The sequence below is a fragment of the Pseudomonas sp. C321 genome, assembly GCF_055407105.1.
In genome coordinates, this window is the sequence record NZ_JBUZRB010000012.1 from 1 (window position 1) to 98,943 (window position 98,943).

The following is a 98,943-nucleotide window of genomic DNA, read 5'->3' on the forward strand; positions in this document are numbered from 1 at the left end:
GGCTTAGTTTTTGTTGGTGTGAGAGCTTACATTTTCTAAGATCCTCGACTCCTTTTCCAGCCGGTCAGATTTTTTCTACACCCTTAAATGCGAAGAGCCTGATAACCATGTCAGTAAATCCATTCCTTTTTAGAAGTGTGAATACTGACCAAATAAGTGGCTAAATGCCATCCTCGGCGTAGGATTTTTCTTTTAAAAGAGTTTTTACTGCGTGACAACTGTAAGTTTTTTCACCAACAAATCAGCCTCAAACGCATAACCTTTCATTGCTGCGGTATCGCTTGGGCTAGGCATTGGACCCGGCAAATGCGTATGTCCAGCCAACTGGGTGTTCATCTCCTGCACCAGGTCGAGCAAATCACACACCACCTGAAACAGGTTCACGCTATCCGACCCGATCCAGTTTTTAGGCGCGACCAATCGCTGGCCATCCCCGGCCACGCTTGTACGCAGGCCCTCGATCCTTTCCTGCATATCACCACCCACGGTGGCGTTGTACTTATCCCCTACCACCAGATTTAGGTCGCGGCCCGTGGCCTGGTGCAAGTCATCTACAGCCGCCACGCTCATTGATCCGCCTGACTGTAGTGGTCTAATGAAACCGGACACCCATTTAGGCGAGAATGCTCGCCAGATCGAGGTGTCAGATGACCAAACAACGCCGCTCCTTTACTCCTGAATTCAAGCACGAGACTGCCGACCTCGTGCTCAAACAAAATTACAGCTGCATCGAAGCCAGCCGTTCACTCGGCATTGGTGAATCGGCCCGAAGACGCCTCCAGGCTCGGTGGTCACCTTACGCATTCTAAGTTGGCGCCCTGCCATGCCCACGATCTCGGGGCCGAGGTCAATCGTTGCAAGTAACTTCACCACAACACCTTTCGTCTCAGGTGCCGCCTGTTCGTTGTTCATCATGCTCTCCTCTTTGCACAGGGCCTACTAGAAGTAGACACCCTAAAAGGTGCGATCGCATGCACTTATCACGGTAATAAAAACGCTAATCCAGGCCAAGGGCTTCGGCGGTTTGTGTCAGGTTGAATCCGGTGCGTCGCTGCACGTCTTCAAGCTTTTCGCCGAAAAACGCGGTGATCTCGGGCACGCGGATGGCACTTAGCCATATTTCTAATTGACACCCCTTCCTTGGTCCTTTAAAAACCCATGCATTCGCTGTGGCTGTTGTGGGGCGAGCTTGCTTGCGTGATGGGTTCGTGGGTGTCGTGTTTATCCCGTGAGCGCGCGTCATCGTTCGCGACCATCGCAGGCAAGCCAGCGCCTACAGAACAGCCAGAACAGCTGCATTACTCGCCTTTATCGAGACATGGATGTCGAAGAATCCCCCTCTTTTCAACTACCGCCGCTATTGGCTCGCTGCCCTTATTGTGTTGCTGGCTGTGCTCGATCCTTTTGGTCTGGCCAGCTCAAGCGACAAGGCCTCCGCGCAGTGGCTCAACCGTATGCTTGCCAGCAAATACCACAACGACGGTCAGCAGCGGATCGCGGTGGTGTTGATCGACGATGCCTATCTGATGCGCAACAACACCTCGTGGCCGATGCCGTATGGCGAGCAGAGCAAGCTGTTCAAGCGTTTGCTGGCGTACAAGCCCAAGGCGCTGTTTGTGGATTTGTTGTACAGCCACGATCACTCGTTCGGTGATCCGGCGCGGGGCAGTCAGTTGTTGGCGAATGTGTTTGAGCGTTATCAGCGTCAGGGCATTGCGTTGTGGCTGGCCAATACCGGGGTGGCGCGGGGTGAGGACGGGCAGGCCAATACGCTGGAGCATTTTGCCCAGGTGAGCCAGCCGGCGCTGGTGGTGTGGGATGGCGTCGACGACAAGTATCCGCTGGCAGTGCCGACGGCGTTGGGGGTGATGGAGACGCCGGCGTTGGCGATGTATCGGCAGTTTTGCAAAGGGCTGGCGTGCGATGAGTTGCCGGCGGATGCCGAGGCAGCGGCGCGGTTACCGCCGATTGCGGTGCAGTGGGGGTTGAAGCTGGCGCCGGAGCAGGTGCGGATTGCCGATATTCGTCATTGCACGCCGTCGCGCAATTTTGTGCTGGATGGCGTGGCGCAGTTTTTCCAGGCGGTGTTCTGGAAGCTCGATGACTCGGCCCAGGCGCGCTGCCCTTACAGTTTTACCTTGTCGGCCAGTGATCTGGAGGTCAGTTCCGAGGAGGATCAGGCCTTGCTCGCTGAGTTGCTGCGTGATCGGCTGGTGATGGTCGGGGCGAATATTACTTCCACGGGCGACTTGGTGCAGTCGCCGGTGCACGGGCAGGTTCCGGGGATTTATCTGCATGCCATGGCGCTGGATAACCTGATCACCGACGGCATGGATTACGACCGGGAGCCGGCGAGTCTGCCGTTCTTCAATATCAATTGGCTGGACGGGCTGGAGCTTGGGCTGTTGGCGTTGATTGCCGTGCTCAAGGCCCTGCACGCCCGGCGCTCGGCCGGCCTGCATACCTGGAGCCGTTGGCGGCGCCAGGAAATCTGGTTTTTCTCTTCGCCTTACCTGTCGTGGCTATTGGTGATGCTGGTGTTGTTGGCGGTGTGTGTGCTGCTGCACTTCAACCACATCACGCCGGTCAACGTGCTGGGGATTGTTTTGCTGTCACTGGTGCTGTTCAGCGAGCGGATCGAAGCCTTTTTCGACCGCGGTCGCTGACGGTGCCGTTTTCTCGTCTTACTCAAGGAACTCAAGGATGAACAGAACCTTCATCGTGTTACTCGTCGCACTATTCAGCCAAGCCGTGCTGGCCGAAACCCACGCCATCAAGGCGTTCCTCGCCGACCCGGTGGCGGTGCTGGATGAGCAGGGCAAGCAAGAGCGGGAAATCGCCCAGAAGGACGCGCCCAAACAGCCGGTGCCCGTGTTGCAGTACAACAAGGCGCTGGACCTGGTGCAGGTGGAACTGGCGGGCCAAAAGGTTTGGCTGGACACCATGGACCTGCGCATCGACCCGCCGCTGAATGTGGTGGACCTGCCCTGCCAGATGATGCCCAAGAGCCTGGCCAAGGACAGTCACAACAATTCCACCATCGGTTTTGGTGCCGGCTGTAATCAATAAGGGAGCATTGCGGTGAAGGGATATCTATTGCTGGCCAGTGCATTGCTCAGTGGTTGTGCCACCTTGAAGGGGGCCGACCAGGCGTTTCTGAACCTGGTGGGGCCGTCGACCCAGTCGCGGGTCCAGGGCCACTATGTCGACAACACCGACGTGCGCCAATACTACAAGCTCGACCCGCAACGCCAGGGCCAGCAGCGCTTGAGCTATGACGGCCACACGGTGCCGGCCGTCGAGGCGCGCCAGCAGAACCTGGTGGATATCCCGATGTTGCAGGTGTACTTGCAGGGCATCGTCACACGCCTGTCCAAGGGCTGGCCGGGGGAGTTGCCAGTGTTGCAGGTGAAGATCACCGACAGTTACGGCTTCGGGCCGTCGGCGGACCCGTACGGCAATATCTTCGTGCCGCTGGGCATGCTGGATAACGTGCGCAGCGAAGATGAAATCGCCGCGATGCTGGGCCATGAGATGAGCCATGTGTTGCTGCATCACCATGACCGCTCGGCGGCGTTCCAGCAGCAGAAGGAAATGTTCACCACCGTCGCGTCCACCGTAGCCCTGGCGACGATGGCGGCAGACACAGGTATCGATCGCAGTTCCGGGACCATGAAGCTGTTCAGCAAGGACCCGGTGGGCACGCAGAAAACCATCGGCAACACTGTGTTGTACACCGCGCTAGCCAATTCCTTTTCCGACAATATCTGGAGCACCGCCTGGGGTCGCAGCCAGGAAGACCAGGCAGATTTGCTGGGCACTGACTTGATGATTCGCGCCGGTTACGCACCCCGCGCGGCGACTCATAGCCTGGAGCGGCTGAATGATTTCCAGGGCAAGCAAAAACCATTGCTCACCGGTTTTCTCACTGCCCGCAAGAACGCCATGCAGGACTCGCTGCAGCAGTTCAACCTCAACCGCTTCACCCAAGAGTTGGACGTGCTGGTCAAGGACGGCCTGACCACCAGCATCGCCGCCACCAGCCAGTATTTCAACCGCTCCCATATGTCAGCCATGGACCGTGACAAGGAACTGCGCGAATACCTGCAACGCGAGTACCGCCAGGAGCGCCGCGCCAGGGTTAACACCCAGAGCTGGCCAAAAGTGCGTGACGCCGCGCCGGTGGCCAAGGCCATGCAGGGCTACAAGGACGCCTACGCCGCCACCGCCGCCCTGGAGAAGAACAAGGTGCCCGAGGCTGACGCCTTTATCCGTCGCGCCTTGAGTTCACCGGTCAAGGACCAGCCGAATATTCGCCGCACCGCCTACACCGTGCGCCTGGCCCAGGGCAAAAACGCCGAGGCGTTGAAGGAGTTGCAGGCAATCAAGGACTGGTCGCTGGCCGGACCTTCGACCTATGACTTGATGATCAGCTACCACCTCAAGCGCGGCGACGGGCAAGCGGCGCTGGCGATGATTGACAAGGCCGAGCGTCACTTGGGTTCGGAAGAGCTGTTTATCACCGAGAAACTGCTGGCCAACCAGCAGTTGCAGAACACTCAGCAGGTGCAGACGGTGCTGCGCAAATGTGAGCAATACCCGATGCGCAAGGCCGGCTGCAAGAAGCTGGCGCCCATGAAAGCCTGAGTACTCGCCGCCAACACGCGTTAATCACAGGCATAAAAAAACCCCGACACGTCGGGGTTTTTTATCGCCTGGTATCAGGCACTGCACTAGATCAATTAGAAAACGTTGATCGGGTAGTCAGCGTACAGACGGATTTCGTTACCGCCCTCGTTGTAGTTGCTCGCGTTGTTGGAGACGCGCAACCAGGATGCACGGGCACGCAGGCTCAGGTCTTTGGCTGGGCCGGCTTGTACCACGTATTTGAACTGGTTGAAGATCTCACGCTCGCTGCCATCGCCACGGCCGCTGCCGTCGTCGATGTTGGTGCCGCGCACGTAGGCAATGTTGTAGCTCAGGCCAGGAACACCGAAGGCGCTGAAGTCGAGGCCGTAGCCTGCCTGCCAGGAGCGCTCGTCTTTACCGTTGAAGTCGGACCAGTAGGAGTTGGCCAGCAGGATGGTGTTACCACCGTCACCAAAGCCGCTATCGTTGCGGTAGCCACCGTACAGGTAAGCGGTGTCACCGGTGCTGCGCTGGTGGGCCAGGGTCAGGCTGTGCGGACCAAAGGCCCATGTGGCGCCCAGGCTCCAGATCTTGTTGTCGCGGGCATCGGCATCACCTTGGTTGTCCAGGGCGAAGCTCTTGTCCAGCTTGGTTTTGTAGCCGTTGAAGTCAAAGGTCAACGATTGTTTTTCTGGCAGGGCCAGCACGTAGTTGACGTTGACGTATTGCTTCTTCAGCACGTTTTCCATGTCGGAAGCATAAAGAGCGGCCGACAGGCTTTCGGTGAATTTGTAGCTACCACCGATGTAGGTGATGTTTTTCAGGTCGCCGCTGTCGGTGCCTTCGGCACTCTTGCGTGCTTCCTTGGTGAAACGCCCGGCGTCCAGTTGCAGGCCTTCGATCTCTTGGGAAACGATGGAAGTACCGGTATAGACTTCCGACAACAGACGGGAATTGTCGTACTCAAGGACCGGCACGGCTGGCATCTGCTCACCGTACTTGATTACGGTGTTGGAGATGCGTGCCTTGACGGCTGCGCCGCCCTTGGCCAGGTCGCTTGCCGCTTCGCCGCTGTCACCTTGCTTGAAGAAGTCGATACCGCCATTGCCGCTTTTGCCTTTACCGCCATCCAGACGAACAGCGTATTGGCCCGTCACGTCGACACCAAAACCTACAGTGCCCTGGGTGAAGCCGGACTCGAACTTGCCGATGATGCTTTGACCCCATTCGGCGTTGTCTTGCCTGCCATTCTTGTAGTCGCGGCTGATGTAAGCATTACGCAGCGCGATGTTCAGGTGACTGTCTTCTACAAAACCCTTGGATTGCTCCTGGTCGTTAGCCATTGCCTGTGTTGCGCTCAAAATCCCCAGAGCAATCAGACCCATCCGTTTATTCAACATCTTTTTATATTCCTTATCACTGGTTGAGTACGCGCTGTGATACCAGGCTCCGTGTAGCTCTTTTGGTGTCGGCTTATCACGGATAAAAAAAGGCCCACGGACGACTGAACATGCCGCGGGCCTTTTATTATTGGGAAGTCATGGCGGTTAGCCACAGGCGTTGGGGCGAATCCTAGTCGCGCCTTTAACTGCATGTCAATTTCGTGAATCGTCTGTATTTAGGCAAAAAAATTCTAAGTAGTATTATTTGGCCATCTCTCGCATGAGGCCGGCGCATTTGCAGCTCATTGAGTGAACATCCATCTGTCTCTCAGGGAAGTTTCCCGGTGCGACAAAATATCCACGCAAAAACACATTCTGTAACATATTGCCGAGAGAAATCGCACAAGAATGAATAACGCAGGCAAATAGTAAGCATTATCATTCGCGCACTATTTCCTACCCTTCTTTTCGGATGCACTCCCAGATGCCTGCCCCTCGCCTGACGCCCATAACCATTGGGCTTTGCGTATTGCTGTCCGCCGGATTTGCATACGCCGCGACCACTCTGCCCGAAACCTCCATCAGCGCCGAAGCTGACGAAGACGATCCGCGCATCAAAGAAACCACCACCGCCACCCGCACCGCCACGCCCGTGCGCTACGTGCCCCAGGCCATTGATTCGGTAAAGACCGAAAATCTGCGCGCCTACGGCACCAATGATCTGGGCCAGGCGCTGAGCGGTATCCCCAACGTCAGCAGCGGCGCCGACACCCGTTTTGACAGCCTGCGTATCCGTGGCTTCGAGGCCAGCAGTGACTTCTACCTGGACGGTATCCGCGACGACAGCCAATACGTGCGCGACTTGCACAACATCGAGCGCATTGAAGTGCTCAAAGGCCCGGCAGCAGTGTTGTACGGGCGCGGCGGCCAGGGGGGCATCGTCAACCGGGTGAGCAAACTGCCCCAGGCCGGTCACGCCTCCAGCATTGAAGCCCAGGGCGGCAGCAATGACCTGCGCAGCCTGTACGCCGACCTCAGCACTGACCCCTCCGACGACATCAGCCTGCGTCTGAACATGGGCAACCAGGACAACAACAGTTTTCGCGATGGTGTCAGCGGTAATCGACAACTGTTTGCACCGTCCATGAGCTGGCAACTGACCCCGCAGCTGAATTGGCTGGTGCAATACGAATACAGCCGCTACAACCGCACGCCGGATCGCGGTATTCCCGGCGTCAATGGGCGCCCGGCGGATGTCGGCCGCGACACCACCTATGGCGACAATCGCGACTATATCGACGATACGTCCCAGTCCCTGCGCTCCAAACTTGCCTACGAACTCAACGACAGCTGGCAACTGCGCCACACCCTCGGCGTGTTCAAGCTCGACAGCGATTTCGACAACACCTACCTGACCGGTTACAACGCGTCGACCAACAAAGTTACGCGCCAGCGCTGGCAGCAGGACCTGACCACCCGCAACATCTTCAACAACGTCGAACTGGAAGGCGGCTTCAGCACCTTCGGCCTGGAGCACCGTCTGCTGACCGGCGTGGAGCTGGGCAGCCAGCGCCGTGACCCCAAGCTGTACAGCGGCGGCCAGGCGGTGCCCGGCCTTGATTTGAACCAGCCCAATCGCGACCTGAGCCACACCGGCCCCATGACGATTTCCAGCAACAACCACACCGAAGTCGAAAGCCAGGGCCTGTATGTGCAAGACCAACTGCGCCTGAACGATCAGTGGCAACTGCTGGCAGGTTTGCGTTACGACCGCTTTGAAGTGGATACCACCAATAAAGTGGCCAACACGCGGCAAAAGGTCGACAGCCACAACACCAGCCCGCGCGTGGGCCTGGTCTGGACGCCTCTGGAAAACCATTCGTTCTACGCCTCCTGGAGCAAGACCTTCTCGCCTACCGGTGGCGGCCTGATCGGCATTACCCCCAACGCCGCTGGCAACGCCAACGACCTGAGCCCGGAGCTGACCAAGCAGAAGGAAATTGGCGTCAAGAGCGACTGGTTCGACGATCGCCTGAGCACCACCCTGGCCGTGTACGAGCTGGAACTGTACAACCGCCGCACTCGCGACCCTCTGGACCCGACTACCACCCTGCTCAGCGGCCTGCAACGCTCTCGCGGTGTAGAGCTGACCGCGACCGGGAAGATCGTCGGTAATTGGTATGTGCGCGGTGGTGTCGGGCTGCAGGATGCCAAGGTCGAGAAGGACAACAACGGCTTTGAAGGCAAGCGCATCAGCGACGTGGCCAAGCGTAACGCCAGCCTGTTCGTCACCTGGAAGCCCGAGATGGGCTGGTACGCGGAAACCGGGTTGACGTTGGTCGGCGATCGTTATGCCGATAACGCCAACACAGTAGTGCTGCCGGGTTACGGGCGCTGGGACGCACTGGCCGGATTCCGGCAGAAGGAATGGGATGTAAGGGCGGCGCTGAACAACATCAGCGACAAGACGTACTACGCGTCAGCGACCAGTGCGTTCCAGATTCAGCCGGGCGATCCGCGTAGCTTGGTGGTGACAGGAACATACAGCTTTTAGGCACTACCGCACTTTTTGTGGCGAGGGGGCTTGCCCTCTCGCCACAAGGTCAGTGCAGATCTGGCTCTGTTATTCAGTCTTTCATCAACTCACACAACACCTGCAGTTCATCCTCGCTCAACAGCCCCACCGGATATCGCTCACTCATAACCCGTCGCGAATCAGGCGTCCTGATCTGTCGCGAGCCGTTTGCCCTCAACCAAAGTGCCAGCGCCTGAATCGCGTTGCCATCCACCATCAAGGGATGGGAGGTGCGCGTGTAGATCGTGTTGATTTCGGCGTTCATTCCAGCGTTCTCTCCTACTGCGTAAGCGGTCAACTTACTCAAGGTTTATGACAGAACCGTGCAGTCACACACCTTGATAACCGTCACAAAGCAGATACAAGGGCGATGCCAATGTCTGCAGTTTGTCGCCGCGCAGACACAAAAAAGCCCACGACCTTGACGGGCCATGGGCTTGCTGCAATCGCCAGAACAACATCCCGGCTGACAGTCACTTCCTGGGGAAATCGGCTGTTACAACTGCACTCAGATTTTGTGCGGTGCCGGCTGCTGTTGAGTCAGGCAATGGATATTGCCGCCCCCCAGTAACAGCTCGCGGCCCGGCACCATCACTACTTCATGCTGCGGGAAAAGGCCCTGAAGGATTTCCCGTGCGCGGCTGTCCAGCGGGTCGTCGAAACTCGGCGCGATGATGCCGCCATTGACGATCAGGAAGTTGACGTAGGAACCCGCCAACCGCACGGTCGGATTACGCTCCTGGGTGCCATCCACGGGATCAACACCGGCGCACTCTTCCTCGGTCGCATACAGCGGGCCAGGAATCGGCATTTTATGCACTGTGAACGAGCGGCCCTGGGCATCGGTGCTGCTTTGCAACACGTCCAGTGCGGCGTGGCAGCGCGCGTAGTTCGGGTCTTGCGGGTCGTCGGTCCAGGCCAGCAATACTTCACCTGGGCGCACGTAGCAGCAGAAGTTATCCACATGGCCGTCGGTTTCGTCGTTGAACAGGCCATCCGGCAGCCAGATGATCTTATCCACAGCCAGGTTGGCGCTGAGCACCGCTTCGATTTGCGCACGGTCGAGGTGCGGATTGCGGTTGTGGTTAAGCAGGCATTCTTCGGTGGTGATCAGGGTGCCTTCGCCGTCGACGTGAATCGAGCCGCCTTCCAGCACAAAGCCTTCGGTGCGGTAACGCGGGCTGCGCTCGATCTCCAGGATCTTGCCGCCGACCTGGGCATCACGGTTCCACGGTGAATACAGGCCACCATCAAAACCGCCCCAGGCGTTGAAGTCCCAGTTCACGCCACGGACTTCACCGCGGTTATTGATCACAAAGGTCGGCCCGGTATCACGTACCCAGGCGTCGTCGCTGGACATTTCCACCAGGCGAATATTCGGCACGTCCAAACGGGCACGGGCGTTCTCGTACTGGCCGGCCGAGACCGCCACGGTTACCGGCTCAAAGCGGGCGATGGCCTTGGCCACCGCTACGTGGGCAGCCTGCGCCGGCTTGCCGCCCAGACGCCAGTTGTCCGGGCGCTCGGGCCAGATCATCCACGCTTGGGTCTGGGTCGCCCACTCGGCCGGCATGTAGAAGCCGTCAGCGCGAGGTGTGCTGTGCAAAGTGGTCATGGCGGTCAGGACTCCAGGGAACCGTCGAGGGTTTTCAGAGCGCCGTACAGGTTCGGGCGGCGGTCACGGAACGAACCCCAGGCACTGCGGATGTGCTCCAGTTCGTCGAGGTCAAAGCTGTGCACCAGGATGCCTTCTTCGGTCTCGTTGAGTTCTTCAACCTTTTCGCCGAACTGGTTGGCGATAAACGACGAGCCGTAGAAGTCGATGTCGTAGCCGTCCTGCTCTTCGTTGCCAATGCGGTTGCTGGCGATCAGCGGCATCAGATTCGCGCCGGCATGGCCTTGTTGCACGCGTTGCCAGTGATCACGGGACGAGATGGTCTTGTCATGTGGCTCGCTGCCGATGGCAGTCGGGTAGAACAGGATTTCCGCGCCTTGCAACGCCATGCTGCGGGCGCATTCCGGGAACCACTGATCCCAGCAGATGCCCACGCCGATTTTCGCGTAACGGGTGTTCCACACTTTGAAACCAGTGTCGCCGGGGTTGAAGTAGTACTTTTCGTGGTAGCCAGGGCCATCCGGGATGTGGCTTTTACGATAAATACCGAGGTTGGAGCCATCAGCATCGATGATCGCGATGCTGTTGAAACGCGCACGGCCGGCCAGCTCGAAGAAGCTGATGGGTAGAACCACCTGCAACTCCTTGGCGATTTTCTGGAAGTGCTTGATGGCGACGTTGTCTTCAACAGTGGTCGCCAGTTGCAGGTAATCCGGGTTGGGCTTCTGGCAGAAGTACGGGCTCTCGAACAGTTCCTGGATCAGGATGATCTGCGCGCCTTTGGCTGCGGCCTCACGGACCAGCTTTTCAGCGGTCTCGATGTTGGCTTCAAGGTCCCAGGAACAGGCCATCTGGGTAGCGGCGACGGTAACGATACGGCTCATGAATCATCTCCTGGGCGGCGGTCAGTGATCAGGGTGGCAGTGATCGATGACAGAAAAGGGAACGCTAGACGCCAGTGTATAGCGTCGGGGGCATGGGCGACTTTATAGCGGATAAAAATCGGCTTTTGAAGTACCCATAGATCCACTCATCGAAAAAAATCCTAAAATTACCGATAACAATCGGGTTATCCGGGTGAATGATCGCCTTACAACTCCTCACCCAACACCTTCGACAGCATGTCGACAAAGAAATCCACACTGCGCCTGGAGGTGACCATCGGCGGCTTGATCTTGAGGATGTTCAGATAATCCCCGGTCGGCTGCATGAATATCCCCAGCTCCCGCAGCCGATCACACAGCAACGCGGTTTCTTCGGTGGCCGGCTCCAGGGTCTGCCGATCACGCACCAACTCCAGCCCCAAGTAGAACCCGGAACCATGCACCGCACCCACCAAGGGATGGTGCTCAGTCAACGCTTCCAACCGCGCCTTGAAATGCCCGCCCACCACCTGGGCGTTTTCCCACAGCTGTTCTTCTTCCATGACATCCAGCACCGCCATGCCAATCCGGCAACTGACCGGACTGCCGCCCGAGGAAGAAAAGAAGTACCCCTCGGCCTCCAGCGCCTCGGCGATTTCCCGTCGGGTGATCACCGCGCCCAAGGGTTGGCCGTTGCCCATGCCCTTGGCCATGGTGATGATGTCCGGGACCACACCCTGCTCTTCAAACCCCCAGAAGAAATGGCCCATACGCCCGTAGCCCACCTGCACTTCATCGGCGATACACACACCACCCTGGGCGCGGACCAGGGCATATACCTGTTGCAGATAGCCCGGCGGCAGCGATATCCCGCCAGCATTGCCGTACACCGGTTCGCAAATAAAGCCCGCCAGTTGGCGCTTGTGGGCGGCGATTTTCGCCAGATTGTGTTCGACGCTGCGCACGTAGTCTGGTGCGCTGTCCTGGCCGCGAAACTCGCCGCGATAAGTGTTCGGCGCGGTCACCGGGTGCACCCAGTCCGGGCGGCTGCTCAGGGCCAGGGGGTTGTCGGCAATCGAGGTGGACACCGCATCAGCGGCCACCGACCAGCCGTGATAAGCCTCCAGCACGCTGAGCATGTCGCGCCCGCCGCTGTAGGCCCAAGCCAGGCGGATCGCCAGGTCATTGGCCTCGGTGCCGCTGTTGACCAGAAATACCCGGTCCATGGAATCCGGCGCCAGCGCCAGCAAACGCTCGGAAAACTCGGCAATCGCTGCGTAGTGAAAGCGTGAATTGGTGTTGAGCAGCGACCATTGCCGCGCCGCCACTTGCGCCATGCGCGGATGACCATGGCCCAGCACTGCGACGTTATTGAGCATGTCCAGGTAGGAACGGCCCTGCATGTCGATCAGATGATTGCGCCAGCCGCGCTCGATACGCGGCGGGTCGACGTAATAATGCTTCTGCGAACGAGCGAAACTGGCGTCGCGCCGGGCCAGCAAGGCGTCGGAGTCCAGCTCCGGCTCGGCGTCACAGGCCAGCCCCAGCAGCGCCGCTGGCGAAGGGCACAACGCCTGCCACGCCTGCGCCCGTGACGGTGAGCAGAACAGCGGCGCCTCAAGATCGGCGCGGCACACTTGTACCGTCAACGGCCCACCGGCCTCGCCGAGCACCTGGCCCTTGAGCACCGCTGCGCCAGGCTGCAATAAGGCTTTCACGCCCCACAGCCAAACAGTCAATTGAGCGCTGTGCAGCGACAGCCTGCCATCGGCTGCATAGTGCAGGGTACCGGCGAACGGTGATTCCACGGTGGTGCCGTCGGGCACCCATAGCTCTACGTGGATCGCAAAGGTGTCTGGCTCAGCAGAACTGTCAGCACAGGTGCGGGACAGCCGATATTGACCATAACGACTGGCCGCCAGCCCATGAGCCGCCGCAGCCTCGTGCAAAAGTCGCCGATCAATACCGGGCAGCTCCCAGTTGCCCGCCTCGAAATGCGGGCTGAGTACGCCCAGGTCAATCAGCGCGAACTCGCGCCCCACCAGCCCCGGCAACAACGGCGCGAAACCCTCACTGGCAATGGGTGGCAAGGCGCCACCGACGCAGGTCAGGATCGCTGCATCCATCAGTTCAAAAGGCACGGACGTGGCAACGTGGAAAATCTCCCACTCATGCTCGGCATTCTTCAGCAGGTACTGGTTCTGCGGATCGAGGCGCTGCTGCTGTTCACTGCTGAGCACCAGCACCGCCGCACGGGCAACAATCAGCGGCCACAACACCTGCAACTCTTGCGGCTGCAAAGGCGTGATGGCATGACAGGCGTGAATCGCCGGCAGGATGGCAAACGGATCACCCTCGGCGTGATGCAGCAATGCGGCGCACGTCACCGACAGGTCGGCGATGCGCCAGGTGCGCACCAGGTCGCCGAAATCGATGACGCCCTGGATCTGCCAGTGGCGCTGCTCATCCCGATGCCAGACCACATTGTCATCGGTGATGTCCATGTGCACCGCTTGCTGGGGCAGGCCATCGGCCAAGGGTCGCACCCGCCGCTCAACCTGCTCTGCCACTTGCTCAAGGGCCGCACGCTGCGGCAGGTTTTCCAGGGTCGACAACAGATAGGTAATCAGTTCATGGGCATGGCGCGGGTCCCATTGCAGGGTGCGCGCAAGGCCCGGATGCTCGAAGCTGGCCAACGCCTGGCTCATACGCCCGCAAAGCTGGCCAAATCCGGCGATCACGTCACGGCCCAGATGGGGTAGATGGGTCAGCGGCTGGCCGTCGATATAGTCCAGCAGCCGCAGGCGCACGGTTTGCCCGTCGACCGTTTCCGTCAGCAACTCTTCGCCATTGAGGGCGGCAATCACCCTCGGCACCCGCACATCCGCGTGTTCCTGCAGGTGCTGGAGGGCAGCGTGCTGCGCCTGCAACTCAACGGCGGCATAGTCGCCCCGACAGATTTTCAGGACAAACCGGCCGCGATCACTGTCGACCCGGTAGTTGAGGTCTTGCTGGCTGCCCAGAGACTGCAACGTGCCGGTGAGGCCATAATGCTGCTCAAGCCATTGCAACGCCTGCTCAGGGCCGACCTGTGGACACGGCAAACTGGCGCGGTGAATCAACGTGGCGAGCAGCATGTGACGACCCCTTGGTGTTTTATCAGGCGCTTATATCGCCACTGTTGGAGGGTGTTAAGCAACCCCCGAAGCTGCATGAAATGTCTCATTCAATGCTGTTGTCTTCGATAACCAACCATTTTTGCGTAACCGTAACCCATGGTGAAGATTGATACAGGAGATCTCGGTCTTGCGAAAAATGAATCCCGACGCCCTCCAATCTGACCACCGCCCCTTGCACCGCTCCCCGCATGCCCGCAAGCTATGCACCATTCGCTCAATGTCCGTCTAAGGAAAAGGCCTCTCGACATGCGTATTCTTGTCACTGGTGGTGCAGGTTTTATTGGCTCCGCGCTAATCCGTCATTTGATTCAAAACACCGAACATGAAGTTCTTAACCTCGACAAGCTGACCTACGCCGGCAATCTTGAGTCGCTGACCAGCATCGCGACCAATACCCGCTATGAGTTCGTCCAGGCAGATATCATCGACCAGGCCGCCGTCAGCGCAGTCTTGGCGCGCTTCGAGCCCCAGGCGATCATGCACCTGGCGGCCGAATCCCATGTCGACCGCTCCATCGACGGCCCTTCGGATTTCATCCAGACCAATATCGTCGGCACCTACAGCCTGCTGGAGGCCACCCGCGCCTATTGGCAGACGCTGGCGGAGCCTGAAAAGAGCGCCTTGCGCTTCCACCACATTTCCACCGATGAGGTGTATGGCGACCTGCACGGCGTCGATGACCTGTTCACCGAGACCACGCCCTACGCGCCAAGCTCGCCGTATTCCGCCAGCAAGGCCGCGTCCGACCACCTGGTGCGCGCCTGGCAGCGCACCTATGGCCTGCCGGTGCTACTGACCAATTGTTCGAACAATTACGGGCCGTTCCACTTCCCCGAGAAGCTGATCCCGCTGGTGATCCTCAATGCCCTGGCCGGCAAGCCACTGCCGGTGTACGGCGATGGCCTGCAAGTGCGCGACTGGCTGTTTGTCGAAGATCACGCCCGCGCGCTGCTTAAAGTCGTCACCGAAGGCGTCGTAGGCGAGACCTACAACATCGGCGGCCACAACGAGCAGAAGAATATCGACGTGGTCCGCAGCATCTGCGCCCTGCTGGAAGAGCTCGCGCCACAGCGCCCAGCTGGTGTTGCGCAATTTACCGACCTGATCACCTTCGTCAAGGATCGCCCAGGTCACGACCAGCGCTACGCTATCGACGCCAGCAAGATCGAGCGAGAACTGGGCTGGGTGCCTGAAGAAACCTTTGAAACCGGCCTGCGCAAAACCGTACAGTGGTACCTCGATAACCTGGAATGGTGCCGCAGGGTCCAGGACGGCAGTTATCAAGGTCAACGACTTGGCTCCACCGACATGAAGGACCTGATTGCATGATGAAGGGAATTGTATTGGCCGGTGGCTCCGGTACCCGTTTGCACCCCATTACCCTGGGCGTTTCCAAGCAGCTGTTGCCGGTGTACGACAAGCCGATGATCTACTACCCAATCTCGGTGCTGATGCTGGCCGGGATCAAGGATATCCTGGTGATTTCCACTCCGGTGGATCTGCCGCAATACCGCAACCTGCTGGGAGATGGCAGCCAATTCGGCGTGCGCTTTACCTATGCCGAACAACCCTCCCCCGATGGCCTGGCCCAGGCATTCCTGATTGGTGAGGAGTTTATCGGCGAAGACCCGGTGTGCCTGATCCTGGGCGATAACGTCTTCCACGGCCAACATTTCGGCGACCAACTACGCACTGCTGCTGAACGCCCATCCGGCGCCACCGTGTTTGGCTACTGGGTCAAGGACCCGGAACGCTTCGGCGTGATCGACTTCGACAGTGAGGGCCGCGCCCTGTCCATCGAAGAAAAACCGGCCAAGCCCAAATCGAGCTATGCGGTAACCGGCCTGTATTTCTACGATAATGACGTGATCAAGATCGCCAAGGCAGTCAAGCCGTCGCCGCGCGGCGAGCTGGAAATCACCGACATCAACAATGCTTACCTCAAGCGCGGCGACCTGCATGTCGAGCGCTTTGGGCGTGGATTCGCCTGGCTCGATACCGGCACCCATGACAGCCTGTTGGAAGCCTCGACTTATGTGCAGACCATTGAGCACCGCCAAGGGCTGAAAGTGGCCTGCCTGGAAGAGATTGCTTACCAAAATGGTTGGATTGACCTCGAACATTTGCTGGAACGGGCCAAATATTTTGGCAAAACCGGCTATGGTCAATACTTGTTCACACTCGCCGGGGAAACTCAATGAATGTAACCGCGACCCAGTTGCCCGGTGTTTTGATCATCGAACCCAAGGTTTTTGGTGACGACCGCGGCTTTTTTTACGAGAGTTTCAACGCCCGGGATTTCGCGCAAGCGACCGGATTGGAACAACCGTTTGTGCAGGACAATCATTCGCGCTCACAAAAAAGCGTGCTGCGCGGCCTGCACTATCAACTGGAACATACCCAGGGAAAACTGGTGCGGGTCACCGCTGGAGAAGTACTGGATGTAGCGGTGGACATCCGCCGCAGCTCACCCAACTTCGGCCAGTGGGCAAGCGTGCGACTTTCCGCCGAAAACAATCGGCAACTTTGGATTCCACCAGGTTTCGCCCATGGTTTTTTGGTACTTAGCGACTACGCCGAGTTCCTCTACAAAACAACTGACTACTACGTCCCGACCGCCGAACGCTGTATTCGTTGGGACGATCCGGACCTGGCCATCGATTGGCAGCTCAGCGCTCCGCCCATCTTGTCCGCCAAGGACCAGAACGGCAAAAGCCTGCAAGAGGCTGATCTGTTCCCATGAGCACGCCCCTGAAAATCCTCATCAGCGGCCAACACGGCCAGGTTTCCCAAGAGCTGCAACAGCGGCTCAAGGGCCTGGGCGAATTGGTGATCCTGGGCCGCGACCAGCTCGACCTGACGTACCCCGAGCAAATTCGCCAACAGGTGCAAGCCCATCGCCCTGGGTTAATCATTAACGCCGCAGCCCATACCGCCGTCGACCAGGCCGAAAACGAGCCGGATGTCGCCTTCGCGATCAACGCCACGGCGCCAGGCATCTTCGCCGAAGAGGCCAAGGCCCTGGGCATCCCGCTGATCCACTACTCCACCGACTACGTATTCGACGGCAGCAAAACTGCGCCCTATACCGAAGACGACGTGCCAAACCCGCTCGGCGTCTACGGCAAGAGCAAGCTGGCCGGTGAGCAGGCCATCGCGGCCGTGGGCGGTGAGCACCTGATCCTGCGCACCAGTTGGGTCTACTCGACCCACGGCAAGAATTTCCTGTTGACCATGCAACGCCTGCTGCAGGAAAAACCGCATATGCGCATCGTCGCCGACCAGATCGGCGCGCCGACCTGGGCCGGGAGCATCGCCAACAGCACCCGCGCCTTGATCGAGCGCTGGCAGGCAGGCCAGGCAGGCAAATGGGGCACCTATCACCTGACCGCCCAGGGCGAGACCTCCTGGTTCGGTTTTGCCCAGGCCATTGGTGAGCAATTGCTGGCCGAAGGCAAGGCCTGCGCCGAGTTGGAAGCAATTCCCTCCAGCGCCTATCCAACGCCGGCAAAGCGCCCCTTGAACTCGCGCCTCGATTGCAGCCGTCTACAGCAACAATGGCAAGTCTCGCAACCACAATGGCACGACGCATTGCGCGAGTGTCTTGCCGGGCAGCACTAGGCATAATGCGCCTGTACCCCCAGGCGCCCGACTCCCATGACCCCACCCCTTGCGCGAAGACCCCGCTGGCGTAGCCTGGCCTTGCTGGCGCTATGCCTGGCGCCGCTACTGTGGCCGCTGGAGCACTTGGCCGAGCGCTACTATCGTAGCGAATTGGCCGGGCAGAACCGTCAGACCCTCGACCTGTACGTCGCCAACTTGCTGGGCACCTTGCACCGCTACGAAGTGTTACCGCAGATCCTTGGCGACTTGCCAGCCCTGCGTACTGCCCTCGACGCGCCCCACGTCAGCACCAACCTGGTCAGCGCCAACCTGCTGCTCAAGGACGTCGCCGCCCAGGCCGGGGTGGAAGTGATGTACCTGATGGACACCACCGGCAAGACCCTGGCCGCGTCGAACTGGGACATGCAAGACAGCTTCGTCGGTCGCAACTTCTCCTTTCGCCCCTACTTCAGCGAAGCCATGGCTGGGCGCATGGGCCGTTTCTTCGGCCTGGGCACCACCTCGGCCAAGCGCGGCTACTTCTTCGCCGCGGCTGTACGCGACGGTGAAACCATCATCGGCGTGCTGGTGGTCAAGGTCGACCTGGACCACACCGAAAGCCTCTGGGGCAAGACCCCGGAGCAATTGCTGGTGACCGACCACAACGGCGTGGTGATTCTCACCTCGCGCCCACAATGGCGCTTTCGTGCTACCCGGCCGCTGACCGATGCGGAGCGCCAAGCCATCATTGCCATCCAACCCTATCCGACCCGTGACCCGCAGCCACTGAACCTCAATCCCAATGCCTGGCTGCGGCAATCCACGGCAATCGCCGAAACCGGCTGGAACGTTGAAATCCTCGCCCCACGCACATTGATCGACCGCCCGGTGCGTACTGTCGTTGCGGTCGGGGGCGCGGCGTTGCTGGTGCTGATGCTCTTGCTCGGCCTGATGATGCAGCGCCGTCGCCACTACCTGGAACGCATTGCCTTCGAAGCCAAGGCCCGCCGCGAACTGGAAATGCGCGTGATCGAGCGCACCAGCGACCTGGAAGGCCTCAACCGACGGCTCAAACAGGAAGTGCTGGAGCGTGAGCACGCGCAGCAGGAACTGGTGCGCGCCCAGGATGACCTGGTGCAGGCCGGCAAACTGTCAGCGCTGGGCACCATGTCGGCGAGCATCAGCCATGAACTCAACCAACCGCTGGCGGCCATTCGCAGCTATGCGGAAAATGCCGAAATCCTCCTCGACCATCAACGCACCGACGATGCCCGAGACAACCTCAAGCTGATCAGCGAACTGACCGGGCGCATGGCCTCGATCATCGCCCATCTTCGTGCCTTTGCTCGACGTGACCGCCATGCACCGGAAAGCGTGGCCCTGCAACCGGCCCTGGATGACGCCCTGGCGCTGCTAGCCAAACGCAGGCGAACCATGGAAGTCGAGTTGATCCGCGACTTGCCGGAGGCGACCTTGTGGGTGGAGGCTGGGGAAACACGGCTGCGCCAGGTGCTGGGCAACCTACTGGCCAACGCCCTGGATGCGCTGACCGAAAAAGGTCCGCCGCGAAAATTGTGGTTGAGTGCCCAATCCACCGAACAGGGCGTCAACCTGTACATTCGCGACAACGGCCCGGGGTTCTGCATGGAAGCCCTGGGCCGCGCCAGCGAGCCCTTCTACACCACCAAGACCCGCACCCAGGGCCTGGGGTTGGGCCTGGCGATCTGTGACACGCTGATGCGCGCCTTTGGCGGTGAACTGCTGTTCGCCAACCACCGCGAAGGTGGCGCACTGTTAACCTTGAAACTGCGCGCCGGAGCACCTGGCGTCAGTTTGCAACCGTCTGAGGACCGCAGTGTATGAGTATCGATAACCAGATTCAGGTGGTGTTGATCGACGACGATCCGCATCTGCGTCAGGCCCTGTGCCAGACCCTGGACCTGGCCGGGCTGAAAGTCCTGCCCCTTGGCGAAGCCACGGGCCTGACCCCACGCTTGTCCCGAGATTGGCCGGGAGTGGTGGTCAGTGATATCCGCATGCCGGGCATGGACGGTCTTGAGCTGCTGGCCGAACTTCACGGCCAGGACCCTGAGTTGCCGGTGCTGCTGATCACCGGCCACGGCGACGTGCCGCTGGCGGTCCAGGCCATGCGTGCCGGCGCCTACGATTTCCTCGAAAAACCCTTCGCCAGCGACGCCCTGCTCGACAGCGTGCGCCGCGCCCTGGCCTTGCGCCGGCTGGTGCTGGACAACCGCAGCCTGCGCCTGGCCCTGAGCGATCGCCAGCAACTGAGCACGCGACTGGTCGGGCAATCGGCACCGATGCTGCGCCTGCGCGAACAGATCGGGGCGCTGGCGGCGACCAAGGCCGACGTGCTGATCCTTGGCGAAACCGGCGCCGGCAAGGAAGTGGTAGCCCGCGCCCTGCACGATCTGTCGAACCGCCGTGCTGGTCCGTTTGTAGCGATCAACGCCGGCGCCCTGGCCGAGTCGGTGGTGGAAAGTGAGTTGTTTGGTCATGAACCAGGCGCGTTCACTGGTGCGCAAAAACGACGAATCGGCAAGTTCGAATTTGCCAATGGTGGCACGCTATTTCTCGATGAAATCGAAAGCATGAGCCTGGACGTGCAGGTCAAACTGCTGCGGCTGTTGCAGGAACGGGTGGTGGAGCGCCTGGGGGGCAATCAACTGATCCCGCTGGATATCCGCATCATCGCCGCCACCAAGGAAGACCTGCGCCAGTCGGCCGATCAGGGGCGCTTTCGGGCCGACTTGTACTATCGCCTCAACGTCGCGTCGCTGCGCATTCCGCCCCTGCGCGAGCGCGGCGAAGATGCGTTGATGCTATTCCAGCACTTCGCCGACGAGGCCAGCACTCGCCATGGCCTGCCGCTGCATGAGTTGCAACCGGGCCAGCGCGCCTTGCTGCTACGCCACAGTTGGCCGGGCAATGTACGGGAGCTGCAAAATGCCGCCGAACGCTTCGCCCTGGGCCTGGAGCTGGCGCTGGACAATACGCCGGACGGTCCGGCGGCGGGCATTGCGATCACGACCGGTGGCCTGAGTGAGCAAGTCGAACACTTCGAGAAAAGCCTGATCTGCGCCGAACTGGCCCGTCCCCACAGTTCCATGCGTAGCCTCGCCGAGGCCCTTGGCGTGCCGCGCAAAACCCTGCACGACAAACTGCGCAAGCACGGGCTGAACTTCGCCGACAGCGGCAACAGCAGTGCGGACGACGAATGACCTTCACTTTGCCAAGAGGCACCCATGAGTCGCGATAGCCGTTACCTCGAATCGATCCTCCACCACGACATTCCCCTTACGCGGGAGATGGGCCTCAAGGTGCTCGGCTGGCAGGACCGGCAACTGCAACTGCACTTGCCGTTACAGGCCAATATCAACCACAAAAGCACCATGTTCGGCGGCAGTCTCTACTGCGGTGCCGTGCTGGCGGGCTGGGGTTGGCTGCACCTGCAATTGCGTGAGGAAGGGATCGAGGACGGGCACATCGTGATTCAGGAAGGGCAGATCAGTTATCCGTTGCCCGTCACTCGGGATGCGACGGTGATTTGCCAAGCGCCGGAGGAAAAGGTGTGGAAGCGTTTTGTGGCGACGTATCGGCGGTATGGGCGGGCGCGATTGGCGCTGGAGACGTGGATTGTGAATGACGGCAGTGAAGAACGTGCCGTCGCCTTCACTGGCCAATATGTCCTTCACCGCTAAACGCAGGCTTGCCACACAACGGCGCTTGCAGGAACAAGCTTGCTATAGGCTAGCCAGGGTCAACAGCCGCTCGCGCCACGCGGCCTTCGCCGGCAACGCCAAAAAAAACGGGTTCAGTAGCGATTCCCGCGCTGGATAACTGAACGGCTGGCCATTCAACTCCAGCACTTCACCACCCGCCCCCTCCAGCACGCCCTGGGCGGCAGCGGTGTCCCATTGCGAGGTCGGTGCCAGGCGCGGGTAGCAATCGGCGGAGCCCTCGGCCAACAGGCAAAACTTCAGCGAGCTGCCGATATTGGCCAGCTTCAACTCCCCCAGTCCTTCGCTCAATCCAGCCAGCAAGCGCTCTTGCTCGGGACTGGAGTGGCGGCGGCTGGCAACCACGGTAAACGCCTCACCCGCCGCAGGCATCTGGCGTACCTGAATCTGCTTGGGCGCTTCATTCACATCAGAGCGCCAGGCCCCAAGGCGGGCACCACCGAAATAACAACGGCCGCTGGTGGGAATCGACACCACGCCGAACACCACCCGGCCTTGTTCGATCAAGGCGATATTGACGGTAAATTCTTCACTGCCGCTGATGAACTCCTTGGTGCCATCCAACGGGTCCACCAGCCACCAGCGCTGCCAACCAGCACGCACGCTCTGGTCGATGTCAGCGTCTTCCTCCGAGAGCACAGGAATGCTCGGGTCCAGCGCGGTCAGCCCAGCGAGAATCAGATGGTGAGCGGCAAGATCAGCGGCGGTCACCGGTGAATCATCGGACTTGTTGGTCACGGCTACATCGGCACGCCAATACGGCAGGATCACTTCACCCGCCTGGCGGGCCAATTCAATCACAGGAGCAATAAGCGGGTGACCCAGGAACAGTTCGCTCATGGCTGGAACGCTCCTCGTTGGGTCAACAGGTCTCGCACCAGATAGAGCGCGGCCAGGGCACGGCCTTCGCTGAACTGCTCGTTTTGCGCCAACTGTGAGAGCTCGCGCAGGTTAACCCGCTCCACGCGCATCGGCTCGGGTTCGTCGCCTTCCAGGCGCTCTTCATACAGGTCAGTGGCCAGCACTACCTGGATTTTCTGGCTCATGTAGCCGGGGGACAGCGACAGTTCTGTCAGGTGTTCCAACTGACGGGCGCCGAAACCTGCTTCTTCCTTAAGCTCCCGGTCCGCCGCTGCCAATACGTCTTCACCCGGCTCGATCAGGCCCTTGGGCAAGGACAATTCGTACTCGTCGGTGCCACCGCAGTACTCTTCGATCAACAGCGCATGGTCAGAATCGATCATCGCCACGATCATCACCGCGCCATACCCTGCGCCTTTGCCCACCAGGCGCTCGTAGGTACGTTCCACGCCATTGGAAAAGCGCAATTGCACTTCCTCCACGCGGAACAAACGGCTGCTGGCGACGATTTCGCGGGCGAGGACGGTGGGTTTCTGGCGCATAAGCGGCTCCTTGGCGTGATCGGGTTACTATACCGTGGCTTTTCCGATTGTCTGTGTCGGATGTCTTTACTTACATGAGAGCTTTCCATGTCCCCATTGCCCTGGCGCGCCATCGACACCGTCCTGCTGGACATGGACGGCACCTTGCTGGACCTGCATTTTGACAACCATTTCTGGATGGAGCACCTGCCCCAGCGCTATGCCGACCTGCATGGCGTGAGCCGGGCCATGGCCGAGATGGAGCTGCAGCCGTTGTTCGAGCGTAACGCCGGTCAGTTGCAATGGTATTGCCTGGACTTCTGGAGCGCCGAGCTGAACATCCCGGTGCGCGAACTCAAACTGGAAACCGCCCATCTGATCGCGCTGCGCCCGGATGCCGACACCTTTCTGGCAGCGATCAAACAGGCCGGAAAGCGCGTGATCCTGATCACCAACGCCCACCGCGACTCACTGTCGCTGAAACTGGAACGCATTGAGCTGGCGCCGTATTTCGAACGGCTGATCAGTTCCCATGACTATGGTTTCGCCAAGGAAAACCCGCAGTTCTGGGACGCCCTGCAAGCAGACATCGCCTTCGACCCGGCCCGTAGCCTGTTTATCGACGACACCTTGCCGATCCTGCGCAGCGCTCGGGATTTTGGAGTGGGGTATTTGCTGGCGGTGAAAGAGCCGGACAGCCGGAAGGGGCCTAAAGACACGGCGGAGTTTGCGGCGGTGGGGGATTATCGGGAGTTGATTGTCGGACTGTAACTGTAGGAGCGAGCTTACTCGCGAAAAATCCGAGAACGAAGCGGGGCGTCAGGCTTCCCGCGTTATCGTTGACGACCTTCGCGAGCAAGCTCGCTCCTACAGGGGTACTGCTTACTCAGGAATACGCAGCGTCTGCCCAGGATAGATTTTGTCCGGATGGGACAGCAGCGGCTTGTTGGCCTCGAAGATTTTGTTGTACTGGTTGGCGTTGCCATACACCGCCAAGGAGATCGCGCTCAGCGTGTCGCCCTTTTTCACCACAACAAAGCGGGCCGCAGCAACTACCGGACCAGAAACAGTGATCTGGTCATCCACGCTGGCCACACCGGCAATATTGCCCAGCGCCAACAGGATCTTTTCTTTCTCTTCCTGACTGGCGACTTCACCCGTTACGGTCACCTTGTCGCCATCAACCGTGGTCTGCACATTCGGACTCCCCAGACCAACTTTGGCGACGTGGTCTTTCAACTGCTCACTCGCGTTCGCATTACCCGGCGTCAACAGATCAATCAACTTCTCGCCTGCTTCTTTAACAAAGCTAAAAATACTCATGGTGCGCTCTCCTTGGGTTTTGATTTCCAGATGCCCAAGACTAGACCAGTCTTACAGACCTTGGTTCCAGTCCGACCAATGACCCAAACGCGCTAGAATCCCCCAGCCATTGGAATAAGCACTGGAGCGAAGATGGACATCAAACAACTGAAATTCCTCATCGCCCTCGACGAAACCCGTCACTTCGGCCAGGCGGCCGCGCGCTGCCACATTACCCAGCCCACGTTGTCGATGCGCCTGCGCAGCCTGGAAGAAGAGTTACAGCTGCCACTGGTCAATCGCGGCCAGCGCTTCGAAGGCTTTACCGCCCCCGGTGAGCGCGTGCTGGCATGGGCGCGCACAGTGCTGGCGGCCTATGACGGCTTGCAGGCCGAAGCGGCTGCCTGCCGTGGCAACCTGGTAGGCACGCTACGCCTGGGCGTGGTGCCATTGTCGAGTTTCGATCCCTTGGCCCTGATGCAACAGCTGCACAAGCAACACCCCAGCCTGCGCTTTGAACTGTCGGCCTTGAGTTCGGAACAGATCCTCGAACACTTGGCGAGCAATCGCCTGGACCTCGGCGTGTCGTACCTGGATCGCCTGGACAGCGAACGCTTCGACTCCCTGGCCTTGGGCGAAACACGCATGGGCCTGCTTTACGACCAGCGTTTCTTCAGCTTCGGTGAAAAACCCCTGAGCTGGGAATCGCTGATCGAATTGCCCCTGGGCATGCTCACCAGCGGCATGCATTTTCGCCAATCCATAGACCACAACTTCCACAGCCGTGGCCTCACGCCACAACCGCTGCTGCAAACCGATGCTGTCCATCAGTTGCTGCAGGCGGTACACGGCGGCTTGTGTTGCGCGGTGATGCCACTGGACGGAGGCCTGGACGCCTTGACTGAGCATCTGCGCCTGCAACCCATTGAAAATGCCCACACCCTGGCGAACCTGGGCCTGATCATGCGCCGCAGCGCCCCACGCTCCGCCCTGGCGGAAGCCTGTTTCGCGCTTTACCAGAAATCGCTACTGGAACCCTGATCGACGTCATCTATCGGTAGATCAGTACTGACGATTAGACGCGACTCTTTGTCGCGCCTAGTCTTAGTACTGAACAGTCCGCAGGTATGACCCATGAACGCCAAGCGCCAAGCCTGCGCGGCGCCCGCTCTCAAAATGCCAGCGCCCGCCGCCAGCCAGAGCTATCAATACAGCAATCTCGAACACACCGAATCAGCCAGCACCGCCTTGGCCGAGGAAGTCGCGCTGGCGATTGCCTACAACGACATCAGCCAGGCGGTCATGCTGGTTACGCCCACCGACCTTGAAGACTTTATTGTTGGCTTCAGCCTGGGTAGCGGCATCATTGCCGACGTCAGCGATATTTATGACCTGAAACTCAGCGGCGCAGGCTCGGCCCAGTACGCCCAGGTACAGATTTCCAGCCGCGCCTTCTGGAACCTCAAGCAGCAACGCCGGCAACTGGCCGGTACCAGCGGCTGCGGCCTGTGTGGCGTGGAAGCGGTGGAGCAGGCGCTGCCAGACCTCAAGGTGCTTCCCGGCGCGCCCTTGCCGCCTGCCGCATGGCTCGACGGCCTGCGCCAGCGCATCAGCGCCTTCCAGCCCCTGGGCCAATACAGCGGCGCGGTGCATGCGGCGGTGTTCATGAACGGCCAGGGCGAATTGCTGCTGGGTCGTGAGGACATCGGCCGGCATAACGCGCTGGATAAACTGATCGGTGCGCTGATCCGTCAGAACATCTCGACCGACGGCGGCGTGGCGATTGTCACCAGCCGCTGCAGCCTCGAACTGATCCAGAAAGTCCTGCGCGCCGGCATCCAGACCCTGGTCAGCCTATCGTCGCCCACCGGCCTGGCCCTGCAATGGGCCCGCCGGCACAACCTCAATCTCATCCACCTGCCGCAGAAAAGTGCGCCGCGGGTCTACAGCCCTGCGATGGAGAATCAAGCGTGAGCACTCATCATCAAGCCGACAAGCCCCCAACCCCGCGCTACAAGCCTTACAAAGGCCCGGCCGGCGGCTGGGGCGCATTGATCAGCGTGGCACAGGCCTGGTTGACCAGTGACAACGCGCTGAAAAACCTGCGCATGATGCTCAAGACCAACCAGAACGGCGGCTTCGACTGCCCTGGCTGCGCATGGGGTGACTCGCCGGAAAGCGGCATGGTCAAATTCTGCGAAAACGGCGCCAAGGCGGTCAACTGGGAAGCCACCAAGCGCCGGGTCGACAGCGCGTTCTTCGCCAAGCACAGCGTCAGCTCGTTGCTGGAACAGAGTGACTACTGGCTGGAATATCAGGGCCGCCTGACCGAGCCGATGAGCTATGACGCCGAGACCGACCGTTACAAACCCATCAGTTGGGAGTCGGCCTTCGACCTGATCGGCAAGCACCTGCAGGCGCTGCCAAGCCCGGACATGGCCGAGTTCTACACCTCGGGCCGGGCCAGCAACGAGGCGGCTTATTTGTACCAGCTGTTCGTGCGCGCCTATGGCACCAACAATTTCCCGGATTGTTCGAACATGTGCCACGAGGCCAGCGGTGTGGCCCTGGCGCAAAGTGTGGGCGTCGGCAAAGGCACCGTGACCTTCGACGACTTCGAACATGCCGATGCAATTTTCGTCCTCGGCCAGAACCCTGGCACCAACCATCCGCGGATGCTGGAGCCACTGCGTGAAGCGGTGAAGCGCGGCGCCCAGGTGGTGTGCATCAACCCGCTCAAAGAGCGCGGCCTGGAACGCTTCCAAAACCCACAACACCCGCTGGAAATGCTCACCAACGGCGACAAGCCGACCAACACCGCGTATTTCCGTCCGGCGCTGGGCGGCGACATGGCAATCCTGCGAGGCATGGCCAAGTTCCTGCTGCTGTGGGAGCGCCAGGCCCAGGCCGAAGGCAAGGAAGCGGTGTTCGACCACAACTTTCTCAACGAACACACGGCCAACATCCTCGAATACCTGGGGCGCATCGACGATACCTCCTGGGAGGAAATCGTCGAGCAATCCGGCCTGACCCTGGTGGAGATCGAGCAAGCGGCGCGCATGTACGCCAAAGGCAAGAACGTAATCATGTGCTGGGCCATGGGCATCACCCAGCACCGCCACTCGGTGCCGACCATCCAGGAAATCGCCAACCTGATGATGCTGCGCGGCAACATTGGCCGCCCAGGCGCGGGCCTGTGCCCGGTGCGCGGCCACAGCAACGTGCAGGGCGACCGCACCATGGGCATCAACGAACGGCCACCGGTGGCGTTCCTCGATTCCCTGGAACGGCGCTTCCAGTTCAAGGTTCCCCGTGAAAACGGCCACAACGTGGTAGAAGCAATTCACGCCATGCTCGACGGTCGCTCCAAAGTATTTATCGGCCTGGGCGGCAACTTCGCTCAAGCAACGCCAGACAGCCCGCGCACCTTCCAGGCCCTGAGCAATTGCAACCTGACCGTGCAGATCAGTACCAAACTCAACCGCAGCCACTTGGCTCACGGTAAGGAAGCGCTGATCCTGCCGTGCTACGGCCGCACCGACATCGACATCCAGGCCGATGGCCCGCAGGCGGTGACGGTGGAAGACTCGTTCAGCATGGTCCACGCCTCCAATGGCCAGTTGCAGCCGCTGTCCAAACAGATGCGCTCGGAGCCGGCGATACTCGCCGGTATCGCCGCCGCTACCCTGGGCAGCAAACCGGTGGACTGGAACTGGCTGGTGGCCGATTACAGCCGCATCCGCGACCTGATTGCCGACACCATCCCTGGCTTCAAGGACTTCAACGAGCGAGTGAAAAACCCAGGCGGCTTCTACCTCGGCAACAGCGCCGGGGCCCGTCGCTGGAACACGCCATCAGGTCGCGCCAACTTTCGCGCGAACATCCTGCCCAAGGACCTGGTGCACGAACGCACCCGCGCCACCGGGCAGTTGCCGGACCTGATCATGCAGTCGATGCGCTCCCACGATCAGTACAACACCACTATCTATGGCCTTGATGACCGTTATCGTGGAGTGAAGGGCCAGCGTGACGTGCTGTTCGTCAACGAAGCCGACATCATCCGCCTGGGCTTCAAGCCAGGGCAGAAGGCCGATATCGTGTCGATCTGGGATGACGGTCGTGAACGTCGGGTCAAGGGTTTCACCCTGCTGGCATTTGATATTCCCGCTGGGCAGGCGGCGGCTTACTACCCGGAAGTAAACCCGCTGGTGCCGCTGGAAAGCACCGGGGATGGCAGCCATACGCCGACGTCGAAGTTTGTGGCGATTCGGCTGGAAGCGGCCAGTGCGACAGGGTTGATCATGGCCAAATCCGCGTAAGGCAATGTGGCAAGCGGCGGCAACTCCCCCGCAGTTGTCGAGCTTTAGCGAGGCTACGTGGGCAGCAGCGTCGCCCTCAAGCAACCCGAATTTTGGGCATAAAAAAGGCCGCTTTTACATAAAAGCGGCCGTTCCGAAGTAACTACAGACTCACAAAATAGACTTAAGTTCCCCATATAAAACAGTAAGTTAGATTATTGTATACAACTCGTGTCATTGGTCGGATACCCATTGTCACCAGCCCGATACGGCCTCAGGATCGCGCCGTCATCCTCTTGAGGTTCCCCTATGAAGTTCTCCTCGATTCTCTTGTTGTCCCTTGGCCTGGTCAGTGGCGCAGCCATGGCCGGTGGCACCACCGAAGCCGGTGTGGGCGGCGCATTGGGCGGGGTACTCGGTTCGGTCGTTGGCCAGCAGTTGGGTGGTAACACCGGTTCGACAATCGGTGCGGCCCTCGGCGGCGCAGGCGGCAGCGCGGTTGGCGCAGACAAACGCAGCCGTGGCGAAGCAGCCATTGGCGGCGCACTAGGCGCAGCCGGCGGCAACGTGGTCGGCCGCAGTGTCGGCGGCAGCACTGGCAGCCTGATCGGTGCGGCCGCAGGCGGTGGCGCCGGTGGCGCGCTGGGCAACTACATGGGTAACAAGAGCGATGACGACGACCGCGGTTACCGCGGTCGCGACAACCGTCGCTATGACCGCGATGATCATCGTGGCCGTGGTCATGCGTATGGGCATCGCAAGAACAAGCATCACTCCCGTCACCGCTAAGACCTTCCCCCAGTAGGAGCGAGCTTGCTCGCGATGATCGTCAACGATGACGATGGAAACCTGACACCCCACTGTGCTCTCAGGTTTTTCGCGAGCAAGCTAGCTCCTACAATACCAAGCGCTGTAACGCACCTCGCAGCGCTTGCGGGATCGTCACCGGCTGATTCGACGCCCGATCCACGAACACATGCACAAACCTCCCCGCCGCACAGGCCTCGTCCTCACCGGCCTTGAACACCGCCAACTCATACTGCACCGAGCTGTTGCCCAACTTGCCCACCCGCAACCCAATCTCTATCCGGTCGGGAAAGGCAATCGAGGCGAAGTAATCGCAGGCCGAGCTCACCACAAACCCCACCACTTCTCCGTCATGGATATCCAGCCCGCCCTGCTCAATCAGGTAGGTATTCACTGCCGTGTCGAAAAAGCTGTAGTAGGTGACATTATTCACATGGCCATACACATCGTTGTCGTGCCAACGGGTAATGATCAGCTGGAAGTGACGGTAATCGGCGCGCTGGGGCATTGAGTCGGACATGGGCAAGTCTCAGGAAAGTGGTTTTACACGCTATTCAAATGAGTCTCGGCCCATTCCCGTACAGCCGCATAAGGATATTCCTCCAGCGCAGCAAAACCTGGAATCCCTCTCGCCTTCAGCTTGGTAAATAGCGGTACGCTGATACCGCACAAAAACCGCGTCAACCGTTCGGCTCCGGGCAAGTGGCCGTTGTACTGATGATGCCTGTGGATAAAATCGCCGCACAGCCCCTGGAAGTTTTTATCCACAAGTGGCGGCAGGCTTGGCGGCTCCGGTAAATGCGCGACCTGACCGTGGCAGACCGAACAATGCCCGCACTGCTGGGGCGCTTTTTCGTCACCGAAGTACTGCGCAAGGCGATAGCCCAGGCAGCGATCGGTGGCGAACAGATCCAGCATCGCGTGGATCCGCGCAACCTCCGTGGCCTCGTGCTGTTTGAAGCTGGCGTGCAGTTGCGCACTCAGGGCCTGTGGATCAAAATCGGTATTGAGCAGGCTGTAGACCTCGGTCATCTGCTTGCTCTCCAGCTCGATCAGGCCCTGTTCCTGGAAGTAATCCAGGGCCGTCACCACCCGGTTTCGCTCGGCTTGATGCTGTTGATAGAGCGCGTCGAAATCCACCGTCGCCCAGGTTTTAGCCCTTTTGCAGACTTGGATAATCGCCGAGACAAACTGCTGCCGCTCGCCGGAAAAACGCGCAAGCAATGCCTCGGGCTCCACCAGATACTTGAAGCGGTACTCAGCGTAAAAGGCGTAGCGCGGGGCGATCAACCCCTTGAGCTCAAGCTGCACCAACAAGGTCTTGAGCGGCAGTTCGCGGATGTTGCTGTGGTCCGAAAGTGACCTGAGCAAAAACTCCCACTGCCCATCACCACGGGCTGCCAGCAGCTCCTCCAGTACACAGCGAATGCCTTCCTGCTCCGGCGTGTCGCCGTACACGAAGTTTTCCAAAATATTGAGGCTGTCACGGTTGGCCAAAACCAGACAGTCAGACGGCTGCCCATCACGCCCGGCACGACCGATTTCCTGGCTGTAGTTCTCGATGGATTTGGGCAGGTCGAAGTGCACGACGTTGCGGATGTCGCTCTTGTCGATACCCATGCCGAAGGCGATGGTAGCGACGATGCAATTGGACTGGCCGCCCATGAACCGTCGTTGGATACCCTCGCGCTTATCGTGGGGCAAACCCGCGTGATAAGCCTCGGCCTGGATGCCGTTGCGGTTCAAATGCTCGGCAATCTGCTCGGCGGTTTTTTGCAAGGTGACATAGACGATGCTCGGCTGATTGGCCCGCTCCTTCATCCACGTCACCAAACGCCGACGCTTGTCTTGACCGGTGACGGGCTCCACCAGCAGATTGAGGTTGGGTCGGTAGAAGCCCGTGGTGATCACATCCTCCGGCGCAATGGCGAACTTGGCCTGCATGTCGGCGATCACCTTGGGCGTCGCCGTGGCGGTCAACAGCAACGCCTGGGGGATGCGGAACTGGCGCTGGTAGTCCGGCAGCTTCAAGTAGTCCGGGCGAAAGTTATGGCCCCATTCGGAAATACAGTGAGCCTCGTCCACCACCAACAGCGAGATCGGCACGGTTTGCAGGAAATTGCGGAAGCGCTCGTTTTTCAAGCGTTCCACGGAAACCATCAGGATCTTCAGCTCGCCCGAACGCGCCCGGGCCATTACGTCATTGGCGTCATCGCGGCTCTGGGCCGAGTCAATACTGCCGGCCGAGATACCGTGGCGCTGCAAAAAACCCAGTTGGTCTTGCATCAGCGCCAGCAGCGGCGACACCACCAACGTCAGGTGTGGCAACAACACGGCAGACAGCTGATAACAAAGAGACTTGCCGGAGCCGGTGGGAAAAATCGCCGCCGCCGAACGGCCAGCCAGCACGGCACTGACGGCTGCCTCCTGGCCCAAACGAAACTGTGGATAACCAAAGACCTGTTGGAGGGTGTTGTACATACGCTGTCACTCCATTGACCGCTGAACGAGGCAAAAACATAGTTCGAAAACACAGCTCGAAAAAATAGCCCAGCACGTTCGGCGAATCGAGAAAGGCCGCAGAAAAAAAGAGACAAGATAATACACAGGGTACGGGGTGGCCTTGGGCCGAATCGGGATGATTGGACAAGTGTTGCAGGAATAAGCAATTTGCCGCGTAAGAAATGAACAACGCGCCAAAGGGCGCGTTGTGGATATCGCTGCGTTACAGCTCGATCAGCGGTTCTGCACCCGCTCGATCGCCTTGTCATACACCGGATTGGCCTTCTGCTCCTTGGCCAACTGGTAGTGACGCAGCGCATCGGCGAACTGCCCGGCCGCTTCATAAATCCGCGCAATGTTGTAGTAGGAGCCCGCACGTACCGTAGCCGCTGTAGGACCGCTGGCCAGGGCAATCGCCTTGCGGTTGGCCCAGATCGATTCGGCAGTGTTGCCGGCTTTCTGATAGGCCAGGCCGAGGTTACCGTAGGCTTGACCGTAAGAGTTGTTCAGCTCAATGGCCTGACGGAAGTAGTCAATCGCCTGGTCCAGGTTACCGGCCTGGTAGGCTGCTTCACCTTTAGTGTTCAGCTTCTTCGCATCGCCCTGGGCCGAGGAACTCACCACCACCGCATCGACCGCCACACTGTCATCCAGCAGCGGCTTGACTTCGTTGAGTACGTTCTCAGCGTCGACATTTACGCCGCTGAAGGAGTTGATGTCCTGGAAATCGCCACTGCCGGTCATGCGGAACACGGTCCACAGGTTGCCACTGCGGCTTTGCGGCACGTAGTAGGTGCGCACCAGCGACTGGCCCATGTACACAAATACCTTGGCTTCACTGTCGGACAATTCGCGCGAGCCTGGGTTGCCGCGGTTGGTGAAGTCATGCACGGCGTAGACATAGCTTTCACCGTAATGCTTCTTCTGCAGCGTGATGGTTTCCGGCCCGTAGCTGTCAGTGTCGTCCACATCCAGTTCGGCGTCGGTACCGGTCTTGCTTTGGAAGTAGATGTTGTTGCCAGGGAAGATCATGTGGGAATCGAGGTCGGATGGCGTCCGTCCCCAGGTCAACACCACGCGCAGGCCGTCGAGGTTTTCCATCACTGGGCTTACGGCATAGGTCATGCCCTTGCACGGGCACTTGACCACCAGGTTGGAGTAGCCAGGCTTCTTGATGATCAGCAGGTTGCTGGCGTCATCAGCGGCTTCGCTGGTCAGGGTGACTTGGCCCTGAGCGTTGGTGCGGCCCACTACGTTCTGCGCGCCGTTGCGTTGCAGCAGCACTTCGGCGTCGTCAATTTTCTGGTCCTTGACCACCGCACTGAGCACTTCAATTGGCAATTGCTCAGCCTGAACCGACAACGCGGCCACGCACAATGACATCGCCGAAGCGACACGAAGCAAACCCATGCTTAACTCCCTTTAAGATGCGGACGGAAACGTCCTGTAAGATTTCGCGGTGGAACATACGCTGAATTCAGGGGTTTTGCCGGAAATTTATGCAAAATGTGACATGGTTTTTATCCCGCCTACGCCCGGACGCATTGCGCTACACTCTAGCCTTGCCACCCTGGAGAACGCTGTGATGAGCGAACTGACGTTTGAGCAAAAGCAGGATCACTACCACAAGATCCGCCGTTCCAACTACCTGGCTAGCCTGCGCCTGGAAGGGTTCGACACCCAACCCGCCGATGTCGACAAACCCCTGCCGACCCGCGAAGCCGTCCTCGCCAAGTACCGCAACACCTCACGCTGATGCTCGACAAATATGGGGTGGGCCATGACCCGTACTGCTACCCCGGTAGCAGCGTTCTGCGTAACCGCCTCGACTTGTTTGATGAAGAGCGTCTGCACCAGGCCGAGCGGGAATTGTCCGAAATTGCCGTCGGCAGCCTCCCCCTCTATCCGCCGCCCTACGACCTTGAACGGCTGCAGCACATCCACCGCATCCTGTTCGGGGATATCTACGAATGGGCCGGGGAACTGCGCACGGTCAACATTCAGAAAGGCGACACCCTGTTCTGCACCCCGGAACGCATCCCGCCCGAAGCGGCAAAAATCATCCGGCAGATGGAACAGGCCAACTGGTTTATTGGCCTCGGCCAAGGCGAACTGGTGTCCCGCATCGCCGAAGCCTACGGCGACCTCAACGTCATTCATCCTTTTCGCGAAGGCAATGGCCGGGCGCAGCGGATTCTGTTCGAGCAAATCATCGTTAATGCCGGGTTTTCGGTGAACTGGTGGCTGGTGAAAAATGCCGCGTGGATACCCGCGAATATTGATGCGGTGGCTTGTGATTACCGGGGGCTGGAGGCGATTTTTGAGCGGTGTATCAGTTCGCCGCATTAGCCCTCGATCGCCAACTAACCACCGCTGAGGCCGTCAAGCGAACGCCTCCTCAACAGCCACATTTGACTTGTTTCGTTTGAAGGATCGCAGTCCCATCGATAAAGTCAGTCATCCCCACCCACTCTCGCGTGCCCACCATGAACCTGGCCCCCAACTTCCCCGAAGACGCCGCCATGCAGCAGCTCCTGCAACTGCTGCACGAAGAAATCGGCTTGCCCGAACACAAGACCCTGCGCCTTGAAACCGCCATCAATCTCGATCTGGGTTGCGACGGCGTCGAAGCCAAACAGTTCATGGAAGCGCTGGAACAAGACTTCGCCGTCCACTTGAACGACTACGATGCTTATCGTTACTTCCAACCTCCCGTCTTCGACGTCTTCCTGAAACACCGAGCTAAAGGCCGCGGCGAGAAAATCGCGCTGACCATCGGCATGCTCTACCTGGCAATCAAGACTCAACGCTGGGACACGCAAACCCTGGAAAACCTGTAGGAGCGAGCTTGCTCGCGAAAAACCTGAGAGCGCCGCGTTAAACCTGGAAGCCCGCGTTATCGTTAACGACCTTCGCGAGCAAGCTCGCGCCTACAATTAAGGACCCTACATGGACGTACTAATGGGCCTGCTGGCCGCCCTGCTCTGGGGTGGCACGGACTTTCTCGTTGGCCTCAACGCCCGAGCCGTCGGCGTCAAACGCGCGGTGTACTTCGGCCAAGCCTTGGGCTTCGTGATCATGACCCTGCTGCTGATCATATTCCCCGCCTTCCTCCTGAAATCCCTCGCCGCGCCCTTGAGCGTCTGGCTCCTTGGCGCCGCAGCCGCCTTACTCACTGTCTCCGGCGCCCTCGCCCTGTCCAAGGCCTTCGCACTGGGCAAAGCGGCCATCGTCGCGCCTCTGGTGACGTCCTACGGCACGGCCTGAAAATCCCACCGCTAAAAAACTGCGCAACGCTGACCGGGGCGAGCTTGATGAACCTGGGCGGTTTCTCGGCATTTTCCTGGGGCGCGATGGCTGGGTCGGTTTCAGTGGTGACGGTGATCAGCGCTCTGTCCGGCGGGATCGCGGCGATTTTGGGGTTTGTATTTTTCAAGGAACGGCTGTCGTCGGTGCAGGTGACGGGCGTTGTACTGGTGCTAGCGGGTGCGGTGGTTTTACATCTAGTCGACTAATCATTTGCCCACAAAAAACCGCCCACAAGGGGCGGCTTTTTCAAACAGCTACCGAATCTTACAACTTCGGCCCAGCCGCCTTGATCGCGTCGCTCACTTCAAACTTCTTGAAGTTCTCAACAAACAACCCGGCCAGCGCTTTCGCGGCTTCATCGTAAGCAGCCTTGTCAGCCCAAGTGTTACGTGGGTTCAACAAGCCAGTCTCAACACCCGGCACGGCCAATGGCACGTCGAGGTTGATGGTGTCGAGGTGCTCGGTTTCAGCACCGATCAACGCGCCGCTCTGGATCGCTGCAATCACGCCACGGGTTGTCGGGATGTTGAAGCGTTTGCCCACGCCGTAGCCGCCACCAGTCCAGCCGGTGTTGACCAGGTAGACCTTGGAGCCAAAGCCGCGGATGCGCTTGATCAGCAGTTCTGCGTATTCGCCAGCCGGACGCGGGAAGAACGGTGCGCCAAAGCAGGTGGAGAAGGTCGACTTGATGCCGCTGCCCGAACCCATTTCAGTCGAGCCCACCAAAGCGGTGTAGCCGGACAGGAAGTGGTAGGCCGCTTGTTCTTCGCTGAGGATCGACACTGGCGGCAGTACGCCGGTCAGGTCGCAGGTCAGGAAGATCACGGCGTTTGGCTCGCCACCAAGGTTTTTCGGTGCGCGTTTTTCGATCAGCTCGCGTGGGTAAGCTGCGCGGCTGTTCTGGGTCAGGCTGTCATCGGCGTAGTCGGCCTTTTTGTCGGCATCCAGGACAACGTTTTCCAGTACGGCGCCGTGCTGGATGGCTTTCCAGATCACCGGCTCGTTCTTCTCGGACAGGTCGATGCACTTGGCATAGCAACCGCCTTCGATGTTGAAGACCACGCCAACGCCCCAGCCGTGCTCGTCGTCGCCGATCAGGTAGCGGCTTTCGTCGGCGGACAGGGTGGTTTTACCGGTACCCGACAGGCCGAAGAACAACGTGACGTCGCCTTCTTCGCCCATGTTGGCAGCGCAGTGCATTGGCAGCACGTCGACGGCTGGCAGCAGGAAGTTTTGTACGGAGAACAGGGCTTTTTTCATTTCGCCGGCGTAGCGCATGCCAGCGATCAGCACTTTCTTGGCCGCGAAGTTGATGATCACGGTGCCGTCGGAGTTGGTGCCGTCACGCTCAGGTTCGCAGACGAACTCTGGGACGTTGAGGATCTGCCACTCGCCCTTGCCGCCGGCGTTGTACTGGCCAGCTTCAGGGTTGATGAACAGGCAACGGCCGAACAGGTTGTGCCAGGCAGTACCTGTGGTCATTTTGACCGGCAGGTAGTGCGCCGGGTCGGAGCCTACATGCACGTGGGAAACAAAACGCTCACGCTCGCCGATGAAGGCTTCAACGCGGTTCCACAGGGCGTCGAACTTGTCGGCCGGGAACTTGCGGTTGATCGGGCCCCAGGCGATGGCGGCCTGGGTGGAAGGCTCTTCAACGATGAAACGGTCGACCGGCGAACGGCCGGTACGGTGACCGGTGCGTACGACCAGCGCGCCAGTATCGGCAAGCTCGCCTTCACCGCGCTGCAGGGCTTCTTTGACCAGATCGTCAACACTCAGATCGGTGTATACGGCGTTATTGGCTTGCGTCATGAGGTTCCCCGTCGGCCTATGGCCGAGTGCTCCAAACGTTTTGTAGTAGAAAGTTGCGCACTACTACCGCAGAAAAAGTGGGCCGGATTATGCCAGAAAAGCCCAAAAAAAGTAGGGCCCTCCCGTCAGAACGGCGCTAATCCGGCGTTTGTCAGGTGATTTACCTGTGCTTAAACGTTTTAGTGGTGGGTGCCCGAAGGGGTATCGACGCCCGCCCCGGCGAATAATTGGGCGATATCGGCAGCGTCGAACAGGTAGCGCTGGTTGCAGAATTGGCAATCAATTTCGATATTGCCACCGTGTTCTACCACCAGAGTCTGGGCATCTTCCAGGCCCAGGCTCACCAAGGCATTGGCCGAGCGCTCGCGGGAACAGCTGCAGCGAAAACGCAGAGACTGCACGTCGAACAGGCGCACGTTTTCTTCGTGGTAGAGGCGGTGCAGGACGGTTTCGTTGTCCAGGCCCAGCAACTCTTCGGCAGTCAGGGTGCTGGCCAGAGCGGTGATGTGCTGCCAACTGGCGGCGCGGTCTTCCTCATCGCGGATACGGTCGGCTGGCAGTTGCTGCAACAGCAGGCCACGGGCGCGCTTGCCGTCGGCGTTGAGCCAGAAGCGGGTGCCCACTTGCTGGGACATCACGAAATAGTTGGTGAAACACTCCGACAGGTCGGCGCCGTCCAGGTCAACGATGCCCTGGTAACGCTGGCCCTGGGTCGGGTCGACGGTGAGGGCCAGCACGCCGTCGGGCATCAGGTCGGCCAGCGTGGCGTCGGGAGCGATCTGGTCGGCTTCGTAACGGGCCAGGCCGCGGATTTCGCGCTCGCTGGAGCACTCGATCATCAGCAGCGGGATCGGACCATCGGAACGGGCCTGCAGGATCAGCAAGCCATCGAACTTCAAGGTACCGACCAGCAGCGAGGCCGCGGCCATCAGCTCGCCGAGCAGTTGCGCGACCGGCTCCGGATAGGGGTGCTTGGCAAGGACTTCGGCATAGCTGCGCTCCAAGGCGACCAGTTCGCCGCGGGCGTCGCTGTCGTCGAAGATGAAGCGTTGGGTGAAGTCGGTATCCGGTAGATCAGTCATAGGTCTGGGTATCTGAATTGATGACGATGTTTCTAGAATTATGCGTTTTAGCACCGATTTGGTGCATTTCTCCTCTGAAAAACGAAGCGTTTTAAAGCGAAGATGAGACAGTTTATGAACAAACCGAGTTTGTTCCAAGCCAAGTGAAGCCTCGGGCGATTAGCCCGTTAATCATCGTTGCCGCTGCCGCGGAACTTAAACAAATCCCGGCGCTGCTTCTTGCTCGGTTTGCCATCGGTGCTGACACCCAGTGATCCGGCCTTGCGCATCGCCGCCGCGTTCTCGCGCTTGGCGATACTGGCTTCGGTCTCGGCGTACAGCGCCTGTGCCTCGGGCGCGCCTCGGCGGACAATAGAGAGCGCCTGAACCACCACCGTACGCTCATCAAAACCGACGCGGATCTGGAACTCATCACCCATGCGCGGCTCCTTGCCCGGCTTGCAGCGCTCACCACGACAATGCACCTTGCCACTCTCAATAGCGGTCTTGGCCAGCGCACGGGTCTTGTAGAAGCGCGCCGCCCACAGCCATTTGTCCAAACGGACTTTTTCGTCCTCTTCCTGCTTTTGAGCCACTTGAATTCCCCGCGCTGAAAAATGCCGCAACTGAACAGTCGAACCCCATCGACGCATAAACATCGGGGCTCACCTAAGATACGCCAGTCACTACACTGTTTCTGTGAGTTTCCATTGAGCCGACTGATTTCTGAAGCTCGATAGATAACGGTCGCCATTTGCCAAGTATTCTGCGTGAATACCGCGAATTCGATCCCGAGCCCTGAGTAACAGTTCGGGGATTGTCACAATCCGTGAGCAGTTGGACGTTACTGTCCTCGACGACTGCGAATTATTTCTGAATGCCGGTTACCCATATTGAAGACTTTTGACCATTTGACCGTTGTGGGTCTGCGTGAGTGGGTGGCACTTCCCGGCTTGGGAGTGGCCGGCCTGCGAGCAAAGATCGACACCGGCGCCAGTACCTCAAGCCTGCATGCCACCGAGATCGAGCCCTTTGAGCGCGACGGTGAAAAATGGGTGCGGTTCACCGCGCACCTGGGCAGCGTGGTGCAACTGCGTCACCGACGCTGCGAAGCGCCGCTGGTGGCGATGAAAACCATTAAGAGCTCCAACGGCCAGGCGCAGGTGCGCTATGTCATCAGCACGACTCTGGCTTTGGGTGATCGGGTATGGCAGGTGGAGTTCACCCTCGCCTGCCGCAAAGCCATGCGCTATCGCCTGCTGCTCGGTTCCAAAGCCCTGATTGACGGCCAACTGGTGGTCAATCCCGGGTTCAAGTACGTTCAAGACAAGCCGGTGTTCCCGGCCTCTACTATTTCTGTCACAGGTGTTGCATGAAAATCGCTGTGCTGTCGCGTAACCCGCGTCTGTATTCCACCCGTCGCCTGGTCGAGGCCGGCACCGAGCGTGGCCATGAGATGGTGGTGATCGATACGTTGCGCGCCTATATGAACATTGCCAGCCATAAGCCGCAGATCCATTACCGGGGCAAGCCGTTGGAGGGCTTCGACGCGGTGATTCCACGGATCGGCGCTTCGGTGACGTTCTACGGCTGCGCGGTGTTGCGCCAATTTGAAATGATGGGGGTGTTTCCCCTCAACGAATCGGTAGCCATCGCCCGCTCGCGGGACAAGCTGCGCTCGCTGCAGTTGCTGTCGCGGCGCGGCATCGGCTTGCCGGTGACCGGGTTCGCTCACTCCCCCGACGACATTCCCGACCTGATCGAAATGGTCAACGGCGCGCCGCTGGTGATCAAGGTACTGGAAGGCACCCAAGGCATCGGCGTCGTGTTGTGTGAAACCGCAACAGCGGCAGAGTCGGTGATTGAAGCGTTCATGGGCCTCAAGCAAAACATCATGGTCCAGGAATACATCAAGGAAGCCGGCGGTGCGGATATCCGCTGCTTCGTGGTCGGCGACAAGGTGATTGCGGCGATGAAGCGCCAGGCCAAGCCGGGCGAGTTTCGCTCCAACCTGCACCGTGGCGGTAGCGCCAGCCTGATCAAAATCACCCCTGAAGAGCGCATGACAGCGCTGCGGGCAGCCAAGGTCATGGGGTTGAGTGTGGCGGGTGTGGATATCCTGCGTTCCAACCACGGGCCGCTGGTGATGGAAGTGAACTCGTCACCGGGCCTGGAAGGGATTGAGACCACCACCAACAAGGATGTGGCGGGGATCATCATTCAGCATCTAGAGAAGAATAGCGGGCCGAATATGACTCGGACCAAAGGGAAGGGGTAGAGGAGCAGTTACAAGCGTCAAGCTATAAGCTGCAAGAAAGAGCAAAAGCAGCCTGCTTTTCTCTTGCAGCTTGAGGCTTACTGCTGCACCTACACAGCATCCCTGGGCAACATCAGCCCCAATGGCAAGCGCACCCGCGCTTCCAGGCCGCCATCGGTACGGTTACGCAGCTCAACATTGCCGCCGTGCATCGAGGCAATCCGCCGGACGATCGCCAGCCCAAGGCCCGTACCCTTGCCACCACGGGCACGGTCGCCACGGGTGAACGGGTTGAAGATGCCCTCCAGTTCCGCCGGGTCTATACCCGCGCCACGGTCCATGACGCTCAGTACCACGTAAGGCGCATTGGTATCGCCCGATACATAGGCCGCGACTTCCACATCTGAGCCAGCGTGATGCAGGGCGTTGCCGATCAGGTTGTTCAGCAGTCGCTTCATTGAAACCCGACGCAAGGCAAACGGCTGGATCGGCTCCAGGCGCATACGCACCTGCTCGCCATTCTGGTTGTAGGGCGCCACTACTTCACGCACCAGGTCGGTCAGGTCGACCTCTTCCACCACTTCGTCACGGCCATCGCGGATAAACGCGAGGAACTGGTCGAGAATGGCGTCCATGTCTTCGATGTCGCGGACCATGCCGTCGGTAAGGTCAGTGTGATTGCCCATCAGCTCCAGGGACAGACGCAGCCGCGTCAGCGGCGTGCGCAAGTCATGGGAGACTCCGGCGAGCATCAACTCGCGCTCACGGCCGGCCTGTTCGACGTCCTCTGCCATCTGGTTGAACGCGCTGTACACCTCGGTCATTTCGCTGGGGGTGTCACTGATGGGCAAGCGCACGCTACGCCCCTGCCCCAGTTGTCGGGCAGCAAACACCAGGCGCTTGAGCGGCTGGTTCAACTGGCGAACGAAAATCCACGCCGACGCGGTAGACAGCAAACCGATGGCGAGGAACCAGCCCAGCACGTTCCAGATTTTCTGCCCCCGCAATGGATGCGGATACAGCGGCACTTTCAGCCAGCCATCCCCCAGGCTCGGAGCCCGCACCCACAGCGCGGGAGACACATGCATGCGCAGCCGCACCTCGGTGTCTTCACCCAGTTCGGCCTGCATCTGGCGTTGATAGATTTCACTGTAGGGCCAATGCTGCTCCCCTTCCGGTACACCAGCGCCCACCACTCGGGTCAGCGTCGCGGCCTTGGCGATCTTCTCGCGATTCTCGGGGTCTGCGGCCCAATAGGCACGCAAGGTGAGGGCGACACCGTGGCTGTACTGTCGATCCACCAGCACGTCTTCGTTCATCAATAGATAAACCAGTGTCAGTGCCTTGGAAAACAGTACGACGATCAGCACCAGCCAAAGGGTGCGAGAAAAAAAGCTTTGCGGGAACCACAGCGGGGTTTTCATAGAAGACAGCTAGACACCTTGCAGGAGCGAGCAGGGCTCGCAGAATTGCAGACGCCGGGAATCCGGCTGACCCTCAAGGGATCAAATACCGGAATACCCGCACCTGCAAATCATTGGTCACTTGGTCGCAGTGCCATCCGGCACAAATACGTAACCCACACCCCACACCGTCTGGATATAACGCGGCTTGGACGGGTCTGGTTCGATCATGCGGCGCAGACGGGAAATCTGCACGTCAATGGAGCGCTCCAGAGCGTCCCACTCGCGGCCACGGGCCAGGTTCATCAGTTTGTCGCGGGTCAATGGCTGACGGGCATTCATCACCAGCGCCTTGAGCACAGCGAATTCGCCGGTGGTGAGCATGTGGACTTCGTCGCCACGCTTGAGCTCACGGGTCGCCAGGGACAGCTCGTAGTCGCCAAAGGTGACGCTTTCGTCTTCACTGCCCGGGGCGCCCGGCACTGGAGCGGCCTGGCGACGCAATACCGCCTTGACCCGAGCCATGAGCTCATCAGGGTTGAACGGCTTGGCCAGATAATCGTCGGCGCCCAGTTCGAGCCCCTTGATGCGGCTCAGCTCATCGCCCTTGGCGGTCAGCATGATGATCGGAATCTGATTGTTCGCACCGCGCAGGCGTTTGCAGGCCGTCAGGCCGTCTTCTCCGGGCAGCATCAGGTCGAGTACGACCAGGTTGAATACTTCGCGCCCCAGCAGGCGGTCCATCTGCTCGGTATTGGGCACCGATCGGGCGCGGTAGCCCTTGGAGTTGAAGAACCGCTCCAGCAGGCTGCTCAGCCCTGGATCGTCATCAACGATGAGAATTTTTTCGCCTTCAGCAGTTTGTGCAGTGCTGCTCATTAGATGCTCCTCTTATCTCGGTGCGCATTATGGCGTAGCTGCCGTTATACGCACCGTGTGCATTGTTAGCAGATTTTTCCTCTACTGCCAGTGAACCTGCGCCCTTCAACATCCCGCGCAATCCCCCCAACGGCAGAACGCTGGTTATACTGCGCCGCCTTTGTGCAGGGAAAATTCAGATCTTTACCGTTTGCTGCATGCCGTTTTTTTCACAGGCACGCAGTGATTTTCCGATTTCGAGGGTCAATAGGCTGCCTCTTGACCCAGGCAGCGGCGCCAGTCGGGCCGCTCAACCAGTCTCAAAGGGCCTTGTTCTCCGGGCCTGCGAGCTGCTTTCAGAATTTCAGGTGGTTTTATGGACAGCATCAACAGCCGCATCGCCGAGGAACTCGGTGTACGCCCACAACAGGTCGAAGCGGCCGTCGCTCTACTGGATGAAGGCTCCACAGTGCCCTTCATCGCCCGTTACCGTAAAGAAGTGACCGGCAGCCTCGATGACATCCAGTTGCGGCATCTGGAAGAGCGCCTGCGCTACCTGCGAGAACTCGACGAACGGCGCATCAGCATCCTCGCCAGCATCCAGGAGCAGGGCAAGCTGACCCCGCAATTGGAGCGCGACATCAAGCTCGCCGACACCAAGACCCGCCTCGAAGACTTGTACCTGCCGTACAAGCAGAAGCGCCGCACCAAGGGCCAGATCGCCCTGGAAGCTGGCCTCGGCGACTTGGCCGACGGTCTGTTCAACGACCCGTCCCTGGCCCCGGAAAGCGAAGCTGCGCGCTTTGTCGACGCCGAAAAAGGTGTTGCCGACGTCAAGGCTGCCCTCGAAGGCGCCAAGTACATCCTCATGGAGCGCTTCGCCGAAGACGCCAATCTGCTGGAAAAACTGCGCAGCTACCTGAAACAGGAGGCCGTCCTCAGTGCCCGAGTCATCGCCGGCAAGGAAGAGGAAGGCTCCAAGTTCCGCGATTACTTCGAACACGACGAGCCGCTCAAGAGCATGCCGTCCCACCGCGCCCTGGCGATTTTCCGTGGGCGCAACGAAGGCATTCTCAGCTCCGCGCTTAAAGTCGGCGACGAGCTGCCGGGCACCATGCACCCGTGCGAAGGCATGATCGGTCAACAATTCGGCATCCAGAATCAGAATCGTCCTGCGGACAAGTGGCTCGGTGAAGTCGTGCGCTGGACCTGGAAGGTCAAGCTCTATACCCACCTGGAAACCGACCTGCTGGGCGAGTTGCGCGACGGCGCCGAAACCGAAGCAATTAACGTATTTGCCCACAACCTGCATGACCTGCTGCTGGCTGCACCGGCCGGCCCGCGCGCCACTCTGGGCCTGGACCCGGGCCTGCGCACCGGTTGCAAGGTCGCCGTGGTGGATGCCACCGGCAAGATGCTCGACCACGCCACGGTCTATCCGCACGTGCCCCACAACAAGTGGGACCAGACCATCGCCATCCTCGCCGCCTTGTGTGCCAAACACTCGGTGGACCTGATCGCCATCGGCAACGGCACTGCCAGCCGTGAAACTGACAAGCTTGCCGCCGAGCTGATCAAAAAGTACCCAAGCATGAAGATGACCAAGGTCATGGTCTCTGAGGCGGGCGCGTCGGTGTACTCGGCCTCGGAACTGGCTTCCAAGGAATTCCCGGACCTCGACGTGACGATCCGTGGCGCGGTATCGATTGCTCGCCGCTTGCAGGACCCATTGGCCGAGCTGGTGAAAATCGACCCTAAATCCATCGGTGTCGGCCAGTACCAGCACGACGTGTCGCAGCTGAAACTGGCGCGTGGCCTGGACGCGGTGGTGGAGGATTGCGTGAACGCCGTCGGTGTCGATGTAAACACCGCTTCCGTGGCGCTGCTGGCCCGGATCTCCGGCCTCAACGCTACCCTGGCGCAGAACATCGTCACCCACCGCGACGAAAACGGTGCCTTCAAGACCCGTGCAGCGCTGAAAAAGGTCGCACGCCTTGGCGAAAAAACCTTCGAGCAGGCCGCCGGCTTCCTGCGCGTGATGAACGGTGACAATCCGCTGGACTCCTCGGCCGTCCACCCGGAAGCCTATCCGCTGGTGCAACGGATCGCCGCTGAAACCGATCGCGACATCCGCTCGCTGATTGGCGACGCCACGTTCCTCAAGCGCCTGGACCCGAAAAAGTACACCGACGAAACCTTCGGCGTGCCGACCATAACCGACATCCTGCAAGAGCTGGAAAAGCCGGGCCGCGACCCACGTCCCGAGTTCAAGACCGCCGAGTTCCAGGAAGGCGTCGAAGACCTCAAGGACCTCCAACTGGGGATGATCCTCGAAGGCGTGGTGACCAACGTGACCAACTTCGGCGCGTTTGTGGATATCGGCGTGCATCAGGACGGTTTGGTGCATATCTCGGCGCTTTCCGAGAAGTTCATCAAGGACCCTCGCGAAGCGGTGAAAGCCGGTGACGTGGTCAAGGTCAAGGTCATGGAAGTCGACATCCCGCGCAAACGCGTGGGCCTGTCGATGCGCATGAGCGACACCCCCGGCGAGAAAATCGACGGTGCCCGTGGCGCACGCCCAGGCTCGGCGCCTCGCCAGTCGCAAAACCGCTCTCAAAATACGGCACCGCGCAAGGAAACCGCCACCGAAGCCCCGGCCAATAACGCCATGGCGTCGCTGTTCGCCAACGCCAAACAACTGAAGAAGCGCTAATGGAATTGCCAGCCGGTTTGACCCACAGCGCATTCAGTGAACTGATCGGCTGCCGCCTGCAACGCCTGGACCAGGGCGTTGCCGAAGTGGCCATGACCCTGGAACCGCAGCTGCGCAACCGCGCTGGCAAGCTCCATGGCGGGGCTATTTTCAGCCTGGTGGACATTGCCATGGGGCTGGCTTGTTCCAGCACCCATGGTTTCGACCAGCAGAGCGCGACCATCGAGTGCAAAATCAACTACATCCGGGCCGTTTCAGACGGCGACGTGCTGTGCACCGCCCGGGTTATTCACCCAGGCCGGCGCACGTTGGTGGTTGAGGCTGACGTGTACCAGGACGAAAAACTGGTCGCAAAAGCGCAAGGCACCTTCGCAGTCCTATAGCTCCCTGTCATCGATTTGAGTTAATTTCGGCGTTGTGAAAGCTGCGCCGAAATTTTTTTTGTGCGCAATAGCCAGATTCAGGATGAAGGCGGCTCTTTCAGAGTGGGTCAATCCGGCTCGAAAGCCAGGCGATAACGCCAGTTTTAACTTCACCCTTGTAGACCGTCTTGCCCACCCCCATATTGGGGCGACTGACGCGTGAAGGAATCCAACTTGAGCGAACTTCTCAACCGCCGCCTGGCTCTGCTCGGCGAGCGCGCCCACCTCTCTTTGCTTGAGCATTGCCTGCACGGCATCGAGCGTGAATGCCTGCGTGTCACCCATGAAGGTCGGCTGGCGCAAACGCCGCATCCCGAGGCCTTGGGCGCCGCACTGACCCATGAACAGATCACCACCGATTACTCCGAGTCGCTGCTGGAGTTCATCACTCCGGCCCTGCCCAACCCGGCAGACACCCTGAGCAGCCTCGACAAGATTCACCGTTTTGCCTACAGCAAGCTCGGCAACGAGTACCTGTGGAGTCCATCGATGCCGTGCCCATTGCCGGCCGAGGAAGATATTCCGATTGCCTACTACGGCACCTCCAACATCGGCCAGCTCAAGTATGTGTACCGCAAGGGCCTGGCCCTGCGTTACGGCAAGACCATGCAATGCATCGCCGGCATCCACTACAACTTCTCCCTGCCGGAAGATTTGTGGCCGCTACTCAAGGAAGCCGAAGGCTTTGTCGGTACTGACCGCGACTATCAGTCCACGGCCTATATCGCGCTGATCCGTAACTTCCGCCGCTACAGCTGGCTGCTGATGTACCTGTTTGGCGCCTCGCCAGCCCTGGATGCCGGCTTCCTGCGCGGTCGTTCCCATCAGCTGGAGCAACTGGACGCCGATACCCTGTACCTGCCCTATGCCACCAGCCTGCGCATGAGCGACCTGGGTTACCAAAGCAACGCCCAGGCGGGTCTCACGCCTTGCTACAACGACCTGGACAGCTACACCGACAGCCTGCGCGAAGCGGTGGCAACCCCCTACGCCCCGTATGTCGAAGTCGGCACCCACAAGGACGGTGAGTGGGTACAGCTCAACACCAACATCCTGCAAATCGAAAACGAGTACTACTCCAACATCCGCCCCAAGCGCGTGACCTACACCGGCGAACGGCCGATCCAGGCGCTGGTGGCCCGTGGCATCCAGTACATCGAAGTGCGCTGCCTGGACATCAACCCGTTCCTGCCAATGGGCATCGACTTGCAAGAGTCGCGCTTCCTCGACGCATTCCTGCTGTATTGCGCGCTGAACGACAGCCCGCTGTTTGCTGATAACGAATGCGGCAACGCCACGTCCAACTTCCTCAGCGTGGTCAAGGAAGGCCGCCGTCCGGGCCTGCAATTGCAGCGTCGCGGTGAATCGGTGGAGATGAAGGAATGGGCCGCCGAGTTGCTGGCGAAGATTGCTCCTCTCGCGACGCTGCTGGACCAGAGCCACGGTTGCACTGAACACAGCCAGGCACTGGACGCCCAGTTGGCGAAGATCAAGGACCCGTCCCTCACGCCATCAGCCCAGGTGCTGGCAGCGATGAGTGAACGCAAAGAAAGTTTTGCGCAGTTCTCCCTGCATCAGAGCCAGGTGCATGCCGAGTTCTTCCGCAAGGAGCCGCTGGCCGCTGAGGAACAGGCGCGTTTTGAGGAACTGGCGCGCAGTTCACTGGCGCAACAGGCGGAGCTCGAGCAAAACGAAGTGGGGGATTTCGACGTGTTTGTCGGGTCGTACCAGGCGAGTATTTTGGCGATCAGTAACTAATTAACGGCCAACGAATAACCTGTGGCGAGGGAGCTTGCTCCCTCGCCACAGGTTTGGTGTTCACCCGGCAATGGATTTTCCCCTCATAAGCTAATTCGAAAATGTTATTTATTTTCGGGTTCTTAGATCATTTAGTCTCATCAAACGCCGACCCTCGGCCGCCTGATGAGGAACTTCCCCTTGAAACTGCACTTCCCCCTACGCCTCCTGGCGGCTTTTTCCCTGGCCGGCGCCAGCCTGTTTGCCCAGGCCGCCGATGTCACTATCGCCTACCAGACCACCGTGGACCCGGCGAAAGTCGCCCAGGCCGACGGCGCTTATGAAAAAGCCACCAATGCCAAGATCGACTGGCGCAAATTCGACAACGGTTCCGACATCATCGCCGCTATCGCGTCCGGCGATGTACAGATCGGCTACCTCGGTTCCAGCCCGCTGACCGCCGCCATCACCCGCAAAGTGCCGGTGGAAACCTTCCTCGTCGCTACCCAGATCGGTGGTGCTGAAGCCCTGGTGGCCCGCAACGGCTCCGGGATCAATAGCCCACAGGATCTGATCGGCAAGAAAATCGCCGTGCCTTTCGTCTCCACCGGCCATTACAGCCTGCTGGCGGCGCTGAAGCACTGGAACATTGATCCATCAAAAGTAACCATTCTCAACCTCGCGCCACCGGCCATCGTCGCCGCCTGGAAGCGCGGTGATATCGACGCCACTTACGTTTGGGACCCAGCCCTGGGCGTGGCCAAGGAAAACGGCAAGGTGCTGATCACCTCCGGCGAACTGGCCAAGTTCGGTGCACCGACCTTCGATGCCTGGATCGTGCGCAAAGACTTCGCCGAGAAACACCCGGAGATCGTCAGCGCATTCGCCAAAGTCACCCTCGATGCCTACGCCGCCTACCGCAAAGACCCACAAGCCTGGCTCGCCGACAAAGGCAACGTCGACAAACTGGTGAAGCTCTCCGGGGCCAAGGCCAGCGACATTCCTCTGCTGCTGCAAGGCAACGTCTACCCGCTGGCAGCTGATCAAGTAACGCTGCTGGGTGCGCCGACCACCAAGGCCGTCACCGACACCGCCGCGTTCCTCAAGGAGCAGGGCAAGGTCGAAGCCGTGCTGGCGGACTACGCGCCGTACGTCAGCGCCAAGTTCATCACCAACTGATCGGGAGTCCATCGCGATGGCCTTGCTACAACTGGAGCGCATCAGCGCACAGTACCCAGGCGCCACAGAGCCTGTGCTGGCTGATATTTCCCTAAGCCTTGGGCCCCTGCAATTGCTGGTCGCCCTCGGCCCGTCCGGCAGTGGCAAGACCTCGCTGTTGAACCTGATTGCCGGCTTCGTCGAACCCAGCGCCGGGCACATCACCCTTGATGGCGTGCCTGTAAAAGGGCCGAGCGCCGAACGTGGCGTAGTGTTCCAGGACGATGCCCTGCTGCCCTGGCAGGACGTGCTGGCCAATGTCGGCTTCGGCCTTGAACTGGCGGGCGTACCGAAAGCCAAGCGGGAAATCCGCGCCAGGGAAATGCTCGCCCTGGTGGACCTGGCCGGTTTCGACAGCCGACGCATCTGGCAACTTTCCGGCGGCCAGAGGCAGCGTGTCGGTTTGGCCCGTGCGTTGGCCGCCGACCCGCGCGTGTTGCTGATGGACGAACCTTTCGGCGCCCTTGATGCCTTCACCCGCGAACAGATGCAGGAGTTGCTGCTGCAGGTCTGGCAGCGCACCGCCAAGCCAGTGTTCCTGATTACCCATGACATTGAAGAAGCCGTCTTCCTCGCCACTGACCTGATTCTACTGGCACCCAATCCGGGCCAGATCGTCGAACGCCTGAGCCTGGACTTCGGCCAGCGCTACGCCGCTGGCGAACCAGCACGGACGATCAAGTCCGACCCGCGCTTTATCGAAACCCGCGAACACGTCCTGGGCAAAGTGTTCTCCCAACGGCAGGTGTACGCATGAGCAGTTATGAATTACCGGCCACCGCGACCAAGCCAGCGTCCCAGCCCGCCGTGCCGGTGCGCCGCAGTTTGAGCACGCGCTGGATCAGCGTGCTGACCCTGGTTGCCTTGCTGGCCATCTGGTGGGCCGTGACCGCCAGCGGGATGATCGAACCATTGTTCTTGCCACCGCCTTCTGCCGTGCTGCAAAAGGGCTGGCTGCTGGCGACCAGCGGCTACATGGATTCCACCTTGTGGCAGCACTTGGCCGCAAGCCTCGGCCGTATCGGCCTGGGCCTGGGTTTTGCCGTACTGACCGCCGTGCCGGTAGGCATCGCCATCGGTTCCAACCGCATCGCCCGGGGCATTCTCGACCCGCTGATCGAGTTCTACCGCCCGATTCCACCGCTGGCCTATCTGCCGCTAATCGTGATCTGGTGCGGCATCGGCGAGCTGTCCAAGGTGTTGCTGATCTACCTGGCGATTTTCGCGCCGATTGCCATCGCCACCGCCACCGGCGTGCGCACCGTCGACCCGGCCAAGCTGCGCGCCGCACAGTCGTTGGGCGCGACCCGCGCACAACTGATTCGCCACGTGATCCTGCCCAGCGCCTTGCCGGACATCCTCACTGGTGTGCGGATTGGCTTGGGTGTCGGCTGGTCAACCCTGGTAGCCGCCGAACTGATCGCCGCCACCAGCGGCCTGGGTTTCATGGTGCAGTCGGCGGCGCAGTTCCTGGTCACCGACGTGGTGGTGCTTGGCATCCTGGTCATCGCCCTGATTGCCTTCGCCATGGAAATGGGCCTGCGCGCCCTGCAGCGCAAACTGGTGCCATGGCACGGCCAGGCACACTGAACAGAACCGCACTGACTACGCCGACACCTCGGCGCCCAACACTTTCGAGAACAGCATGAGCAGCCTGACCGTAACGCCCTTAAGCATCGCCCTTGGCGCCCAGATCAATGGCGTCGACATCACTCAGCCACTGAATCTGGAGCAACGCGACGCCATCGAACAGGCGTTGCTCAAGCATTCGGTGCTGTTCTTTCGCGACCAGCCAATCACCCCCCAGCAACAGGCACGATTCGCGGCAAATTTCGGCGACCTGCACATTCACCCGATTTACCCCAACGTGCCGGAGCAACCCGAAGTACTGATCCTCGACACCGCCGTCACCGACGTGCGTGACAACGCCATCTGGCACACCGACGTGACCTTCCTGCCGACCCCGGCCCTGGGCGCGGTGCTCAGCGCCAAGCTGTTGCCGGAGTTTGGTGGAGACACCTTGTGGGCCAGCGGTATTGCCGCTTATGACGCGTTGTCGAAGCCGATGAAAAGTTTGTTGAACGGTTTGACCGCGACTCACGATTTCACGCGGTCCTTCCCCCTGGAGCGTTACGGCAACACCGCCGAAGATTTGGCCCGCTGGGAAGAAGCCCGGCGCAAAAACCCGCCACTGGCCCATCCGGTGATTCGCACCCACCCGGTGAGCGGGCGCAAATCGCTGTTCGTCAGCGACGGCTTCACCAGCAAAATCAACGAACTTGAACCCGCCGAAAGCGAAGCCATCCTCAAGTTGCTGTTCGCCCACGCCACCCGCCCGGAATTCACCATCCGCTGGCGCTGGCAGAAAAACGACGTGGCCTTCTGGGACAACCGCGTGACCCAACACTACGCCGTTGACGATTACCGGCCGCAACGGCGGGTGATGCATCGGGCGACGATTTTGGGGGATGTGCCGTTCTGATTAAGGCGCTGATCGTTCCCACACCCTGTGCGGGAACGATCAGTTATCAACTGAGCACTACCGCTTACTCAGCGGTAGACGGCTTCTCCCACAAGTTAATCCCGCCTTCCTGGGCAAACCGATCAATTTCCGCCAGCTCATCCGCCGTGAAGCTCAAGTTCTTCAACGCCCCGACGTTTTCAATGATCTGCTCTGGCCGGCTCGCACCGATCAAGGCGCTGGTCACCCGTGGATCGCGCAAGGTCCAGGCCAAGGCCAACTGCGCCAGGCTTTGCCCACGACGCTTGGCGATCTCATTGAGAGCTCGCACGTGGGCGATGTTGGCCTCCGACAGGTGCGAAGTCTGCAACGAACCTCCCCCCGGCCGATTCACCCGCGCATCGGCCGGTACGCCATTGAGGTATTTGTCGGTCAGCAGCCCCTGGGCCAGCGGCGTGAAGGCAATCACCCCGGTGCCAAGTTCGTCGGTGGTGTCCAACAGGTCCTTTTCCACCCAACGGTTGAGCAGGTTGTAGGCCGGCTGGTGGATCAGCAGCGGGACTTTCCACTCTTTGAGTAGCGCCGCCATTTCCCGGGTTTTTGCCCCCGAATAGGATGAGATACCAATGTACAGTGCCTTGCCTTGTTGCACGGCAGTGGCGAGGGCGCTGGCCGTTTCTTCCAGCGGGGTGTCGGCGTCGAAGCGGTGGGAATAGAAGATATCCACGTACTCGACACCCAGGCGTTGCAGGCTCTGGTCCAGGCTCGCCAACACGTATTTGCGCGAACCGCCGCCCTGGCCGTAAGGGCCGGGCCACATATCCCAGCCGGCCTTGCTGGAGATGATCAGTTCATCGCGGTAGTGCTTGAAGTCTTCGCGCAGTAGGCGACCGAAATTGATCTCGGCGCTGCCGTAAGGCGGGCCATAGTTGTTGGCCAGGTCGAAGTGGTTGATACCCAGGTCGAATGCCGTACGCAGCAAGGCGCGCTGGGTATCGATGGGGGTGCTGTCGCCAAAGTTGTGCCACAGCCCCAGGGACAGTGCTGGCAGCACGAGCCCGCTGCGGCCCACGCGGCGATAGGGAATAGATTCATAGCGGTTTTCGGCAGCAATGTAAGTCATCGAATCCTCTCTGGTCTGGGCATATAAGGCGCAGGAATAACGATATTCCCAGGCCTTTTAAGGGCAGCTGAATCGCTTAAGTACACCCATCCTTTCTACAGCAAAGGCCTATCAGGGTGGTACGACGAAGCTCACATAGAGGCGGTTTTCATACTTCTCGGTAGCCGTTCTCGGACGCGGCCTCGTTCTGCTCGACCGCTGCTACGCTAACGTCTGCCTTCAGGGATGTAGAGATATCGATCATGCACACCACACTCGTCATCACCTTCGGCCTGGCCCTGCTGGCGCTGATGCTGTTGATCGGCCAAAAACTGGGCGTCAGCCGGCACATGCTGGCTTATAGCTTCGTCGGGATTTGGTTGGTTTTATCGGTGGTCAACGGCGCGATAGGCGTGATCACCGCCGGCCAGCCCCTGGTGTCAGAGCTGGTGATCGGCAGTGTGGTGTTCGGTACGCCATTGGTGGCACTGGCCCTGTTCATCAGGGCCTGAGCTTCAACGAACCATGTGCAGGAACTGCATGTGGCGCTCGTACTGGTCGAGGATGTCGTTGATGATCTGCTCCTTGGTGTAGCCCACCAGGTCGTAATCCTGGCTGCCCTCACTCAAGTGCACTTCCGCCCGGTAGTAGCGGCGGTTGTTGATCTCCTTGGAAGCCATGCCACCCCGGGCAAACGACGGCGTGAAATAGCCGCGCATCTGCACCTGATAGACAAACGGCTGCTGCTCGCCGTGACCGATTTCCAGGCTGACGCTGTCGTTGGCCGGGTCGGGCTGGGTGACTACGCTCAGGCCTTTTTCGACAAACACCGCAGTCACTTCTTCGATAGCCGGACGCACCGTGGTTTCGAGGAAGCGGTACACCTCATCCCGTGACGGGAAGTGCACGGCCTGGCTCAAACGCTGACGCCAACCGCCACGCCCCTTGCGTGAGCCCGACACCGGAGCCAGGGAATGCAGCTGCGCAATCTGCTTCTGGGATTCGAGGTAGAAAGCCTTGTGCAGCCCCCACATCATCAGCAACAGGATCATCGAGAACGGCAACGACGTCAGCACTACCGCTGACTTCAGCGAATCGATACTGCCGGCAAACAGCAAGGCGCTGGTCACCAGCGCAGTCATCGCGCCCCAGAACACCCGCAGCCATTTCGGCCCGTCTTCATCGGCGGTGCCACCTTTGGAGGACAGGGTGGACAGCACCACAGTGCCGGAGTCGGCAGAGGTGACGAAGAACACAAAGCTGATAAACACCGTGACCGCGATGACCGTCTTGCTCCACGGGTAGGTTTCCAGCAGCAGGTAGAGGCTCATCGACGGATCATCAATAGCCGACTGCCCCAACGCGGTCAGGCCATGGTTGAGCACTTGGTCGATGGCGCTGTTGCCGAAGATCGACATCCAGGCCAGGGTGAAGCCCAACGGGATCAACAGCACGCCGAAGACGAATTCGCGGATGGTGCGACCCCGGGAAATACGCGCGATAAACAGGCCCACAAACGGCGACCATGCGATCCACCAGGCCCAATAGAACACAGTCCAGCCACCCAACCAGTCGCTGGGTTTATCGTAGGCGTAGAGGTCGAAACTCTTGGTCGGCAAGGCGCCGAGGTAGTCGCCGATATTCTGGATCAGGGTGTTGAGCAGGTGCTGGGTAGGCCCGGCGAACAGCACGAACAGCAGCAGCGCGCAGGCCAGCAGCATATTGATGTCGGACATCACCCGCACGCCCTTGTCGACACCGGAGACGGCCACCAGGATCGCCGCGCCCATCATCAAAGTGATGATGCCGACTTGAATCCATTGGGTGTGGGCCACGCCGAACAGGTAATCCAGCCCGGAGTTGAGGTGCAATACGCCAAAGCCCATGTCGGCACCCAGGCCGAACACCGTGGCGATGATGCCAAAGCCATCCACCGCATAGCCGATGGGGCCGTTGATACGTTTGCCGATCAGCGGGTACAGCGCCGAACGCAACGCCAGCGGCAGGTTATGCCGGTAGGCAAAATACGCCAGGGCCATGCCGACGAAGGCAAATACACCCCAGCCGTGCAGACCCCAGTGCAGAAACAGGATCTGCATGGCCTGGCGTGCGGCGTCTGCGTTCATGGCCTCGCCCTGGGGCGGTTGCACCAAGTGGGTCAACGGCTCAGAGACGCAGAAGAAAAACAGCGTGATGCTGATCCCGGCAGCGAACAGCATGCCGGCCCAGGACAGGTAACTGAATTCGGGCTCGTCGTGGTCGGCACCGAGCTTGATCTTGCCGTAACCAGATAGAGCGGTGACCACCACGAAGACCAGATACAGGGTCATCGCCAGCATGTAGTACCAGCCGACCGTATTGGCCGCCCAGTTTTGTGCGGCCAGCAGCCAGGCGCCAGCTTGTTCGGGGATAGCGATAACGGTCAGGCCAAACAGCAAAATGAAACTCGCGGCGAAGTAAAACACCGGCGGATTCATGCGGATCAGACTGCTGGAAGGTGTGGGCGATGCACTCATGAAGGGCGCACCTCAGGGGTGTTGGATGTGGTTGTAAAAAGCGGACTCAGCAAAGGCAAGCCTCCTGTTGTGAGCGGGCAGCGAACCACCGGTTTAACTTGAACGAACAGTCAAGTTAAACATGGATAGGCGTTTTGGGACTAATCGCAAGGCCAGGCGGTCGTGCTTTCTTACGATAGTTCAACGAAAGGTATGACGCATTGGGATGACAAAACGTTCAGCAGAAACTTGGAACTGATCGCTCCCACGTTCTGCGTGGGAGCGATCATTAAATAAACCTACTTCTGCGCCCCATCATCATGCTGCAAATTCGCCTGGGTCAGGTTGGCCCCCGCCGGCACGCTGCGGGTCAGCCAGACGTTGCCGCCGATGGTCGAGCCCTTGCCGATGGTGATCCGGCCCAGAATCGTCGCCCCGGCGTAGATCACCACGTCGTCCTCGACAATCGGGTGGCGCGGATGACCTTTCTGCAACTGCCCGTCCTCATCGGCCGGGAAGCGCTTGGCCCCCAGGGTTACGGCCTGGTAGATGCGTACCCGCTCGCCAATGATCGCCGTCTCGCCAATCACCACACCCGTCCCGTGGTCGATAAAGAAGCTCGGACCGATCTGCGCGCCGGGGTGGATGTCGATGCCGGTGGCCGAGTGGGCGATTTCCGCACTGATCCGTGCCAGCAGCGGCAAGCCGGCGCGGTACAGATGATGAGCCAGGCGATGGTGGATCACCGCCAGAATCCCCGGATAGCACAGCAGCACTTCGTCGACGCTGCGGGCGGCCGGGTCGCCGTGGTAGGCGGCCAGCACGTCGGTGTCCAACAGGCTGCGCAGAGCTGGCAGCGCCAGGGCAAAATCCTGGATCAACCGGATGGCGGTGGCATCGATTTCGCGGTCTTGTTGACCGCCTTGTCGTGCGGCATAGCGCAACTCCAGGCGGGCCTGGGCGAGCAAGGCGTTCAACGCCACATCGAGGGTATGACCGACGTAGAAGTCTTCACTTTCCTCGCGCAGGTCCACCGGCCCCAAACGCATGGGGAACAGTGCTCCGCACAGCGCTTCAAGAATCTGCGCCACAGCGTCCCGCGACGGCAGTTCACGCCCGCCCTGCTCGCCGCTGACCCGGCCATTGTGGGTGCGCCACTGGTCCCGGGCGCTGCGCAACTGGCTGACGATGGTCTGTAATTGCCAATGACTGGAACGCTCGCTCATGGTGGAACCTTCGGTAGTGGGAAGCTGCAAGCAAGAACCCGCCTGCTTTTACTTGAAGCTTGAAGCTTGCCGCTTGAAGCTGAAATGACCGCTACCTTACGACATGCCACAGGGTCCGCCTTAAGAACTAATCATGCCGAGCACATAACCAACCGACATAAGCGATTGGCGGTTGCCCGATGAAAAGTGCCTGCCTATAGTCGCTGCATCTTTTATCTCCCGTGCGTAGCCATGATCAAACAACAGCTCGACCGTTTTAATCGTCTGGAACTGCTGGGCGGCGCCACTGCCCTGGAAAAACTCGATCGGTTATCGGCCTGGCTGGGCCGCGATATCTACGTCAAGCGCGACGACACCACGCCACTGGCCATGGGCGGCAACAAGCTGCGCAAACTCGAATACCTGGCGGCCGATGCCCTGGCCCAAGGCGCCGATACCCTGATCACCGCCGGCGCCATCCAGTCCAACCATGTGCGCCAAACCGCTGCCTTGGCGGCCAAGCTGGGCCTGGGCTGCGTCGCCCTGCTGGAAAACCCCACCGGCACCAAAGACCCCAACTACCTGGGCAACGGCAACCGCCTGTTGCTGGAGCTGTTCGACGCCAAAGTTGAATTGGTGGAGAACCTGGACAACGCCGACGAACAACTGCGCGCCCTCGCCGAGCGCCTGCGCAGCAACGGCAAGAAACCGTATCAGGTGCCCATCGGCGGCTCCAATGCCATCGGTGCCCTGGGCTACGTGCGCGCCGGGCTGGAGCTGGCCAGGCAGATCGAAGACAGCGGCATCACCTTTGCCGCCGTGGTGCTCGCCTCGGGCAGCGCCGGCACCCATAGCGGGCTGGCCCTGGCCTTGAGTGAAGCGCTGCCGGATTTGCCGGTGATTGGTGTGACCGTGTCGCGCACCGATGAGGCCCAGCGGCCCAAGGTGCAAGGCTTGGCCGAACGGACTGCCGAGTTGCTCGGTGTCGAGATTCCCGCCAGCTTCAAGGTGATCCTCTGGGACGAATACTTCGCCCCCCGTTACGGCGAGCCAAATGCCGGCACCCTGGCGGCGATCAAGCTGCTGGCCAGCCAGGAAGGCCTGTTGCTGGACCCGGTCTACACTGGCAAGGCCATGGCCGGGTTGCTGGATGGCATTGGCCGCCAGCGCTTTGAGGACGGCCCGATCATCTTCCTGCACACCGGCGGCGCTCCGGCGCTGTTTGCTTATGACTCGCTGTTCTGAACAACCTCGTCACATATTCCAAAAAAGAATAACGGCCGTGATTTATATTATTTTCAAGTCTTAAAAACCCAATTTATAGTCCCGCCAAAAGCGAACGTGTTGCGAGACGCACACGCCGCTTTAAGGCAGGATACGACTACTGCTGTCACCTGCTTCGCTCAACATAAAAAACACAGGGGCTTGTTCATGACTATTTCTGTATTCCGTCGCACGTTACTGGTTGGCACATTGGGGCTGGCCCTAGGGGCTGGGTTGCTGGGCCAGGCGGTTGCTGGCGAGCAGTTGGACAACATCAAGAAGGCCGGTGTGATCAAGGTCGGCCTGGAAGGCACCTATCCACCGTTCAGCTTCGTCGATGAAAGCGGCAAGCTCACAGGTTTTGAGGCCGAGTTCTCCCAAGCCCTCGCCAAGGAGCTGGGGGTCGAGGTCAAGTTACAAGCCACCCCATGGGACGGCATCCTCGCAGCGCTGGAATCCAAGCGCCTGGACGCAGTGATCAACCAGGTGACCATCTCTGAAGAGCGCAAGAAGAAGTACGACTTCTCCGAGCCCTACACCGTTTCCGGTATTCAAGCGCTGACCCTGAAAAAGAATGAAGGCACCATCAAGACCGTTGCCGACCTGGCTGGCAAGAAAGTCGGTGTAGGCCTGGGGACCAACTACGAGCAATGGCTCAAGGACAACGCGCCGAAAGCCATCATCAAGACCTATAACGATGATCCGACCAAATACCAGGACCTGCGCATCGGTCGTATCGACGCGATTCTGGTAGACCGTCTGGCCGCTCTTGAACTGTCGAAAAAAGCCCCGGACACCGCCGCCGCTGGCGAACCCTTCTCTCGCCAGGAAGCCGGCGTAGCACTGCGCAAAGGCGAACCTGAATTGCTGGCCGCCGTTAACAAGGCCATCAACAAACTGCGCGCTGACGGCACCTTGAAAAAGCTGTCCGAGAAATACTTCAACGCTGACGTCACTCAATAATGGAAGCAGGTTTCCAACTCGCGCTGGACTCCGCGCCCTTTCTGCTCAAGGGCGCGTACTACACGGTGATTCTTAGCCTGGGTGGGATGTTTTTTGGCTCCCTGCTGGGGTTCGCACTGGCCTTGATGCGCCTGTCGCGCTTCAAGCTGCTGAGCTGGATCGCCCGGGTCTATGTGTCGTTCTTTCGCGGCACGCCGCTGCTGGTGCAGCTGTTCCTGATCTATTACGGCTTACCGCAAGTGGGCATAGAGCTGGACCCGATACCGGCGGCAATGATCGGCTTCTCGCTGAACATGGCCGCTTATGCCTGTGAAATCCTGCGTGCCGCGATCAGTTCCATCGAGCGTGGCCAGTGGGAAGCGGCAGCCAGTATCGGCATGACCCGCGCGCAGACCTTGCGTCGGGCCATCCTGCCGCAGGCCATGCGAACAGCCTTGCCGCCCCTGGGCAACAGCTTTATTTCGCTGGTCAAGGACACTGCCCTGGCCGCGACCATCCAGGTGCCCGAGCTGTTTCGCCAGGCACAACTGGTCTCTGCACGCACCTTCGAAATTTTCACCATGTATCTGTCGGCCGCCTTGATCTACTGGGTACTCGCAAGTGTCCTGGCACACCTGCAGAATCGCCTGGAAGCACGGGTCAACCGGCATGACCTGGAGTCTTGAAGCATGATCGTGGTTGAAAAACTGACCAAACAATTCAAGGGTCAGGTGGTGCTTGACGGTATCGACCTTGAGGTCAAGGAGGGCGAAGTCGTCGCCATCATCGGCCCCAGCGGTTCCGGTAAGACCACCTTCCTGCGCTGCCTGAATTTTCTCGAAGAACCCACCAGCGGCCGGATCAAGGTCGGGGATATCCAGATCGACGGCAGCCGCCCCCTCAACCAGCAACAGAGCCTGGTGCGGCGCCTGCGCCAGCACGTGGGCTTTGTGTTCCAGAACTTCAACCTGTTCCCTCACCGCACGGCGCTGGAAAACGTCATCGAAGGCCCGATAGTGGTCAAGAAGATGCCACGGGAAGCCGCTGATGCCCTCGGTCGCAAGCTGATGGCCAGGGTTGGCCTGGCGGGCAAGGAAGACGCCTACCCTCGGCGCCTGTCCGGTGGCCAGCAGCAACGGGTAGCGATTGCCCGGGCCCTGGCGATGGAACCGGAAGTGATCCTGTTCGACGAACCGACCTCGGCCCTGGACCCTGAGTTGGTGGGCGAAGTGCTGGCAACCATTCGCAGCCTGGCCGAAGAAAAACGCACCATGGTCATCGTCACCCACGAGATGAGCTTTGCTCGCGACGTGGCCAACCGGGTGATCTTTTTCGACAAGGGCGTAATCGTCGAGCAAGGCGAAGCCAAGGCACTGTTTGCCAACCCCAAGGAAGAACGTACCCGGCAGTTTCTCAGCAAGTTTATCAATAACTAACTTGCGCCAATCTATTGTAAGAAACTTCGCTTTATAGAGTTGCCGAAAGGCAACTCGATTCTTTAGCCTTTTTTGAGAAAAACCCTTTAATCATTGGATAAAAGTCATCATAGATAGACTGTCTTAAAGCGCAACTACAGTAAGATCCATCTGAATACTCCATAACTTCCTGTCTGCCCAGCTGACCCTCGTGACGCCAACTAACCAACCCTCTTATCTAACGCCCAGAGGATTGGTTCCCATTCTGGCCCCTCATTAAATCGCTCCTTTGGGTCTATGGCGCTCGCCTGCGCTTAACGTTCGGAGCGATTGCTGCTGCCTGCATCTATGCATATTCCTAAAAGTTAGTTTATTTAAAAAATAAACACGATTAGGGTATATGCACCGGACCACCGGACATTCCTGATTTTTTTGTTTTTCAACGGATGCGAGGTAGGTATGGTCAAAATCACCCCGGTGCGTAACGCCAGGGCATTGCGTGCAGCCATGGAGTGGCGCACAGATGTCTAACTTGGCACAAGCTCCCCTCCAGAGTGATCTGGACATTGCCCCGCTGTTGTTGCCCGCCAAGGTACTGCGCAACGACGCCGAGGCCCTCGACGCTGCCCACGAGCTTGCCCAGGCTGCCCGCCTACAAGCGGCACGGCGCGATCAACAACGCAAATTGCCCTGGGCCGAAATCGAGCAGTTCACCCGCAGCGGCCTGGGCAGTATTTCCATCCCCCGTGAATACGGCGGCCCGCAGGTGTCCTTTGTGACCCTGGCCGAAGTCTTCGCGATTATCAGTGCCGCAGATCCGGCCCTGGGGCAAATCCCGCAGAACCAGTTCGGCATCCTGCACTTGCTGCAAGGTACCGCTAACGAGCGGCAGAAAAAACAATTGTTCCAGAGCGTGCTGGACGGCTGGCGCATTGGCAACGGGGGCCCGGAGCGCGGTACCAAACACACCCTGGACCTCAAGGCCCGGATCACCGCCGGGGGTGACGGTTTTGTCATCAGCGGCCAGAAGTTTTACTCCACTGGCGCGCTGTACGCCCACTGGGTGGCGATCAAGGCATTGAATGATGACGGCCAGCAGGTCATAGCGTTTGTGCGCCGTGGCACCCCGGGGCTGCGTATCGTCGACGACTGGTCGGGCTTCGGCCAGCGCACCACGGCCAGCGGCACGGTGTTGCTGAACAACGTGCCGGTGGACGCCGAACTGGTGGTAGACAACTGGAGGCTGGGGCAGACCCCGAACATTCAGGGCGCCGTGTCGCAATTGATCCAGGCGGCCATCGACGCCGGTATCGCCCGTGGTGCCCTCGACGACACCATCAGCTTCGTGCGTGAACGCTCTCGACCGTGGATCGACGCCAAGGTCGAACGGGCCAGCGATGACCTTTACGTGATCGCCGACATCGGCAAACTGAAAATCGAACTGCATGCCGCCGAAGCGCTGCTGCGTAAGGCCGGCCAGGTGTTGGACCAAGTCAGCGCTGCGCCGATCACCGCGCAATCTGCAGCACGGGCTTCGATTGCCGTGGCCGAAGCCAAGGTGCTGACCACTGAAATTTCTTTATTGGCCAGCGAAAAGCTGTTCGAACTGGCCGGCAGCCGCGCCACCCTCGCCGAGTTCAACCTCGACCGCCATTGGCGCAATGCACGGGTGCACACGCTGCACGACCCGGTGCGCTGGAAGTACCACGCGGTAGGCGCTTATCACCTCAACGGCACCTTGCCGGCCCGACACTCCTGGATTTAACCGACCAGAACACTTTTTCGACCAAGCTTCTGGAGAACAAAAATGACTTTCTCTCACCACGTCGCGGTCATCACCAGCGATGAACAAGCCCTTATTGTTGCCAGCGACCTGGCCGAAGATTTCCGTCGCGACAGCGCCCTGCGCGATCGCGAACGCCGCCTGCCTCTGGCTGAGCTGGACGTATTTTCCCGCTCCGGCCTGTGGGGCATCAGCGTGCCCAAGAAGTACGGCGGTGCTGGCGTTTCCAACGTCACCCTGGCCAAGGTTACGGCGCTGATCGCCCAAGCCGATGCGTCCTTGGGGCAGATCCCGCAGAACCATTTCTATGCGCTGGAAGTATTGCGGGTCAACGGCAACCCTGAGCAGCAAAAGCGCTTGTATGCCGAAGTGTTGGCCGGCCAGCGCTTCGGTAATGCCCTGGCGGAACTGGGCACCAAGACCGCCCATGACCGGGTGACAAAACTGACCCGTGACGGCGACGGCTACCGCATTGCCGGCCGCAAGTTTTACTCAACCGGCGCCCTCTACGCCCAGCGTATTCCCACCTCCGTGGTGGACGAAAACGGCATCCAGCAACTGGCCTTTGTCCCTAGCGACAGCCAGGGCCTGACGGTGATCGACGACTGGAGCGGCTTCGGCCAGCGCACCACCGGCAGTGGTTCGGTGGTGTTCGACAACGTATGGGTGGCCGCCGCCGATGTGATCCCGTTTCAAAGTGCCTTCGAACGCCCGACCCCGGTTGGCCCGCTGGCGCAGATCCTTCACGCTGCCATCGACACCGGCATCGCCCGCGCCGCCTTCGAAGATGCCCTGCACTTCGTGCGCACCAAAACCCGGCCGTGGATAGATTCCGGCAACGACAAGGCCACCGAAGACCCGCTGACCCTGAAAAGCTTCGGCCACCTGAGCATTCGCCTGCACGCTACCGAAGCCCTGCTGGAACGCGCTGGCGTTTTCCTTGATCGCGCCCAGGCCGAGACCAATGCCCAGACCGTCGCCGCCGCGTCCATTGCCGTCGCTGAAGTGCGCGCGCTGAGTACCGAGATTGCCCTGGCCGCCGGCAGCACCCTGTTTGAACTGGCCGGCAGCCAGGCGACCCTGGCCGAACATGGCCTGGACCGTCACTGGCGCAACGCCCGGGTGCACACCCTGCACGACCCGGTGCGCTGGAAGTACCACGCGGTGGGTAACTATTACCTCAACGATGAAAACCCGCCGCTGCGGGGGACTATTTGATGAGCAAAAAGAAAATCCTGCTCAATGCCTTCAACATGAACTGCATCGGGCACATCAACCACGGCCTGTGGACTCATCCGCGGGATACTTCGACCCAGTACAAGACGGTCGAATACTGGACCGAACTGGCGCAACTGCTGGAACGCGGATTGTTCGACGGGCTGTTTATCGCCGATATCGTTGGCGTGTATGACGTCTACCAAGACTCGGTGGACGTGCCGCTCAAGGAGTCGATCCAACTGCCGGTCAACGACCCGCTGCTGCTGGTCTCGGCCATGGCCACCGTCACCAAAAACCTCGGCTTCGGCCTGACCGCCAACCTCACCTACGAGCCGCCGTATCTGTTCGCCCGGCGCATGTCCACGCTCGATCACCTGAGCCGTGGCCGGGTGGGCTGGAACATTGTCACTGGCTACCTGGACAGCGCCGCCAAGGCCATGGGCCTCACCGAGCAAGTCGAACATGACCGCCGCTACGACCAGGCCGACGAGTACCTGCAGGTGCTCTACAAACTCTGGGAAGGCAGTTGGGAAGACGGCGCGGTGATCAACGATCCGCAAGCACGGGTCTACGCCCAGCCGGACAAAGTGCACAAGGTCGAGCATCACGGCGAGTTCTATCAGGTGGAGGGTTATCACCTTTGCGAGCCATCGCCGCAGCGTACGCCAGTGCTGTTCCAGGCCGGCAGTTCGGATCGCGGCCTGCTGTTCGCCGGGCGCCATGCCGAGTGCGTGTTTATCAGCGGGCAGAACAAGGCGGCAACCAAGGTCCAGGTGGACAAGGTGCGCACCAGCGCCGTCGAGGCAGGACGCAACCCGGACGACATCAAGGTGTTCATGGGCCTGAACGTAATCGTCGGCGCCACTGAAGAACTGGCCTGGGCCAAGCACGCCGAGTACCTGAGCTACGCCAGCGCCGAAGCCGGTGTGGCGCATTTTTCCGCATCCACGGCGATCGATTTTTCCCAATACGAGCTGGATGAACCGATCCAGTACGTGAAAAGCAACGCCATCCAGTCGGCCACCAAAACCCTACAAAACAATGACTGGACCCGGCGCAAGTTGCTGGAGCAACACGCCCTCGGTGGTCGCTACATCACCCTGGTGGGCTCGCCGGAGCAAGTGGCCGATGAGCTGGAGTCCTGGATCAGCGAAACCGGCCTGGATGGCTTCAACCTGACGCGCATTGTCACGCCGGAAAGCTATGTGGACTTTATCGATCTGGTGGTTCCCGAGTTGCAGCGACGCGGGTCGTACAAGACGGCTTATGAGCAGGGGACCCTTCGGGAAAAAGTCTTCCATGGATCGGCTCATTTACCCGAGCAGCACACCGGGTCTACCTACCGCCATTGATCGTTCCCACGCGCGTGGGAACGATCTACATATTGCTCAACCAAATTTTTATGACTGGAAATCCATTATGAAAAAAGCACTCCTCATCCACCCAGTCAAAGCACTGGCTCTCGCCCTCGGCCTCGGCCTGTTCAGCTCGGCAGTATTCGCCACCGACGCACCGCTGAAAGTCGGCACCACCGCCGCCTTTGCCATCCCCCTGGAAGCCGCCGTCGAAGAGGCAGGCAAACAGGGCCTGAAAGTCGAACTGGTGGAGTTCACCGACTGGATCGCACCCAACGTCAGCCTGGCTGCCGGGGATATCGACGTGAATTACTTCCAGCACATCCCGTTCCTGGAAAACGCCAAGGCCGCCGCCGGTTTTGACCTGGTACCGTTCGCGCCGGGGATCATCAACAACGTTGGCCTCTACTCGAAGAAATACAAAAGCTTCGATGAACTGCCGCAAGGCGCGACCGTGGCGATTGCCAATGACCCGATCAACAGCGGTCGCGGCCTGCAACTGCTGGCCAAGGCCGGCTTGATTACCCTCAAGCCGGGCGTGGGCTACAAGGCCACTGAAGAAGACATCATCGCCAACCCCAAGAAGCTGAAAGTCCTGCAGGTGGAAGCCGTGCAACTGGTGCGCGCTTATGACGACGCCGATTTGGTGCAGGGCTACCCGGCTTACATTCGCCTGGCCAAGACCTTCGATGCCGAGTCCGCGCTGCTGTTCGACGGTCTCGACCACAAGGAGTATGTGATCCAGTTTGTGGTCCAGCCGAAAAGCAAAACCGACCCGCGCCTGATCAAGTTCGTCGACATCTACCAACACTCGCCAGCCGTACGCGCCGCCCTGGATAAAGCCCATGGCAAGCTCTACCAAGCCGGCTGGGAAGGCTGAACATGAGCGCCGCCAACGCCCTATTGCGCGCCCTGGACACGACACTGCGGGACGCTGAGCAAACCGAACTGCACCCCAAGCTGAATCGGGCCCATGTGCGCTTTATCAACCTGGGCAAGACCTATGACGGTCAACCAGTGCCGGCGCTGCAAGGCATCGATCTGGCGATTCAGCGCGGTGAAGTGTTTGGCATCATTGGCCGCAGCGGCGCCGGCAAGTCGTCGCTGATCCGCACCATCAACCGCCTGGAGCAACCGAGTAGCGGTCGGGTGTTGATCGATCAAATAGACATCGGTGACTTCGACGAAGACCACCTGGTGGCGCTGCGCCGACGCATCGGCATGATCTTCCAGCACTTCAATCTGATGTCAGCCAAGACCGTGTGGCAGAACGTCGAACTGCCGCTCAAAGTCGCTGGAGTACCCAAGGAACAGCGACAGCAAAAGGTCCGTCAATTACTGGAGTTAGTGGGCCTGCAGGACAAGCACAAAGCCTACCCGGCGCAGTTGTCCGGCGGGCAAAAACAGCGGGTGGGCATTGCCCGTTCGCTGGTGCATGACCCACAGATTCTGTTGTGCGACGAGGCCACTTCGGCGCTGGACCCGGAGACGACTCAGTCGATCCTCGGCCTGCTGCGCGAGATTAATAAACGCCTGGGCCTGACCATCGTATTGATCACCCATGAAATGGCGGTGATTCGCGAAATCTGCGACCGGGTCGTGGTGCTCGAACACGGCAAGGTCGTCGAGCAAGGCCCCGTGTGGGAAGTGTTCGGCAACCCGCAGCACGAGGTCAGCAAAACCCTGTTGGCGCCGCTGCAACATGGGTTGCCGGAAGAACTGCAAAACCGTTTGCAACCCAAGCCAGTGTCGGCGGACGCGGCCGTTGTGCTGCGTTTGCAATTTACTGGCAGCGCCCAGGACGAGCCAGACCTGGCGGCGCTGTTCAGTACTCTCGGCGGGCGCGTGCGCTTGCTGCAAGGCGGGGTTGAACGGATTCAGGGCCATGCGCTGGGGCAGTTGCTGCTGGCGGTCACAGGCTCGTCCCTGGGCGCCGAAGAATTGCGCAGCCGCGCCACGCGCTGGGCACAACAGGTGGAGGTGCTGGGCTATGTGGTTTGACCGGTTATTGCAGGGCGCCATCGACACATTGTTGATGGTCGGTGTGTCATCACTGATCGCGTTGCTGGTGGGTATCCCGCTGGCGGTGTTTCTGGTCACCAGTGACAAGGGCGGCATCTACCAGGCCCCGGCGCTGAACCGGGTGCTGGGGGCATTCGTCAATCTGTTCCGTTCCATTCCGTTTCTGATTTTGATGGTGGCGCTGATTCCCTTTACCCGGTTGATCGTCGGCACCACCTACGGCGTATGGGCCGCCGTGGTGCCGCTGACCATCGCCGCGACGCCATTCTTCGCGCGCATCGCCGAGGTCAGCCTGCGGGAGGTAGATCACGGGCTGATCGAAGCGGCGCAAGCGATGGGCTGCCGGCGCTGGCATATTGTCTGGCATGTGCTGTTGCCTGAGGCGCTGCCGGGGATTGTTGGCGGCTTCACCATCACCCTGGTGACCATGATCAACTCGTCGGCCATGGCCGGGGCGATTGGTGCCGGGGGGCTGGGGGATATTGCCTATCGCTATGGGTATCAGCGATTTGACAGCCAGATCATGCTGACGGTGATTGTGCTGCTGGTGATTCTGGTGGCGGTGATTCAGTTGAGTGGGGATCGCTTGGCGCGGGTGCTCAACAAGCGCTGAGAGGGCGGTGGCTTTATTGGAGCTGCCGCACAGCCCCTCGCCACAAGGTATAGTCGAGCTCTCTCTTTGCCCGGTGCCGCTCGCCATGAAACTCGCCCCCGACGACCTCGACCAGATCACTTCCACCACCCTGAGCCATTACAACAAGGTGGCCGAGGATTTCCGCGAGGGCACCCGCGACCATGATGTGAGCCAGAACATCGATACGCTGTTGCGGCACATCCAGGCGGATGCGCCGTTTACCGTGCTGGATTTCGGATGCGGGCCGGGGCGGGACTTGCAGACGTTTACCCGCATGGGCCATATCGCCGTCGGGCTGGACGGCTCGGAGCGCTTTGCACAGATGGCCCGCGAAGACAGCGGCTGCGAAGTGTTGCAACAGGACTTCCTGAAACTCGATTTGCCTGCCGCTCGTTTTGACGGGATCTTCGCCAATGCGGTGCTGTTTCATATTCCCAAGCAGGAATTACCGCGCATTCTCAAGCAGCTCCATGGGGCGTTGAAACCGGGTGGTGTGTTGTTCAGCTCCAACCCTCGCGGTGAAAACCAGGAGGGCTGGAACGGACCACGTTATGGGTCCTATCACGACCTTGACGCTTGGCAAGAGCTGCTGACAGCCGCGGGGTTTGTCGAGCTGGAGCATTACTATCGTCCGGCCGGGTTACCCCTGGAGCAGCAACCCTGGCTGGCGAGTGTGTGGCGCAAACACTAAGTCACCCGTAACGGCTGTCGAGCCCTAGCGAGGCTGCGTCAGGCGCGCCTCGGTCCTGGCTGGCTCAAACTCGGCAGCGCGGCCAACGCAGCCTCGCTAGGGCTCGACAGCTGCTACGGAATAAATCGCAGGTGATTCTCCGGGTATCAACGCCGTCACGCTGCTAGCTGCATAACCCTCTCTCGCCTGCCCGGCAAAATTGGCCACCAGCCGCGTTCCATCGGCAAAGGTGGTCTGCTGCACCTGCCGATCCGCCGTCAGCCAGCGAAAGTCCGTCAATGCCTGGGTCGCCAGACGCTGATGCAGCGGGCGAAAAAATCCGTCCTGTCGCTGGATCAGCGGCAAGCGCTGCTTGAGGGTTGCGGCACTCAGATGATAAAGCGGTGGCACGTTGTAGAGCAGTTGGGCCAGTTCGTTTTCACCCTGCACATTGCTCAGTTTCAGGCTGTCGAACAGCCAGTGATGCGTGGTGATGACTGAGCCATGGAACACCGCCTGGTACAACGGCAGGCGCATCGCCGGGTCGAAATAGACGGTGCGAAACGGCTCTTTCAGCGGCACGGATTTGAAAAACACCGCCGGTTGCTCCGGTGGATACCAGGCGCCCACGTAATAGGGTGATTGCTTGTCCTGAGTCATATCCCGATCGCCCCACCCCAGCACCGGCGTCTGCATGCCGTGGGCAAACAGGATGCCTTGGGCGGTAGTTGCATTGCCGTCTTCGGAGCCCACCGCCACCTTGAGGGCATTGCCGATCCAGCGGGAAGCATCAATGTTGCCTTCGGCGTTCTGCGCCTGGGTCATGTTGAGAACGGAGCGGTAGCTGTCGAACAGCATGCCGGTGGCGTAGGCATCAAGGAACCAGGCGTTGAAGCCGGCCTTGGCCTGCACCGCCTTTACCCGCGCCTCCAATAGCGGTCGCACACAACGTGGGTCGGTGTAGTACCCGGACTTCTGGAAACCGGTTTTGAGCTGGCCGTTTTTCAAGACAATTCCACAGTCGCGATGGGCCCTGCTGCCCAGGTGCGCGGTAGTCCAGTCCGGATTTTCCTTGGCCGACAGGGCGGTCTCATAAGAGTCATAGGGTGCCATCAAGTAACCGGCGTCGACCCCGACCCGCACCGCCTCCGGGTGCCAGAGCCCACCTTCCCAGCCTTCGCCAAGGGTCAGCAACAGGCGCTGGAGCCCGGCATCCTGCAAGGACTTGACGGTGATCGTGGACAAGGTGCTGCCCCAGGTTTGCGGCGCTGCACTCAGGGCACTGGAGAACGTCACCGCCAATTCACCCCGTAACGCGCCATAGCCGCCAGCAAGCTTTTCCATGTCAGGTTCAGCAGCGGCTTGCCAACTCTGGCGCGCCTTTTTATTGATCGCCGCGTTCAAACCGCGCAACAAGGTGGTTTGCTGATAGCGATCGAGAAACGGCTGGGTCACCTGCAGGACCTGCATCGACTCCTTGTCCAGCAAACCTTTCAGCTCCCCCGCCAGACCGTCATCGCTACGCAGTATCTTGCGCAGTTGCGACCAGTCGCGCACATCGCCAGGGCCCAACAGGTCGTTGCCCCACAAGTAGACGTGGCTGGCACCCAGCAACTTCTCGGCCTCCGGCGTCTGCCGCAACTTGTCCGCCAACGGCTCGTAACGCCCCTGTTCAACCAGCCATTGTCGATAGCGCTTGGCACCGGCCAACAGATCGGGCCCTCCCAGGTGCAGGCGCAACGTCATCGGCGCCGAGGGGGCCAGGGCGGTGAACTCATGACGCACTGACAACCCCAGGCGCTTGCCCTCGGCCTGCCAGTGCAGACGATTGTTGTACGGATTAGTCATCAACCAGTTGAGGGTAAACGTGCCGTAATCGACCCCCCATAACGGCAGGCTAAGGTCCTGGGTAGTGTTCACATCACCCTGCTCCAGCAGGAAGTTCTGCCAAAGCGTGTTGCCGGCGGGCACGTAATGGCCCTCGGCGAGTGGCCAGATCAAGCCCTTGCCCATGGCGCTGGCCGGTTGCTGGAGGATGTTCAGTTCGCCAGCTTCCCGGGCCGTGATGCTCAGGGCGAGGTCGCGCTGGTCGAGAGTGGCGCTCAGGCGAAAGGCACCGTCGTCCCATTGCCATGTGGCCTGATTGGGGGTTTGGGAAAGCTGGCTGACTTTATGGGCGGTGACGCCACTGGAGGCCTGCACGGGATCGTTATCGGCAGGCGTGACGCGCAGAGCCAAGGTGGCCGAATCGAGTTCGATGCGCCACAGACTGTTTTCCAGCACCGTGCCAGCGAGGGCCAAGGGTGATAGCAACAGGGCACAGACCATCAGGGCATGGCGCAGGCAGTTGGTCATGGCAGGGACCTTCTCAAGTGAGGTCAGGAGGGTAGAACAATTGAATTCCGCTCGGGAGACAGGAGATGTTTGCAGATATTTCCAGGATCATTCCCACGCGCTCGCGTGGGAATGATCAATATTAGCCTTCAGATCTTTCTTTCTTCGGCTCGCGGATCTTGTACCAGGCCACATACAGCGCCGGCAAAAACAGCAGCGTCAGCAAGGTGGCGATGATAATGCCGCCGATCATTGCGTAGGCCATCGGCCCCCAGAACACTTCCCGGGCGATGGGAATCATGCCCAGGCTGGCCGCAGCCGCCGTCAGCAGGATCGGCCGGCGCCGGTGCTCGGTGGCTTCCACCACCGCATCCCATGGCGAGTAGCCGTCGCGCTCGTAGGCGTCGATCTGCGTCACCAGGATCACCGAGTTGCGGATGATGATGCCGATCAGCGCGAGAATCCCCAGGATCGCCACAAAACCCATGGGCGTGCCCGTGGGAATCAGCGCCAGCACCACACCAATCAATCCCAGCGGCGCGACGCTGGCCACCAGGAACATTTTCTGCACGCTGTGCAACTGGATCATCAGGAAGGTCGCCATCAAAAACAGCATCAGCGGCACCACCTTGGCAATCGGCCCCTGAGCCTTGCCACTTTCTTCCACGGTGCCGCCGGTGGCGACTTTGTAGCCTACCGGCAAACCGGCGCTGAACTTGTCGATTTCAGGCTTCAGTTGTTTCACCAGATCGGTCGGCTGCATCTCATCGCGCACCGCCGCCTTGATGGTGATGGTCGGCTTGCGATCCCGACGCCACACCAGCGGCTGCTCCAGTTCATAGCGCACGGTGGCAAAGGCCAGCAGCGGAATCGAGGTGCCGTTGGGCGTGACGATCTGCAGGTTCTGCAAGGTTTGCGGCGTGCCACGCTCGGCGTCTTCGGCGCGGCCGACCACGTTGATCAGGTAAATATCATCATGCACCTGCGTCACCGCAGCACCGCTGACCACGCTGTTCATCAACTGCGCCACGTCTTCGGACGACAGCCCCAATTGCCGCGCCTTGTCTTGGGCGATATCAACCCGCAGGACTTTGCCCGGCTCGTTCCAGTCGTAGATGATTTCGCCAAGGTGAGTGTTTTTATCGAGCAGGGTCGCCAATTCGATGGCGTGTTTGCGCACTTGGTCGATGTCCTTGCCGGAGACTCTGTACTGGATCGGCCTGCCAACAGGCGGGCCCATTTCCAGCGGCTGGACGAAGCTGCCGACGCCGACAAAGTCATCGCGCAGGTGTTTTTGCAGGCGGGCAATCAACGCCCCGCGCTCTTCCAGGCCTTTGCTGACAATCACCAGCTGCGCGTAGTACGGGTTCTCCAGTTGCTGGTCCAGCGGCAGGTAGAACCGGATCGCGCCCTGGCCGATATAGGTACTCCAGCGGGCGATGTCCGGGTCGTCCTTGATGATTGCTTCAAGGCGATCCACGGCCTTGCGGGTTTCATTGATCGAGGCGTTTTGAGGTAGGTTGAGGTCGACGAGGATTTCCGGGCGGTCGGACGACGGGAAAAACTGGTTCTGCACAAACTGCATGGAAAACACCGACGCGGCGAACAGCAGCACCGTGATGCCGATGGCCCACCAACGGTTGCGCATGGCCCACAGCATGCCGCCATTGAACGCCCGACCAACACGCCCTGGCTCGGCGCTGTGAGGTTTGACCTTGCTGCTGAGGATATGCACGCCAATCACCGGCGCGAACAACACGGCGACCACCCACGACACCAGCATCGCGACGGCGATCACCGCGAACAGGGTAAAGGTGTACTCACCGGCGGAGCTGGCGTTGAGGCCGATGGGCACAAACCCGGCCACCGTCACCAGCGTCCCGGTCAGCATCGGAAACGCGGTGGAGGTGTAGGCAAAGGTCGCCGCCTGCTCCTTGGTTTCACCTTTTTCCAGGCGCGTGATCATCATCTCCACGGTGATCATCGCGTCATCCACCAGCAGGCCGAGGGCGATAATCAACGCGCCCAACGACACCCGCTGCATGGTGATACCGCTGTACTCCATGAACACGAAGACCAGCGCCAGCACCAATGGAATCGAGCAGGCCACCACCAGGCCGGCACGCACGCCGAGGCTGATAAAACTCACCACCAGCACGATGATCACCGCTTCAAACAGCGCGCTGGTAAAGCCGCCGACGGCCTCCTCCACCACTTCTGCCTGATCGGAGACCTTGTGCACATCGACGCCCACCGGCAAGTCGGCAGTCAGGTCATCCATGCGCTGGTGCAGGGCCTTGCCGAAGTCCTGAATATTGCCGCCCTTTTGCATGGCAATAGCCAGGCCAATGGCCGGCTTGCCGTTGAAACGAAACATCGGTCTTGCTGGGTCGACGTAGCCACGGCTGATCTCGGCAATATCCGCCAGCCGATAGAAACGATCATTGAGCCGCAGGTTGACGTTGGCCAGGTCCTTCTCCGAAGCAAACTGCCCCGAGGTGCGCACCGAAATCCGCTCCGGCCCGGCCTCGATCACCCCGGCTGGCGTCACCGCGTTCTGCGATTGCAGGCTCTGCACCACTTGGCGCTGATCAATCCCTAGTGCCGCGAGTTTGCGGGTGGAGAAATTCAGGTAAATCACTTCGTCCTGCTGGCCGATCATCTCGACCTTGCCCAGCCCCGGCACCGAACGAATCTCGGCGCGCACCTGCTCGACGTAATCGCGCAGTTGGCGCATCGACAGGCCATCGGCGGTAAAGGCATACACCGAGCCGAACACATCCCCGAACTCGTCGTTAAACGAAGGCCCTTGCAGCCCCTGGGGGAAGGTGCCGCGAATGTCGTCGATCTTCTTGCGTACCTGGTACCAGATCTGGGGAATATCCTTGGCGCTGGTGGTGTCGCGCAGGAACACGAACACCGTGGACTCACCAGGGCGGGTGTAGCTTTTCACATAGTCGAGGGAGTCCAGCTCTTCGAGTTTTTTCTCGATGCGGTCGGTGACCTGCTTGAGGGTTTCTTCCTGGGTCGCACCCGGCCAGCGGGTCTGGATCACCATGGTCTTGATAGTGAAGGACGGGTCTTCCTCGCGGCCCAGGTTCATGTAGGAGAACACGCCCATCAGCAGCGCGACGAACATCAGGTACCAGACGAAGGACTGATGTTTGAGGGCCCAGTCGGATAAATTGAAGCTCCCTTTCATTGCGGGCTGCCCTCGTCGATTTTGACTTTTTGCCCAGGCTTCAGGCTGTTCACCCCGGCACTCACCACCCGTTCGCCGGGTTTTACGCCGCCGTTGAGCAGTGCGCTGTCAGCGTTGCGGCTGATGAGGGTGACGTCGCGTGGCTGAACGGTCTGGCTTTGCATATCGATGACCCAGATTCGGGTTTGGCCATCGACTTCCTGCAAGGTGCTGAGGGGTAATTCGATACGCGGAGCGATGGCGGAACTCAAGGTCACGCTGATGGCCGTGCCCAGGCGAAAGGCCGCTGGCGTGTCGGCCAGGGTCAGGCGTGCGCGACGGGTGCGGGTGGCGCTTTGGGCCTGGGGCTCGATTTCGCGCACGGTGGCGGTGGTGCTGACATTCGGGTCCATCTGCCCGGCCACGCGGAACACCACGTCGGGCGGCAAGCGCTCGGCCAGGCCGGCGGGCAGGTCGATCACCGCTTCCTTGATATCGGGACGGGCCAGGGTCACCACTTGTTGACCGGCGCTGACCACTTGGCCGGCCTCGGCATTCCAGGCGGTGACGATGCCGGCATGATCAGTGCGCAATTCGCTGTAGTTGAGCTGGTCCTTGGCCTGATTGACCGAGGCCCTGGCCTGATCGAGGGAGGCCTGGGTGGTCTTCAGGTCAGTCTGGGCGATGTCCAGTTGCGCCTGGGCGCCGACGCCACGGTTGAACAATTCCTGCTGGCGGCGGGCGTTGGCCTGGGCGTTGATCCATTGTGCCTGGACCCGAGCCTGGTCGCCCTGGGCGGCGCGCAGTTGGTTCTGTTGATCGGTAGGGTCGAGGACGGCCAGCAAGGCACCCTTCTCCACTTGCGCGCCCACGTCGACAGCACGCCGGGCGATGCGGCCGGGCACCCGAAAGCCGAGGTTACTTTCGTAGCGGGCCTGGACGGTGCCGGCGAAGCGGCCGAGGTTTTCCTGATCTTCGGATTTCACCTCAATGGACAGCACCGGGCGTATCGGCTCGGGCGCAGGCTCTTCCTTGGAGCAGGCCATCAGCAGCACGCTGGCGGCGAGTAATACCGTCAGCCGTTTCATGGTTGAGTGCCTTGAGCCTGGGCCTGATCCGGCGGCTGGGCAATTTCGACAAGCATGCCGGGATGCAGCAGTTGCCCACCCGCCACCACGACTTTTTCGCCGCCCTTGAGACCGTCGCTGATGATCACCTTGCCGGTGAGGTAGCGGCTGACGGTGACCTTATGCAGTTGCGCCTTGCCATCGCCGTCCACCAGCCACACGGCGGGCTCGCTGAGGTCTTTGGTCAGCGCGGCCCAGGGCAGTTCGACACTGGGCTTGGCCGGTGCATTGGCGGTGGCGCTGACCACCGAACCCAGGTCCATGCCCTTGGGCAAGGCGCTCAAGGCGATCTTCACTTGCACAGTGCCGCTGTTGGCGGCCACGGCCGGGGTGACCTCGCGGACTCTGCCCTGGGCCTTGATACTCGGGTTATCCAGCAGGCTGACGGTGATTGGCGCATCGGGCGGAGGCTCCACCAGCAAGGATTCATAGACGTTGAACACCGCGTCACGCTCGCCATCGCGCGCCAGGCTGAAAATCGGCACAGTGGCCTGCACCACTTGGCCGACTTCGGCCTGGCGGGCGGTAATTACCCCGGGAGCGTCGGCAATCAGTGACGTGTAGCCCAACTGCTCACGGGCATTGGCCAGTTGTGCCTGGGCAGCGGCCAGGGCGCTTTGGCTACTGCGCAGGGCAGCCTGGGCCGAATCGTATTCGCTGCGGCTGGTGTAGCCCTTGGGCAGGAGCTTTTCCTGGCGCACAAAGGCGGCGGCCGTCTGTTTGACCCGCGCCTGTTCGGCGACGACCTGGGCCTGGTCGGAATCGACGCTGGTCTGCAAATCCTTGGGATCAAGCTTGGCGAGCACTTGCCTGGCCGTCACCCGGTCACCGACATCGACCATGCGCTGGATGATCTTGCCACCAACGCGAAACGACAGATCGGTCTGCACCCGCGCCTGAATGTCCCCGGTGAGGGTCACGGCAGCGGCAAAATCGGCGGGCTTAACGGTTTGCACGAACACCCGGGAATGTTCCTTGGGTTCGGCTTCTTCCTGGCCACAGCCGCTCAGCAGCGCCAGCAGGCCAAGGCCGAGAATGATTGTCGAGGTGGGGCCGCCCATGCAGGCTCCTTGCTTGATTGACGCGTCTTTGATCATGCGACTCTGAGCGTAGTTGAGGGTTCCACGGGTGCCTCTTTTCTGTGGGTTGTGGAGAGTGGACTTGTCGAATCGCCGCACCGCCCCGTTGGGCTGCGAAGCAGCCCCTTACATGCGATGATCTTTTGCCACAACAAGCCCCGTCACCACAGGAAACTGCTCCATGCTCAAAACCCTCGCGGTGGCCAATTACCGTTCGATCAACAAATTGGTGGTGCCGCTGGATCGGTTGAACCTGATCACCGGCCCCAATGGCAGCGGCAAGTCCAACCTGTACCGTGCTTTACGACTGCTGGCGGAGACGGCCCAAGGCGGGGTGATCAACGCACTGGCCCGTGAGGGTGGGTTGGATTCGAGCTTCTGGGCCGGGCCGGAAAACATCAGCCGGCGCATGCTCAGTGGCGAAGTCGAGGTTGAGCCAAGCGTACGCCAGGGCGCCAAGCGCTTGCGCTTGGGGTTTGCCGGGGAGGATTTCAGCTACGCGATCTCCCTGGGTCTGCCGGAGCCCGGCGAGTCATATTTCTCCCTGGACCCGGAGATCAAGAAGGAATGCATCTGGGCCGGCCATGTTTACCGCCCGGCGAGCCTGTTGGTGCAGCGCTCCGGCCCGATGGTGCGCGCCCGCGATGGCCGCGCCTGGGATGTATTGGCCCAGCACACGCCGAACTACCACAGCCTGTTCGATCAGGTCGGCAGCCTGCGGGGTTCGCCGGAGGTGCTGCTGTTGCGCGAGAGCATTCGCGGCTGGCGCTTTTATGATCACTTTCGCAGCGACGTCGACGCCCCGGTGCGCCAGCCGCAACTGGGCACGCGTACGCCAGTGTTGCATCACGACGGTCGGGATTTGGCGGCGGCGTTGCAGACCATTCGCGAGATTGGCGACCCCGAGGCATTGCAACGGGCAATCAGCGATGCGTTTCCCGGAGCTCGGTTGAATATCGAGCCATTGCAGGGCGGACGTTTTGCCATCGAATTTTATCAGGAAGGGTTGCTGCGGCCGTTGTCGGCGGCGGAGTTATCGGACGGCACCCTGCGCTACTTGCTGCTGGTTGCGGCGCTGCTAACGCCACGGCCACCAACGATGATGGTACTCAACGAACCAGAAACCAGCCTGCACCCGGACCTGTTGCCGGCATTGGCGCGGTTGATTATCCAGGCGTCGGAGCAGTGTCAGGTGTGGGTGGTATCCCATGCCAGCCGCTTGATTGCGGCGTTGCAGCAGGATGAGGAGTGCAATTCGATTGTGCTGGAGAAAGTGATGGGGCAGACGCAGATTGTCGGGCAGCGGGTGCTCGATGAGCCGGCTTGGCATTGGCCGAGTTAAGCGGTTAAGGATCGTTCCCACGCGCGTGGGAGCGATCAGGTAGAGATTAGCCCTGCCACTTACCGCCTTCAACAATCACGCTTTCGGGCTTGGTGTCATCGCTCAGTTCTTTACGCACATATTGGTCATACAGCTTGAGCAGGAATTTCTCCTCGCCCAGCTTGGCCAGTTCACTATTCACCCAATCGCGCAGTTCGATATTGCCCTTCTTCACTGCCGGCGCAATCGGCGCTTCATCACCCAGTTTCTGCTCCAGCACGCGGTAACCCGGGTTCTGCTTGGCCCAGCTGAACAGCACCAAATTGTCCTGGGCATACGCATCACCACGACCGGCGGACAGCGCTTGCAGCGACTCGGAGTTTTTCTCGAACTTGAGCAGCTTCCAGTCCGGGTGGTTCTTGGTCAGCCAGATATCGGCAGTGGTACCGGTGGTGACGATGGTGGTACGGGTGACCAGGTCATCCAGGCTTTTCACCGCACTGTCATTTGGCACCAGGGCCTGGACCGCGACTTTCAGGTTAGGGTTGGTGAAGTCCACCGCGTCCTTGCGTTCCGGGGTCACGGTCATGTTGGCGAGGATCAGGTCGACCTTGTCGCTTTGCAGGAACGGAATACGGCTCGCCGGTTCAACGGCGACGAACTCGATCTTGTTCTCGTCGCCGAGCAGATCCTTGGCAAAACGGCGGCCGATGTCGGTATCGAAGCCGACGTAGCGCCCTGCTTCGTCGACAAAGCCGAACGGCGGCTTGTCGGTAAATACGCCGACAATCAGCTTGTCCCGCGCCTTGATCTTGTCGATGTAGCTCACCGCTGCCGGAGCTGCAGCGGCGGGCTTGGCGGGTTCTTCGGACTTATTGCAGCCGGCCAGCAAAGCGAGGCCGAACAGTGGCAGTAACAACAGTGAAGATTTGGCAGTTTTCATAACAGCTCCAGTTCCTTGGTCTTTTTGGGCAGTGTTGAAACAAAGGAGAATTTCTCCAGGAACTGCTGCGCGCGTGCGGTTTGCGGGTTCGTAAAGAATTCCTCGGGGGTGTTTTGTTCGAGGATGCGGCCGGCCTCCATAAACACCACGCGGTCGGCGACAGCGCGGGCGAAGGCCATTTCATGGGTGACGATCAGCAGGGTCATACCGTCCCGGGCCAGGCCCTGGATCACCTCCAGCACTTCCTTGACCATTTCCGGGTCGAGGGCGGCGGTGACTTCGTCAAACAGCATGACCTGAGGGTTCATGCACAACGAACGGACGATGGCGATGCGTTGCTGCTGGCCGCCCGACAGCTGGCGCGGGAAAGCGTCGCGCTTATCGGACAGGCCAACCCGTTCCAGCAGTTTTTCTGCCTGGGCGTGGGCTTCGCGGGGTTCGCGTTTTTGCACTTTCAGCGGGCCCAGCAAAATATTGTCGAGCACGTTCATATGGGGGAACAGGTGATAACTCTGGAACACCATGCCTACGTCCTGCCGCACCTGGCGCCAGTCGGTGGCCTTGTCCAGCAGTTCACGGCCTGCGAAACGCAAGTGCCCGCTGTGAGCCACTTCCAAGCCATTGAGGCAACGCAACAAGGTACTTTTGCCGCAACCGCTAGGGCCGAGAATCACCACTACTTCGCCACTTGCGACGCTCAGGTCGATGTCCTTTAGCACCTGCTGCTCGCCGAAGAATTTGTTGAAACCCTGGAACTCGATCAATGCGCTCATGCTTGGGCCCAGCGCCGTTCCAGCACCTTGGAGGCGGCCGACAACGGGTAGCAGATAAAGAAGAAAAACAGGAACAGCGCGCCGTAGATCAACACTGACTCATAGGTGCGCTCGATGATTTGCTGGCCGACCTTGATCACGTCCACCACGCCGATCAGCACCGCCAGGGAGCTGGTCTTGATGATGCGGGTGTAGACGTTGATGGTGGGCGGCGTCATGCGTTTGAGGGCCTGGGGCAGCAGCACATAACCGTAAAGCTGCGGGTCCGACAAACCAATCGACAGGCCCGCCTCGCGTTGCCCGCGCGGTAGGGAATGCAAGGCGCCGCGCACCACTTCGCCCACTTCACTAGCGCCCCACAGGGACAGCACCAGCACTGCGCACCAGAAACTGGGAATGCTCAGGCCAAAAAAAATCGGCAGGCCGAAGAACAGCAGGTACAGCCACACCAGCACCGGAATCGCCCGGAACAGCTCCAGGTAAATTCGCAGCACGAGGTTGATGGCTTTCGAATTCAGCGTGCGCAACACGCCGTACAACACGCCCCCGACGGTGCTGAAGGCGATGCTCAAGAAGGAGATCGACAGGGTTTGCGCCGCGCCCTTGCCCAGTTGCGGCAACGACACCCAAAGTAATTCAAGACCCGAACTGGCCATGCTGGAGCCTCCTTTCCAGGCGGCTGAGCAGCAGCGACAGCGGCAGGAACAACAGCACGCAAATCAACGTCAGCACGGCGAGCATTTCGTAGGTTTTGTAGTAGAGGGCGATATAGCCTTTGGCGGTGTAGAGAATCTCTGGCACCGCCACCGCCGAGACCACCGTGGTCTCCTTGAGCAGGAAAATGAAGTTGGCGAACAGTGCCGGCAGGCTGAGAATCCCGGCCTGGGGCAGGATCACGTAGCGCAGCAATTGCCAGTGGGACAGGCCGATGGACTTGCCCGACTCGATCTGTGCCAACGGCACCGCCTCAACACCGGCACGCAGCACTTCAGTGAGGTAGGCGCCGCCAAGGAAAGTCATGGTGATGATCGCCGCCCAGAACCCGGTGATATTCACACCCAGGGCCGGCAACGCGAAGTAGACGAAAAACAGTTGGATCAGCAGCGGCGTGTTGCGAGCCAGCTCCACATACAGCGCCACCAGGCGCCACAGATAAGGCGTGCGAAACACCAGCAAGGCTGCGTTGATCAGCGCCACCAGCAGCGACGTGCAGATGGCGATCAGGCCCACTTGCAGCGTCACGCCCACGGCCTTGAGAAACGCGGGCAGCGTGCTGAGGATAAAAGCGTAATCGAAGGTCATTTGAAGTCCCTGACGCCGCAAGGGTAATACGGCGCTAGCACGGTCCGATTCGACGTGGGTAACGCCGAGTAGCGCGAACTTTAAAGGTATAAAAAGTAAAATTTAAATACCTAAATAGCATATTGATATCACCCAAATAGATAACCTGCGGATTCGCGGGTTTGCTGGATGACAGCTACTGTTCTCGGCGTTGTAGGAAACTTCTTTTTATCGGCGCTGAGCTCCAAGGATTGGCAGCGCTTGGCCAGACTGATGGCCACTTAACAGGCGAGGGAATGACCGATGACCGAGACAAAACCGATTGACCCGCAGGAGTTGGTGAAGTGGCTGATGGCGTTGCGGCGGGCGATTAATACCCGCAATCTCTGAAAAAACGCAGGCCAAATGTGGGAAGCCGGGCAAGCCCGGCTCCCACAGACGCTAGCCAAGCCGTCGGCGTTCAAACCTTGAAGGGGGGTTATCAGAACGCTGGCACTACCGCGCCGTTGTACTTCTTCTCGATGAAGGCTTTGACTTCAGGGCTGGTCAGGGCCTTGGCCAGTTTCTGGATAGCCGCGCTGTCCTTGTTGTCTGGACGGGCTACCAGGAAGTTCACATACGGTGACTTGGCGTCTTCGATGATCAGCGCATCCTTGGCTGGGTTCAGGCCAGCTTCCAGGGCGTAGTTGGTGTTGATCATATCCAGGTCAACCTGGTCCAGAACCCGTGGCAGCAGCGCCGATTCCAGCTCCTTGAACTTCAGGTTCTTTGGGTTGCTCGCGATGTCTTTAGGCGTGGACAGGGCGTTGGTCGGGTCTTTCAGGGTGATCAAGCCCGCCTTTTGCAGCAGCAGAAGTGCGCGGCCGCTGTTGGAGCCTTCGTTGGGGATGGCCACGGTCGCGCCATCTTTCAGCTCAGCCAGGCTTTTGATTTTCTTCGAGTAACCACCGAAGGGTTCAACGTGCACGCCGATCACGGTGACCAGGTTGGTGCCTTTACCCTTGTTGAAGTTTTGCAGGTACGGCAGGGTCTGGAAGTAGTTGGCGTCCAGACGCTTCTCGGCCACCTGTACGTTCGGTTGCACGTAGTCGGTGAAGACCTTGATTTCCAGGTCCACGCCTTCCTTGGCCAGGGCTGGCTTGATCAGCTCAAGAATCTCGGCATGGGGAACCGGGGTGGCAGCCACCACCAGTTTCTCGCCAGCCTGGGCCAGGCTGGCAGTCAGGGCAGCCGCCAGTGCGGTGAATAACAGAACCTTTTTCATGCAGTGTCCTTATCGAAAATCCGGGGCGCCAGCGACGGCCGCTTTTTATGTGGTGTGCCAGCGAAGTGCTATCGCGACATGAAACGGACAATACCGATATTTTTTATTCCCGAACAATACCTTTTATTCACTTTGATATTCCATTTTGTTCATACAGACGATAAGCCTTCCAATAGACGCTTCAAAGCACTGCGCTCGGCATCGGTGCCGTCCTGCAGGATCTGCCGGACCTGCTGTTCGATCCCCGCCACCGACGGCGCATTCACCGGCAAATTCAAATGCTCCGGCAAAATCTCATCGCCACTGCTGACCAGCAGCGCAAAGTGAATGACGTTCTCCAGCTCGCGGGTATTGCCCGGCCAACTGTGGTGTTCCAGCACCCGTTGCGCCGCCTCGCCGATCAATGGCACAGGCAGGTCCAGGCGCTGGCTGTAGATGCCGAGGAAGTATTCGGCCAGGGGCAGGATATCGCCCACCCGCTCGCGCAGCGCCGGCAACTCAAGATGGCCTTCGTTGAGGTAATGGAACAGGCGCTCGTGGAATTTACCGACAGCCACCGCCTGGGCCAGGTCGATGCTGGTGGCCGCCACCAGGCGCACATCCACCGGGCTAGGCTGGTGAGCGCCGACGCGGGTCACTTCGTGGTTTTCCAGGGCGGCCAGCAACTTGACCTGGATCGGCAACGGCAAGTCGCCGATTTCATCGAGGTACAAGGTGCCGCCATTGGCCGACCCGAACCAACCGGCGCGACTGCTGGCCGCGCCGCTGTGGCTACCGGCGGCGTAACCAAACAGCTCCGCGTCGGCATAAGTGGGGCTGATGGCGCCGCAATTGACCGAGACAAACAAGCCGGCGCGGTCACTGCCGCGGTGGATGTGCCGTGCGAGCAATTCCTTGCCGCTACCGGTTTCACCGCGAATCAACACCGGCAAGGCGCGGGGGGCAAGGCTTTCGAGGTCTTCGCGCAGTTGCCGCGAACGCGGGTCGACAAACACCAGTGCCTTGGCGCGGATGCTGAGGGGACTTTTTTCGGCGTCAGGAAAGGTCAGCAGCGGCTGACCGAAATTTTCATGCAGGCTCATGGCAGACTCCCACCCCAATCCACTCAGGGACGGGGCGTTCAAGAAATATTACGCACGGCGCCGGGAGTGCTGCTCCAGGCGACTTTGCAGGCGATAGAGATAAGCGAAACCCTGCTCCCAGCGCTGGTGCCCGGACTTCACATTGATGTGCCCGGCACCGGCGAGAATCCCGGCCTCGGCGCCCCAGTTGCGCGCCAGTTCCATAGCACGAGGGGCGCTGACAGCGCTGTCGTTATCGGAGCTGACGACTTGGCTGGGGAACGGCAGCAAGTCGCTGGGGATCGGTGCGAAATTACGCAGGGCGGGCGCGCAGGCAGGTCGCTCGACATCGGCCGGAGCCACCAGCAAGGCGCCGCGCACCTGACGCAGGAAATGCACCGGCGCGGTAGCGGCCCAATGGGCGACCGTGATGCAGCCCAGGCTATGGGCGATCAGAATCACCGGGGTACTGTCGGCGGCAATGGCTTCGGCCAGCGCCGCTACCCAGTCTTCGCGGCGCGGGGTCAGCCAGTCGGCCTGCTCCACCCGAGCGCTGTTGGGCAGACTGTTCTGCCAGTGACTTTGCCAATGATCTTCTGGCGATCCTTGCCAGCCCGGCACGATCAGATAACGAATCGACTCGCTGTGCATGGGTGTGCCCTCCTGCAGCGTTTAACGTTGCTGACCAGTATAGGGACGAGGTTTATATTCGCTAAGGAATAAGAAGATATTTATTAATAACCAAAATGCATATTCAAGCTTTTATCTGCACGCTACAAATCAAAGCAGGCTGACTATGTTTCACGCCCTGGGCTATGCATTGGTGGCCAGCGGCAGTTTGCGGGAAGTGTTCGAGCGGATCGTCCGTTATCACCAGGTAGTCAGCGACGTCCTGGTACTGGAGCTGACCCGGGAAGGTGAGCGCTATTGCTTTCGTTTGCTGCAATCTGGCGACAGCCCGGCGCCGGCCTTCGAAGCCATCGATGCCTTTGCAGCGATTTATGTGCGCACCTGCCGCAACCGCCTGGGACGCGACTATGCACCGCTGGCGGTGTATTTGCGGCGACCGGAACCGGCCGATCCCACGTCCTGGCACACGGTGTTCCGCGCACCGGTATTCTTTGCCGCCGATGAAGACCGCCTGGAGTTCGCCGCCGTTGATTTCGACAGTCACCTGGACGACGCCAACCCGGAACTGGCCGAACACAACGAAACCGTACTCAACCGTACCCTCGCCCAACTGCAACCGCTGACCTGGGAACGCAGGGTGCGCTCGGCCATCGAAGCGCAACTGCCAGACGGCGAACCCAGCGCCGAGCGCATTGCCCAGGCCTTGCACTTGAGCCTGCGCAGCTTGCAGCGGCACCTGGCAGATGAAGGCTGTCGGTTTGATACGCTGCTCAATGAATGCCGGGAGAATCTGGCGCTGCTGCACCTGCGCGATCCCCAATGCTCATTGGCAGAGATCAGTCACTTGCTGGGGTTTGCCGATACCAGCAGTTTCAACCGCGCGTTCAAGCGCTGGACCGGGATGACGCCGGGGCAGTTTCGCGATGGGTTGAGGTAGGGGGATTTGCTGTGACAGCCGATCAGCGCCCGCGATCGCGCCGCAATAACTTCCTCACCCGCGCCACCAACTCCTTGGGCTCGAACGGTTTGAGCAAGTAATCATCCTCGTGCAGTTCCAGGCCGCGCAGGCGATCCTCAATCCCGTCCTGGGTGGTCAGGAACAATACCGGCGTCTCGCCCTTCTGACGGATCGCCTGCTGCAGCTTCCAGGCATTGAGCCCCGGCAGCATCACATCAAGGATCACCAGGTCGTATTCGCTGCTCTCGACAAAACGCTGGGCAGCCATGCCATTGGCCGCTACTTCAACCGTGTAACTGGCCTCGTTCAAGCCCCGGGCCATCCACTCTGCCGTCTCCGACTCGTGTTCCACTAGCAGCACACGCATAACACACCTCGAATAATCGTAACTGCAGGCTAACACCCTCAGGCGTGGGCCGCCTCCCGCAACCGCTGCGCATCGAGAATTTCGATCTCGCCATAGCCCAAACGCAGGATGCCCTGCCCTTGCAAGTCCTTGAGCAACGCGTTGGTGGTCTGGCGCGATAGGCTGAGCATCGCCGCCAGGTCTTCCTGGGGCAGTTGCAGCACACGTCTTGACCGTTCGATCTCGCCGTAGCCCTCGGCGATCATCAACAAACGGTGGGCCACCCGTACCGATGCCGGCATCAGGCTCAGTTGCTCGATGTTGATAAAGGTCAGGCGTAACTTTTGGCTCATCAGCAGGGCCATGTCGCGCCAGTAAACGGGGGTTTCGTCGAGTATCTGCAGCAGGGCCGGCTGTGGCACCTGCAACAACGTGCAGGGCCCGACGGCGCAGGCGTCATGGGTACGCGGCAAACCGTCGAACAGGGAAATTTCGCCGAGCCAGTAAGGCGACTCCGCCAGGCTCAACACCGCCTCCTTGCCCTGCTCGTTCACCGCACTGATGCGCAAGATGCCTTCCAATACCGCATACAAGCCACACGGCGGGTCGCCGCGCTTGAACAGGTATTGCCCCGCCGTCAGCTGCCGCAAGCGGGCATGGGCGAGCAAGCTATCCTGTAACTGAGCAGGCAGGTGGCTGTACCAATGACCGGTCGACAGTCGTGGGGGCCATTTCTCTGCGTCCATGAGAACTCCGAAGATTGTCGGCCAGCTGACAGTTGGCCGCAGGCCGACAAGGCATGATCAACCATCCTACAGGAGGAATAACAATGAAAAGCCTCGTCGACCATCTCAGTCAATATGCCGCCTACCACCGTGACCCGCGCAACATTGCCAGCCACTTTATCGGCATCCCCTTGATCGTCGTCGCCGTCGCGGTCTTGCTCTCACGCCCCGAATGGTCGCTGGCCGGCTTCTGGCTGTCGCCGGCCGTGCTGCTGGCACTGTTCTCGGCCTGGTTCTACCTGCGCCTGGAATTGGCCCTCGGCGTGTTGATGACGGGGCTGATGGGCTTGTCGGTGTGGACAGGGCATGTGCTGGCGGCGCAAAGCACACTCGTCTGGCTCAGCAGCGGCATCGGCATGTTTGTGGTGGGCTGGGTGATCCAGTTTGTCGGCCATTACTACGAAGGCAGAAAGCCTGCGTTTGTCGATGACGTGTCCGGGCTGATTGTGGGGCCGTTGTTTGTGGTAGCGGAGTTGGCGTTTTTGCTGGGGTTGCGCCAGCAACTCAAGCGCCAGATCGAAGAGCGCTCGGGGCCAGTAGCGGTGCGTAACAAGAATGCCACGGCCTAACGATAGCGCTGCCGAAACGCCCGAGGGCAGACCCCTTTGGCCGCGCGGAACAGGCGCAATTGCGCGAGTGGCGGGTGCAGAGCTGGCACGAGCGCAGTAGAAAGAGTTTTAGGGATCACCACCTAACCCTGTAGGAGCCGGCTTGCCGGCGCCTACAGGTACATTGCTTAGGCCTTCTGCCAAACCTTGGGCTTGAAGAACAACGTCTCGCCGCGCGCCAGGCCGGTCAGGCTGTCGTGGTCTTTCACCACTTCAGCTTCGATCAGTTCGTTCTGGCCTTCGACTTTCAGGGTCACCCGAGTGGTCGCGCCCAGCGGTCGAATATCGCGCACTTGCGCCGCATGGTGATCTTCCAGTTCATGGCGCGACAGCGACACTTCATGGGGACGGAACAACACATGCTTGTCCTCCCCCAAATGCAAACGGTTGGAGTCGCCCAGGAAGTGGTAAACGAAATCGCTGGCCGGGTTTTCGTAGACTTCGCCCGGTGAGCCTATCTGCTCGATCACGCCCTTGTTCATCACCACGATACGGTCGGCGACTTCCATGGCCTCTTCCTGGTCGTGAGTCACAAACACCGAGGTCAGGTTGATGTCTTCGTGCAGACGCGCCAGCCAGCGGCGCAGTTCTTTACGGACCTTGGCATCGAGGGCACCGAAAGGCTCATCGAGCAGCAGCACTTTCGGTTCCACCGCCAGGGCGCGGGCCAGGGCGATACGCTGGCGCTGGCCACCGGAGAGTTGTTCCGGGTAACGGTCAGACAACCAGTCCAGCTGCACCATGTTCAGCAACTCATGAACCTTGACCGCAATCTGGCTCTCGGTTGGACGCTGTTTTTTCGGTTTCATGCGCAGGCCGAACGCGACGTTGTCGAACACCGTCATGTGGCGGAATAGCGCGTAATGCTGGAACACAAAACCGACGTTGCGATCACGCACATCGTGGCCAGAGACGTCTTCGCCGTGGAAGACGATGCTGCCGTCATCCGGGGTTTCCAGCCCGGCGATGATGCGCAGCAGCGTGGTCTTGCCGCAGCCGGACGGGCCGAGCAACGCCACCAGCTCGCCACTCTGGATGTCCAGATTGATGCTGTTCAGGGCCTTGAAGGCGTTGAAGTTCTTGCTGACATTACGGACTTCGATCGACATGGATTATTCCTCACCGCTACTTGCGCGCAGGCGGTTGATACGGTTCTCGCTCCACTGCTTGAGCAGCAGGATGAAGAGCGCCAGGATCAGCAACAGGCTCGCAACGGCAAACGCGGCGACGTGGTTGTATTCGTTGTAGAGAATCTCGACGTGCAGCGGCAACGTATTGGTGACGCCACGAATGTGCCCGGACACCACCGACACCGCACCGAACTCACCCATGGCCCGCGCAGTACACAGCACCACACCGTAGATCAGGCCCCACTTGATGTTCGGCACAGTGACATGCCAAAACATCTGCCAGCCGTTGGCACCCAACAGGCGTGCGGCTTCTTCTTCCTGGGTGCCCTGCTCTTGCATCAGCGGGATTAGTTCACGGGCCACGAACGGCACGGTGACGAAGATCGTCGCCAGCACGATGCCCGGCAAGGCGAAGACGATCTGGATGTCGTGATCCTGCAACCACGGGCCAAAGAAGCCCTGGGCGCCGAACATCAGCACATAGACCAGGCCGGCGATCACTGGCGATACCGAGAACGGCAGGTCAATCAGCGTCACCAGCATGCTCTTGCCACGGAACGAGTACTTGCTCACGCACCAGGCGGCGCTGACCCCGAACACCACGTTGAGCGGCACCGAAATAAGCACGGCGATAACTGTCAGTTTCAGTGCCGACAGCGCGTCGGGTTCAAAGATCGCGGCGAAGAACGCACCCAAACCCAGTTTCAGGCCCTGGGACACCACGATAAACAGCGGCAGCAGCAAAAACAGGGCGAAGACCAGCCAGCCAAGGCTGATCAGGATGCGCCGGGATACGGCGCTGCCACGGCGGGCAGCGTTGGCCGACGAGGCGGCGGCAATAGACGATTGGGACATTGTGCGCGCCTCCTTATGGACGTTCGATGCGCCGCTGCAACAAGTTGATCAGCAGCAGCAGGACAAAGGAAACCACCAGCATCAGCACGCCGATGGAGGTAGCGCCGGTGTAGTCGTATTGGTCGAGCTTGACCATGATCAGCAGCGGCAGGATCTCGGTTTTCATCGGCATGTTGCCGGCGATGAAAATCACCGAACCGTACTCACCGACACCTCGGGCGAAGGCCAGCGCGAAGCCGGTCAGCCAGGCGGGCAGCAACGCCGGTACGAGAATGTAGCGGAACACCTGCAACGGCTTGGCACCCAGGCAGGCAGCAGCTTCTTCGATTTCCCGGGGGATATCGGCCAGCACCGGCTGCACCGTACGCACCACAAATGGCAGCGTGACGAAAGTCAGCGCCAGGGTGATGCCCAGCGGGGTGTAGGCGATCTTGAAGCCCAGGTCGGCGGCGAACTGGCCCACCAGGCCGGCAGGCGCATATAAAGCAGTCAGTGCGATACCGGCCACTGCGGTGGGCAGGGCGAACGGCAGGTCGATCATCGCGTCGATGATCTTGCGGCCGGGGAAGGTGTAGCGCACCAGCACCCAGGCCAGCAGCGTGCCGATCACGCCGTTGATGATTGCGGCGTACAGCGCGGTGCCGAAGCTGAGCTTCAACGCCGCCAACACGCGAGGCGCCGAGATGATGGCCCAGAACTGATCCCAGGTGAGTTGGGCGGCATGCACAAACATCGCCGCCAGCGGTATGAGCACAATCAGACTGAGGTACACCAAGGTGTAGCCCAGCGTCAGCCCGAAGCCGGGTATGACGGGGGAGGTACGACGCGACATAAAAGTCCTTGGTTAACGGGTAGATGCCACTGTAGGAGCGAGCTTGCTCGCGAAGAACTCAAGGGCAGCGCGTTCATTCAGAATGCCCGCGTCATTGTTGACGATCTTCGCGAGCAAGCTCGCTCCTACAGGTAGTGTGGCTTACTGGGCAGTGTAGATCTGGTCGAACACGCCACCGTCATTGAAGAATTTCGGTTGGGCAGTTTTCCAGCCGCCGAAGTCTTTGTCGATAGTCACCAAGGCCAGTTTCGGGAACTGCTGGGCGTATTTGGCGGCCACGTCCTTGTCACGTGGACGGTAGAAGTTCTTCGCCGCGATTTCCTGACCGGCCGGGCTGTACAGGTGATTGAGGTACGCCGTGGCGATCTCGGTGTTGCCCTTTTTCTCGGCGTTCTTGTCAACCACGGCCACTGGCGGCTCGGCGAGGATCGACAGCGATGGAACCACGATGTCGAACTTGTCGGCACCGCCGTCTTCTTTCAGCGCCAGGAAGGCTTCGTTTTCCCAGGCCAGCAACACGTCACCCTGACCGTTGTTGACGAAGGTAATGGTCGAGCCACGGGCGCCGGTGTCGAGGATCGGCACGTGCTTAAACAGCTCCTTGACGTACTCCTGGGCCTTGGCTTCGCTGCCACCGGCCTTGAGGCCATAAGCCCAGGCGGCGAGGAAGTTCCAGCGCGCGCCGCCGGAGGTTTTCGGGTTAGGGGTGATCACCGAGACGTCGTTTTTGATCAGGTCGCCCCAGTCCTTGATGCCTTTAGGGTTGCCCTTGCGCACCAGGAACACGATGGTCGAGGTGTACGGGGTGCTGGCGTCCGGCAGGCGGGTTTGCCAGTTTTCCGGCAGGGTCTTGCCCAGTTTGGCAATTTCGTCGATGTCGCCGGCCAGGGCCAGGGTGACTACGTCGGCACGCAGGCCGTCGATCACGGCCCGGCCTTGCTTGCCCGAACCACCGTGGGATTGCTGGATCTTGACGTTGTCGCCCGGATGCTCTTTCTTCCAGAAGCTGGTGAACTCAGCGTTGTAATCCTGGTACAGCTCACGGGTAGGGTCGTACGAGACGTTGAGCAACTCGTAGTCCTTGGCAACGGCGGAGCCTGCAAAGACGGCGCTGGCCAGTGCAGCCAGGGCATAACGGCGAATCGACGACATAGAGAAGCTCCTGAAATTCTTGTGTGTTGGCTTTTTCTTATAAGTACAGGTGACGCAATCGAATCGCCGATCTTGCTTTAGCTCGACTTGTTACCCGGATTCTGCAAACGGAATTTCTCTTTGCGCTCGATCTGTACCACTTGTGCGTTGTGCACGGTGATCTCCACTGCGCCAAACCGCAGATCGCGCAGGGCGCTCTGGATCTCGCGCAAAATGGCTGCTTCGTCCTGGCCGTCAACGCTACGTAGAGATGCGCTCATGGTCGTGCTCCTGAAATGAGAAGTGCCTGGCAGTGGCGGCACTGCTTGCGGCGTGAGGGCGATAGTAGATAAGCGCGGATATTCTTAAAAATACTATTTAAGAATGTTTATATAACCAGAAAGAATTTTCTGGCGGCGCGGGGGGTTGCGACGGTTTTTTGCGGGGAAGATATTTCGTAGCAGGGTTCTAACGAATCGCGGGCGCCCTCTCCCACTCAATTTCATTGGCCGGCATCGGCTTGCCAAACCAATACCCCTGGGCCATGTCGCACTGCAGGTCCAGCAGGAACCGCGCCTGCTCAACCTGCTCGATGCCTTCAGCATGCACCTGCATGCCCATGCTCTGCGCCAGGGCAATCACCACCCGCACGATCGCCGCGTCATCTTCATCCCACGGCAGACCGGCGACGAAGCCCTGGTCAATCTTGAGCTTCTGCACCGGCAAGCGCTTGAGGCGCAGCAGCGACGAATAGCCGGTGCCAAAATCGTCGATGGCCAGGCGCAAGCCCAGTTCCCGCAGGCGGTGCAGTTGCTCCAGGGCCACTTCCGGATCGTTCATCACCGCGCTTTCGGTGACTTCCAACTCCAGCAAGGCCGGGTCCAGGCCGGTCTCGTGCAACACCTTGGCTACCTGGTCGTACAGCTCGCGCCGGGCAAACAAGCGGCTGGAGACATTCACTGCAAGGAACGACAAGTCCACACCCTGCGCCAGCCATTGGCACATCTGGCGACAGGCCTGGTCCATGACCCACGCATCGATGTCGACAATCAGCCCAGTGCGTTCGGCGATGGGGATAAATTCCGCAGGCGCAAGCAGGCCGCGCACTGGATGTTGCCAGCGCACCAAGGCTTCGACGCCGATCAGGCGGCTGCCTTGCAGGTCGTGCACAGGCTGGTAATAGACCCGCAACTCCTGCTGTTCAAGGGCACGGCGCAGTTCGCTGGCGATCGCTACTCGGTGCTGGGCGTGGGCGGTAAGCTCTTCGGTGTACAAGGCGTAATCTTCGCGGCCGGCACTTTTGGCCTTGAACAGCGCGGAGTCTGCGTTGCGCAGCAGTTGCTCGGCGCTCAGGGCATCGCTGGGAAACAAGCTGATGCCAATGCTGGCGCTGATAAAGAGTTGATTGCCGTCGAAGGTAAACGGATCTTTCATGCTGTCGATGATCAGTTGTGCCATGGCGGCAGCCTGAACCACCTGTGGACAACTTTCCGCCAGCACCGCGAACTCATCGCCCCCCAAGCGCGCCAGGGTTACGCCGGGCCCAAACAGGCCTTGCAAACGTTCGCCCACAGCCTTGAGCAACTGGTCGCCGACATTGTGGCCGAGGCTGTCGTTGATGATTTTGAAGTGGTCCAGATCGAGCAACAGCAGCGCGCAACCACGCTTGTTAGTCTGCGCCGACGCCAGCGCCTGCTTGGCACGGTCAGTGAACAGCAGGCGGTTGGGCAGGTCGGTCAGCGGGTCGTGGTGCGCCAGGTGCGCCAGTTCGTGCTCGGAATGTTTGATCGCGCTGATATCGGAGAATACGGCTACGTAGTGGCTGATTCGACCGTGATCATCATGGATGACCCGGATCGTCTGCCACTGTGGATAAATTTCGCCGCTTTTTCGGCGGTTCCAGATCTCGCCGCTCCATTCGCCGTCGCGCCCGAGGGCTTGGAACATTTCTTCATAAAAAACCGCCGAATGGCGCCCGGATTTAAACAGGCTGGGCTGGCGACCCATGACGTCTTCACATCGGTAGCCGGTGATTTCGATAAAGGCACGGTTGACGTGGACAATCAGGCCTTGGGCGTCGGTGACCAGCACCCCTTCGCGGGTGCAATCGAACACCGCTGCAGCCTGGCGCAGGCGCTCGCGATTTTCCTTCAAGGGTTGCTGGATCAGGTTTGTCCGCGCAAAACGGGCGCACAGTAGAAAAATAACAAGGGCACTCAGGCTAATCCAGGCATACCCCCGCACTATCGACCAGTGGATCAACTCCGTCGGCTCATCGAAAAGATTGATCAATAACCGCTGGCTGAGCTGTATCCACACAATAGAAACCAGCAGGTACACCAGCCCTGCACGCAGGGCACCTCGGTATGAAAACAGCATATAGTCAGTAATCCTTACTCAAAAACCAGAATCACCCTACAAAGAGTCAGGAGTATAGGGTAAGAAACACTTTGTAAGTCTTATCTGAAACGGTGACTGGTTTTATCCGTGTGCTGAGTGATAATGCGGATGCTATTTTTTTCTTTATCTGAGGGCCATACAACCTATGTGGTACAACGGTTTTCTTGACTTGTCGGCCTGGCAACTGGTGGCAGTCACTCTGTTGATGACCCACGTGACCATTGTCGGGGTCACCGTCTATCTACACCGTTATTCAGCCCACCGCTCCCTGGAGCTCAATGCTGGCCTGAAACACTTCTTCCGCTTCTGGCTGTGGCTGACCACGGCGCAGAACACTCGCGAGTGGACTGCCATCCACCGCAAACACCACGCCAAGTGCGAAACCGTCGACGATCCTCATAGCCCGGTGATCAAGGGCCTGTCCACCGTCCTGCGCAAGGGCGCCGAGCTGTACCGCGCCGAGGCGGAAAATCCCGAGACCCTGCGCATCTACGGCAAGAACTGCCCGGAAGACTGGATCGAACGTAACCTCTACACCCGCTTCCCGATGCTGGGCGTGGCAATCATGGGTGTGATCGACCTGCTGCTGTTCGGCACCATCGGCATCACCATCTGGGCCATCCAGATGATGTGGATTCCGTTCTGGGCCGCCGGCGTGATCAACGGCCTGGGCCATGCCGTCGGCTACCGCAACTTCGAATGCCGTGACGCGGCGACCAACCTGATCCCATGGGGCATCATTGTTGGCGGCGAAGAGCTGCACAACAACCATCACACCTACCCCAACTCCGCCAAGTTGTCGGTGAAGAAATGGGAATTTGACATGGGCTGGGCCTGGATCAAGGTGTTCAGCTTCCTGCGCCTGGCCAAGGTCCAGCGCGTTGCGCCCATCGCCCACCGGGTCGAAGGCAAGGGCCACCTGGACATGGATACCGCCATGGCGATCCTCAACAACCGTTTCCAGATCATGGCCCAGTATCGCAAGTTGGTGATTGCGCCGCTGGTCAAGCAGGAGCTGGAGAAGGTCGATCATTCCGTCCGCCACCAGTTCCATCGCGCCAAGCGCCTGCTGTCGCGGGAAACCAGCCTGCTGGATGACCGCCATCACCTGCGCATCCAAAGCATGCTGGAGCACAGCCAGGCGCTGAAAGTGATCTACGAAAAACGTCTGGCGCTGCAACAGATCTGGCTCAAGACCAGCACCAATGGCCACGACATGCTGGCGGCGATCAAGGAATGGGTCCACGAGGCCGAGGCCAGCGGGATTCAATCCCTGCGTGACTTTGCCCATCAGTTGAAAACCTACTCACTGCGCCCTGCAACGGTCTGATTGGATGCCCGAGGGCTTGTTGTGGCGAGGGGCTTGTCCCCTCGCCACAGAAACCCCTTCCCACAGTTTTTTGGCGCCATTGCACAGTCGCCGAATTTTCCGTCTCAATCACCACCAATAACGGAACTTCGCTGCAAATCTCCTCTCTCAAACAACACTTCGCCATCCTGGCGCACCTTGTTGTGACCGCTATCTGATCCTGCGGCACGCCCAGAGAGAGTTGTGCCGATGGTCCACGAAAAAACCTCCCCACCCGATATTCCCATCGCTGAGCAGACACGACCTGCGGTTGCCGCCACGTTGCTGGCGCTCAAGCATGCCCAGGGCGAAGTGGAGCGCCTGAGTGAACGCGAGCAGTTGTTGAGTTCGTTACTGGTCAGCGTCAACGCCGTGCTGTGGGCGATCGAGTGGGACACCCGTCGCGTGCTGTACGTCAGCCCAGCCTACGAGCGCATTTTTGGTCGCGCGGCGGACCTGTTGATGGCCGACCATAGGGAATGGCACAACAGCATCCACCCCGAAGACGTCGATCACGCCGAACACAGCCTGGCGCTGGTGCTGGACAAAGGCGCCGTGGAAGACCGCCAGTACCGCATCATCACCACAGACGGGCAGATCCGCTGGCTCAGCGATAAATGCTTTACCAACCAGCAGGCCGAACCCGGTCAGCCGATCATCGTGGTGGGTATCGCTGAAGACATCACCGAAAAAAAGCAGTTGGAGCTGGAACTGCAACGCCTGGCCACCACCGATGCGCTGACCAAAAGCAGCAACCGTCGGCACTTCTTCGAATGCGCCAACCATGAATTCGAGCGCGCCTGCGTCCAAGGCACGCCACTGGCATTTCTGTTGCTGGACATCGATGACTTCAAGACCGTCAACGATACCTACGGCCATCTGGAGGGTGATCAGGTGCTGCAGCGTATCGCCGAGAGCGGTCGAGGAGTTTTACGCCGTGGTGATTTATTCGGGCGCATTGGCGGCGAAGAGTTTGCCGCAGCGCTGCCCGGTTGCGCGCCGGAAATGGCCAGGCAGGTGGCCGAGCGTCTGGGGCAGGAGATTGCGCAGCTAAGTTTCAGCCATGAAGAACAGAGCTACGGAGTAACTGCCAGCCAGGGCTTGGCAAACATGACTGGCGACGATGCGAACCTCGACAGCCTGTTCGCCCGAGCCGATACGGCGATGTATGAGGCCAAGCGCCAGGGCAAGAATCGAGTTATCTCAGGCTGATGATCAGCATCAAACCTTGCGGATGCGCATCAGCTCCGACAAACCTACCTTGAGCAACCGCGCCGTCTTGCCCCTGGCCAGTTCCTCGACGCCTTCATGCTCGGTCAGCCGCGCCAATTGCGCCGCTATGTTCACCACCAGTGCTTCACGGGAATACACCCCGCCTTCCAGGGAATAAATCGCCGCGATCAGCTGACGCAGTTCCAGCGGCAAGCGCCAGCGGATGCGCAATGCCGAGCCGTAGTTGGCGCCGAAGGTATACAGGGACTCGCCAATCAGTTCGACATCCAGTTCGCCACCGCCCTGGCGCCACTCCTGTAAACACCGCAGCAGCGCCAAATCGCCCAGCCGGTGGAGAATGCCGGCGCTGTAGCAGCGCTCATGGTCCAGATCAAGCATCCGCGCGAGGGAGCGAGCGTAATCGGCGGTACGCTGGGACAGTTGCCAGTGACGTTCGGCGTAATCCACCAGGCTGGCGTCGCTCAAGATCACGTTGTGCTTTAGGGCCAGGCCCAGGATCAAATTCATGCTCTGCCCGGCCGCCAGCTTGTGCAGGGCCATGGACAAGGTTTGCACCGGCACGCCGTGATGCCCGGCGCTGTTGGCGGCGGCGATCAGTACGGCGGTGATTTGCGGATCAACCTTGATCTGCTCTTCCAAGCGCCTGAGGTCCAGGCCTTCCGGCGCAAGACTGTGTTGCACCACCGCCTTGACGTCGACCCGCAGCGGCGCGCCATCGGACAGTTCGCGGCGGTGCTCCAGGAACGCCGGAAGGGTCATGCCGGCGGCCAGGGCCGGGGCTTCACAGCAAACGGTTTCACCCTCGTTAAGCAGCAAGTCCTGCAGACGCTGGGTCAGGCCTTCCATGTTAAGGGGTTTAGTCAAGTACGCGGTCGGCGCCAGGGGCAATGCTTCGCGCACGCTGGCGCTGTCGTTGCGGGTGCTCAGCAGGATGAACGGCAACGCCGGTGTACGTCGACGCTGGCGCACGGTACGCAACAGGCTCAGGCCGTCGACGCCGGGCAGATCCCAGTCGGCGATGATCAGGTCGTAGGGTTTTTCACTCAATAGCGCAGCCGCTTGCTGCCCGTCGGCGCACACGTCCAGCCGTGCGTCACAGCGCACATTCAACAATACCTGCTTGAGCAGATCCCGCGACCAGGGGTCCGCCTCGGCGATCAACACACGGGGTACAGCAGGCAAATCAACAGCAACCATCCAGCACGCTCCCTCTGCAATCCTTGCACCTTAGACAATGCAGGCATTTGGATACAGGAAAATCCCCTCGATATGTTTCTGAGGGTACAAAAAAACCGCCGAAGCGGTTTTTTTGTAGATCAGGTCACGCTAAATCAGAGCTCGGAGAAGCACTCTTCAATGATCGCCAGACCTTTATCCAGTTGCTCGTCCGGCGAAGTCAGCGGCACCAGTACGCGCAACACGTTGCCGTAGGTACCGCAGGACAGCAGGATCAAACCCTTGTCGCGGGCCTTGGCGACCACGGCGGCCACGGCCGGGGCGTTCGGCTTGTGGCTGTCGCCATCGACGAACAGCTCAACAGCGATCATCGCGCCCAGGGCACGCACGTCACCGATCACCGGGTACTTGGCCTGGATGGCCTTGAGGCCGGTCACCAGACGCTCGCCCACCGCCTTGCAGCGGTCCAGCAGGTGCTCTTCTTCGAACACTTCCATCACCGCCAGCGCAGCAGCGCAAGCGATCGGGCTACCGGCGTAGGTGCCGCCCAGGCCGCCTGGCGCAATGGCGTCCATGTATTCAGCCTTGCCACACACACCGGCCAGCGGGAAGCCGCCAGCGATGGATTTGGCGAAGGTGGTCAGGTCGGCGGCAACGCCCATCTGTTCCATGGCGAAGAAAGTACCGGTGCGGCCAGCGCCGGTTTGCACTTCGTCGGCGATCAGCAGGATGCCGTGCTGGTCGCACAGTTCGCGCAGGCGCTTCATGAAGGCTTTAGGCGCGACGTAGAAACCGCCTTCGCCCTGCACCGGTTCGATGATGATGGCCGCGATATCACGTGGCTCGGCATCGTTTTTGAAGATGCGTTCGATGCTGGCGATGGAATCATCCACGCTCACACCGTGCAGGTCGTTCGGGTACAGCGCACGGAAGATACCGCCAGGCATCAGGCCCATGCCGGCCGAGTAAGGCACGACTTTACCGGTCAGGCCCAGGGTCATCATGGTGCGACCGTGGTAAGCGCCAGTGAAGGCAATCACGCCGGCACGGCCAGTGGCGGCGCGGGCGATTTTCACGGCGTTTTCTACAGCTTCGGAACCGGTGGTCACCAGCAGGGTTTTCTTGGCGAAATCACCAGGCACCTTGGCGTTAACTTTTTCGCACAGCTCAACGTAAGGTTCGTACGCCAGCACCTGGAAGCAGGTGTGGGTCAGCTTGTTCAGCTGGGCGGTCACGGCCGCGATGATTTTCGGGTGCAGGTGGCCGGTGTTCAGCACGGCGATACCGCCGGCGAAGTCGATGAACTCACGACCTTCAACGTCGGTCACGGTGGCGTTCTTCGCCGACTCGGCAAAGATCGGGTGAATCTGGCCAACACCGCGCGGTACTGCGGCTTCGCGGCGTTTCATCAGGGAAGCGTTGGTCTTGCTCATCAAAAAAGTCCTCATTCGCCGCTCATCGGGCGGCGTAGCTCAAGGAGTACGTGGCGGGAGGCAACTACGGCAGCATGCGATGATCGACTGCCACAGCTTTCCGGCCACTTGCGTAATAACGTTTTGAAACACGCAAAGGGACAGCGCTCTCGTGCCCTTTGCGTTTAACGCAATGCCTTGCCGGGTTTAGATACCCAGGCAGAGGTATTTGATTTCCAGGTAATCCTCGATCCCGTACTTGGAGCCTTCACGGCCCAGGCCCGAAGCCTTGATGCCGCCAAACGGCGCCACTTCGTTGGAGATCAACCCGGTGTTGACGCCGACCATACCGTATTCCAGGGCTTCGGCCACACGGAACACACGACCCAGGTCTCGGGCGTAGAAGTAGGAGGCCAGGCCGAACTCGGTGTCGTTGGACATCGCAATCACTTCGGCTTCGTCTTTGAAACGGAACAACGGTGCCAATGGACCGAAGGTTTCTTCCTTGGCCACGGCGGCGTTCTTCGGCACGTTGACCAGGATGGTCGGCTCAAAGAAGTTACCTTCCATGACCTTGCCCCCGGCCAGCAGCGTTGCGCCTTTGCTCAGGGCATCGGCGATGTGTTCCTGAACCTTGGCCACGGCTTTTTCGTCGATCAACGGGCCGGTAGTAGTGCCTTCTTCCAGACCATTGCCGATCTTCAGTTTGGCCACCGCCACTTTCAGTTTCTCGGCGAACGCGTCGTACACCGAATCCTGAATGTACAGGCGGTTGGCGCAGACACAGGTCTGGCCGTTGTTACGGTACTTGGAGATGATCGCGCCTTCGACGGCCTTATCCAGGTCTGCGTCGTCGAACACGATGAACGGCGCGTTGCCACCCAGCTCCAGGGAGACTTTCTTGATGTCCTTGGCGCATTCGGCCATCAATTGGCGACCGATTTCGGTGGAGCCGGTGAAGGACAGTTTGCGCACGATCGGGTTGCTAGTCAGCTCGCTGCCGATATCGCCAGCACTGCCGGAGACCACGCTGAAAACGCCTTTGGGAATACCGGCACGCTGGGCCAGTTCAGCCAAGGCAAACGCGGAGAACGGCGTTTGCGAGGCGGGCTTGAGCACCATGGTGCAACCGGCAGCCAGGGCCGGGCCGGCTTTACGGGTGATCATCGCGGCGGGGAAGTTCCACGGCGTGATAGCCGCGGTCACGCCGATCGGCTGCTTGATCACGATCAGGCGCTTGTCCGGCTGATGGCCGGGAATCACGTCACCGTAAATGCGCTTGGCCTCTTCGGCGAACCACTCGATGAACGAGGCGGCGTAGACGATTTCGCCCTTGGCTTCGGCCAGCGGCTTACCCTGTTCCAGGGTCATCAGGCGAGCCAGGTCGTCCTGGTTTTCGATGATCAGTTCAAACCAGCGACGCAGCTTGTTCGCACGGTCCTTGGCGGTCAGTGCACGCCAGGCCGGCAGGGCCTTGTCGGCCGCTTCGATGGCGCGGCGAGTTTCGGCGGCGCCCATTTTCGGCACGGTACCCAGAATTTCGCCGGTAGCCGGGTTGTTAACCTTGATCGTCTGACCGTTGTCCGCATCGACCCAAGCGCCATCAATGAAGGCTTGCTGGCGGAACAACTGGGTGTCTTTAAGCTGCATGTCGGCTTTCCTTAACAGCACCGCGCGCGCGCGGAGCAAATTAGAGTTGTTGAAAGGCGCCTTGAAGGCTGCCGTCAGGGAAATCATTCACCGGGCGCAAGCACATAAATAGCGCACGAAAGACAGATGTGCGGTTCAGCACCCAGGGAGGAGCGTTTGAAATCTCAAACGAATCCTAGGATCAATGGGGGTAAAGGACAATAGTCTGTTCGAAAAAAAGAACAAAAACGGCGTACTTGTCGAAGTTTTCTGATAAGCGTACTTGCGCCTGGTTCAGTGCCAACAACCCATACCGCCCGGGGCAGAGCCTCGACACTCCAGAATCCTGCCGGCAGACGGCCGAAAACCAGCATGGACGCCCAAGGTCGACATGGGTATGATGGCGCCCGCACAAGCATCCGTAGCTCAGCTGGATAGAGTACTGCCCTCCGAAGGCAGGGGTCGTGGGTTCGAATCCCGCCGGGTGCACCATATAGCTGTTTAGACCTGTCTCCGACAGTCTACGAAACACCTCAAGAAGCCCGCCTAGTGCGGGCTTTCTTGTTTCTGGCTATCCATCCCTGTCCACCCCTATAACTTCCCGCCGTGTGTGCCCACTTGTATGCTTTGAGATTCATTGAACTGGAGGCATACACGCAACATCAAACGCCGCCCACTGGCAGATACCACGCTTGCAGGCCTGAAGCCTGAGCACGCTACGTATCGGGAGCAAGATGGCAACGGCCTGTACTTTGTAAGCGCCTCATAAACCCCACATACCAAACGATGGGCTTAATGGTTACCGTGGCATCTCTGGCGAGCAGTTCCACGGCAGCAAGGCTTCGAAGTCTTC

Annotated in this window: 86 protein-coding genes, 1 tRNA gene and 6 pseudogenes; 49 read left to right on the plus strand and 44 right to left on the minus strand. The window is 60.0% G+C overall.

Translation table 11 applies throughout. The features are described from left to right. Positions 1-204 precede the first annotated feature (204 nt). A pseudogene (locus ACZRJ6_RS24020) lies at positions 205-588 on the minus strand (hypothetical protein); the annotation flags it as partial. A 59-nt stretch (positions 589-647) separates the two neighbouring features. Here ACZRJ6_RS24020 and ACZRJ6_RS24025 point away from each other — a divergent pair. Continuing rightward, positions 648-776: pseudogene (locus tag ACZRJ6_RS24025) on the plus strand (transposase); the annotation flags it as partial. Here the strand turns inward: ACZRJ6_RS24025 and ACZRJ6_RS24030 are convergent. Continuing rightward, positions 757-912: pseudogene (locus ACZRJ6_RS24030) on the minus strand (cupin); the annotation flags it as partial. The pseudogenes ACZRJ6_RS24025 and ACZRJ6_RS24030 overlap by 20 nt on opposite strands. Positions 913-1,322: 410 nt before the next feature. Between ACZRJ6_RS24030 and ACZRJ6_RS24035 the strand changes: the two are divergent. The 3 genes from ACZRJ6_RS24035 to ACZRJ6_RS24045 are packed head-to-tail and all read left to right on the plus strand — an operon-like array spanning position 1,323 to position 4,647. Continuing rightward, the gene (locus tag ACZRJ6_RS24035) at positions 1,323-2,666 is read left to right on the plus strand and encodes a CHASE2 domain-containing protein (RefSeq protein ID WP_463968959.1); all 1,344 of its coding nucleotides are present in this window, start codon (positions 1,323-1,325) and stop codon (positions 2,664-2,666) included. Between the two features lie 37 nt (positions 2,667-2,703). Further along, positions 2,704-3,069: a hypothetical protein gene (locus tag ACZRJ6_RS24040; protein ID WP_133103076.1), complete on the plus strand. Its 366-nt coding sequence runs from the start codon at positions 2,704-2,706 to the stop codon at positions 3,067-3,069. A 12-nt stretch (positions 3,070-3,081) separates the two neighbouring features. Then, positions 3,082-4,647 carry a M48 family metalloprotease gene (locus ACZRJ6_RS24045; RefSeq protein WP_463968958.1) on the plus strand — a complete coding sequence of 522 codons (1,566 nt, stop codon included), beginning with the start codon at positions 3,082-3,084 and terminating at the stop codon, positions 4,645-4,647. A gap of 95 nt (positions 4,648-4,742) precedes the next feature. Here the strand turns inward: ACZRJ6_RS24045 and ACZRJ6_RS24050 are convergent, their stop codons facing one another. Then, the gene (locus ACZRJ6_RS24050; protein WP_463968957.1) at positions 4,743-6,029 is read right to left on the minus strand and encodes an OprD family porin; all 1,287 of its coding nucleotides are present in this window, start codon (positions 6,027-6,029) and stop codon (positions 4,743-4,745) included. A gap of 466 nt (positions 6,030-6,495) precedes the next feature. Between ACZRJ6_RS24050 and ACZRJ6_RS24055 the strand changes: the two genes are divergently transcribed. Beyond that, positions 6,496-8,565 (plus strand): TonB-dependent receptor, encoded by a 2,070-nt coding sequence (locus ACZRJ6_RS24055; protein WP_463968956.1) that lies wholly within the window; start codon positions 6,496-6,498, stop codon positions 8,563-8,565. A gap of 73 nt (positions 8,566-8,638) precedes the next feature. On the opposite strand, the gene ACZRJ6_RS24060 is transcribed toward ACZRJ6_RS24055, so the two are convergent. The 4 genes from ACZRJ6_RS24060 to ACZRJ6_RS24075 all read right to left on the minus strand — a co-directional run bounded on the left by ACZRJ6_RS24060 (position 8,639) and on the right by ACZRJ6_RS24075 (position 14,201). Then, a complete protein-coding gene (locus tag ACZRJ6_RS24060; RefSeq protein ID WP_463968955.1) occupies positions 8,639-8,851 on the minus strand; it encodes a hypothetical protein in 213 nt (70 codons plus the stop codon). 243 nt (positions 8,852-9,094) lie between these two features. Continuing rightward, the gene (aguA, locus tag ACZRJ6_RS24065; protein WP_463968954.1) at positions 9,095-10,201 is read right to left on the minus strand and encodes an agmatine deiminase; all 1,107 of its coding nucleotides are present in this window, start codon (positions 10,199-10,201) and stop codon (positions 9,095-9,097) included. 5 nt (positions 10,202-10,206) lie between these two features. After that, positions 10,207-11,085, minus strand: a complete 879-nt coding sequence (gene aguB, locus ACZRJ6_RS24070) for an N-carbamoylputrescine amidase (protein ID WP_463968953.1) — start codon at positions 11,083-11,085, stop codon at positions 10,207-10,209. Positions 11,086-11,291: 206 nt separating this feature from the next. Then, positions 11,292-14,201, minus strand: coding sequence for an aminotransferase (locus ACZRJ6_RS24075; protein ID WP_463968952.1), 2,910 nt, complete (start codon positions 14,199-14,201; stop codon positions 11,292-11,294). A 288-nt stretch (positions 14,202-14,489) separates the two neighbouring features. On the opposite strand from ACZRJ6_RS24075, the gene rfbB reads away from it, so the two are divergent. Genes rfbB through ACZRJ6_RS24110 form a run of 7 tightly spaced genes read left to right on the plus strand, consistent with a single transcriptional unit; the run spans position 14,490 to position 21,568 of the window. Then, positions 14,490-15,572: a dTDP-glucose 4,6-dehydratase gene (gene rfbB / locus ACZRJ6_RS24080; RefSeq protein ID WP_463968951.1), complete on the plus strand. Its 1,083-nt coding sequence runs from the start codon at positions 14,490-14,492 to the stop codon at positions 15,570-15,572. Continuing rightward, on the plus strand, positions 15,569-16,444 hold the full coding sequence (gene rfbA, locus ACZRJ6_RS24085; protein WP_463968950.1) for a glucose-1-phosphate thymidylyltransferase RfbA: 876 nt from the start codon (positions 15,569-15,571) through the stop codon (positions 16,442-16,444). Before rfbB ends, rfbA begins: the two co-directional genes overlap by 4 nt. Beyond that, on the plus strand, positions 16,441-16,986 hold the full coding sequence (rfbC, locus tag ACZRJ6_RS24090) for a dTDP-4-dehydrorhamnose 3,5-epimerase (protein WP_463968949.1): 546 nt from the start codon (positions 16,441-16,443) through the stop codon (positions 16,984-16,986). Before rfbA ends, rfbC begins: the two co-directional genes overlap by 4 nt. Continuing rightward, entirely contained in the window at positions 16,983-17,864 is an 882-nt protein-coding gene (rfbD, locus tag ACZRJ6_RS24095; RefSeq protein WP_463968948.1) for a dTDP-4-dehydrorhamnose reductase, read from the plus strand. The genes rfbC and rfbD overlap by 4 nt, the downstream gene beginning before the upstream one ends. A gap of 36 nt (positions 17,865-17,900) precedes the next feature. Beyond that, positions 17,901-19,709 (plus strand): sensor histidine kinase, encoded by a 1,809-nt coding sequence (locus tag ACZRJ6_RS24100; RefSeq protein ID WP_463968947.1) that lies wholly within the window; start codon positions 17,901-17,903, stop codon positions 19,707-19,709. Then, positions 19,706-21,088 (plus strand): sigma-54-dependent transcriptional regulator, encoded by a 1,383-nt coding sequence (locus ACZRJ6_RS24105; RefSeq protein ID WP_463968946.1) that lies wholly within the window; start codon positions 19,706-19,708, stop codon positions 21,086-21,088. The genes ACZRJ6_RS24100 and ACZRJ6_RS24105 overlap by 4 nt, the downstream gene beginning before the upstream one ends. Before the next feature lie 24 nt (positions 21,089-21,112). Further along, on the plus strand, positions 21,113-21,568 hold the full coding sequence (locus tag ACZRJ6_RS24110) for a YiiD C-terminal domain-containing protein (RefSeq protein ID WP_463968945.1): 456 nt from the start codon (positions 21,113-21,115) through the stop codon (positions 21,566-21,568). 42 nt (positions 21,569-21,610) lie between these two features. On the opposite strand, the gene cysQ is transcribed toward ACZRJ6_RS24110, so the two are convergent. Next, positions 21,611-22,447 carry a 3'(2'),5'-bisphosphate nucleotidase CysQ gene (gene cysQ, locus ACZRJ6_RS24115; protein WP_463968944.1) on the minus strand — a complete coding sequence of 279 codons (837 nt, stop codon included), beginning with the start codon at positions 22,445-22,447 and terminating at the stop codon, positions 21,611-21,613. After that, entirely contained in the window at positions 22,444-23,010 is a 567-nt protein-coding gene (gene nudE, locus ACZRJ6_RS24120) for an ADP compounds hydrolase NudE (RefSeq protein WP_463968943.1), read from the minus strand. Before nudE ends, cysQ begins: the two co-directional genes overlap by 4 nt. Positions 23,011-23,097: 87 nt before the next feature. On the opposite strand from nudE, the gene yrfG reads away from it, so the two are divergent. Further along, a complete protein-coding gene (gene yrfG / locus ACZRJ6_RS24125) occupies positions 23,098-23,760 on the plus strand; it encodes a GMP/IMP nucleotidase (protein WP_463968942.1) in 663 nt (220 codons plus the stop codon). On the opposite strand, the pseudogene ACZRJ6_RS24130 reads toward yrfG, so the two are convergent. Then, a pseudogene (locus ACZRJ6_RS24130) lies at positions 23,759-23,848 on the minus strand (outer membrane lipoprotein carrier protein LolA); the annotation flags it as partial. The gene yrfG and the pseudogene ACZRJ6_RS24130 sit on opposite strands and share 2 nt — an antisense overlap. A 23-nt stretch (positions 23,849-23,871) precedes the next feature. Then, positions 23,872-24,312, minus strand: a complete 441-nt coding sequence (lysM, locus tag ACZRJ6_RS24135; RefSeq protein ID WP_463968941.1) for a peptidoglycan-binding protein LysM — start codon at positions 24,310-24,312, stop codon at positions 23,872-23,874. Positions 24,313-24,444: 132 nt separating this feature from the next. Between lysM and ACZRJ6_RS24140 the strand changes: the two genes are divergently transcribed. The 5 genes and pseudogenes from ACZRJ6_RS24140 to ACZRJ6_RS24160 all read left to right on the plus strand — a co-directional run. Further along, positions 24,445-25,332, plus strand: a complete 888-nt coding sequence (locus ACZRJ6_RS24140; RefSeq protein WP_463968940.1) for a LysR family transcriptional regulator — start codon at positions 24,445-24,447, stop codon at positions 25,330-25,332. 93 nt (positions 25,333-25,425) lie between these two features. Then, positions 25,426-26,265, plus strand: coding sequence for a formate dehydrogenase accessory sulfurtransferase FdhD (gene fdhD, locus ACZRJ6_RS24145; RefSeq protein WP_463968939.1), 840 nt, complete (start codon positions 25,426-25,428; stop codon positions 26,263-26,265). Next, a complete protein-coding gene (locus ACZRJ6_RS24150; protein WP_463968938.1) occupies positions 26,262-28,610 on the plus strand; it encodes an FdhF/YdeP family oxidoreductase in 2,349 nt (782 codons plus the stop codon). Before fdhD ends, ACZRJ6_RS24150 begins: the two co-directional genes overlap by 4 nt. A 288-nt stretch (positions 28,611-28,898) precedes the next feature. Further along, positions 28,899-29,378: a glycine zipper domain-containing protein gene (locus ACZRJ6_RS24155; RefSeq protein ID WP_133103054.1), complete on the plus strand. Its 480-nt coding sequence runs from the start codon at positions 28,899-28,901 to the stop codon at positions 29,376-29,378. Positions 29,379-29,411: 33 nt separating this feature from the next. Beyond that, positions 29,412-29,528, plus strand: a pseudogene (locus ACZRJ6_RS24160) (outer membrane lipoprotein carrier protein LolA); the annotation flags it as partial. Here ACZRJ6_RS24160 and ACZRJ6_RS24165 read toward each other — a convergent pair. The 3 genes from ACZRJ6_RS24165 to ACZRJ6_RS24175 form a co-directional block, all read right to left on the minus strand. Next, positions 29,485-29,916 (minus strand): acyl-CoA thioesterase, encoded by a 432-nt coding sequence (locus ACZRJ6_RS24165; protein WP_463968937.1) that lies wholly within the window; start codon positions 29,914-29,916, stop codon positions 29,485-29,487. The pseudogene ACZRJ6_RS24160 and the gene ACZRJ6_RS24165 sit on opposite strands and share 44 nt — an antisense overlap. Positions 29,917-29,939: 23 nt before the next feature. Continuing rightward, complete coding sequence (locus ACZRJ6_RS24170; protein WP_463968936.1) at positions 29,940-31,877, minus strand: RecQ family ATP-dependent DNA helicase; 1,938 nt, start codon at positions 31,875-31,877, stop codon at positions 29,940-29,942. 255 nt (positions 31,878-32,132) lie between these two features. Next, the gene (locus ACZRJ6_RS24175; protein WP_463968935.1) at positions 32,133-33,308 is read right to left on the minus strand and encodes a tetratricopeptide repeat protein; all 1,176 of its coding nucleotides are present in this window, start codon (positions 33,306-33,308) and stop codon (positions 32,133-32,135) included. A 175-nt stretch (positions 33,309-33,483) separates the two neighbouring features. On the opposite strand from ACZRJ6_RS24175, the gene ACZRJ6_RS24180 reads away from it, so the two are divergent. The 4 genes and pseudogenes from ACZRJ6_RS24180 (at position 33,484) to ACZRJ6_RS24195 (ending at position 35,413) form a co-directional block, all read left to right on the plus strand. Beyond that, complete coding sequence (locus ACZRJ6_RS24180; RefSeq protein ID WP_005783831.1) at positions 33,484-33,654, plus strand: YhfG family protein; 171 nt, start codon at positions 33,484-33,486, stop codon at positions 33,652-33,654. Further along, positions 33,654-34,247, plus strand: coding sequence for a putative adenosine monophosphate-protein transferase Fic (locus ACZRJ6_RS24185; protein WP_463968934.1), 594 nt, complete (start codon positions 33,654-33,656; stop codon positions 34,245-34,247). The genes ACZRJ6_RS24180 and ACZRJ6_RS24185 overlap by 1 nt, the downstream gene beginning before the upstream one ends. A 137-nt stretch (positions 34,248-34,384) precedes the next feature. After that, complete coding sequence (locus ACZRJ6_RS24190) at positions 34,385-34,738, plus strand: DUF1493 family protein (protein WP_463968933.1); 354 nt, start codon at positions 34,385-34,387, stop codon at positions 34,736-34,738. A gap of 109 nt (positions 34,739-34,847) precedes the next feature. Next, a pseudogene (locus ACZRJ6_RS24195) lies at positions 34,848-35,413 on the plus strand (EamA family transporter). Between the two features lie 58 nt (positions 35,414-35,471). Here the strand turns inward: ACZRJ6_RS24195 and ACZRJ6_RS24200 are convergent. The 3 genes from ACZRJ6_RS24200 to ACZRJ6_RS24210 all read right to left on the minus strand — a co-directional run bounded on the left by ACZRJ6_RS24200 (position 35,472) and on the right by ACZRJ6_RS24210 (position 38,676). Further along, positions 35,472-37,019, minus strand: a complete 1,548-nt coding sequence (locus ACZRJ6_RS24200) for a phosphoenolpyruvate carboxykinase (RefSeq protein WP_133103048.1) — start codon at positions 37,017-37,019, stop codon at positions 35,472-35,474. Positions 37,020-37,198: 179 nt separating this feature from the next. Then, the gene (gene hslO, locus ACZRJ6_RS24205) at positions 37,199-38,101 is read right to left on the minus strand and encodes an Hsp33 family molecular chaperone HslO (protein ID WP_463968932.1); all 903 of its coding nucleotides are present in this window, start codon (positions 38,099-38,101) and stop codon (positions 37,199-37,201) included. Between the two features lie 167 nt (positions 38,102-38,268). Further along, positions 38,269-38,676, minus strand: coding sequence for a S4 domain-containing protein (locus ACZRJ6_RS24210; RefSeq protein ID WP_133103046.1), 408 nt, complete (start codon positions 38,674-38,676; stop codon positions 38,269-38,271). A 297-nt stretch (positions 38,677-38,973) separates the two neighbouring features. On the opposite strand from ACZRJ6_RS24210, the gene rimB reads away from it, so the two are divergent. Both rimB and rimK read left to right on the plus strand, forming a co-directional pair. After that, entirely contained in the window at positions 38,974-39,456 is a 483-nt protein-coding gene (gene rimB, locus ACZRJ6_RS24215; RefSeq protein ID WP_133103045.1) for a retropepsin-like aspartic endopeptidase RimB, read from the plus strand. Further along, entirely contained in the window at positions 39,453-40,358 is a 906-nt protein-coding gene (gene rimK, locus ACZRJ6_RS24220; protein WP_038445187.1) for a 30S ribosomal protein S6--L-glutamate ligase, read from the plus strand. Before rimB ends, rimK begins: the two co-directional genes overlap by 4 nt. Positions 40,359-40,447: 89 nt before the next feature. Here the strand turns inward: rimK and ACZRJ6_RS24225 are convergent, their stop codons facing one another. Together ACZRJ6_RS24225 and ompR are read right to left on the minus strand one after the other, a co-directional pair. Continuing rightward, entirely contained in the window at positions 40,448-41,761 is a 1,314-nt protein-coding gene (locus tag ACZRJ6_RS24225) for an ATP-binding protein (RefSeq protein ID WP_133103044.1), read from the minus strand. A 117-nt stretch (positions 41,762-41,878) separates the two neighbouring features. Further along, positions 41,879-42,619, minus strand: coding sequence for an osmolarity response regulator transcription factor OmpR (gene ompR, locus ACZRJ6_RS24230; RefSeq protein ID WP_133103043.1), 741 nt, complete (start codon positions 42,617-42,619; stop codon positions 41,879-41,881). Positions 42,620-42,974: 355 nt separating this feature from the next. Between ompR and ACZRJ6_RS24235 the strand changes: the two genes are divergently transcribed. From ACZRJ6_RS24235 to tauD, 7 genes are all read left to right on the plus strand, one after another. Beyond that, positions 42,975-45,311: a Tex family protein gene (locus ACZRJ6_RS24235; RefSeq protein WP_463968931.1), complete on the plus strand. Its 2,337-nt coding sequence runs from the start codon at positions 42,975-42,977 to the stop codon at positions 45,309-45,311. Next, on the plus strand, positions 45,311-45,694 hold the full coding sequence (locus ACZRJ6_RS24240) for a PaaI family thioesterase (RefSeq protein WP_463968930.1): 384 nt from the start codon (positions 45,311-45,313) through the stop codon (positions 45,692-45,694). Before ACZRJ6_RS24235 ends, ACZRJ6_RS24240 begins: the two co-directional genes overlap by 1 nt. A 213-nt stretch (positions 45,695-45,907) precedes the next feature. After that, entirely contained in the window at positions 45,908-47,491 is a 1,584-nt protein-coding gene (gene gshA / locus ACZRJ6_RS24245; RefSeq protein ID WP_463968929.1) for a glutamate--cysteine ligase, read from the plus strand. 180 nt (positions 47,492-47,671) lie between these two features. After that, complete coding sequence (gene tauA / locus ACZRJ6_RS24250) at positions 47,672-48,649, plus strand: taurine ABC transporter substrate-binding protein (RefSeq protein ID WP_463968928.1); 978 nt, start codon at positions 47,672-47,674, stop codon at positions 48,647-48,649. Positions 48,650-48,665: 16 nt separating this feature from the next. After that, entirely contained in the window at positions 48,666-49,445 is a 780-nt protein-coding gene (tauB, locus tag ACZRJ6_RS24255) for a taurine ABC transporter ATP-binding subunit (RefSeq protein ID WP_463968927.1), read from the plus strand. Next, a complete protein-coding gene (gene tauC, locus ACZRJ6_RS24260) occupies positions 49,442-50,278 on the plus strand; it encodes a taurine ABC transporter permease TauC (RefSeq protein WP_463968926.1) in 837 nt (278 codons plus the stop codon). Before tauB ends, tauC begins: the two co-directional genes overlap by 4 nt. 55 nt (positions 50,279-50,333) lie before the next feature. After that, entirely contained in the window at positions 50,334-51,170 is an 837-nt protein-coding gene (tauD, locus tag ACZRJ6_RS24265) for a taurine dioxygenase (protein ID WP_463968925.1), read from the plus strand. A 64-nt stretch (positions 51,171-51,234) separates the two neighbouring features. Here tauD and mgrA read toward each other — a convergent pair whose 3' ends face one another. Further along, a complete protein-coding gene (gene mgrA, locus ACZRJ6_RS24270) occupies positions 51,235-52,272 on the minus strand; it encodes an L-glyceraldehyde 3-phosphate reductase (protein WP_463968924.1) in 1,038 nt (345 codons plus the stop codon). A gap of 242 nt (positions 52,273-52,514) precedes the next feature. On the opposite strand from mgrA, the gene ACZRJ6_RS24275 reads away from it, so the two are divergent. Continuing rightward, complete coding sequence (locus tag ACZRJ6_RS24275; RefSeq protein ID WP_149413879.1) at positions 52,515-52,763, plus strand: hypothetical protein; 249 nt, start codon at positions 52,515-52,517, stop codon at positions 52,761-52,763. Between the two features lie 3 nt (positions 52,764-52,766). Here the strand turns inward: ACZRJ6_RS24275 and betT are convergent, their stop codons facing one another. Together betT and epsC are read right to left on the minus strand one after the other, a co-directional pair. Then, entirely contained in the window at positions 52,767-54,728 is a 1,962-nt protein-coding gene (gene betT / locus ACZRJ6_RS24280) for a choline transporter BetT (RefSeq protein ID WP_463969223.1), read from the minus strand. A 317-nt stretch (positions 54,729-55,045) separates the two neighbouring features. After that, positions 55,046-55,972 carry a serine O-acetyltransferase EpsC gene (gene epsC / locus ACZRJ6_RS24285; RefSeq protein ID WP_149413881.1) on the minus strand — a complete coding sequence of 309 codons (927 nt, stop codon included), beginning with the start codon at positions 55,970-55,972 and terminating at the stop codon, positions 55,046-55,048. A 231-nt stretch (positions 55,973-56,203) separates the two neighbouring features. Here epsC and ACZRJ6_RS24290 point away from each other — a divergent pair, with 231 nt between their 5' ends. The 11 genes from ACZRJ6_RS24290 (at position 56,204) to ACZRJ6_RS24340 (ending at position 67,274) form a co-directional block, all read left to right on the plus strand. Further along, on the plus strand, positions 56,204-57,196 hold the full coding sequence (locus tag ACZRJ6_RS24290) for a D-cysteine desulfhydrase (protein ID WP_149413882.1): 993 nt from the start codon (positions 56,204-56,206) through the stop codon (positions 57,194-57,196). A gap of 186 nt (positions 57,197-57,382) precedes the next feature. Further along, positions 57,383-58,177 carry a cystine ABC transporter substrate-binding protein gene (gene tcyJ, locus ACZRJ6_RS24295; protein WP_463968923.1) on the plus strand — a complete coding sequence of 265 codons (795 nt, stop codon included), beginning with the start codon at positions 57,383-57,385 and terminating at the stop codon, positions 58,175-58,177. After that, positions 58,177-58,842: a cystine ABC transporter permease gene (tcyL, locus tag ACZRJ6_RS24300; RefSeq protein ID WP_463968922.1), complete on the plus strand. Its 666-nt coding sequence runs from the start codon at positions 58,177-58,179 to the stop codon at positions 58,840-58,842. Before tcyJ ends, tcyL begins: the two co-directional genes overlap by 1 nt. 3 nt (positions 58,843-58,845) lie before the next feature. Next, positions 58,846-59,592, plus strand: a complete 747-nt coding sequence (tcyN, locus tag ACZRJ6_RS24305; RefSeq protein ID WP_463968921.1) for an L-cystine ABC transporter ATP-binding protein TcyN — start codon at positions 58,846-58,848, stop codon at positions 59,590-59,592. Positions 59,593-60,094: 502 nt separating this feature from the next. Continuing rightward, entirely contained in the window at positions 60,095-61,336 is a 1,242-nt protein-coding gene (locus tag ACZRJ6_RS24310) for an SfnB family sulfur acquisition oxidoreductase (protein ID WP_463968920.1), read from the plus strand. Between the two features lie 42 nt (positions 61,337-61,378). After that, positions 61,379-62,572 carry an SfnB family sulfur acquisition oxidoreductase gene (locus ACZRJ6_RS24315; RefSeq protein ID WP_463968919.1) on the plus strand — a complete coding sequence of 398 codons (1,194 nt, stop codon included), beginning with the start codon at positions 61,379-61,381 and terminating at the stop codon, positions 62,570-62,572. Next, positions 62,572-63,924 carry an LLM class flavin-dependent oxidoreductase gene (locus ACZRJ6_RS24320; RefSeq protein ID WP_463968918.1) on the plus strand — a complete coding sequence of 451 codons (1,353 nt, stop codon included), beginning with the start codon at positions 62,572-62,574 and terminating at the stop codon, positions 63,922-63,924. The genes ACZRJ6_RS24315 and ACZRJ6_RS24320 overlap by 1 nt, the downstream gene beginning before the upstream one ends. A gap of 67 nt (positions 63,925-63,991) precedes the next feature. Beyond that, positions 63,992-64,807 (plus strand): MetQ/NlpA family ABC transporter substrate-binding protein, encoded by an 816-nt coding sequence (locus tag ACZRJ6_RS24325; protein ID WP_463968917.1) that lies wholly within the window; start codon positions 63,992-63,994, stop codon positions 64,805-64,807. 2 nt (positions 64,808-64,809) lie between these two features. Then, positions 64,810-65,928 (plus strand): methionine ABC transporter ATP-binding protein, encoded by a 1,119-nt coding sequence (locus tag ACZRJ6_RS24330; RefSeq protein WP_463968916.1) that lies wholly within the window; start codon positions 64,810-64,812, stop codon positions 65,926-65,928. Further along, on the plus strand, positions 65,918-66,562 hold the full coding sequence (locus tag ACZRJ6_RS24335; protein ID WP_463968915.1) for a methionine ABC transporter permease: 645 nt from the start codon (positions 65,918-65,920) through the stop codon (positions 66,560-66,562). Before ACZRJ6_RS24330 ends, ACZRJ6_RS24335 begins: the two co-directional genes overlap by 11 nt. 85 nt (positions 66,563-66,647) lie before the next feature. Further along, a complete protein-coding gene (locus tag ACZRJ6_RS24340; RefSeq protein ID WP_463968914.1) occupies positions 66,648-67,274 on the plus strand; it encodes a class I SAM-dependent methyltransferase in 627 nt (208 codons plus the stop codon). Positions 67,275-67,370: 96 nt separating this feature from the next. Here ACZRJ6_RS24340 and ACZRJ6_RS24345 read toward each other — a convergent pair whose 3' ends face one another. The 4 genes from ACZRJ6_RS24345 to ACZRJ6_RS24360 all read right to left on the minus strand — a co-directional run bounded on the left by ACZRJ6_RS24345 (position 67,371) and on the right by ACZRJ6_RS24360 (position 74,956). Next, the gene (locus ACZRJ6_RS24345; protein ID WP_463968913.1) at positions 67,371-69,608 is read right to left on the minus strand and encodes a glycoside hydrolase; all 2,238 of its coding nucleotides are present in this window, start codon (positions 69,606-69,608) and stop codon (positions 67,371-67,373) included. 121 nt (positions 69,609-69,729) lie between these two features. Continuing rightward, the gene (locus ACZRJ6_RS24350; RefSeq protein WP_463968912.1) at positions 69,730-72,789 is read right to left on the minus strand and encodes an efflux RND transporter permease subunit; all 3,060 of its coding nucleotides are present in this window, start codon (positions 72,787-72,789) and stop codon (positions 69,730-69,732) included. After that, positions 72,786-73,856: an efflux RND transporter periplasmic adaptor subunit gene (locus ACZRJ6_RS24355; protein WP_463968911.1), complete on the minus strand. Its 1,071-nt coding sequence runs from the start codon at positions 73,854-73,856 to the stop codon at positions 72,786-72,788. The genes ACZRJ6_RS24350 and ACZRJ6_RS24355 overlap by 4 nt, the downstream gene beginning before the upstream one ends. Next, positions 73,853-74,956: an efflux RND transporter periplasmic adaptor subunit gene (locus ACZRJ6_RS24360; protein WP_463968910.1), complete on the minus strand. Its 1,104-nt coding sequence runs from the start codon at positions 74,954-74,956 to the stop codon at positions 73,853-73,855. The genes ACZRJ6_RS24355 and ACZRJ6_RS24360 overlap by 4 nt, the downstream gene beginning before the upstream one ends. A gap of 199 nt (positions 74,957-75,155) precedes the next feature. On the opposite strand from ACZRJ6_RS24360, the gene ACZRJ6_RS24365 reads away from it, so the two are divergent. Continuing rightward, entirely contained in the window at positions 75,156-76,316 is a 1,161-nt protein-coding gene (locus tag ACZRJ6_RS24365) for an AAA family ATPase (RefSeq protein WP_463968909.1), read from the plus strand. A gap of 46 nt (positions 76,317-76,362) precedes the next feature. Here the strand turns inward: ACZRJ6_RS24365 and ACZRJ6_RS24370 are convergent, their stop codons facing one another. The 7 genes from ACZRJ6_RS24370 to ACZRJ6_RS24400 form a co-directional block, all read right to left on the minus strand. Then, positions 76,363-77,238: a transporter substrate-binding domain-containing protein gene (locus ACZRJ6_RS24370; RefSeq protein WP_463968908.1), complete on the minus strand. Its 876-nt coding sequence runs from the start codon at positions 77,236-77,238 to the stop codon at positions 76,363-76,365. Beyond that, complete coding sequence (locus ACZRJ6_RS24375) at positions 77,235-78,011, minus strand: amino acid ABC transporter ATP-binding protein (protein ID WP_463968907.1); 777 nt, start codon at positions 78,009-78,011, stop codon at positions 77,235-77,237. Before ACZRJ6_RS24375 ends, ACZRJ6_RS24370 begins: the two co-directional genes overlap by 4 nt. Continuing rightward, positions 78,008-78,667: an amino acid ABC transporter permease gene (locus tag ACZRJ6_RS24380; RefSeq protein WP_063033610.1), complete on the minus strand. Its 660-nt coding sequence runs from the start codon at positions 78,665-78,667 to the stop codon at positions 78,008-78,010. The genes ACZRJ6_RS24375 and ACZRJ6_RS24380 overlap by 4 nt, the downstream gene beginning before the upstream one ends. Beyond that, the gene (locus ACZRJ6_RS24385; RefSeq protein ID WP_463968906.1) at positions 78,648-79,313 is read right to left on the minus strand and encodes an amino acid ABC transporter permease; all 666 of its coding nucleotides are present in this window, start codon (positions 79,311-79,313) and stop codon (positions 78,648-78,650) included. Before ACZRJ6_RS24385 ends, ACZRJ6_RS24380 begins: the two co-directional genes overlap by 20 nt. 460 nt (positions 79,314-79,773) lie before the next feature. Then, complete coding sequence (locus ACZRJ6_RS24390) at positions 79,774-80,556, minus strand: MetQ/NlpA family ABC transporter substrate-binding protein (protein ID WP_463968905.1); 783 nt, start codon at positions 80,554-80,556, stop codon at positions 79,774-79,776. 149 nt (positions 80,557-80,705) lie between these two features. After that, complete coding sequence (locus tag ACZRJ6_RS24395; RefSeq protein ID WP_463968904.1) at positions 80,706-81,638, minus strand: sigma 54-interacting transcriptional regulator; 933 nt, start codon at positions 81,636-81,638, stop codon at positions 80,706-80,708. Between the two features lie 48 nt (positions 81,639-81,686). Further along, a complete protein-coding gene (locus ACZRJ6_RS24400; protein WP_463968903.1) occupies positions 81,687-82,268 on the minus strand; it encodes an alpha/beta hydrolase in 582 nt (193 codons plus the stop codon). 82 nt (positions 82,269-82,350) lie between these two features. Here ACZRJ6_RS24400 and ACZRJ6_RS24405 point away from each other — a divergent pair, with 82 nt between their 5' ends. Next, complete coding sequence (locus ACZRJ6_RS24405; RefSeq protein WP_463969222.1) at positions 82,351-83,184, plus strand: AraC family transcriptional regulator; 834 nt, start codon at positions 82,351-82,353, stop codon at positions 83,182-83,184. A gap of 22 nt (positions 83,185-83,206) precedes the next feature. Here the strand turns inward: ACZRJ6_RS24405 and ACZRJ6_RS24410 are convergent, their stop codons facing one another. Together ACZRJ6_RS24410 and ACZRJ6_RS24415 are read right to left on the minus strand one after the other, a co-directional pair. Then, positions 83,207-83,572: a response regulator gene (locus ACZRJ6_RS24410; protein WP_350613841.1), complete on the minus strand. Its 366-nt coding sequence runs from the start codon at positions 83,570-83,572 to the stop codon at positions 83,207-83,209. A gap of 38 nt (positions 83,573-83,610) precedes the next feature. Further along, positions 83,611-84,297, minus strand: a complete 687-nt coding sequence (locus ACZRJ6_RS24415) for a Crp/Fnr family transcriptional regulator (protein ID WP_463968902.1) — start codon at positions 84,295-84,297, stop codon at positions 83,611-83,613. An 83-nt stretch (positions 84,298-84,380) separates the two neighbouring features. On the opposite strand from ACZRJ6_RS24415, the gene ACZRJ6_RS24420 reads away from it, so the two are divergent. Beyond that, a complete protein-coding gene (locus ACZRJ6_RS24420; RefSeq protein WP_463968901.1) occupies positions 84,381-84,905 on the plus strand; it encodes an Mpo1 family 2-hydroxy fatty acid dioxygenase in 525 nt (174 codons plus the stop codon). Positions 84,906-85,072: 167 nt separating this feature from the next. Here the strand turns inward: ACZRJ6_RS24420 and ACZRJ6_RS24425 are convergent, their stop codons facing one another. From ACZRJ6_RS24425 to dibA, 6 genes are all read right to left on the minus strand, one after another. Further along, positions 85,073-86,053: a sulfate/molybdate ABC transporter ATP-binding protein gene (locus tag ACZRJ6_RS24425; RefSeq protein WP_463968900.1), complete on the minus strand. Its 981-nt coding sequence runs from the start codon at positions 86,051-86,053 to the stop codon at positions 85,073-85,075. 3 nt (positions 86,054-86,056) lie between these two features. Beyond that, a complete protein-coding gene (gene cysW / locus ACZRJ6_RS24430; protein WP_463968899.1) occupies positions 86,057-86,929 on the minus strand; it encodes a sulfate ABC transporter permease subunit CysW in 873 nt (290 codons plus the stop codon). Between the two features lie 13 nt (positions 86,930-86,942). After that, positions 86,943-87,761: a sulfate ABC transporter permease subunit CysT gene (gene cysT / locus ACZRJ6_RS24435; RefSeq protein WP_133103001.1), complete on the minus strand. Its 819-nt coding sequence runs from the start codon at positions 87,759-87,761 to the stop codon at positions 86,943-86,945. 141 nt (positions 87,762-87,902) lie between these two features. Continuing rightward, complete coding sequence (locus ACZRJ6_RS24440; RefSeq protein WP_149414229.1) at positions 87,903-88,913, minus strand: sulfate ABC transporter substrate-binding protein; 1,011 nt, start codon at positions 88,911-88,913, stop codon at positions 87,903-87,905. A 77-nt stretch (positions 88,914-88,990) separates the two neighbouring features. Next, positions 88,991-89,173, minus strand: a complete 183-nt coding sequence (oscA, locus tag ACZRJ6_RS24445; protein WP_463968898.1) for a sulfur starvation response protein OscA — start codon at positions 89,171-89,173, stop codon at positions 88,991-88,993. 187 nt (positions 89,174-89,360) lie between these two features. Further along, positions 89,361-91,271, minus strand: a complete 1,911-nt coding sequence (gene dibA / locus ACZRJ6_RS24450) for a phosphodiesterase DibA (RefSeq protein ID WP_463968897.1) — start codon at positions 91,269-91,271, stop codon at positions 89,361-89,363. Positions 91,272-91,437: 166 nt separating this feature from the next. Here dibA and desA point away from each other — a divergent pair, with 166 nt between their 5' ends. Beyond that, positions 91,438-92,622, plus strand: coding sequence for a delta-9 fatty acid desaturase DesA (desA, locus tag ACZRJ6_RS24455; protein ID WP_463968896.1), 1,185 nt, complete (start codon positions 91,438-91,440; stop codon positions 92,620-92,622). 228 nt (positions 92,623-92,850) lie between these two features. Beyond that, positions 92,851-93,852, plus strand: a complete 1,002-nt coding sequence (locus ACZRJ6_RS24460; protein ID WP_463968895.1) for a GGDEF domain-containing protein — start codon at positions 92,851-92,853, stop codon at positions 93,850-93,852. 9 nt (positions 93,853-93,861) lie between these two features. Here ACZRJ6_RS24460 and ACZRJ6_RS24465 read toward each other — a convergent pair whose 3' ends face one another. The 3 genes from ACZRJ6_RS24465 to gabD all read right to left on the minus strand — a co-directional run bounded on the left by ACZRJ6_RS24465 (position 93,862) and on the right by gabD (position 98,111). Beyond that, entirely contained in the window at positions 93,862-95,070 is a 1,209-nt protein-coding gene (locus ACZRJ6_RS24465) for an HDOD domain-containing protein (protein WP_463968894.1), read from the minus strand. Positions 95,071-95,204: 134 nt separating this feature from the next. Next, positions 95,205-96,482 (minus strand): 4-aminobutyrate--2-oxoglutarate transaminase, encoded by a 1,278-nt coding sequence (gene gabT / locus ACZRJ6_RS24470; RefSeq protein WP_149414234.1) that lies wholly within the window; start codon positions 96,480-96,482, stop codon positions 95,205-95,207. A gap of 186 nt (positions 96,483-96,668) precedes the next feature. After that, positions 96,669-98,111 carry an NADP-dependent succinate-semialdehyde dehydrogenase gene (gene gabD / locus ACZRJ6_RS24475; RefSeq protein WP_149414235.1) on the minus strand — a complete coding sequence of 481 codons (1,443 nt, stop codon included), beginning with the start codon at positions 98,109-98,111 and terminating at the stop codon, positions 96,669-96,671. Positions 98,112-98,505: 394 nt separating this feature from the next. Between gabD and ACZRJ6_RS24480 the strand changes: the two genes are divergently transcribed. After that, a tRNA-Arg gene (locus tag ACZRJ6_RS24480) sits at positions 98,506-98,582 on the plus strand. Positions 98,583-98,943: the final 361 nt, after the last annotated feature.

Bases quoted from the DNA above. Each gene is read 5' to 3' on its own strand.
- ACZRJ6_RS24415 (WP_463968902.1), bottom strand. From the start codon at position 84,297: ATGGACGCAGAGAAATGGCCCCCACGACTGTCGACCGGTCATTGGTAC.
- ACZRJ6_RS24440 (WP_149414229.1), bottom strand. From the start codon at position 88,913: ATGTCGTCGATTCGCCGTTATGCCCTGGCTGCACTGGCCAGCGCCGTC.
- tauC (WP_463968926.1), top strand. From the start codon at position 49,442: ATGAGCAGTTATGAATTACCGGCCACCGCGACCAAGCCAGCGTCCCAG.
- tcyJ (WP_463968923.1), top strand. From the start codon at position 57,383: ATGACTATTTCTGTATTCCGTCGCACGTTACTGGTTGGCACATTGGGG.
- ACZRJ6_RS24170 (WP_463968936.1), bottom strand. From the start codon at position 31,877: ATGTACAACACCCTCCAACAGGTCTTTGGTTATCCACAGTTTCGTTTG.
- fdhD (WP_463968939.1), top strand. From the start codon at position 25,426: ATGAACGCCAAGCGCCAAGCCTGCGCGGCGCCCGCTCTCAAAATGCCA.
- ACZRJ6_RS24325 (WP_463968917.1), top strand. From the start codon at position 63,992: ATGAAAAAAGCACTCCTCATCCACCCAGTCAAAGCACTGGCTCTCGCC.
- ACZRJ6_RS24100 (WP_463968947.1), top strand. From the start codon at position 17,901: ATGACCCCACCCCTTGCGCGAAGACCCCGCTGGCGTAGCCTGGCCTTG.
- ACZRJ6_RS24330 (WP_463968916.1), top strand. From the start codon at position 64,810: ATGAGCGCCGCCAACGCCCTATTGCGCGCCCTGGACACGACACTGCGG.
- yrfG (WP_463968942.1), top strand. From the start codon at position 23,098: ATGTCCCCATTGCCCTGGCGCGCCATCGACACCGTCCTGCTGGACATG.
- tauB (WP_463968927.1), top strand. From the start codon at position 48,666: ATGGCCTTGCTACAACTGGAGCGCATCAGCGCACAGTACCCAGGCGCC.
- nudE (WP_463968943.1), bottom strand. From the start codon at position 23,010: ATGCGCCAGAAACCCACCGTCCTCGCCCGCGAAATCGTCGCCAGCAGC.
- ACZRJ6_RS24225 (WP_133103044.1), bottom strand. From the start codon at position 41,761: ATGAAAACCCCGCTGTGGTTCCCGCAAAGCTTTTTTTCTCGCACCCTT.
- ACZRJ6_RS24390 (WP_463968905.1), bottom strand. From the start codon at position 80,556: ATGAAAAAGGTTCTGTTATTCACCGCACTGGCGGCTGCCCTGACTGCC.
- epsC (WP_149413881.1), bottom strand. From the start codon at position 55,972: ATGAGCGAGCGTTCCAGTCATTGGCAATTACAGACCATCGTCAGCCAG.
- mgrA (WP_463968924.1), bottom strand. From the start codon at position 52,272: ATGACTTACATTGCTGCCGAAAACCGCTATGAATCTATTCCCTATCGC.
- ACZRJ6_RS24180 (WP_005783831.1), top strand. From the start codon at position 33,484: ATGAGCGAACTGACGTTTGAGCAAAAGCAGGATCACTACCACAAGATC.
- ACZRJ6_RS24410 (WP_350613841.1), bottom strand. From the start codon at position 83,572: ATGCGTGTGCTGCTAGTGGAACACGAGTCGGAGACGGCAGAGTGGATG.
- ACZRJ6_RS24310 (WP_463968920.1), top strand. From the start codon at position 60,095: ATGTCTAACTTGGCACAAGCTCCCCTCCAGAGTGATCTGGACATTGCC.
- ompR (WP_133103043.1), bottom strand. From the start codon at position 42,619: ATGAGCAGCACTGCACAAACTGCTGAAGGCGAAAAAATTCTCATCGTT.
- ACZRJ6_RS24355 (WP_463968911.1), bottom strand. From the start codon at position 73,856: ATGAAACGGCTGACGGTATTACTCGCCGCCAGCGTGCTGCTGATGGCC.
- ACZRJ6_RS24380 (WP_063033610.1), bottom strand. From the start codon at position 78,667: ATGGCCAGTTCGGGTCTTGAATTACTTTGGGTGTCGTTGCCGCAACTG.
- rfbA (WP_463968950.1), top strand. From the start codon at position 15,569: ATGATGAAGGGAATTGTATTGGCCGGTGGCTCCGGTACCCGTTTGCAC.
- ACZRJ6_RS24345 (WP_463968913.1), bottom strand. From the start codon at position 69,608: ATGACCAACTGCCTGCGCCATGCCCTGATGGTCTGTGCCCTGTTGCTA.
- ACZRJ6_RS24360 (WP_463968910.1), bottom strand. From the start codon at position 74,956: ATGGGCGGCCCCACCTCGACAATCATTCTCGGCCTTGGCCTGCTGGCG.
- gabT (WP_149414234.1), bottom strand. From the start codon at position 96,482: ATGAGCAAGACCAACGCTTCCCTGATGAAACGCCGCGAAGCCGCAGTA.
- ACZRJ6_RS24320 (WP_463968918.1), top strand. From the start codon at position 62,572: ATGAGCAAAAAGAAAATCCTGCTCAATGCCTTCAACATGAACTGCATC.
- ACZRJ6_RS24050 (WP_463968957.1), bottom strand. From the start codon at position 6,029: ATGTTGAATAAACGGATGGGTCTGATTGCTCTGGGGATTTTGAGCGCA.
- tcyN (WP_463968921.1), top strand. From the start codon at position 58,846: ATGATCGTGGTTGAAAAACTGACCAAACAATTCAAGGGTCAGGTGGTG.
- ACZRJ6_RS24240 (WP_463968930.1), top strand. From the start codon at position 45,311: ATGGAATTGCCAGCCGGTTTGACCCACAGCGCATTCAGTGAACTGATC.
- ACZRJ6_RS24275 (WP_149413879.1), top strand. From the start codon at position 52,515: ATGCACACCACACTCGTCATCACCTTCGGCCTGGCCCTGCTGGCGCTG.
- betT (WP_463969223.1), bottom strand. From the start codon at position 54,728: ATGAATCCGCCGGTGTTTTACTTCGCCGCGAGTTTCATTTTGCTGTTT.
- tcyL (WP_463968922.1), top strand. From the start codon at position 58,177: ATGGAAGCAGGTTTCCAACTCGCGCTGGACTCCGCGCCCTTTCTGCTC.
- ACZRJ6_RS24420 (WP_463968901.1), top strand. From the start codon at position 84,381: ATGAAAAGCCTCGTCGACCATCTCAGTCAATATGCCGCCTACCACCGT.
- ACZRJ6_RS24110 (WP_463968945.1), top strand. From the start codon at position 21,113: ATGAGTCGCGATAGCCGTTACCTCGAATCGATCCTCCACCACGACATT.
- ACZRJ6_RS24060 (WP_463968955.1), bottom strand. From the start codon at position 8,851: ATGAACGCCGAAATCAACACGATCTACACGCGCACCTCCCATCCCTTG.
- ACZRJ6_RS24105 (WP_463968946.1), top strand. From the start codon at position 19,706: ATGAGTATCGATAACCAGATTCAGGTGGTGTTGATCGACGACGATCCG.
- rfbD (WP_463968948.1), top strand. From the start codon at position 16,983: ATGAGCACGCCCCTGAAAATCCTCATCAGCGGCCAACACGGCCAGGTT.
- ACZRJ6_RS24370 (WP_463968908.1), bottom strand. From the start codon at position 77,238: ATGAAAACTGCCAAATCTTCACTGTTGTTACTGCCACTGTTCGGCCTC.
- ACZRJ6_RS24155 (WP_133103054.1), top strand. From the start codon at position 28,899: ATGAAGTTCTCCTCGATTCTCTTGTTGTCCCTTGGCCTGGTCAGTGGC.
- gabD (WP_149414235.1), bottom strand. From the start codon at position 98,111: ATGCAGCTTAAAGACACCCAGTTGTTCCGCCAGCAAGCCTTCATTGAT.
- ACZRJ6_RS24200 (WP_133103048.1), bottom strand. From the start codon at position 37,019: ATGACGCAAGCCAATAACGCCGTATACACCGATCTGAGTGTTGACGAT.
- ACZRJ6_RS24425 (WP_463968900.1), bottom strand. From the start codon at position 86,053: ATGTCGATCGAAGTCCGTAATGTCAGCAAGAACTTCAACGCCTTCAAG.
- ACZRJ6_RS24335 (WP_463968915.1), top strand. From the start codon at position 65,918: ATGTGGTTTGACCGGTTATTGCAGGGCGCCATCGACACATTGTTGATG.
- ACZRJ6_RS24375 (WP_463968907.1), bottom strand. From the start codon at position 78,011: ATGAGCGCATTGATCGAGTTCCAGGGTTTCAACAAATTCTTCGGCGAG.
- ACZRJ6_RS24040 (WP_133103076.1), top strand. From the start codon at position 2,704: ATGAACAGAACCTTCATCGTGTTACTCGTCGCACTATTCAGCCAAGCC.
- ACZRJ6_RS24165 (WP_463968937.1), bottom strand. From the start codon at position 29,916: ATGTCCGACTCAATGCCCCAGCGCGCCGATTACCGTCACTTCCAGCTG.
- ACZRJ6_RS24055 (WP_463968956.1), top strand. From the start codon at position 6,496: ATGCCTGCCCCTCGCCTGACGCCCATAACCATTGGGCTTTGCGTATTG.
- ACZRJ6_RS24035 (WP_463968959.1), top strand. From the start codon at position 1,323: ATGTCGAAGAATCCCCCTCTTTTCAACTACCGCCGCTATTGGCTCGCT.
- dibA (WP_463968897.1), bottom strand. From the start codon at position 91,271: ATGCTGTTTTCATACCGAGGTGCCCTGCGTGCAGGGCTGGTGTACCTG.
- cysQ (WP_463968944.1), bottom strand. From the start codon at position 22,447: ATGAGCGAACTGTTCCTGGGTCACCCGCTTATTGCTCCTGTGATTGAA.
- ACZRJ6_RS24365 (WP_463968909.1), top strand. From the start codon at position 75,156: ATGCTCAAAACCCTCGCGGTGGCCAATTACCGTTCGATCAACAAATTG.
- rimK (WP_038445187.1), top strand. From the start codon at position 39,453: ATGAAAATCGCTGTGCTGTCGCGTAACCCGCGTCTGTATTCCACCCGT.
- cysW (WP_463968899.1), bottom strand. From the start codon at position 86,929: ATGTCCCAATCGTCTATTGCCGCCGCCTCGTCGGCCAACGCTGCCCGC.
- hslO (WP_463968932.1), bottom strand. From the start codon at position 38,101: ATGACTGATCTACCGGATACCGACTTCACCCAACGCTTCATCTTCGAC.
- cysT (WP_133103001.1), bottom strand. From the start codon at position 87,761: ATGTCGCGTCGTACCTCCCCCGTCATACCCGGCTTCGGGCTGACGCTG.
- ACZRJ6_RS24315 (WP_463968919.1), top strand. From the start codon at position 61,379: ATGACTTTCTCTCACCACGTCGCGGTCATCACCAGCGATGAACAAGCC.
- ACZRJ6_RS24460 (WP_463968895.1), top strand. From the start codon at position 92,851: ATGGTCCACGAAAAAACCTCCCCACCCGATATTCCCATCGCTGAGCAG.
- ACZRJ6_RS24190 (WP_463968933.1), top strand. From the start codon at position 34,385: ATGAACCTGGCCCCCAACTTCCCCGAAGACGCCGCCATGCAGCAGCTC.
- ACZRJ6_RS24140 (WP_463968940.1), top strand. From the start codon at position 24,445: ATGGACATCAAACAACTGAAATTCCTCATCGCCCTCGACGAAACCCGT.
- ACZRJ6_RS24075 (WP_463968952.1), bottom strand. From the start codon at position 14,201: ATGCTGCTCGCCACGTTGATTCACCGCGCCAGTTTGCCGTGTCCACAG.
- ACZRJ6_RS24340 (WP_463968914.1), top strand. From the start codon at position 66,648: ATGAAACTCGCCCCCGACGACCTCGACCAGATCACTTCCACCACCCTG.
- ACZRJ6_RS24400 (WP_463968903.1), bottom strand. From the start codon at position 82,268: ATGCACAGCGAGTCGATTCGTTATCTGATCGTGCCGGGCTGGCAAGGA.
- ACZRJ6_RS24350 (WP_463968912.1), bottom strand. From the start codon at position 72,789: ATGAAAGGGAGCTTCAATTTATCCGACTGGGCCCTCAAACATCAGTCC.
- desA (WP_463968896.1), top strand. From the start codon at position 91,438: ATGTGGTACAACGGTTTTCTTGACTTGTCGGCCTGGCAACTGGTGGCA.
- ACZRJ6_RS24290 (WP_149413882.1), top strand. From the start codon at position 56,204: ATGATCAAACAACAGCTCGACCGTTTTAATCGTCTGGAACTGCTGGGC.
- lysM (WP_463968941.1), bottom strand. From the start codon at position 24,312: ATGAGTATTTTTAGCTTTGTTAAAGAAGCAGGCGAGAAGTTGATTGAT.
- tauD (WP_463968925.1), top strand. From the start codon at position 50,334: ATGAGCAGCCTGACCGTAACGCCCTTAAGCATCGCCCTTGGCGCCCAG.
- rfbB (WP_463968951.1), top strand. From the start codon at position 14,490: ATGCGTATTCTTGTCACTGGTGGTGCAGGTTTTATTGGCTCCGCGCTA.
- ACZRJ6_RS24185 (WP_463968934.1), top strand. From the start codon at position 33,654: ATGCTCGACAAATATGGGGTGGGCCATGACCCGTACTGCTACCCCGGT.
- ACZRJ6_RS24465 (WP_463968894.1), bottom strand. From the start codon at position 95,070: ATGGTTGCTGTTGATTTGCCTGCTGTACCCCGTGTGTTGATCGCCGAG.
- oscA (WP_463968898.1), bottom strand. From the start codon at position 89,173: ATGAGCGCATCTCTACGTAGCGTTGACGGCCAGGACGAAGCAGCCATT.
- rfbC (WP_463968949.1), top strand. From the start codon at position 16,441: ATGAATGTAACCGCGACCCAGTTGCCCGGTGTTTTGATCATCGAACCC.
- ACZRJ6_RS24395 (WP_463968904.1), bottom strand. From the start codon at position 81,638: ATGAGCCTGCATGAAAATTTCGGTCAGCCGCTGCTGACCTTTCCTGAC.
- aguB (WP_463968953.1), bottom strand. From the start codon at position 11,085: ATGAGCCGTATCGTTACCGTCGCCGCTACCCAGATGGCCTGTTCCTGG.
- ACZRJ6_RS24385 (WP_463968906.1), bottom strand. From the start codon at position 79,313: ATGACCTTCGATTACGCTTTTATCCTCAGCACGCTGCCCGCGTTTCTC.
- ACZRJ6_RS24175 (WP_463968935.1), bottom strand. From the start codon at position 33,308: ATGGGTTTGCTTCGTGTCGCTTCGGCGATGTCATTGTGCGTGGCCGCG.
- ACZRJ6_RS24235 (WP_463968931.1), top strand. From the start codon at position 42,975: ATGGACAGCATCAACAGCCGCATCGCCGAGGAACTCGGTGTACGCCCA.
- aguA (WP_463968954.1), bottom strand. From the start codon at position 10,201: ATGACCACTTTGCACAGCACACCTCGCGCTGACGGCTTCTACATGCCG.